Origin of the sequence: Rheinheimera sp. (assembly GCF_036782235.1) — a bacterium.
Lineage (GTDB): Bacteria > Pseudomonadota > Gammaproteobacteria > Enterobacterales > Alteromonadaceae > Pararheinheimera.
On record NZ_DAIPZL010000002.1, the window covers coordinates 84,728 to 200,070 of the forward strand.

At 49.7% G+C, this 115,343-nt stretch carries 99 protein-coding genes; 56 read left to right on the forward strand and 43 right to left on the reverse strand.

Annotation, left to right across the window (positions count from 1 at the left end; all coding sequences use genetic code 11):
- Positions 1-243 precede the first annotated feature (243 nt).
- Both V7P87_RS02630 and V7P87_RS02635 read left to right on the forward strand, forming a co-directional pair.
- Positions 244-2,397 carry a TonB-dependent siderophore receptor gene (locus V7P87_RS02630; RefSeq protein WP_333796044.1) on the forward strand — a complete coding sequence of 718 codons (2,154 nt, stop codon included), beginning with the start codon at positions 244-246 and terminating at the stop codon, positions 2,395-2,397.
- A gap of 374 nt (positions 2,398-2,771) precedes the next feature.
- Positions 2,772-4,022: a DUF819 family protein gene (locus tag V7P87_RS02635; RefSeq protein WP_333796045.1), complete on the forward strand. Its 1,251-nt coding sequence runs from the start codon at positions 2,772-2,774 to the stop codon at positions 4,020-4,022.
- 110 nt (positions 4,023-4,132) lie between these two features.
- Here the strand turns inward: V7P87_RS02635 and V7P87_RS02640 are convergent, their stop codons facing one another.
- Positions 4,133-5,161: a LacI family DNA-binding transcriptional regulator gene (locus tag V7P87_RS02640; RefSeq protein ID WP_333796046.1), complete on the reverse strand. Its 1,029-nt coding sequence runs from the start codon at positions 5,159-5,161 to the stop codon at positions 4,133-4,135.
- Between the two features lie 465 nt (positions 5,162-5,626).
- On the opposite strand from V7P87_RS02640, the gene V7P87_RS02645 reads away from it, so the two are divergent.
- The 4 genes from V7P87_RS02645 (at position 5,627) to V7P87_RS02660 (ending at position 11,994) form a co-directional block, all read left to right on the forward strand.
- A complete protein-coding gene (locus V7P87_RS02645) occupies positions 5,627-8,323 on the forward strand; it encodes a TonB-dependent receptor (RefSeq protein WP_333796047.1) in 2,697 nt (898 codons plus the stop codon).
- 137 nt (positions 8,324-8,460) lie between these two features.
- Positions 8,461-9,510: a cupin-like domain-containing protein gene (locus V7P87_RS02650; RefSeq protein WP_333796048.1), complete on the forward strand. Its 1,050-nt coding sequence runs from the start codon at positions 8,461-8,463 to the stop codon at positions 9,508-9,510.
- Between the two features lie 610 nt (positions 9,511-10,120).
- On the forward strand, positions 10,121-10,948 hold the full coding sequence (locus tag V7P87_RS02655) for a substrate-binding periplasmic protein (protein WP_333796049.1): 828 nt from the start codon (positions 10,121-10,123) through the stop codon (positions 10,946-10,948).
- Positions 10,945-11,994 carry a Gfo/Idh/MocA family protein gene (locus V7P87_RS02660; RefSeq protein WP_333796050.1) on the forward strand — a complete coding sequence of 350 codons (1,050 nt, stop codon included), beginning with the start codon at positions 10,945-10,947 and terminating at the stop codon, positions 11,992-11,994. The genes V7P87_RS02655 and V7P87_RS02660 overlap by 4 nt, the downstream gene beginning before the upstream one ends.
- Positions 11,995-12,171: 177 nt before the next feature.
- On the opposite strand, the gene V7P87_RS02665 is transcribed toward V7P87_RS02660, so the two are convergent.
- Entirely contained in the window at positions 12,172-14,796 is a 2,625-nt protein-coding gene (locus V7P87_RS02665) for a family 20 glycosylhydrolase (RefSeq protein ID WP_333796051.1), read from the reverse strand.
- Positions 14,797-15,121: 325 nt separating this feature from the next.
- Here V7P87_RS02665 and nagK point away from each other — a divergent pair, with 325 nt between their 5' ends.
- From nagK to V7P87_RS02690, 5 genes are all read left to right on the forward strand, one after another.
- Entirely contained in the window at positions 15,122-16,042 is a 921-nt protein-coding gene (gene nagK, locus V7P87_RS02670; protein ID WP_333796052.1) for an N-acetylglucosamine kinase, read from the forward strand.
- A 69-nt stretch (positions 16,043-16,111) separates the two neighbouring features.
- Positions 16,112-17,110, forward strand: a complete 999-nt coding sequence (nagB-II, locus tag V7P87_RS02675) for a glucosamine-6-phosphate deaminase NagB-II (RefSeq protein ID WP_333796053.1) — start codon at positions 16,112-16,114, stop codon at positions 17,108-17,110.
- 92 nt (positions 17,111-17,202) lie between these two features.
- Positions 17,203-18,324 carry an N-acetylglucosamine-6-phosphate deacetylase gene (gene nagA, locus V7P87_RS02680; protein WP_333796054.1) on the forward strand — a complete coding sequence of 374 codons (1,122 nt, stop codon included), beginning with the start codon at positions 17,203-17,205 and terminating at the stop codon, positions 18,322-18,324.
- Positions 18,325-18,447: 123 nt separating this feature from the next.
- The gene (locus V7P87_RS02685; protein WP_333796055.1) at positions 18,448-19,770 is read left to right on the forward strand and encodes a sugar MFS transporter; all 1,323 of its coding nucleotides are present in this window, start codon (positions 18,448-18,450) and stop codon (positions 19,768-19,770) included.
- Positions 19,771-19,906: 136 nt separating this feature from the next.
- Positions 19,907-21,049, forward strand: a complete 1,143-nt coding sequence (locus V7P87_RS02690) for an acyltransferase family protein (protein ID WP_333796056.1) — start codon at positions 19,907-19,909, stop codon at positions 21,047-21,049.
- A 61-nt stretch (positions 21,050-21,110) separates the two neighbouring features.
- Here the strand turns inward: V7P87_RS02690 and V7P87_RS02695 are convergent, their stop codons facing one another.
- Both V7P87_RS02695 and coaD read right to left on the reverse strand, forming a co-directional pair.
- Positions 21,111-22,517 carry a capsule assembly Wzi family protein gene (locus tag V7P87_RS02695; RefSeq protein ID WP_333796057.1) on the reverse strand — a complete coding sequence of 469 codons (1,407 nt, stop codon included), beginning with the start codon at positions 22,515-22,517 and terminating at the stop codon, positions 21,111-21,113.
- Positions 22,514-22,996, reverse strand: coding sequence for a pantetheine-phosphate adenylyltransferase (gene coaD, locus V7P87_RS02700; RefSeq protein WP_442967918.1), 483 nt, complete (start codon positions 22,994-22,996; stop codon positions 22,514-22,516). The genes V7P87_RS02695 and coaD overlap by 4 nt, the downstream gene beginning before the upstream one ends.
- A gap of 137 nt (positions 22,997-23,133) precedes the next feature.
- Between coaD and V7P87_RS02705 the strand changes: the two genes are divergently transcribed.
- The 3 genes from V7P87_RS02705 (at position 23,134) to tdh (ending at position 26,263) form a co-directional block, all read left to right on the forward strand.
- Positions 23,134-23,796 (forward strand): TetR/AcrR family transcriptional regulator, encoded by a 663-nt coding sequence (locus tag V7P87_RS02705; RefSeq protein WP_296294704.1) that lies wholly within the window; start codon positions 23,134-23,136, stop codon positions 23,794-23,796.
- 235 nt (positions 23,797-24,031) lie between these two features.
- Positions 24,032-25,228, forward strand: coding sequence for a glycine C-acetyltransferase (locus V7P87_RS02710; protein WP_296294699.1), 1,197 nt, complete (start codon positions 24,032-24,034; stop codon positions 25,226-25,228).
- 9 nt (positions 25,229-25,237) lie between these two features.
- Positions 25,238-26,263: an L-threonine 3-dehydrogenase gene (tdh, locus tag V7P87_RS02715; protein WP_333796058.1), complete on the forward strand. Its 1,026-nt coding sequence runs from the start codon at positions 25,238-25,240 to the stop codon at positions 26,261-26,263.
- A gap of 193 nt (positions 26,264-26,456) precedes the next feature.
- On the opposite strand, the gene V7P87_RS02720 is transcribed toward tdh, so the two are convergent.
- Together V7P87_RS02720 and V7P87_RS02725 are read right to left on the reverse strand one after the other, a co-directional pair.
- A complete protein-coding gene (locus tag V7P87_RS02720) occupies positions 26,457-26,882 on the reverse strand; it encodes a VOC family protein (RefSeq protein ID WP_333796278.1) in 426 nt (141 codons plus the stop codon).
- A 90-nt stretch (positions 26,883-26,972) separates the two neighbouring features.
- Positions 26,973-29,066: a tetratricopeptide repeat-containing diguanylate cyclase gene (locus V7P87_RS02725; protein ID WP_333796059.1), complete on the reverse strand. Its 2,094-nt coding sequence runs from the start codon at positions 29,064-29,066 to the stop codon at positions 26,973-26,975.
- 263 nt (positions 29,067-29,329) lie between these two features.
- On the opposite strand from V7P87_RS02725, the gene V7P87_RS02730 reads away from it, so the two are divergent.
- Positions 29,330-30,643: a hypothetical protein gene (locus tag V7P87_RS02730; protein WP_333796060.1), complete on the forward strand. Its 1,314-nt coding sequence runs from the start codon at positions 29,330-29,332 to the stop codon at positions 30,641-30,643.
- 13 nt (positions 30,644-30,656) lie between these two features.
- Here V7P87_RS02730 and V7P87_RS02735 read toward each other — a convergent pair whose 3' ends face one another.
- Entirely contained in the window at positions 30,657-30,884 is a 228-nt protein-coding gene (locus tag V7P87_RS02735) for a DUF2789 domain-containing protein (protein ID WP_333796061.1), read from the reverse strand.
- 126 nt (positions 30,885-31,010) lie between these two features.
- The gene (locus V7P87_RS02740) at positions 31,011-31,724 is read right to left on the reverse strand and encodes a PepSY domain-containing protein (RefSeq protein ID WP_333796062.1); all 714 of its coding nucleotides are present in this window, start codon (positions 31,722-31,724) and stop codon (positions 31,011-31,013) included.
- Positions 31,725-31,906: 182 nt separating this feature from the next.
- Between V7P87_RS02740 and V7P87_RS02745 the strand changes: the two genes are divergently transcribed.
- Positions 31,907-32,668, forward strand: coding sequence for a substrate-binding periplasmic protein (locus tag V7P87_RS02745; protein WP_333796063.1), 762 nt, complete (start codon positions 31,907-31,909; stop codon positions 32,666-32,668).
- Positions 32,669-32,731: 63 nt separating this feature from the next.
- On the opposite strand, the gene V7P87_RS02750 is transcribed toward V7P87_RS02745, so the two are convergent.
- The 3 genes from V7P87_RS02750 to ampR all read right to left on the reverse strand — a co-directional run bounded on the left by V7P87_RS02750 (position 32,732) and on the right by ampR (position 38,120).
- On the reverse strand, positions 32,732-36,061 hold the full coding sequence (locus V7P87_RS02750; RefSeq protein WP_333796064.1) for a TIM-barrel domain-containing protein: 3,330 nt from the start codon (positions 36,059-36,061) through the stop codon (positions 32,732-32,734).
- Between the two features lie 226 nt (positions 36,062-36,287).
- Entirely contained in the window at positions 36,288-37,061 is a 774-nt protein-coding gene (locus tag V7P87_RS02755) for a hypothetical protein (protein WP_333796065.1), read from the reverse strand.
- A 174-nt stretch (positions 37,062-37,235) separates the two neighbouring features.
- Positions 37,236-38,120, reverse strand: coding sequence for a LysR family transcriptional regulator AmpR (gene ampR, locus V7P87_RS02760; RefSeq protein ID WP_333796066.1), 885 nt, complete (start codon positions 38,118-38,120; stop codon positions 37,236-37,238).
- Between the two features lie 141 nt (positions 38,121-38,261).
- On the opposite strand from ampR, the gene ampC reads away from it, so the two are divergent.
- Both ampC and V7P87_RS02770 read left to right on the forward strand, forming a co-directional pair.
- Complete coding sequence (ampC, locus tag V7P87_RS02765; RefSeq protein ID WP_333796067.1) at positions 38,262-39,482, forward strand: class C beta-lactamase; 1,221 nt, start codon at positions 38,262-38,264, stop codon at positions 39,480-39,482.
- Positions 39,483-39,682: 200 nt separating this feature from the next.
- Entirely contained in the window at positions 39,683-40,129 is a 447-nt protein-coding gene (locus tag V7P87_RS02770; RefSeq protein WP_333796068.1) for a hypothetical protein, read from the forward strand.
- A 387-nt stretch (positions 40,130-40,516) separates the two neighbouring features.
- Here V7P87_RS02770 and lepB read toward each other — a convergent pair whose 3' ends face one another.
- Complete coding sequence (gene lepB / locus V7P87_RS02775) at positions 40,517-41,197, reverse strand: signal peptidase I (protein ID WP_296295407.1); 681 nt, start codon at positions 41,195-41,197, stop codon at positions 40,517-40,519.
- Between the two features lie 439 nt (positions 41,198-41,636).
- On the opposite strand from lepB, the gene V7P87_RS02780 reads away from it, so the two are divergent.
- Complete coding sequence (locus tag V7P87_RS02780) at positions 41,637-42,011, forward strand: thiol-disulfide oxidoreductase DCC family protein (protein WP_296295409.1); 375 nt, start codon at positions 41,637-41,639, stop codon at positions 42,009-42,011.
- A 163-nt stretch (positions 42,012-42,174) separates the two neighbouring features.
- Here V7P87_RS02780 and V7P87_RS02785 read toward each other — a convergent pair whose 3' ends face one another.
- From V7P87_RS02785 to V7P87_RS02795, 3 genes are read right to left on the reverse strand one after another with little or no spacing between them, the layout of a single operon-like run.
- Positions 42,175-43,107 (reverse strand): hypothetical protein, encoded by a 933-nt coding sequence (locus V7P87_RS02785; RefSeq protein ID WP_333796069.1) that lies wholly within the window; start codon positions 43,105-43,107, stop codon positions 42,175-42,177.
- Positions 43,108-43,110: 3 nt separating this feature from the next.
- On the reverse strand, positions 43,111-43,752 hold the full coding sequence (locus tag V7P87_RS02790; RefSeq protein ID WP_296295412.1) for a hypothetical protein: 642 nt from the start codon (positions 43,750-43,752) through the stop codon (positions 43,111-43,113).
- Positions 43,727-44,290 carry an RNA polymerase sigma factor gene (locus V7P87_RS02795; RefSeq protein WP_333796070.1) on the reverse strand — a complete coding sequence of 188 codons (564 nt, stop codon included), beginning with the start codon at positions 44,288-44,290 and terminating at the stop codon, positions 43,727-43,729. Before V7P87_RS02795 ends, V7P87_RS02790 begins: the two co-directional genes overlap by 26 nt.
- A gap of 259 nt (positions 44,291-44,549) precedes the next feature.
- Between V7P87_RS02795 and V7P87_RS02800 the strand changes: the two genes are divergently transcribed.
- Complete coding sequence (locus V7P87_RS02800; protein WP_296295415.1) at positions 44,550-45,173, forward strand: DUF3833 family protein; 624 nt, start codon at positions 44,550-44,552, stop codon at positions 45,171-45,173.
- Positions 45,174-45,286: 113 nt separating this feature from the next.
- On the opposite strand, the gene V7P87_RS02805 is transcribed toward V7P87_RS02800, so the two are convergent.
- Both V7P87_RS02805 and V7P87_RS02810 read right to left on the reverse strand, forming a co-directional pair.
- Entirely contained in the window at positions 45,287-46,834 is a 1,548-nt protein-coding gene (locus tag V7P87_RS02805; RefSeq protein ID WP_333796071.1) for a DUF3369 domain-containing protein, read from the reverse strand.
- 83 nt (positions 46,835-46,917) lie between these two features.
- Positions 46,918-47,304: a DUF2721 domain-containing protein gene (locus V7P87_RS02810; RefSeq protein ID WP_260655876.1), complete on the reverse strand. Its 387-nt coding sequence runs from the start codon at positions 47,302-47,304 to the stop codon at positions 46,918-46,920.
- A gap of 119 nt (positions 47,305-47,423) precedes the next feature.
- Between V7P87_RS02810 and V7P87_RS02815 the strand changes: the two genes are divergently transcribed.
- The 4 genes from V7P87_RS02815 (at position 47,424) to V7P87_RS02830 (ending at position 51,345) form a co-directional block, all read left to right on the forward strand.
- Positions 47,424-48,020: a YhgN family NAAT transporter gene (locus V7P87_RS02815; RefSeq protein WP_296295420.1), complete on the forward strand. Its 597-nt coding sequence runs from the start codon at positions 47,424-47,426 to the stop codon at positions 48,018-48,020.
- Between the two features lie 3 nt (positions 48,021-48,023).
- Positions 48,024-49,565 (forward strand): hypothetical protein, encoded by a 1,542-nt coding sequence (locus V7P87_RS02820; RefSeq protein ID WP_333796072.1) that lies wholly within the window; start codon positions 48,024-48,026, stop codon positions 49,563-49,565.
- Between the two features lie 95 nt (positions 49,566-49,660).
- Positions 49,661-50,278, forward strand: coding sequence for a YjaG family protein (locus V7P87_RS02825; protein WP_333796073.1), 618 nt, complete (start codon positions 49,661-49,663; stop codon positions 50,276-50,278).
- Positions 50,279-50,718: 440 nt separating this feature from the next.
- Entirely contained in the window at positions 50,719-51,345 is a 627-nt protein-coding gene (locus V7P87_RS02830; RefSeq protein ID WP_333796074.1) for a PEP-CTERM sorting domain-containing protein, read from the forward strand.
- A 94-nt stretch (positions 51,346-51,439) separates the two neighbouring features.
- Here the strand turns inward: V7P87_RS02830 and rsmD are convergent, their stop codons facing one another.
- Entirely contained in the window at positions 51,440-52,060 is a 621-nt protein-coding gene (rsmD, locus tag V7P87_RS02835) for a 16S rRNA (guanine(966)-N(2))-methyltransferase RsmD (protein ID WP_333796075.1), read from the reverse strand.
- Positions 52,061-52,141: 81 nt separating this feature from the next.
- Between rsmD and ftsY the strand changes: the two genes are divergently transcribed.
- The 3 genes from ftsY to ftsX are packed head-to-tail and all read left to right on the forward strand — an operon-like array spanning position 52,142 to position 55,160.
- Positions 52,142-53,506 (forward strand): signal recognition particle-docking protein FtsY, encoded by a 1,365-nt coding sequence (gene ftsY / locus V7P87_RS02840; RefSeq protein WP_442967919.1) that lies wholly within the window; start codon positions 52,142-52,144, stop codon positions 53,504-53,506.
- Between the two features lie 2 nt (positions 53,507-53,508).
- On the forward strand, positions 53,509-54,192 hold the full coding sequence (gene ftsE, locus V7P87_RS02845) for a cell division ATP-binding protein FtsE (RefSeq protein WP_296295431.1): 684 nt from the start codon (positions 53,509-53,511) through the stop codon (positions 54,190-54,192).
- Positions 54,189-55,160, forward strand: coding sequence for a permease-like cell division protein FtsX (ftsX, locus tag V7P87_RS02850; protein ID WP_333796076.1), 972 nt, complete (start codon positions 54,189-54,191; stop codon positions 55,158-55,160). Before ftsE ends, ftsX begins: the two co-directional genes overlap by 4 nt.
- A gap of 43 nt (positions 55,161-55,203) precedes the next feature.
- Here ftsX and V7P87_RS02855 read toward each other — a convergent pair whose 3' ends face one another.
- Positions 55,204-56,436: an EAL and HDOD domain-containing protein gene (locus tag V7P87_RS02855; protein WP_333796077.1), complete on the reverse strand. Its 1,233-nt coding sequence runs from the start codon at positions 56,434-56,436 to the stop codon at positions 55,204-55,206.
- Positions 56,437-56,691: 255 nt separating this feature from the next.
- Between V7P87_RS02855 and rpoH the strand changes: the two genes are divergently transcribed.
- A complete protein-coding gene (gene rpoH, locus V7P87_RS02860; protein ID WP_260655886.1) occupies positions 56,692-57,552 on the forward strand; it encodes an RNA polymerase sigma factor RpoH in 861 nt (286 codons plus the stop codon).
- A gap of 234 nt (positions 57,553-57,786) precedes the next feature.
- Here rpoH and V7P87_RS02865 read toward each other — a convergent pair whose 3' ends face one another.
- The 3 genes from V7P87_RS02865 to gpmM form a co-directional block, all read right to left on the reverse strand.
- The gene (locus V7P87_RS02865) at positions 57,787-58,899 is read right to left on the reverse strand and encodes a divergent polysaccharide deacetylase family protein (protein WP_333796078.1); all 1,113 of its coding nucleotides are present in this window, start codon (positions 58,897-58,899) and stop codon (positions 57,787-57,789) included.
- Positions 58,900-59,013: 114 nt separating this feature from the next.
- Positions 59,014-60,162, reverse strand: coding sequence for a murein hydrolase activator EnvC family protein (locus V7P87_RS02870; protein WP_442967920.1), 1,149 nt, complete (start codon positions 60,160-60,162; stop codon positions 59,014-59,016).
- A 2-nt stretch (positions 60,163-60,164) separates the two neighbouring features.
- Positions 60,165-61,709 carry a 2,3-bisphosphoglycerate-independent phosphoglycerate mutase gene (gpmM, locus tag V7P87_RS02875; protein WP_333796080.1) on the reverse strand — a complete coding sequence of 515 codons (1,545 nt, stop codon included), beginning with the start codon at positions 61,707-61,709 and terminating at the stop codon, positions 60,165-60,167.
- 206 nt (positions 61,710-61,915) lie between these two features.
- Between gpmM and V7P87_RS02880 the strand changes: the two genes are divergently transcribed.
- From V7P87_RS02880 to gpsA, 4 genes are read left to right on the forward strand one after another with little or no spacing between them, the layout of a single operon-like run.
- The gene (locus V7P87_RS02880; protein WP_333796081.1) at positions 61,916-62,341 is read left to right on the forward strand and encodes a rhodanese-like domain-containing protein; all 426 of its coding nucleotides are present in this window, start codon (positions 61,916-61,918) and stop codon (positions 62,339-62,341) included.
- Between the two features lie 14 nt (positions 62,342-62,355).
- Positions 62,356-62,619, forward strand: a complete 264-nt coding sequence (gene grxC, locus V7P87_RS02885) for a glutaredoxin 3 (protein WP_260655891.1) — start codon at positions 62,356-62,358, stop codon at positions 62,617-62,619.
- A gap of 27 nt (positions 62,620-62,646) precedes the next feature.
- Complete coding sequence (gene secB / locus V7P87_RS02890; protein WP_333796082.1) at positions 62,647-63,129, forward strand: protein-export chaperone SecB; 483 nt, start codon at positions 62,647-62,649, stop codon at positions 63,127-63,129.
- A 13-nt stretch (positions 63,130-63,142) separates the two neighbouring features.
- Complete coding sequence (gene gpsA / locus V7P87_RS02895) at positions 63,143-64,141, forward strand: NAD(P)H-dependent glycerol-3-phosphate dehydrogenase (protein ID WP_333796083.1); 999 nt, start codon at positions 63,143-63,145, stop codon at positions 64,139-64,141.
- A 49-nt stretch (positions 64,142-64,190) separates the two neighbouring features.
- Here gpsA and V7P87_RS02900 read toward each other — a convergent pair whose 3' ends face one another.
- On the reverse strand, positions 64,191-65,984 hold the full coding sequence (locus V7P87_RS02900; protein ID WP_333796084.1) for a bifunctional diguanylate cyclase/phosphodiesterase: 1,794 nt from the start codon (positions 65,982-65,984) through the stop codon (positions 64,191-64,193).
- Between the two features lie 184 nt (positions 65,985-66,168).
- On the opposite strand from V7P87_RS02900, the gene V7P87_RS02905 reads away from it, so the two are divergent.
- Positions 66,169-66,633 carry a tRNA (cytidine(34)-2'-O)-methyltransferase gene (locus V7P87_RS02905; RefSeq protein ID WP_333796085.1) on the forward strand — a complete coding sequence of 155 codons (465 nt, stop codon included), beginning with the start codon at positions 66,169-66,171 and terminating at the stop codon, positions 66,631-66,633.
- 15 nt (positions 66,634-66,648) lie between these two features.
- Entirely contained in the window at positions 66,649-67,572 is a 924-nt protein-coding gene (locus tag V7P87_RS02910) for a cation diffusion facilitator family transporter (protein ID WP_333796086.1), read from the forward strand.
- On the opposite strand, the gene V7P87_RS02915 is transcribed toward V7P87_RS02910, so the two are convergent.
- From V7P87_RS02915 to V7P87_RS02925, 3 genes are read right to left on the reverse strand one after another with little or no spacing between them, the layout of a single operon-like run.
- Entirely contained in the window at positions 67,493-68,536 is a 1,044-nt protein-coding gene (locus tag V7P87_RS02915) for an alpha/beta fold hydrolase (RefSeq protein WP_333796087.1), read from the reverse strand. The genes V7P87_RS02910 and V7P87_RS02915 overlap by 80 nt on opposite strands.
- A complete protein-coding gene (locus V7P87_RS02920) occupies positions 68,533-69,906 on the reverse strand; it encodes an ATP-binding protein (protein WP_333796088.1) in 1,374 nt (457 codons plus the stop codon). Before V7P87_RS02920 ends, V7P87_RS02915 begins: the two co-directional genes overlap by 4 nt.
- On the reverse strand, positions 69,903-70,601 hold the full coding sequence (locus tag V7P87_RS02925) for a response regulator transcription factor (RefSeq protein WP_333796089.1): 699 nt from the start codon (positions 70,599-70,601) through the stop codon (positions 69,903-69,905). Before V7P87_RS02925 ends, V7P87_RS02920 begins: the two co-directional genes overlap by 4 nt.
- A 179-nt stretch (positions 70,602-70,780) precedes the next feature.
- Here V7P87_RS02925 and V7P87_RS02930 point away from each other — a divergent pair, with 179 nt between their 5' ends.
- The 3 genes from V7P87_RS02930 (at position 70,781) to V7P87_RS02940 (ending at position 73,807) form a co-directional block, all read left to right on the forward strand.
- Positions 70,781-71,251: a Spy/CpxP family protein refolding chaperone gene (locus tag V7P87_RS02930; RefSeq protein ID WP_333796090.1), complete on the forward strand. Its 471-nt coding sequence runs from the start codon at positions 70,781-70,783 to the stop codon at positions 71,249-71,251.
- Between the two features lie 436 nt (positions 71,252-71,687).
- The gene (locus V7P87_RS02935; protein WP_333796091.1) at positions 71,688-72,743 is read left to right on the forward strand and encodes a hypothetical protein; all 1,056 of its coding nucleotides are present in this window, start codon (positions 71,688-71,690) and stop codon (positions 72,741-72,743) included.
- A 2-nt stretch (positions 72,744-72,745) separates the two neighbouring features.
- On the forward strand, positions 72,746-73,807 hold the full coding sequence (locus tag V7P87_RS02940) for a DUF4785 family immunoglobulin-like domain-containing protein (protein WP_333796092.1): 1,062 nt from the start codon (positions 72,746-72,748) through the stop codon (positions 73,805-73,807).
- A 124-nt stretch (positions 73,808-73,931) separates the two neighbouring features.
- Here V7P87_RS02940 and glnG read toward each other — a convergent pair whose 3' ends face one another.
- From glnG to V7P87_RS02965, 5 genes are all read right to left on the reverse strand, one after another.
- Positions 73,932-75,341: a nitrogen regulation protein NR(I) gene (glnG, locus tag V7P87_RS02945; RefSeq protein ID WP_333796093.1), complete on the reverse strand. Its 1,410-nt coding sequence runs from the start codon at positions 75,339-75,341 to the stop codon at positions 73,932-73,934.
- Positions 75,342-75,343: 2 nt separating this feature from the next.
- The gene (glnL, locus tag V7P87_RS02950; protein WP_333796094.1) at positions 75,344-76,420 is read right to left on the reverse strand and encodes a nitrogen regulation protein NR(II); all 1,077 of its coding nucleotides are present in this window, start codon (positions 76,418-76,420) and stop codon (positions 75,344-75,346) included.
- Positions 76,421-76,500: 80 nt separating this feature from the next.
- On the reverse strand, positions 76,501-77,016 hold the full coding sequence (locus V7P87_RS02955; protein WP_333796095.1) for a DUF4124 domain-containing protein: 516 nt from the start codon (positions 77,014-77,016) through the stop codon (positions 76,501-76,503).
- Positions 77,017-77,173: 157 nt separating this feature from the next.
- Complete coding sequence (gene glnA, locus V7P87_RS02960) at positions 77,174-78,583, reverse strand: glutamate--ammonia ligase (protein ID WP_333796096.1); 1,410 nt, start codon at positions 78,581-78,583, stop codon at positions 77,174-77,176.
- 24 nt (positions 78,584-78,607) lie between these two features.
- Positions 78,608-78,895 carry a hypothetical protein gene (locus V7P87_RS02965; RefSeq protein WP_333796097.1) on the reverse strand — a complete coding sequence of 96 codons (288 nt, stop codon included), beginning with the start codon at positions 78,893-78,895 and terminating at the stop codon, positions 78,608-78,610.
- A gap of 118 nt (positions 78,896-79,013) precedes the next feature.
- On the opposite strand from V7P87_RS02965, the gene typA reads away from it, so the two are divergent.
- From typA to dtd, 6 genes are all read left to right on the forward strand, one after another.
- Positions 79,014-80,849, forward strand: coding sequence for a translational GTPase TypA (gene typA, locus V7P87_RS02970; RefSeq protein WP_333796098.1), 1,836 nt, complete (start codon positions 79,014-79,016; stop codon positions 80,847-80,849).
- 167 nt (positions 80,850-81,016) lie between these two features.
- Complete coding sequence (locus V7P87_RS02975) at positions 81,017-82,612, forward strand: response regulator (RefSeq protein WP_333796099.1); 1,596 nt, start codon at positions 81,017-81,019, stop codon at positions 82,610-82,612.
- Between the two features lie 67 nt (positions 82,613-82,679).
- A complete protein-coding gene (locus V7P87_RS02980) occupies positions 82,680-83,705 on the forward strand; it encodes an FAD:protein FMN transferase (RefSeq protein ID WP_333796100.1) in 1,026 nt (341 codons plus the stop codon).
- Positions 83,706-83,773: 68 nt separating this feature from the next.
- Positions 83,774-84,679, forward strand: a complete 906-nt coding sequence (locus tag V7P87_RS02985; protein ID WP_333796101.1) for a virulence factor BrkB family protein — start codon at positions 83,774-83,776, stop codon at positions 84,677-84,679.
- The gene (gene pip, locus V7P87_RS02990; protein WP_333796102.1) at positions 84,666-85,631 is read left to right on the forward strand and encodes a prolyl aminopeptidase; all 966 of its coding nucleotides are present in this window, start codon (positions 84,666-84,668) and stop codon (positions 85,629-85,631) included. The genes V7P87_RS02985 and pip overlap by 14 nt, the downstream gene beginning before the upstream one ends.
- Positions 85,632-86,069 (forward strand): D-aminoacyl-tRNA deacylase, encoded by a 438-nt coding sequence (gene dtd, locus V7P87_RS02995; protein WP_333796103.1) that lies wholly within the window; start codon positions 85,632-85,634, stop codon positions 86,067-86,069. It abuts the gene before it with no gap.
- Between the two features lie 7 nt (positions 86,070-86,076).
- Here dtd and V7P87_RS03000 read toward each other — a convergent pair whose 3' ends face one another.
- Positions 86,077-86,730: a hypothetical protein gene (locus tag V7P87_RS03000; RefSeq protein ID WP_333796104.1), complete on the reverse strand. Its 654-nt coding sequence runs from the start codon at positions 86,728-86,730 to the stop codon at positions 86,077-86,079.
- Positions 86,731-86,804: 74 nt separating this feature from the next.
- Between V7P87_RS03000 and V7P87_RS03005 the strand changes: the two genes are divergently transcribed.
- The 3 genes from V7P87_RS03005 to V7P87_RS03015 all read left to right on the forward strand — a co-directional run bounded on the left by V7P87_RS03005 (position 86,805) and on the right by V7P87_RS03015 (position 89,218).
- Positions 86,805-87,710: a bifunctional GNAT family N-acetyltransferase/hotdog fold thioesterase gene (locus V7P87_RS03005; protein WP_333796105.1), complete on the forward strand. Its 906-nt coding sequence runs from the start codon at positions 86,805-86,807 to the stop codon at positions 87,708-87,710.
- A gap of 4 nt (positions 87,711-87,714) precedes the next feature.
- Positions 87,715-88,521, forward strand: a complete 807-nt coding sequence (locus V7P87_RS03010) for a hypothetical protein (RefSeq protein WP_333796106.1) — start codon at positions 87,715-87,717, stop codon at positions 88,519-88,521.
- Positions 88,522-88,615: 94 nt separating this feature from the next.
- Entirely contained in the window at positions 88,616-89,218 is a 603-nt protein-coding gene (locus V7P87_RS03015; RefSeq protein ID WP_333796107.1) for a hypothetical protein, read from the forward strand.
- 629 nt (positions 89,219-89,847) lie between these two features.
- Here the strand turns inward: V7P87_RS03015 and V7P87_RS03020 are convergent.
- Together V7P87_RS03020 and hutC are read right to left on the reverse strand one after the other, a co-directional pair.
- Positions 89,848-91,872: a methyl-accepting chemotaxis protein gene (locus tag V7P87_RS03020; RefSeq protein ID WP_333796108.1), complete on the reverse strand. Its 2,025-nt coding sequence runs from the start codon at positions 91,870-91,872 to the stop codon at positions 89,848-89,850.
- Positions 91,873-92,227: 355 nt separating this feature from the next.
- Entirely contained in the window at positions 92,228-92,965 is a 738-nt protein-coding gene (gene hutC / locus V7P87_RS03025; RefSeq protein WP_260655918.1) for a histidine utilization repressor, read from the reverse strand.
- 180 nt (positions 92,966-93,145) lie between these two features.
- Here hutC and hutI point away from each other — a divergent pair, with 180 nt between their 5' ends.
- Positions 93,146-94,384, forward strand: coding sequence for an imidazolonepropionase (gene hutI / locus V7P87_RS03030; protein ID WP_333796109.1), 1,239 nt, complete (start codon positions 93,146-93,148; stop codon positions 94,382-94,384).
- Between the two features lie 66 nt (positions 94,385-94,450).
- Positions 94,451-95,977, forward strand: coding sequence for a putative bifunctional diguanylate cyclase/phosphodiesterase (locus V7P87_RS03035; protein ID WP_333796110.1), 1,527 nt, complete (start codon positions 94,451-94,453; stop codon positions 95,975-95,977).
- Positions 95,978-96,024: 47 nt separating this feature from the next.
- Here the strand turns inward: V7P87_RS03035 and V7P87_RS03040 are convergent, their stop codons facing one another.
- Together V7P87_RS03040 and rraA are read right to left on the reverse strand one after the other, a co-directional pair.
- Positions 96,025-97,077, reverse strand: coding sequence for a formimidoylglutamase (locus tag V7P87_RS03040; protein WP_333796111.1), 1,053 nt, complete (start codon positions 97,075-97,077; stop codon positions 96,025-96,027).
- 24 nt (positions 97,078-97,101) lie between these two features.
- Positions 97,102-97,587, reverse strand: coding sequence for a ribonuclease E activity regulator RraA (gene rraA, locus V7P87_RS03045; RefSeq protein ID WP_260655922.1), 486 nt, complete (start codon positions 97,585-97,587; stop codon positions 97,102-97,104).
- Between the two features lie 174 nt (positions 97,588-97,761).
- Here rraA and V7P87_RS03050 point away from each other — a divergent pair, with 174 nt between their 5' ends.
- From V7P87_RS03050 to V7P87_RS03065, 4 genes are all read left to right on the forward strand, one after another.
- Entirely contained in the window at positions 97,762-99,768 is a 2,007-nt protein-coding gene (locus V7P87_RS03050; RefSeq protein WP_333796112.1) for a putative bifunctional diguanylate cyclase/phosphodiesterase, read from the forward strand.
- A gap of 68 nt (positions 99,769-99,836) precedes the next feature.
- A complete protein-coding gene (locus V7P87_RS03055) occupies positions 99,837-100,364 on the forward strand; it encodes a phosphatase PAP2 family protein (RefSeq protein ID WP_333796113.1) in 528 nt (175 codons plus the stop codon).
- A gap of 93 nt (positions 100,365-100,457) precedes the next feature.
- A complete protein-coding gene (locus tag V7P87_RS03060; RefSeq protein WP_333796114.1) occupies positions 100,458-102,320 on the forward strand; it encodes a methyl-accepting chemotaxis protein in 1,863 nt (620 codons plus the stop codon).
- Positions 102,321-102,403: 83 nt separating this feature from the next.
- Entirely contained in the window at positions 102,404-102,646 is a 243-nt protein-coding gene (locus V7P87_RS03065) for a CBS domain-containing protein (RefSeq protein ID WP_333796115.1), read from the forward strand.
- Between the two features lie 49 nt (positions 102,647-102,695).
- On the opposite strand, the gene V7P87_RS03070 is transcribed toward V7P87_RS03065, so the two are convergent.
- From V7P87_RS03070 to priA, 5 genes are all read right to left on the reverse strand, one after another.
- Complete coding sequence (locus V7P87_RS03070) at positions 102,696-103,064, reverse strand: gamma-butyrobetaine hydroxylase-like domain-containing protein (protein ID WP_333796116.1); 369 nt, start codon at positions 103,062-103,064, stop codon at positions 102,696-102,698.
- Positions 103,065-103,133: 69 nt separating this feature from the next.
- Positions 103,134-104,465 (reverse strand): HslU--HslV peptidase ATPase subunit, encoded by a 1,332-nt coding sequence (hslU, locus tag V7P87_RS03075; RefSeq protein WP_333796117.1) that lies wholly within the window; start codon positions 104,463-104,465, stop codon positions 103,134-103,136.
- 11 nt (positions 104,466-104,476) lie between these two features.
- On the reverse strand, positions 104,477-104,995 hold the full coding sequence (gene hslV, locus V7P87_RS03080; protein ID WP_260655929.1) for an ATP-dependent protease subunit HslV: 519 nt from the start codon (positions 104,993-104,995) through the stop codon (positions 104,477-104,479).
- Between the two features lie 196 nt (positions 104,996-105,191).
- A complete protein-coding gene (locus tag V7P87_RS03085) occupies positions 105,192-105,722 on the reverse strand; it encodes an SPOR domain-containing protein (protein WP_333796118.1) in 531 nt (176 codons plus the stop codon).
- Positions 105,723-105,872: 150 nt separating this feature from the next.
- A complete protein-coding gene (priA, locus tag V7P87_RS03090) occupies positions 105,873-108,083 on the reverse strand; it encodes a primosomal protein N' (RefSeq protein ID WP_333796119.1) in 2,211 nt (736 codons plus the stop codon).
- Between the two features lie 227 nt (positions 108,084-108,310).
- Between priA and rpmE the strand changes: the two genes are divergently transcribed.
- A complete protein-coding gene (gene rpmE / locus V7P87_RS03095; protein ID WP_260655932.1) occupies positions 108,311-108,523 on the forward strand; it encodes a 50S ribosomal protein L31 in 213 nt (70 codons plus the stop codon).
- A gap of 710 nt (positions 108,524-109,233) precedes the next feature.
- Positions 109,234-110,478 carry a malic enzyme-like NAD(P)-binding protein gene (locus V7P87_RS03100; RefSeq protein WP_333796120.1) on the forward strand — a complete coding sequence of 415 codons (1,245 nt, stop codon included), beginning with the start codon at positions 109,234-109,236 and terminating at the stop codon, positions 110,476-110,478.
- A 112-nt stretch (positions 110,479-110,590) separates the two neighbouring features.
- Here V7P87_RS03100 and metJ read toward each other — a convergent pair whose 3' ends face one another.
- Positions 110,591-110,926, reverse strand: a complete 336-nt coding sequence (gene metJ / locus V7P87_RS03105; protein WP_260655934.1) for a met regulon transcriptional regulator MetJ — start codon at positions 110,924-110,926, stop codon at positions 110,591-110,593.
- A gap of 185 nt (positions 110,927-111,111) precedes the next feature.
- On the opposite strand from metJ, the gene metB reads away from it, so the two are divergent.
- On the forward strand, positions 111,112-112,437 hold the full coding sequence (metB, locus tag V7P87_RS03110; protein WP_333796121.1) for a cystathionine gamma-synthase: 1,326 nt from the start codon (positions 111,112-111,114) through the stop codon (positions 112,435-112,437).
- A 5-nt stretch (positions 112,438-112,442) separates the two neighbouring features.
- Entirely contained in the window at positions 112,443-114,869 is a 2,427-nt protein-coding gene (gene metL, locus V7P87_RS03115; RefSeq protein WP_333796122.1) for a bifunctional aspartate kinase/homoserine dehydrogenase II, read from the forward strand.
- Positions 114,870-115,092: 223 nt separating this feature from the next.
- Here the strand turns inward: metL and V7P87_RS03120 are convergent, their stop codons facing one another.
- Positions 115,093-115,218, reverse strand: a complete 126-nt coding sequence (locus V7P87_RS03120) for a hypothetical protein (RefSeq protein ID WP_333796123.1) — start codon at positions 115,216-115,218, stop codon at positions 115,093-115,095.
- Positions 115,219-115,343: the final 125 nt, after the last annotated feature.

Consider the following 115,343-nt stretch of genomic DNA (forward strand, 5'->3'; position numbering starts at 1 on the left):
TTGCGGGTATAGCTAAAACCTGGCAACAGTGCCGCTTCTGCCAGGGCTATGGGCGGCACTTTAATGCAAAATAAAATAAAACTCAAACGCATATGAGAGTAATTAGTATTTATATACCTTTGATAGGTAATTATATTGTTTTAATTATCAGCTACTTATGTTGTTGAAGAAAAAAACAGGTTCATTTTTGCTAAAAACGCATGTGATAATAATTCTTATTTGTAACATGCCAAGAGTTAAAAAATGCCCAGACTAAACCAAGTTCCGTCGTTGTTTTTATTGTCACCTTTATTATTCAGCAGCCTGGCCGCAGCTGACACCGCAGTGGACAGCAGCGCTGTTGAGCGGATTGAAGTTACAGGTAGCAGGCTGAGTCAGGGTTATCTGGTGGATGAAAACAGCAGTGCCACCAAACTGGATTTAACGCTGAAAGAAACACCCCAGGCCATCAGTATTATCAGCACTGAGCAGCTGAACGACTTTGCCTTGTCCAATATCAATCTGGCTCTGGATCAGGCCACTGGTGTTAATGTTGAGCGGATAGAAACCGACCGTACTTATTACAAAGCCCGTGGTTTTGATATCACTAATTTTCAGGTGGACGGTTTAGGTTTGCCTTTTACCGGTGGTGGTATTGAAGGTGATTTAGACACCGCCATTTACCAGCAAGTCGAAGTGGTGCGTGGCGCTAATGGCTTAATGTCAGGGGTGGGCAATCCGTCGGCCACTGTCAATATGGTGCGCAAAAGACCGGGACGCGACTTTGCTGCCCAGACACAATTCAGTTATGGCTCCTGGCAAGACCAGCGTCTGGACGCTGATGTGCAGGGGGAACTGGGTGAAGGTTTAGCAGCGCGCGCAGTTGCAGTAAAACAGGATAAAAACTCTTATCTGGACCGTTATTCTCACGACAAAACCTTGGGTTATCTGGTGGTGGATGCCGAGCTTAGCGACAGCACCAGCCTGGTGTTTGGCCACAGCGGCCAGCACAGTGAAGGCAAAGGCGGCATGTGGGGCGCATTAAATCTGTATTATGGCAATGGTGCTGCTATTGAATACAGCCGTTCTGCCAGCACTTCGGCCGACTGGTCTTATTGGCAGGTGAAAGATCACCGCTCTTTTGTCGAACTGCAGCACAAACTCAATAACAACTGGGCTTTAACCGCCAGTTATCAGCTGATGCAAATCGAACAGCAGGGAGATTTGTTTTATGTCTATGTCAGTGCTGCCAACGGGGTAGACCCTGTCACAGGCCTGGGGATGACAGGGTATGGCAGTTTTTATGGCAAAGAAGAACAAACCCAGCTGGGGGATTTGTACCTCAAAGGTAAATTTGCCCTGGCCGGCCGGCAGCATGAACTGGTGGCGGGGCTGAATATCAGCGATCGTCATTACACTGATATTTCCTTATATGACTTCAGCACTGGCGCGGGTTTCCCGGCCATGCCAGCCCCGGCTGCCTGGAATGGCAAAACGGCCAAACCTGTGTTTAAAGATGGTCAAAGTGGCAGTGACGTTGATGCCAGACAGCAGTCTTTGTATAGCGTGGTACGCTGGGACTTAGCCGACAGTTTAAAGCTGATCACAGGTACCCGTTGGATCGATGCCGAAGTGACAGGCCTGTCTTATGGTGTTGATCAGGCAACAGAACAGAACAAAGCCGTGCCTTATGTCGGTGCTGTGTACCAGTTAACACCTCAGATCAGCCTTTATAGCAGCCATACCGCGATTTTCCTGCCGCAAAATGAACGTGATGCCAACCGGCAGTTGCTGGAGCCGGTGCAGGGTAAAACGCTGGAGTTTGGTGTCAAAGCAGATTTGTTTGCCGATAAAGCGTTGTTATCGCTGGCGGTTTTTGACATTAAACAGCAAAACATGGCGGTGTTTGACAAAGATATTGTCGACCCAGTCGCAGGTTTGTTTAAAGCATATAAAACTGCCGAAGAAATCAATAGCAAAGGGGTTGAGCTGGAGCTGGCCGGTGCAGTGACCGAACAATTGCAGCTGTCGGCGTCGCTGGTGCAGCTGAATATTGATGGTGACAAACTGGTGGAAGCTTATACCCCTAAACGCACTTTCAAACTGTCGGCTTTGTATCAGCTAGCACAACTACCAGGCTTGAGGCTGGGTCTGAACTACCGCTGGCAGGACGATATTTCCAGGGTGCAGGGTAAAGTTGCGGCTATTTATGCCAATGCCGGCCAGGACATTGTCACCCGGCAGGACGCTTATGGCCTGCTTGGGTTGATGGCCAGTTATGACATCAACAGCCAGTGGCAAATTCAGCTGAATGCCGACAACCTGACCGACGAAAAATACCTGAACAGTCTGTACTGGGCACAGGCTTATTATGGTGCGCCAGCCAACTACAGGTTAGGTGTCAGTTACCAGTTCTGATCGTTCTTTTTATCACAGCGATCACAGCCACAAGATGCTGTGGTCGCATGCTCTGACTGCGCTATTTTTCAGCAGCTGTTATAAATTCACTGCACTATGTGGCAGTTTTTGTCAAAGTTCGTTGTTTGTTTTGGTGCTTATCGGCAAAAAATGGGCTCTGACCTGCCAAAACTACAGGCCAGCTTTGCCGACGCCAATATCTATGCTAGATTGCGGACAAACGAGAAAAATAGTTCTTGGGTTTCTCTGGCAATCCGGCCGCGAATAAACTGCTGTTACCGACACTTCATGATTATTTTGAGGTTGGTTCTTAAGTTTTCCTGTTGTGCTTGCCTGAAATCTGCATCAACCAATCAGTTCCTGGGGATATTCTGATGTCAGAATCTACCGCTTTAATTACCAACGATGCCGTGGTGCTGGGGTTATTGGCCCTGATCCTCGGTTTTGTGTTTCACACCAGCCACAGCAGCCATCCGGGCTGGCAGAAGTTTTACCGTTATGTGCCTTCTATTCTGTTGTGTTATTTCATTCCGGCGTTATTTAACAGCTTTGGCATTATTGATGGCGAAAAGTCTGAGTTATATAAAATGGCGTCACGCTATTTATTGCCGGTTTGTTTAGTGCTGTTAACTTTAAGTATTGATTTTAAAGCCATTCTTGGTCTTGGCCCTAAGGCGTTGATTCTGTTTTTAACAGGCACAGCAGGTGTGGTGATTGGCGCTCCTATTGCACTCTTTACTGTTGGACAGTTTTTTCCGGAACAACTGGGGGGTGAGGGGGCCAATGCCGCCTGGCGGGGTATGTCGACTGTTGCAGGCAGCTGGATTGGTGGCAGCGCCAACCAGGCTGCGATGAAAGAAGTGTTTGGTGTCGGTGGTGATATTTTTTCAGTAATGATCACGGTTGACGTGCTGGTGGCCAATATCTGGACTGCGGTGTTGTTATGGATGGCGGCCAATGCAGCCCGGCTGGATAAGGCCAATGGTGCCGACACCACGGCTATTGAACATTTAAAACAGAAAATTGAAAAGTATCAGGCGGAAAACTCCAAGAACCCAACCACCAGCGATTTAATGCGCCTGGTGGCCATAGGTTTTGGCGCTGCCGGTCTGTCTCATTTGTTAGCCAACTGGATCGCCCCCTGGATTGGTGAAAATGCGCCAGAGCTTGCCATGTACAGCTTAACCAGCAGCTTTTTCTGGTTAGTGGTTATCGCTACCACCATTGGTTTATTGTTGTCGCTGACCAGAGTGCGCGAGATGGAAGCAGTGGGCGCTTCTAAAGTGGGTTCGGTGTTTATTTATATTCTGGTGGCCACCATTGGTATGCATATGGATGTGACCGCTGTGATGGATTATCCGGTGATGTTCCTGGTTGGTATTGTCTGGATCAGCATCCACGCAGGTTTGTTATTGCTTGTTGCACGACTCATTAAAGCGCCGGTATTTTTTATGGCGGTGGGCAGCCAGGCCAATATTGGTGGTGCAGCTTCGGCTCCTGTGGTGGCGTCAGCCTTTCACCCATCGCTCGCGCCTGTTGGTGTGTTGCTGGCGGTATTAGGTTATGCGCTGGGCACTTATGGTGCTTATATCGCGGCCATGATGATGCAGGCAGTTTCGCCTTAGTAGTGCCGGGTCTTTGGTTCGCAAAACAAAAAGCCCTGATGTAACATCAGGGCTTTTTTTATCTGTGGCATACCGCAGCTTGCAAGGTACAAATCTGCCAATATGCTGACTCAGGCCGGACAGGCAGCAGTAGACTCGCGCACCAGCAGCTCAGGAATAAACACAGGTTGTTCGGCAGAAATGCCCTGTTGCTGGCCCGGGCGACTTCGGCGGAACAATAACTCGGCCGCCTGCATGGCGATGGTACTGTTGGGCTGATGTGCTGTGGTCAGTGGTGGCCAGGTCTGGCGCGAAAAAGGGCTGTTTTCAAAACCAACAATCGACAGTTGCTGTGGAATTTCCACCTGTGACAACCGGGCACTGAATAAAGCACCGGCGGCAATTTCGTCGTTACAGGCAAAAATAGCGGTAGGTTTATGCGGCAGTTCCAGCAGATATTTGGCGCCCTTGACGCCGGATTCAAAAGAATAACTACCTGGCACTATATATTTCGGATTGGGGCTGATGCCCCTTTTGGTTAAAGCGGCTTTAAAACCGGCCAGACGTTCACCACTGGAGCTGTGTTCTTCGTCACCACATAAAAACGCAATCTCGGTATGACCCAATTCCAGCAAATGGTTGGTAATTTTAAAGGCGGCGGTAAAGTCGTCGACTAACACACAGTTGGTCAGTTTAGGCGAAGGGGTAGAGCCTGAAATAATCCGCACAAAATCAACACCAATCCGCTCCAGCGCTTCAGCAATTTCCGGCATTTCTGAAAAAGGGGGGGTTAACACTAAACCAGCCAGCCTGGCGTGCTGCACTAGATCAATCACTTCCTGCACTATATTGGCCGACTTGGCATTGGTGGGGTGGATCAGCAGTTCATAACCGTGTTTACGGCAGGCCTCTAATAAACCTCTTTGCATATCAATGACATAATAAGCGTTTGGGTTGTCGTAGATATAACCGATGCTATAAGAGCGGGTGCCGGCCAGATTACGGGCGGCCGCATTGGGCTGATAATTCAGCTCGGCAATAGCCGCTGATACTTTCTCCTGGGTGGCCTTTTTGACTGAAGGCTCGTTATTCATCACTCTGGATACAGTTTTAATCGAAACGCCGGCCAGCTTGGCAACGTCATTAATAGTTACTTTCATCGCTTTACCCTAAGCTGAATGTGTGGTCTGGTCCCGCATCATTGGCTGAATAGAAAGTTGTTATCAGAGCCAGGGGCCATAAATTTGGTTATAAATGACAGCGGTGGTCAATTTGTAACTGAATTTGAGTAAATGGATACATCGTTTTTGTCTAAACGGCAATTGTTTATTTATCAAAAAATAACCAACCCAGCGCAGTCCCAATGAAGCCAGGTTACTAATTGCTAATCTTACAATAACTTAGCTCTAGTTGTTGCTTTTATCCTGTGCGGCACTGCGGTGAACTGCTGGCAAAATTATTTTCCGGCCTGCTCAGTGCTTGCAAAAATGCGGCTAAAATTTCAGCGAAAGGGGTTTGCAAATCAAAAATTTTTTGTGTATGTTGAATTTTAATGACAACGCTGTCATTGCAGGACAAAAAAATCATCGCACAAGATCAAAAAAAAACAGGAATGGGAGAAGCTCATGTCGCACACTAAAATGAATAAATGTGCATTGGCAGTTAAGCTCGGTTTAGTGGTGGGAGCTGCGGCATTATCAATGCCAGCCCTGGCTCAGCAAGCCGCCGCAAAACCAGCCGGTGCCAAAGAACAACAAGTCGAAGTGATTGAAATTCGTGGTATCCGCGCTTCACAGCAAGCAAACTTAAATGCCAAACGTTTTAGTGACTCTATCGTTGATGTGGTAACGGCAGAAGATATTGGCAAATTCCCTGATAAAAACGTCGCTGAATCGCTGTCACGTATCACTGGTGTGGGTGTGAGCCGTGAGTTTGGTGAAGGTGAAAAAATTACTGTCCGCGGTGCCAGCTCTGCAACCAACCGTACTTTATTAAACGGTCAGACCGTTGCCACTGCTGACTGGTTTATCCTGGACAATCCGGGCCGCAGTTTTAACTACACCATGCTGCCATCGGCGCTGGTACGCGACCTGGAAGTGTACAAATCACCGGAAGCCCGCATTGATGAAGGTTCTATCGGTGGTACCGTTATTCTGAAAACCCGCCGTCCGCTCGATATGGATGCCAACAGCCTGAACCTGTCGATTGAAGGTCAATACTCTGATTTATCAGACAAAACTGACCCGCAATTAGGTGCTATGTATTCCTGGAAAACCGACGACGAGCGTTATGGTGTGCTGGTTTCTGCGCTGAAACAGGACCGCAACCTGGTGCGTGAAGGTTTTGAAGTTCTGTCATGGCCGGTGGGCGCCGATGGTGTGTCTTACCCTGGTTTGATGGGCGTACCACGTTTTGTGCAAAAACGTGAACGTGAAACCGGTTTTGTCTCTTTCCAGGCGCGGCCAACAGATGCGCTGGAAATGACGTTAAACGTGCTGAAATCCAAAGTAGATGCCGACAACCACAACGCCAACTATCTGGTGTGGACAGGTAACGACGTGGTTGCCAATAAAGTGACTAACAAAGCGGTTGTCGACAATGCGCTGCTGGCTGGCAAAGTGGCGGCAGGCCAGATTGGTTACAACTTTATCAACCGGGTGGCGTCAACTGAAACCCAATCTGTCGATCTGGACATCAACTATGATGCCGGCAACTTTAAAGTGCACGGTCAGCTTGGCCGCACCGACGCTGAAGGCGGCACTTTACGCGAAACGTCCTGGGAATATATCAACACTGCTTCAGGCTACGACTTTGATTTAAGGGGTGGTAAGCCAACAGTCAATACCGCGGTCAGCGGTGCTGATGGCAGTAAATTCAGCCCGGGCTGGATCTGGGGTGGTGAAAAACCAACCACAGACGAAGAAACTTATGCTCAGCTTGATTTTGACATTCCGGTGGATGCCGGTGTGTTTAACAGCGTGAAAACCGGCGTGAAGCTGCGTCAGGCCGAGCGCACCCAGGACCGTATTGCCTACAGCTGGCATGGTCCTAATACGTTAAAAGATCCGTCTAAAGCGCCGTCGTGGCCTGTTTATCTGCAATACATCTTTGATCAGTGTTCTGATTTAACCAAATGTGGCCTGACCACAGGTACTGTCAATGTCGATGGTCTGGTCAATGGTTCTCTGGCCAATCAGGTGCTGCATGACCGCCATAGAATGGAAGAAATTGCCTTTGTGGGCCTGAACGGTGTGCCGGCAGATTATGCCCGTTCACGGGTACTGGATGAAAACTGGGCAGTGGAAGAAGATATCACCGCACTTTATGTACAGGGCGATTTTTCCGGTGAAGGTTTCCGCGGCAACATCGGTGTGCGTTATGTAGACACAGCTCAGACTTCAGGCGGCTGGGAACACAGCGGCACCGACTACTGGGGTTTCCATACCCTGGACCGCGCCTGGTTAAAACCAACACTGCTGAACTGGAAAGAAGTGGATAACGACTACAGCGAAGTGCTGCCAAGCATCAACGTGGCCTTTGATTTGTCTGAAGACACTATTATGCGGGTGGGTGCTGCGCGGGTGATGGCGCGTCAGAACTGGAATGATGTTTCTTCATCATCAAGCTATGGTTCACTGAATGTGTCCAACCCAACAGGTGTGGCCAACAACCCAATGTTAAAACCGCAGCTGGTGGATCAGTTTGACCTGAGCTACGAGTGGTACTTTAACCCGTCATCCATTCTGGCAGCCACTTACTTCTTTAAAGATGTGAAGAGTTACCGTGGTTTCAGCACCTTTGTTGACGAGCGTTTCTGGGAGCAGGGCAATACGATGGTGGATGTCACTTTCACCCGTCCTGACAACGGCCCTGGCGGCACGACCAGCGGTATGGAGCTGAGTTATCAGCAAAGTTTTGGTCAGTTTGGTGTGATGGCCAACTACACCTACACCGAAGCTGATCGGGATGAAACCAGAGATATCTTAAAACCAGGTTCTGGTCTGGTGGAAGGCACGTCCAAACATATGGTGAACCTCAGCGGTTATTATGAAGATGACACTTACAGTGCCCGTCTGATGTATAACTTCCGCACCGACTGGTACAAAGGCCTGCACTGGAGTGGTTCTGAGATTTGGAACGACGACTACGGCCAGCTGGACGCCAGTTTTGGTTATAACCTGACTGAAGCTGTAACCTTAACGGCAGAAGCAGTGAACCTGACCAACGAAGAAGTAGTTGAGTTTAACACTGATAAAAACCGTCTGTTCTCGCTGTATCAGAACGGCCGTCGTTATGTGTTAGGTGTGCGGATGGCATTCTAAGCCATCTAAGCTAACCGCTTTATTTAAAAGAGCTTATGCTTCGGTATAAGCTCTTTTTTATTGGCTTTTGACCACTTTTATAAAGCCTGAGTTGGTCACTGACCATCCTCAGCACCGGCTCAGTACAGGATCAAGTTATGCAGCAAATTGCCAGAATAAACACCCAGGCGGCGGATTTTGACTTTGCCAGACTGACAGCACTGGGGCAGCCTGCGGTATTAACCGGCTGGGTTGACCATTTGCCTGCGCTGCAGGCAGCAAAACAAGGCCCGGCTGCACTGGCGCAATATCTGCGTCCTTTGGACAACAACACCGAAATGGACACCCTGCTGCTGGCGGCGGACACCCAGGGCAAAGTGGGGTATGCCGATACCAATTTGCAGCAGTTTAATTTTGAACGGCGCCGTTATCCGGTGTGGGCAGTACTTAAACAACTGCTGCGGCAGATGCAGCAGCCAGATGCGGTGCGTATTGCCTTACAAAGTGCCAGGCTCGACAGTTGTTTACCGGACTTCAGCCGGCAGAACCCAATGCCAGGCCTGTCGCCCGATGTGGTAGGACGGGTCTGGATTGGCAATCAGACTGTGGTGCCGGCGCATTTTGATCACAGCGACAATCTGGCTTGTGTGCTGTCAGGCAGTCGTACTTTTACGCTGTTTCCGCCCGAGCAGGCGGTGAATCTGTATATTGGGCCTTTGCAAAGTGCACCAACAGGGGCGCCGGTCAGTCTGGTGGATATGCTCAACCCTGACTTTGCGCGTTTTCCGCGTTATGCCAAAGCACTGGAAGCGGCGCAGCAAGCCACGCTGGAGCCGGGGGATGTGCTGTTTTTGCCGGCGCTGTGGTGGCACCATGTTCAGGCAAGGACCAGCTTTAATCTGCTGGTGAATTATTGGTGGGGGGGCTCTGTTGGTTCAGCTGCCAAAGCAGTGTCACCTTACAACGCTTTATTACATGCGCTGCTGGCACTGAATGACTGCAGCAGCACAGAGCGTAAGCAGTGGCAGGCGCTGTTTAATTATTTTGTTTTTCATGAAGATGCCGACAATTTTTCGCATATTCCACCCCAAACACCGGCCATTCAGCGTGAATTGAACAGCAAGGATCAGCAGGCGATTTTAACCTGGTTGTTGCAGGAGTTGACCAAACAGGCCGCCTCTGACCAAACCCCCCAACGGCCAGAATAGGTCTGTTTCAAGCGCAAAACAGTTTTAATACAACAGTTTCTTTCGGAACAACAGTGGCAGCAGAACAGCTGTCGGCTGTTATGCCTGAGCTTCGGCTTGCCAGCAGCAAAATTGCGTAAAAAAACTACAAAAAACATAATGACAACGTTGTCATTTGTTGTTAGCATCAATATCGAGGGTGTTGTTGCAGGATGCAATCTGTTATCTGACAGTGCATCTTGTTTGCTCGCGGGAACTGGCGTGCTGGGGCCTGTTGCCGTTCTCCCTGTTGCAGATGATTATTATTGGTAGTTGGTAATAATTATCCACCAGCGCACATGGATGTGATCTGTTATTTGCCAAATCCTTATCCAAGGGTCTTTTACAGGATGCTGTGATCAGCGTCCTGTTTTTTTTATTGGTGTAGCCCGCAGTTTTGCTGCTGTTGTACAAGGGGTAAGGGCGGATCCAGGCTTCAGAGTGATAACTGACTGGTGCCAAGGCTTGTCACTGCATATACTGACAACAAGTGATAGCTTGTATTTTAAAAGGGTACAGCTACGGCCGGAGCGGCTTTATTTGCGCTCATCAGGGCTGGTGTTGTATTGCTGGTAAAGGATCCGGGTAACTGATGCAGTCTTTTTTTCTGATAATGTTGTTATGTTGTTCCGCCTGTGTTGCGGCCACTGAACTGAGGCTGATCAGCAGTGAAAAAATGCCTTACAACTACACCACAGAGCAGCAGTTTATTGGTTTAACTGTGGATGTGGTGAAAGATTTGCTGGCACCAAAACAGCCGGATATTGAAGTGATGCCCTGGCCGCGCGCTTTTGAAATTGCCAGAACCACCCCCAATGTGCTGCTGTTTACCATGGGAAAAACCAAACAGCGGCTGGCGCAGGGTTTTCAATATATTGGCCCGGTTTCAACCCGGCAGCTGGCGTTTTATACCTTGCAGGACGAATTTGCCCATTTAACTAATCTGGCTGAGATACGGCAAAAAAAGCTGGTGATTGTTGGTTTAAGAGGCGGCTGGTTTAGCGAGCAGTTAAGGCAGCAGGGTATAGAAATCCTCGAAGTAGGCGATTATCACCAGGGCGTGCTGATGTTGTTGCGTAACAGGGCTCATCTTTGGGTGTCCACCGATCTGGAAGCGCAGATGCACCTGAAACAGACGGGTGAGGATGCCACACTAAAAATAGCGCTGCGTATGCAATGTGCCGAAAATTACCTGGCGTTATCGCCAGGCTCAGATGCAAAGCTGTACCAGCGGCTGCAACAAGATTATCGGCGCTGGAGTCAGAGCAAAAAACCAGCTGCTATTGCAAAAAAATGGCAGCAGCAGCTGGGTGTCACGCTGAAATTCAGTCAAAAACGTGGTTTTAGCGACAGTGAATTGCAGGCCAGCGATTGCCCGTTACAAACTGAACCGGGCCTATTGCCCCTGAGTACTCAATGACGATGACAAATCAGATAACCAGCTGCAACAAAGAACCGCAGCTGACGGCCAGTGCAGACCGGCCACTGCGCTGGGGCATTATTGGTTGTGGTGCTGTGACTGAAGTTAAAAGTGGCCCAGCTTACCAACAAACAGCGGGTTTTGTGCTGCAGGCCGTGATGCGCCGTGATGCAGCCAAAGCCGAAGATTATGCCCGCCGCCATCAGGTACCGCTTTGGTTTAGCGATGCCGACTTATTGATCAACCACCCCGACGTGGACGCTGTTTATATTGCCACGCCCCCCGACAGTCATTTGTTTTATGCGCTCAAAGTGGCCGCTGCCAGCAAAATTTGTTGTGTGGAAAAGCCGATGGCGCTCAATAGCGCAGAATGTGCACAAATGAATGCTGCTTTTGCCAAGGCAGGTAAACCTTTGTTTGTCGCTTATTACCGCCGCTCTTTACCACGGTTTTTGCAGGTCAAAGCCTGGTTGCAGCAGGGCGCTATTGGTGAAGTGCGGCATTTACACTGGAGTTTCAGCCGGCCGCCCAATGCGGCAGATGTGGCAGGACAAGCCAACTGGCGGACAGATCCTGCTAAAGCTGGTGGAGGCTATTTTGTTGACTTAGCCAGTCATGGTCTGGATTTATTTGCGTTTTTGCTGGGCGATCTGATTGATGTGAAAGGCATCAGTCTGAATCAGCAAGGCTTGTATCAGGCCGAAGATGCAGTGACCGCTTGCTGGCGTTTTGCCAAAGCAACAGGTGTGGCCGCTACAGGTTCTGGTTATTGGAATTTTGCCGCTTTTGAACGTACAGACAAAGTGGAGATTATCGGGAGCCAGGGCCGTATTGAGTTTTCGGTGTTTGCCGAAGCGCCGCTGGTACTGAGCACTGCCGCAGGGCGCACTGAAACATTTATCGACAATCCGGCCCATATTCAGCTGTATCATGTGGCCAATATGGCGCGTCAGCTCAGTCTGGGTGAACCGCATCCGTCCAGCGGTGAAACGGCCATGCGGGCTACTCGGGTGATGGAACAGATTTTACACAATAGCCCGTATTAACAACCGCCACTTAAGCAGCTGAAAGGCCAGTGCAATCCGATGGTACAAAAAGCCTCAGGCAGCAAGAGATCCGAAGCAAGTTTTTAGCAACAACAGAGTAGAAAAAATGCCAGCAGCAAAGCCCGCTTTTGCTGCTGCCATTGGTTTGATCTGTTGCCGTTCTGCTCACGGCCGCACTTATTCAGTTTCAGTAACTCTGCTGACTTTGCCGCTGGCAGATTTAGTGCGCAGTTGTACTTTGCCCTTTGTTAGGCTCTGAGTTGTTAAACCCTGAGTGGTAACCCTTACCCCTTCGCTATTGGCCGGGTAGGGCAGCCAGCTTTGGCCCTGATCCAGACTGTATTCAATGGCAAGGCCGGGATAAGCCACATTGGCCAGCAGCAGATCGCCGTCGAGCTTCGCGCCAGGTGGTGGCAGATAATAAGCCACACCTGCTTTATCCAGTTTGGGCAGCTCGCGCATCGCCATCACAGTTGCAAATTGTTGCCAGTCGCTGTCGCGGCGTTTTTGCTCGGCTTTTTTGCCTTCCCAGCTGGCCTGGTGCCAGGCGCGTTCGGCCAGTGGCAATAATCTGGGGTAAATCATCTGCTCCAGCTGCTCGCTGGTGCGCACTGTTTCCGACCAAAGCTGACCTTGCATACCCATAATATTTTCCGGTTTTTGTAATGTCGGTAAAGCACGGCCGAGCAAAGTTTCCAGATCCTCAATAGGCTGGCCGGCGCGGGTGCGGTCGGCATTGGCGTATAAATCATCAGGCGCATAAGCAAAAACCCGGGCGGCATCTGTGTAGCGGGTGGCCCAATAATAACCCCGCTCCTCTGGGTGGGCTTCATGCGGATGGTCAAAATACAGATGGGTGCCGTGTGATAACACCACCTGATATCCGGCATTGGCCAGACGATAAGCTCTGTCACCGACACCCCATTCCCAGATATTGTCCCAAACGTTGGCAATCACTGTTTTATTGGCAAATAAAGCGCGGTTAAAAGGGTTGATCGGGTCGTACATCAGACCATCTTCCCAGCCGGCTAAAGCCAGCTGCCGCTGCTGCAAAATAGCGGCAACCCGGCCAACAAAATAAGGTTTTAAATCGGCAACACCAGCGACACCTGGCACAGCTTTGGCAATCAGCGCCTGACAGGCCGGTGAACCTTGCCAGCTACCAGCGCCCACTTCGTCACCGCCCATATGATAAGTCGACAAAGTCAAACCTGCTTCACGGTACATTTGCGACAGCTCGTACACCACTTTATCAATAAAAGCATAACTGGAGTCGAGACAGACATTCACTGAGTTGTCGTTGTAGTTTTGTACTGTCAGATAACTGGATTTGTCGGCCAGATCCGACAGCAGATATTGCCGTGCTGCCGCTTCATCTCCTTGTTTTTTCAGGCGATGATAACGCGCTTCCATGGCTTTGACCGCAGCTCTGGCATGGCCTGGCATATCAATTTCCGGGATCACTTCAATATGGCGTGCTGCAGCAAACTTCAGAATTTCAATAAAGTCCTGTTTGCTGTAATAACCGTTGCCGGAGCCAGAGCGGTGTGGCCCTGTGCCCAGCTGGGTTAATAAACAACGTTGTTCGGTTAAATCAAAACAGCGGTGCGCGCCAATGTCGGTGAGTTCCGGCAGACCCGGAATTTCCAGCCGCCAGCCTTCATCTTCGGTCAGATGAAGATGCAGTTTATTCAGCTTATACCGTGCCATTTGTTCAATCAGCCTTAATGTCACCGCCTTGCCGTGGAAATTACGCGCCATGTCGTAGTGCATGCCACGCCAGGCAAAGCGCGGGCTGTCGCTGGCCGTGAGCTGCGGCAGTTGGTATTTTTGTCCGTTGATGCTGGCCGGCAACAAGCTGAGTAACGACTGAACGCCATAAAAAGTACCGGCATTGTCGTGGCCGCGAATGAGGATGCTGTTGTCGCTGATCTGCAGCTGATAACCCTCAGCGCTTGCCACTTTGGCGTCCACCAACAACACGATTTTTTGTTGCAGTTGTTCGTTTACCCCAGCCTGGCTGGTCAGCGCCAGGCCTTTGTCTGAAAGCTGTTGTTGTAAATAACCGGCTTCGCCGGCCAGCCGGCCCTGATACACAATTTGCCACTGGCTATTGAGTTCAGTGCGACCACGCTGATAACTCACCTGACGCGGGCTTGGCAGAATTTTGTCCTGCAGCGCCTGAGTGTCAACAGAACCGGCGTTTACCACCAGGTTTTGCTGATAACGGCTGGTTGCATTGGCAATAGGGTGCAGATCCGGCTCAGGCTGCTGGTAACGCAACAACTGTTCCGGCCTTTGTAAAGGTGCAACAAAACGGCTTAGCTCTTCGGTATTGGTATTGGCAAAAATTTCCGGTTTGAGCGATGAGGCAACAATAAATGCCCTGGGCATAAAGTCGGTATAACTCACCATATGCGCATTGCCACTGTATTGAATTTGCACGGTTTTACCCGGCTGTAGGCCGGCAAAATTGTGGGTGGCGCTCAGGCGGTGTAAATCCCCTTGCACATGTTCGAGCTGCAAACCAAATTGTTCGGCAGCGCTTAGTTTGCGGATTGAGTGCAGGTAAATTTGCCAGTTGCCGGGGCCGGCGCCAAGGGGCAGTTGCGATAAATTGCTGAGTTTGAGCCTGCCTGTGGTGCCGGTGTTGCTGACAAAGTTGCTGACCACGGCAAATTCAAGCCGGCTTTGGTTGGCAAAGCTGTGTAGCTCTGTTTGGTGCTGAAAGTTTGCCGCCGCCAGTGGTGGGCAGGCCGATAACAGCAGCAAAGTTGCCAGACGTCTCAGCTTGATATTCATTGGACTTCCCCTGTGACAATGGCCGGTCTGTAGTGCCGGCTGTGATTTTCTTTATGTTCGCGCTGGCTAGATCACAACAATGCGCCAATTTGTAATTCTAAGCTACTGAATTTAGTTAGTTATTTGTTCGTGCCCGTTGTTTTGTGACAAATTTCAGTTTGATTTTTAAACAAGGGTCTTGTTATTTGTCAAAATTATTATATGCTGAAGCTGAAAAATGACAACGCTGTCAATTTGCTTAATGTACATTTTTTCAACATTAAAATGCAAGCAAAAACACCGGCAGCACAGGGGCAACCCTGCATGACGTAACGAGGTTGGGCGGATGACAATAAGTTCAGGGCAGCAGGGGCCATTGTATCTTGGCATTGATGGTGGCGGCAGCAAGTGCCGGGTGGTGATCGTCAATGCTGATAATCAGCTGCTGGGCGAAGGCCTGGGCGGGCCGGCCAATCCGCTGCGGGGGATGAAAATCGCCACTGATTCTATTTTAACGGCCACCCAACAAGCGCTGACCGCTGCCGGCATGACCTTTAACGATATGTCGCATCTGATTGCAGGTGCTGGTTTGGCCGGTGTCAATATGCCGCAATATTTCCGGTTATTTTCCGAGTGGAAACATCCATTTGCGGCTTTTTATCTGACCACGGATTTACATATTGCCTGTATCGGCGCCCATAACGGCGGTGATGGTGCTGTGATTATTGCCGGCACCGGCTCTTGTGGCCTGGCCGATGTGAAAGGCCGCTTGCTGGATATTGGTGGTCATGGTTTTCCTTATGGCGACAACGGCAGTGGTGCCTGGTTTGGCATGCAGCTGGTGCATCATGTGTTGTTGCAGCAGGATGGGCTGGAACCCTCCACTTTATTGTCCAGCCTGTTGTGTCAGGAGCTGGGCGTGACCAGCACCCTGGACATCGTCAGTCACTTTATGCACGCCACCCCCACTGTGTACGCTAAGTATGCCCCCTTGGTGTTTAGCGCGGCAGAGCAGGGAGATGCCACGGCCCTTGGCATAGTGGCGCAGGGCGCTGCTTTTATTAATCAAATTGCGCTGAAGTTATTTGAGCTGTCACCCCCACGTTTTTCGATGATAGGCGGCCTGGCTTATAAGCTGGTGCCCTATCTTGACAACAAAGTGCAGCAGGCACTGACACCAGCGCTGGCTGCGCCTGAATATGGCGCCGTCTGGTTTGCCAGACAGCAACAAGCTTTATTGACTGCCGCTGTGGCGGCACAGCGCTAAACAAGAGTCCTAAAACAGAGCCCTAAACCAGCATCCTAAACAGAATCCTGAAACAGAAGTGAGTAGCAGATGAACAGTACCATTATGGCGCAGGAAGCCGCCGAAGCCCCACAACGTATCCGTGAACAGCTGGCCGCCAACAGCAGCACCATTGCCGCTATAGTGCAGCAAATTGGCAAGCGCGCGCCAAAATATGTTTATATGGTGGGCCGCGGTTCGTCCGATCACGCCGGGGTTTTTGCCAAGTATCTGATTGAAATTGAACTGGGTTTACCAGTAGTCGCTGCTGCACCTTCTATTGCCAGTGTGTATCACAAACAGCTGCAATTACAGGACGCCCTGGTGCTGGTGATTTCGCAGTCGGGCCGAAGCCCGGATATTCTGGCACAGCTTGCCATGGCCAAAGCGGCCGGCGCTTATGTGGTGGCTTTGGTCAACGACACCAGCTCACCACTGGCCGACCAAGCCGATGCTGTGGTGCCACTGTTTGTAGGGCCGGAAAAAGCGGTCGCAGCAACAAAAAGTTATCTGGCTACCTTAAGCGCTTTATTACAGCTGGTGGCGCAGTGGTCGGCGCAGCCGCAGTTACTGGCGGCGGTGGAATCTTTACCGGCCTTATTGGAACAAGCCCAACAATTACCGGCGCAGTTAACGCCGGAGTCTGTGGCGACTGTAAAACATGGTGTGGTGCTGGGCCGTGGCCCGGGTTATGCCATAGCCCGTGAAATAGCGTTAAAACTGAAGGAAGTGTGTGGCATTCATGCTGAAGCTTTTTCCAGTGCCGAGTTTTTGCATGGGCCTGTGACTTTAGTCAAAGACCAGTTTGCCATTATTGATGTGTCTGTTGCTGACGAAGCGCTGGCAGCCCATCAAACCCAGGTGTCGGAAGTGCAAAGCCGTGGTGCTGCTGTGGTGCAGTTAAATCACGGTGCTTTAACTTCACATCCCAGAGTATTGCCGCTTCTGGTATTACAACGTTTTTATCTGGATGTGGAAGCAGTGGCGCGTAGCCGTGGGGTGAATCCTGATGCACCTCCAGGCCTGAATAAAGTCACCAAAACAGTGTGATTTTTTTAAAACAGCAATTTGCGAAGTTTAAAAACAGAGATATATGGCAGTCATCATCTGACTGCTCTGGCTCAGCAGCAGGTAGGTAACAAGTGACAATACAACATCTGGCGGTAGCAAAGCTGTTTGACGGTGAACACTGGTGGCACAATGTGCAGGTCAGTTTTGAACAAGGCACTATCAGCCAGATTGTTGCTGCTGATGCAGCCGCCGTATTACCGCTGACCTTAGCGCCCGGTTTTATTGATATACAGGTAAACGGCGGCGGTGGTGCTTTATTTAACACTGCCCCTACTTTAACAACACTTCGCACCATGGTGCGCGCCCATGCCGGTTTTGGCAGCACAGCTTTATTGCCAACTGTTATCACCGACTCAGTTGCTGTGATGCAACAGGCCGCTGATGTAATAGCCGCTGCCATTGCCGCCAAAGAGCCAGGTGTGTTGGGGGTACATTTTGAAGGGCCACATTTGTCGCTGCCAAAAAAAGGCGTACATCCACAGCAGCATATCCGGCCTTTGTCTGAAGCAGAACTTGCGATTTATCGGCGAACTGACCTTGGCGTCAAGCTGGTGACTGTTGCGCCGGAAAATATCAGCACCGCACAAATCCGCCAGTTGGTAGAGCTTGATGTACTGGTGTTTTTGGGGCATTCCAATGCCGACGCGGCCACTGTCAATGCGGCTTTAGCGGCCGGTGCCTGTGGTTTTACCCATTTATATAACGCCATGTCACCGCTCACCTCCCGTGAACCCGGTATGGTCGGTGCTGCATTGGCAAGTGTTGACGCCTGGTGTGGCATTATTCTCGATGGGCATCATGTACATCCGCTGGCGGCCAAGCTGGCGCTGGCGGCTAAACCCCGGGGTAAGTTACTGCTGGTCACAGATGCGATGTCGCCTGTGGGCACCACAGACACTGAGTTTGCCTTTTTTGACGGCAAAGTGTTCCGTGATGGCAATAAACTCACCATTAAAACCGGCCAGCTGGCAGGTTCAGTGCTGGATATGGCGGCGGCTGTGCACTATGCCGTCACTGAGCTTGGGGTAGCGCAGGGCGAAGCGCTGCGGATGGCGTCTTTGTATCCGGCGCAGTGTATTGGGAAAGCACAGCAAATGGGGCGTATTGCACCGGGTTACCGTGCCGATCTGGTGTTGCTGGATGAACAAGGTAAAGTACAGCAATGCTGGATTTCAGGCCAGGCGCAGCTATAAGCTGTTGGTGTCTTCAGGATGAAATTTTTTAAATATCAAAAGCATAAACAACATTAACAACAAAAAGTCCGGCACCTGCAAAGGCGACCGGATCTCTGACCGCAACAAACAACAGAGGTAGATATGGAAATGGCGATAAACAAAGTGCAGGGCCGAAGCACAGTGTTGCCGATGCTGATCATCGGGACTTTATTTTTTGTGTTTGGCTTTGTCACCTGGCTAAACGGCTCTTTGATCCCCTTTTTAAAAATAGTCTGTGATCTCAACGAGTTTCAGGCGCTGTTAGTGACCTTCGCTTTTTATATCGCTTATGTGGTGATGGCCATTCCGATGTCGATGGTGCTGAACCGTATTGGTTATAAAAATGGCATGGTGGCTGGTTTAGGTATTATGGCGCTTGGCGCAGTGCTTTTTATCCCGGCAGCACAAAGCAGCTATTACGCTTTGTTTTTAATCGCTTTGTTCACCTTAGGCACAGGCCTGACTATTCTGCAAACGGCCTCTAACCCTTATATCGTTTGTATTGGCCCCCGTGAAAGTGCCGCTATGCGCATCAGTTGTATGGGTTTGGTGAATAAAGGCGCTGGCATTGTGGTGCCTGTGGTATTTACCGCATTAATTTTAACCGGCATGGACCAGTTTACCCCTGAAGCTTTGGCTGCTCTCACCGCCGAAGAAAAAGCCAGCCGTATTGCTGAGTTATCGAATCGTCTGGTGCAACCTTATATTTACATGACTGCCGCTTTAGTGGCCTTAATGGCTTTTGTAAAATTCTCTCCGCTGCCGGAGCCTGATCTGGAAGAAGCCATGATTGGTGACGTGAAAACCCAACCTCAAACCTCAGTGTTGCAATTTCCGCAGCTGGTGCTGGGCGTTGTCGCCTTGTTCTTTTATGTGGGTGTTGAAGTGATTGCCGGTGACACCATAGGTTTATATGGCCAGAACCTGCAGGTGGCTAATTTTGGTACTTTAACCTCTTATACCATGGCTTTTATGGTGTTGGGTTATCTGGTCGGTGTCAGCTGCATTCCAAAATATCTGTCACAGGCGCGAGCTTTACAGGGTTCGGCCATTTTTGGTTTGTTGTTCACTTTAGGTGTGATGTTTGGCTCCAGCGACAGTCATGCCATAGCAGAGCTGTTATTTGGCTGGACTGGTATTCCAACGGTGCCTGACACAGTGCTATATCTCGCCATGTTAGGTTTTGCCAATGCGTTGGTGTGGCCAGCGGTGTGGCCGCTGGCGCTGGATGGTTTAGGTAAATTTACCGCCACAGCCTCTGCTTTACTTATTATGGGCATTGCTGGTGGGGCGCTGTTGCCGCTGGTCTATGGTTATTTTGCCCATAGTTCAGGCGACAGCCAGCTGGCGTATTGGGTGATGTTGCCCTGTTATGCCTTTATTCTGTTTTATGCCTTTAAGGGCCATAAAATCCGCCAGTGGTAACATCTTTGTCTGCACAAGAACGCCAGTGTTTCCACTGGCGTTGTTGTATTAAACGCAGACCGTTCTGGCGCTGCTTTGTTAACGCCAGCTTTGTTAAAACCAGCTTTAGCCTCATGTTTATAAAAGAGAAGATTTGATGGCCCCCACACGTTTTATTGCGCTGGATGCACTACGCGGTTTTATTCTGGCGCTGATGATTTTGGTCAATACACCAGGCTCCTGGTCGGCGGTGTATAGCCCGTTGTTACATGCTAAATGGCATGGTTTTACTTTTGCTGATCTGGTGTTCCCGGGCTTTTTATTTGTGGTGGGCGCAGCGATGTTTTTTGCGCTGAAAAACCAGCAGTGGGACACCGCTTCAGTACAAAAAGTGCTGCGCCGTACCTTGCTGATGTTTGTGCTGGGCCTTGGCCTGAATTTTTTATGGACACCGGATTTGAGTCAAATGCGGCTGATGGGGGTATTGCAGCGGATCGCCCTTTGTTATGGTATGGCGGCTTTATTGGTGCTGGCGTTAAAACCTTTTTTTACGGGCGCTCAGCAGCAGTATGGCATCCCCTTATTGTCGACTTTGCTGCTAGGGTTTTATTGGTGCGTATTGCAGCTCGGCAGCGAGCCTTATAGCTTGTCAGGCAATATTGCCGGTGTGATTGACCGTGCTGTATTGGGTGAACACAGGTTATATCAGGGTTTTGGCATGCCCTTTGACCCTGAAGGTTTGCTCAGCACTTTAGGCGCTGTGGTCAATGTATTGCTGGGGTATTGGGTGGCGGCAGAGCTCAGTCAACGCCAGCCCAAAGCCGGCATGTGGTGGTTACTGGCCGTTGGTGCACTGATGTTGGTATTGTCTCAGTTAGCAGCGTCATTCTGGCCGGTGAATAAAGCCTTATGGACTGGCAGTTATGTGCTGCAAAGCACGGGATTGTTGTTGTGGCTGTTGGCGCTGATGGTCTGGCTGGTGGATATCCGCTGTTATCGGGCAATTTGCGAACCACTGCGGGTTTATGGTTCTAACCCCTTGTTTATTTACATTTTGTCCTGGTGCTGGACAGTACTGCTCAGCAAAGTGCTGGTTTGGCAGGTGGTAGGTGCTGGAAGTGAAGCCGGTACTGGGAGCATCGGCAGTACGGAAATGTCAGCTTACCAGTGGTTGTATCAGCTACTGCAAAGCGGCTTTGCCGATAAACCGGCGTCTTTGTTATTTGCGTTATTGCATGTTGGTTTTTTCTGGCTGATATCTTATGTTTTGTACCGTCGGCAGATTTTTATCAAAATCTAAAACATAAAAAGGCGCTTTTAAGCGCCTTTTTGTTTGGTTTGCCAGGTGTTAGCAGCGCTAATTAATACCGGTATTCCCAGCTGGCGGCAACACTCAGGCTTTTTTTCAGCTCTGGGCGCAGCGGCGACTTTTGCAAAAAACGGCTTTGTAACTGCAATAAACCGCTGAACAAAGGTCTTTGATGTTGCAGTTTGAACTGCCAGCTGCTGTCGCTTTGAAGGCCCTGATAATAGCTGGCATAAGCCAGTTGTGCCGACCAGTTCTGGCCGTCCGGCAACTGATATACATAACCTGAGCTCAGCACTTTGGCGTCCGCGCCATAACCACTGCCAATAATACGGCCATAACGGCGGTAACCTTCAGGATACCAATGCCCCTGATAAGCGCAGTGACCAGGCGCCAGGCTGTCTTCACATTGCAGATAACTGTCGCTGTATTCCAGATTCAGGCTGTGCAGCGCCTGTGCTTCACCCCAAAAAGTGCGGACTCCATAAAGTTGCAGCGCTTTATCCGGCAAGCCCGAGCTGTTGTCATCATCAGCAATTTCAGCGTACAAGGTCAGCGGCAAACTAAAAGCATTGAAATGATAACTCAAATCCAGAGCCGCTCTTTGATCGGCCTGAATTTCGTCTCTTCGATCGTAACTAATCAGATCCCACATAGTGCTGAATGAGTTGCTTTGGCCTTCGCCACCCCATTGCACAGTGCGGCTGACCCCAAGCTCCAGCGCGCTGATGGGACGCACAGTGGCGCGGCCACCCCAATATTTTACATTGGCAATACTGCTATTGTGCTGACCGCGGCCAACAAAGGTGCTGATACTCCAGGGGCCAAGCCAGTTCAGCCAGGGGCGCTGGTCGGCACGCCAGCTATGGCGGCTTAACCGCACTGAAGGCAAAGGGCGGGCGTTATTACTGAGTAATAAACTGCTTTGCTGGCCTGGGCCCCACCACTGCGAGTTTTGATCAAAAGACAACACCCAGTTGCCCATAATAGCCGCCAGGTAACTGCCGTCATACACAGTATCTTGTTCCTGACTGCCCTCTTCGGTACGGCGTTGGCTCACCTGCAGCCGGCCGGCCCAGCGGTCGTCCTGATATTCACTGAAAAATGTGGCAGCGGCTTTTTCAAAATAATCTTCGCCAAAATTTTGTGCAGGGCTCGCGGCAGAATTGAGCTTCAGTTTCAGTCCGCTGCTTTGTTTAGCTTTATTGCTGGCAAGTGCGGCACTGAGGTGCAGTGCTGCGAACCTAAGCTCCGGGCTTAACGCATTGATATCCAGCTGATTTAAATCAATAGCGATATTTTTCCACATAATAGGGTAGGTATTCACCGGCCCTGTCAGTACGCCGGCCTGGGCCAGCGTTTGCAAACTCTGGCGCAGGCTGTTATCGGACGTATCCAGCCAGGGTGTGGCACTGGCAGTGCCGGATAAAGCCAGAGCACAAGCAACAACAAGTTTTTTCATGGTTGTAATTTGGCCTTTAACGCGACATCAACATGGGCTGGCACAAAACGCGACACATCGCCGCCATGTTTGGCCACTTCTTTGACCAGAGTGGACGAGATAAACATATTTTTTTCTGAAGGGGTCATAAACAAACTGTCCAGATCCGGGTTGAGCTGGCGGTTCATGCTGGCCAGCTGAAACTCATATTCAAAATCAGCGACAGCCCGCACCCCTCTTAATAAAATTTGTGCCTGATGGTCTTTGGCAAACTGCGCCAATAAACCGGAAAAACCCAGCACTTTGACGTTGGGATAAGCTTTAAAGGCTTCTTCGGCAAGCGCTACCCGCTCCGCCAAACTAAACATTGGCTGTTTGCTTGGGTTGGCGGCCACGGCCAGAATCACTTCATCAAACAACCTGGAGGCGCGGATCACTAAATCGGCATGGCCATTGGTCAGTGGATCAAAAGTGCCCGGGTAAATCGCTTTTGTCTTCATCAGATGAGTTCGATCCTATGGCTGGGAGCTGTTGCCTGTGACTTGCTGTGATTGCCAGCAGGCTGCGACTAGAGTTTTTCATCGGTTTGGCGTTACTATATCAAAATAATTCCAAAAAAAATAAGCCCATGCCGGTTATGGACAAGAAGCTACGCACCAAAGATAAAATTCTGCAGGCCAGTATTGAACTGTTTAATCAACAGGGCGAACGGCAGGTCACCACCAATCATATTGCGGCTCATCTTGGCATCAGCCCGGGTAATTTGTATTACCATTTCAGGAACAAAGAAGACATAGTGCGGCATATTTTTAAAGAATATGCCAAGTTGCTCGACAGCAGATTACAACCGCCGAGCCGGCCTTCCGAAGCTTTAGATGCTTTGGCACAGTATCTGGATGTGGTGTTTGAACTGATGTGGCGTTTTCACTTTTTTTACGCCAACTTACCGGACATTTTAAGCCGCGACGATGCGCTGCAGCAGGATTATTTGCTGGTGCAAAAAGGCGTGCTGAATAAAGTGATTTCGGTATTAACAGCGCTGAAAAATGCCGATGTGATTGCCATTGATGACGCTGATGTGCCCAATTTTGCCCATACCATCAAGCTGGTGGTGACTTTCTGGATCAGTTATTTAAAAACCCAGGCGCCGCATGCAGCTATTGATCAGCAACAGGCCTATCAGGGCGTATTAAAAATTCTGTTGTTATTTAAACCTTATGCCACAGCCCAGGCCATGCCGCGGATTGATAAGTTGCAGGCCCATTATCAGCAGCTGGCGGGGCAACCTTTGCTGGCCTGAGAGTGTTAGCCAGATAGGGGACACTTCAGGTTTGGCAGGTAATGGCAAACCTGAAGCTCGGTGTTTTTCCCGTTTTTCCATCCAGACTTCCGCTTTTCTTTGCAGCAGCTTTGCCTGCTGCTCCGACCTTTGACAAAAATTCAGCATTGTCTGAAATAAAGGCAGCAAAACAATGCTTTCACTATTACAATGGCGGCGTTTTTTCTGACAGCCTCAACCCCCTACAGGAGGGCTTATGCGAACGACCTCTTTCCTTACCCATATCCAACAACAAATTGATGATGTAAAAAACGAAGGTTTATACAAAGCCGAACGTATTATTACCTCACAGCAATTTTCAGACGTCACAGTTGGCGGCCAGCAGGTTTTAAACTTCTGTGCAAACAACTACTTAGGTTTAGCCAACTCTAAAGAGCTGATTGAAGCAGCCCAGCATGGTCTCGACAGCCATGGTTTTGGCGTGGCTTCAGTACGTTTTATCTGCGGTACCCAGGACATTCACAAACAACTCGAAGCGAAAATCAGTGAATTTTTAGGCACCGAAGATACCATTCTTTACTCCAGCTGCTTTGACGCCAACGGTGGTTTATTTGAAACCATTTTAGGTGCTGAAGATGCGGTGATTTCTGATGCGCTGAACCACGCTTCTATTATTGATGGTGTGCGTTTATGTAAAGCCAAACGCTACCGTTATGCCAATAACGATATGGCCGAATTAGAAGCGCAGCTCAAACAAGCCGATGCCGATGGTGCCCGTTATAAGTTAATTGCCACCGACGGTGTATTTTCAATGGACGGTGTTATTGCCGACTTAAAATCCATTTGTGATTTAGCCGACAAATACAACGCTATTGTGATGGTGGACGACAGCCATGCCGTTGGTTTTGTTGGTAAAAAAGGCCGCGGCACCCACGAGTATTGCAACGTGTTAGACCGCGTTGACATTATCACCGGTACTTTAGGCAAAGCTTTGGGCGGCGCTTCAGGTGGTTACACCTCAGGTAAAAAAGAAGTGATTGAATGGCTGCGTCAACGCTCACGGCCGTATTTATTCTCCAACAGTCTGGCACCTTCTATTGTCACTGCTTCGATTAAAGTGCTGGATATGCTGGCGCAAGGTGACGAACTGCGCGCTAAGCTGTGGGATAACGCAGCTTATTTCCGCGAAAAAATGTCGGCAGCGGGCTTTACCCTGGCCGGTAAAGACCACGCCATTATTCCGGTGATGTTGGGCGATGCCAAAGTGGCGTCAGAGTTTGCCCGCCGTATGCTGGAACAAGGCATTTATGTGGTGGGGTTCTCTTTCCCTGTGGTGCCCAAAGGTCAGGCGCGTATTCGCACCCAGATTTCGGCAGCACACAGCAAAGCGCAGCTGGATAAAGCCATCGATGCTTTTATCCGTATTGGTAAAGATATGGGCGTGATTTCCTGAGGTAACAGCATGAAAGCATTAGCAAAGTTAAAAGCAGAACCGGGTATTTGGCAAACCGAAGTGCCAATGCCGGAGGTTGGCCCCAATGATGTGCTGATCAAAATTAAAAAAACCGCTATTTGTGGCACTGACGTGCATATCTACAAGTGGGATGAGTGGGCGCAAAATACCATTCCGCATGGCATGGTGGTGGGCCACGAATATGTCGGTGAAGTGGTTGGCATGGGCTCTGAAGTGCGTGGTTTTGCCGTCGGTGACCGGGTGTCAGGGGAAGGCCATTTGGTCTGTGGTCATTGCCGTAACTGCCGTGCCGGCCGGGTGCATTTATGCCGTAACACCATTGGGGTGGGCGTCAACCGTCAGGGCAGTTTTGCTGAATATCTGGTGATCCCGGCTTTTAATGTGTTTAAAATTCCGGACAATATCCCGGACAGCATCGCCGCTATTTTTGACCCTTTTGGTAATGCAGTACACACAGCTTTATCTTTTGATTTAGTGGGTGAAGATGTGCTTATAAGCGGCGCCGGCCCCATCGGCATTATGGCAGCTGCTGTGGCGCGCCATGTTGGTGCCCGCCATGTGGTGATCACAGACGTAAACCCGTTCCGGTTAGCACTGGCTAAAAAAATGGGCGCCACCCGCGCTGTGGATGTCAGCAAAGAAGATTTAAAAACCGTGATGCTTGAGCTTGGCATGACCGAAGGTTTTGACGTTGGCCTGGAAATGTCCGGTGTGCCTTCAGCGTTTCGCTTAATGCTGGATACCATGAACCACGGTGGCAAAATTGCCATGCTGGGAATTCCACCTTCTGATATGGCGGTGGACTGGAACAAAGTGATTTTTAAAGGCCTGGTGATCAAAGGCATTTATGGTCGCGAAATGTTTGAAACCTGGTACAAAATGGCCAGCTTAATCCAGTCAGGTCTGGATTTAAGCCCTATTATCACCCATGAAATGCCAATGGCAGACTTCCAGCAAGGTTTTGACATCATGTGTTCAGGCCAGTCGGGTAAAGTGGTTTTAAACTGGGAATAACAAAGCTGTCAGCCGCCTTATCTGATAGCGTTTCCCACCCAATAAAAAAGCAGCCAGTCGGCTGCTTTTTTATTGGGTTGCAGCTATGGCAGGCATTGCCTTAAAACAAACCTGCTTGTGCTAAACAACCGAAGTTTTAGCGGCGGCAGGGCAAAATCAGGCTGAAGAGCCGGTGTTTATATCTGAAGTGGAGTCATGACACGGACGGGGCTGAGGTAGCGTCACAAGCTTTAAGTTCAATGGTATTGCCTTCGGGGTCCAGAATATAGACCGAAGGACCAAAACCGGTGGCGCCATAACGGATTTCAGTTGAACTGAGCTCAATGGCAAAAGGGGCAAAATGTTGTTTTAAAGCCGCGGGGTCAAAAGGGCTGATCAGCAGACAAAAGTGTGCTAGATTACGGCCCTCGGCGCCGGGCGCTTCGCCACCTTCTTTGCCAAGCTCACCGTCAACACTAATTAAATCAATCAGTTGCTGCCCGGCTCTGAGCTGATACAAGCCGAGCTCAGGCAGGCTACGCTCTAAAGTACAACCCAGTGCTTCCTGGTAAAACTGCAGCATCAACGGCAGGTTTTGTACCCTAAGCACCAGATGATCAAGTTGTTGGATCTGAAACATCAAGCCGCACTCCGTCAGCCTTGTGGTATACAGTAGTGTAGTGAGTTCGCTGCGCTGTTGGTAAAACGCAGCTTTTATAAAGGCAGAACTTTAGCTGTCGGTGTTGTTTTTATGCGGCCCTTCCACCAAAGCCACATCCACACTGCCTTCTTTAATGGCTTCTGATAAATCGGTTTCCAGCTGAGTGGCGATATCGGCATAAGGTTTATTTAACTGCACCAAACCATAAGCGCGGTTGCGGCCATGCACTTTACCCAAATATAAGGCCATATCAGCCAGTTGCAGCGCTTTGGCCCAACCCATGGTTTGTTCATTCAGATTGGCAAAAGGGTATGTTAAAAAACCGGCTGAAGCTGTCACGCGAATTTGATGTTCACCAAAAACCACCGGGGTATTGCCGATGGTATCCAGTACCCGCTGGGTAAAAGCGGCTAAAGATTGAATATCCACCCGGCGCAATAAAATCAGGAACTCTTCTCCGCCCCAGCGCAGCACCATATCGTCATTGCGGGTCAGTTTGGATAATCTGTTGGCAATTTCAACCAAAACAGCGTCACCGGCGGCATGGCCAAAGTGGTCGTTCACATGTTTAAAAAAGTCGACATCCAGCAAAATAAAGCCGTCTGTGGTGAGTGCTGCCAGCTGGCGCCTTTCCACCTGACGCTGGCGTTTGTCCATTTGCTCCTGGAAAGAACGGCGGTTAAATAAACCTGTTAAAGGATCGCGTAACGACTGATAGGCCAGCTGATCATTGGCTTCTTTGAGCTTCTGATTGGCGGTTTGTACCTTGCGATACAATAAATACAATAAAATTGCTGCCAGAACGACCACCACACCAATCAGTAAAGTGACATCCTGCTGCAGTTTTTGCCGTTCGATTTCCACGGCTTTTAATTGGTTCTGTTGTTTTAAGCCGGCAATTTCTTTGCTTTTTTCTTTGGCAGAAAACTCTTCCTGCAATTGATTGATTTGACGTTCACGTTCCTGTTGAAAAATTTCTCTGGCAAGAGCTGCATGCTCACGCAATGTTTTGGCTTCCTGCTGGTGCATCGAGGCCAGTTGGAAAGCGTCGGCCAGTTCGACCAGGTATTCCAGGGTTTCTGACTGGGCACCGGCCTCTTTGGATAAATCCACCACGTTTTGCATGGCGCTCAGGCCGTCGGCAAATTGCCCTTCCTGTACCTGGACATAACCCAGATTAAACCGGGCCAAATTTTCGGTGTTTTTGTCCTTCTGCTCTATGCCAAATTTAAGGCATTGTTCAAAGTATTGCCGCGCTTCAGCAAATTTACGTTGACGCATGGCAATATCACCGAGATTATTCAGTGCTGTGGTTTCGGCAAAAATCATATTGCGTTTTTTTGCCCATTTCAGTGCTTCCAGATTGGCTTTGGCGGCGCCATCCAAATCCTGCAGTTCCACCAGATTAAAACCTTGCTGGATATAAATATCTGGCAAAAAACCTTCTAATTCAGGGTTTTGTAGTGCGATGGGCAGCACTTCTTCTGTCATTTGGTTGGATTTTTCAAAATTTTTCAGACTGGACTGCAGATTTGCCATCCGCAGCGCCAGATTCATCCGGCGAAAAGTGGTTCTTGGGTGTTCGTCCTGGGCTATTGCTTCATAAGCGTCGTGGTAAGCCTGCAGTGCCTGATCATATTTGCCACGCCAGCTTTGAAAATTGCCGGCCAGATTAAATGCATAATATTTTACCCGGCTTTGACTCGCTTGGTGGGCATACTCGAGGGTGGGCTCCAGATAGGTAATTGCCTTGCTAAAGTCAGCTTTGTCCCAAAATTGCACCAGCATTTCGGCATTAATTTCAGCCAGTACGTCAGGATCCTGAGTTGTTTGTGCCAATTCCTGTAGCAATACCAGGGTCTCATCAAGCCCTTTTTGGTCTTTTAGCCGGCGTAGTTCGGACACTTTATACACATAAAAACGTACTTTGCTGTTGATGGGGGTCAGGGCAGAAACGTCTTTCTCCAGCGACAATAAAAACTGCCCGGCCAGATTTTCATCCTGATTGGCTGTTGTCAGATATTGATCAAGTTGTTGTTCCAGCTGCTTATCAAGCTCAACAGCCGCATTGGCGGTAAAACTGCCGAGCAGTATCAGCAGCGCTATAGAGCGCAAAGATTTGCAGTTACGGATTAGGTGGAACAAAGAACCAACTACATTCATCTGGGATCTCTTTCACTGGGCAGTTTTATAGTAGTTATTGCGACAAGCTTAGCAGCCAGAATCAAAACAAGGCTGTCATTCACAGTGCCGGTGAAATTTAAGACATTCTGTGCATAAAATAACTGATAGAGCGGCAAACTTCAAAAAATATTAGCGAATCTGCATACAAGCTGACCGTCAAAGCTATTGATAAAAGCTTGTCGCAGATAGAAAAGCTTCTGGTAAGATAACAACTTTCATTTGATTGAGAATTGGCAGCACTGATGAAAGCTGTGCATCATTTATTCCGGCAATTACTGACTCTGTTGTTGGTGCTGCTCACCACTCTGTGTTTTGCCGGCTGGTTGTTGCTCGATACTGTGCCTTTATTAACTTTGTCCGGCCAGATGAATGCTGACACTGTGCGCCACAGTAAACAACTATTAACCAACCTCAATCAGTCGATGCAAAATCCAGATGGCAGCCAGTGGGTCATCGCTGCCAATGCTGACGAGCTCAATTCCGCTTTTCATCTGGCTAGCCGTACCTTACCCGGTTTTCAGGGCCAGGCGCAGGTCACAGCCTCAGGTTTAACCAGCTTAATGACAGTACCGGTGCGGTTGCTGGGCCAACAGTATTATCTGAATGCCACAGTACAAATCAGCCCATCCAGTGGCCCCTTGCAAATAGATAAAGTAAAAATTGGCATGCTGACGTTGCCGGGGGGGGCCGCTTTAACTTTGGTTGGCTCGGCGGCTGATCAAATGTGGGGGCCTGGCACAGGTGCTGAATTATTGGCGATGGTGCGTTCGGTCCAATTTGAAGAAAACGCCGTGAAAGTAGCACTGAACAAACCCAGTGGCTGGAATTTACAAAAGCTGAAAGAGTCCGGCTTGTCAGTGTATCGTGATCTGTTCAGCTCACCACAACAACGAGCCGATATCGAATTTTATTATCAGATTGCGCTTGCGCATGCCGCACAACAACAAGAAAGTGTCAGTCTGGTCAGTTATCTGCAGGTTTTATTGCAGCAAGCGGCAATACGCAGTGAGGCGGATCCTTCAGTAGCGGCCCGCGAGAATCAGAGCGCTTTGCTGGCGCTGGCGCAGTTATTGGGTGGGCAGAACCTGCAGCTGATGGTCAATGAAGTGAAAAGACCCAGCGGTGTAAAAGCACCGCGTGTAACGCTGGCGCGACGTCCGGATCTGCAACAACATTTTATTTATTCGGCGGCTATTCATTTGTTAACCAGCCACAATGTCAGTAATACAGTGGGCGAGGCCAAAGAATTACTGGATTCAATTAAAGGCGGCAGTGGCTTTAGTTTTGTGGATTTGCTGGCCGACAGAGCCGGTGTACGTTTTGCCCGTATTGCCACAGCCTCAACGGCCTCTGCCACTGCGGTGCAACAGTTTTTCCGGCAACAGCGCGAAGAAGCAGAAATTTTCCCCAGCAAAGCCCGTTTACCTGAAGGTTTATCCCAGCAATTATTTGAACAAAGATATCAGTCGGTGGATTCTGAAGTGTATCAGCAGATGGTGCAGGAAATTGACAGACGGCTGAGCGCCTTACCGCTTTATCAGATCAAAGCTGAATAAAACAGGCGGCTGCTTAACGCAGCCGCTGGTTCAGTTGGTCTATCACTTCGACCCAGTCGGCGTCCTGCTGATAACTTTCCCGCAAAAATGCCGCCTGTGCCGGCGTCCAGAAACTGGCTTTGGACAGCGCCTGATCGGCATCCAGCCGGTGCTCTTTGATAAATTGTTCAATACTGTTGCTGTCACTGCGAAGGCCCAGTTGGTCAAATAACTGACTGAAAGAATGATAACTACTGTTCATGGCAAGGTTCCTCAGGTTACAGACTGTGCTGTCTGACAGCTGCAGTCGGGCGGCTGACTTATAGCAGTATAGAAGAGCCGCCTTTGCTTTGCCCTGTCACAGCACTTGCAGTCTTTAGCGCTGTGCTCAGTGTGATGTTTTTAACCTTTTGCGGCCAAGGGTCAGTACCAATAACCAGATGCCAGACAGGGTAAACAGCAGAGCAGACGCTGAGCTGATGATCAACAGCAGGTTATTAAAGTTATCACGCTCACGATAATCCATAATGTGCAGCATCCAGACAAAATCAAATAAACGCCAGTTGTCGGTACGCACCCGCAATAACTGGCCAAGCACAGGATCAAGATAAAACACTGTATTGTCCGCGTCCTGAAACTGAACCTGCCACAGTGGCAACGACAGTCCCCGCGCTTCCAGCGGCAATGCAGTCAGCAGCCTGCTGTTTTGTAGTGTGCCTTTGCCGTTATAACGGGCTGTTGCCAGAGTTCTGAGTTCGTTTTCGTTCAGGGCTTGCAGTCTGCTGCCATCCAGTGCGCTGAAGTACATCAGCTTTTCCCCATGTTGCAGCTGATACACAGGCAGAGTGCCGCGTTGTGTCAGGCTGAGCTGGGCGCCGGGATGCAAAGCCGTCAGTTGGGCCGGGCTGAACTGAGCTTGTTGCCACTCTACCTCTGGTGCGGTTTTTTTCAGATGATCACCACGAACTTCTTGAATGGGCAACACTGACATCACCAGTCCACTGCCAAACCAGGCCAGCAGTTGCAATGATAATAACAGGCTCAACCACAGGTGTAGCTGACGCCAGAAGCGGACAGAGCGAAAATAAGGCATAAGTTTCATCGGTTTAACCTATCAGAGTCTGGCAGGAGGCCAGCTTGCCAGTTTTGTCACGACAGAGCCAGTTGCTCGCGCACTTCGGATCTGGTTCTTGCAACTTTGCTAAATTATCCGGTGGGCGTTTTGCCGTTTTCAGCAATTGCCAGCTATGCTCAGTTATCACAGTGGTTTTCGGAGCTGATCTAATGCTAAACCGCTTTGCTGTATTTGTGCTGACGCTCTGCAGTTGCCCTGTATTTAGTTTGTCTGCCCAGGCCTTGCAGGTGTTGGTGGGCATGAACAAACCCCCTTATATTCAGATTGAAACCGCCGATGGTTACGAAATTGAACTGCTGCGTGCTTTGGTCAAGCGAATGGGCACCACGGCAGAATTTACCCATGTGCCAAATAAACGTATTCAGACTTTATTGCAGCAGAATATTGGGGATATGGCCACTTTGCAGCCGATGAAGGCCAACGAAGCCGGTCTTTATTATTCCTGCCCTTATATCCGTTATCAGAATGTGGTGGTGAGCCTGGAAGTACAACAGCTGGTGATCAACCAGCTGTCCGATCTAAAAAATCTGTCAGTGCTGGCGTTTCAGAATGCCAGCGCTGCGCTAGGCGATGAGTTCCGCGATATCGCCAAACAGTCGTTTAAATACCGTGAAACCGTCGAGCAGCGCACTCAGGTGGAGTCTTTGCATAAAATGCGGGTGCAGGCTGTGGTGATGGACATTAATATTTTTTATTACCATCACGACAAAATTGAACCACCGCAGCAGGTGCAGGTGCATCCGTTATTTGCCCCCAGTTATTACCGGGTGGCATTTCGCGACAAAAAACTGGCTGATGCCTTTAATCAGGCACTACAGCAATTCTGGCAAAGCCCTGAATATCAGCAACTACAACAAAGGTATCTGATCAGCGATCAGTCCAGTGTACAGGCACAGTGTCCGGTTATTTAGGACAGCTCAAACAAAACAACAAAGCCGGCAATTGCCGGCTTTGTTGTTTTGTGCAGCCCCAGATTAAAGCGGTTTGGAAAGATTGCCAGCTTTATCCCCGGCAAAACCAATCAGGGATGCATTGGCCCAGTTAGCACACACTTGGTTGTTGCCGGCTACAGTGCGCAGGCTCAGCAGTTTGATGCCACGGATATCCAGCTCAGGTTTGACGACCGCAGGTGCTTTTATTGTGCCTGAGTCAAACAACAGTTTGTTGTCACCATAGATCTGGAACTGCACGCTGCCATGCTGACGGCAGCTGTCGTTAATGCCCACATCAGCGCGGAATAACTGCCAATGCCCGGCGAGCTGATAATCCAGCCGGCTTTGGCCAGCCACAGCTAAACCCTGACGGAATTTCAGGCCATTCATTTGCATCAGTGCTTTGGGGTTGATTTTGTGTTGACTCACCACAGCATCAACATCCGATAAATACAGCTGCTGCCGCTCTGCTTTGGGCAAAGGTTGCTCCAGCACTCTGAATTCTGAAATAGTGATTGGTGTGACTTGTTTGGGCAGCAACGCATTAAAAGCTTTGGCCACAGGGGTATTTGCAGGATCAGACTGTGTTGTGGCATCTGCTGCTGTCACCATTGGATCTATGGCAGTGCCATCTGCGGCTTGATCCTGAGTGCTTAACACGCGAAAACGGAATAAGGTGCCGGCTTTGGCGGCAAATTCCACTTTTTGCAATTTGTCAGACAGTTTCAGCTGGCCCCGATGCACCGGCTCGCCCCATTCGCCGTTGTTGTCGGCGATATACACTTCATAATCCCGTACCTGACCATATTTCCAGTGTTGGTCATTCCGGGGCGCTATTTCAAAGCCATTGACCATACGGCGTTCACCCAGTGCCAGGGTAAATTCATGGGCACCGGTTTTCAGCGCCTGATCTCTTTTGGTTCTAAACCAGCTGGTTGGATTGTCGTCAAAAGCGTTTTCCAACACATGGCCAGGCTCTTCTGCCGGCCGGTTTAACACCAGCAAACTGTCGGCGGCAATAGCGTTACCCAGTTCCGGCGCTTTGGGGTAACCCGCTGTTGGTGGAAGTGCCAAAGCGCTGTTGATGCTGACCTCAAATTGCAACCCTTGCCGGATGGAGGTTTTGGGCGTTTTTACCAGAATCACACCGTATTTTTCCGGGTTATAAAACCAGCCGCTGTTGGCTTTTTCAAAAGTTGTTTTGTCTTTGAATTCTGCTAAGTGCTGGCCTTGAAGCCTGACCTGCTCCGGTTTTATTCTGCTGTGAATGTGCAGCTGATAAACCCGCTGTTGCTCCTGGCCCTGGTATTCACCGTTCACAGCACCAATAGTGACGCTGATATCACCGGCTTTACCTTGTGGTGCTGTCACTTTAAATTCTTGCTGGCTAAATTTGCCCTGCTGATACTGACGGGTATTGCCGTCGTCCTCATACATCAGATAACTGCTTTGACCAAAGGGATAAATATCCAGTGTCAGCTCATCTTTGGGTTTTTCGCCGTCGTATAAAGCAGCGGGGTACATGGGTAAAATAGCGCCTGCCCGCACAAACACCGGAATGGTTTTTAAATCCACTTTGTAATCAAGCAACTGGCCTGCTGCTGGTGCATCCACCACCCGGCCATCCCAATAATCAATCCATTGGCCTTGTGGCAAATATACATCTGTACGCCAGCCCTTACTGGCGGCCATGGAGCGGTACACTGGCGCTATTAACAAATATTTGCCCAGTAAAAACTGGTATTTATGGGTTTCGGTCAGCGCAGTTTGATCCTGCGCATGATCCCACATCAGGCCACGCACTATAGGTGCGCCTGTGGTTTCAGCCTCATAAGCCGTGCTGTACATATAAGGCGTTAAGCGCATTTTTAACTTCAGATAATCGCGGTTGATGCTGCGATACGGCTCGTCATACCACCAGGGATGTTTACGCGCCGCTTTGGCCCAGCCCGACATACCCATCAACACAGGGGTAAAAGCTTTCCACTGTAAATCACGGGTATAGGTTTCGGCGCTGCCGCCAAAAATAGCGTCCACATCGCCAGTTGCATAAGCCTGGCCGGATAAACCTGAGCCAATCAGGGTGGGGATATGCCAGCGGATATAGTCCCAGCTGGCGGATTGATCGCCAGTCCAGGTGACGGCATATCTTTGCACACCGGCCCAGCCCATCACTGTCCATAAAAAGGGTCGTGACTCTGAGTTATTTAAGATGCCGTCAGCAGCGGCTTTATTGGCGTCCAGCGCAAATTGGTAACCCTGACCTGTCCAGGCCACATCCAGTTTTTGCGCCCTTGAACCTGCTGTGCCTACTTCCCAGGCAATTTTATCTACACCGCTTTCGGTCCAGAGCCCGGTTTTAAAGCCATATTTGGCAAGGCCTGCCACTACTTTGGGCAAGTCGGTGTAACCACAACCATAACCGTCGTTGGGTAAAATCCAGCCGCCCGGCATGTTATGCTCACGGTATTTTTTAGCAACAGTTTCAATCACATCCGGTGTGGTGCCTGTAGGGCCATCAGTCCAGCCATCCGGTACTGTGCCCGGTTTTTTAATATTGTCACCATCGTTGTAACAGTCGGCGTCGCCATATTCAAAAGCCCAACGTGGAATAAGGCGGGCGCGGCCTGTGAGGGCGGTGTAATCGGCGAGCACCTCTTTGATGGAGTTGCCGACAAAATAATAAGCGTCAAAACGCCCTTCGTGATGGCTGAGCTGAATGTAGTCGCTGGACCGAAAATCATAACTGCCGTTGGCCCAGCTGTTACGCAGCACCCCATAACCTTTGCTCGACATATAAAAAGGCGCAGGGCTAGGTCGGTCGCCTTCTTCCCAGCCGCCGGAATAAGAAATTTCCATGGTTTTGCCTTTAAATTCAAAGGCACCGTTTTGCTGGCCACCACCAAAAAAACGCTCGGCCGGATCTGTGCTGAGTGTCTGAAAACTCTGCTCTGGACTCAGTTCCAGCGGCTGCAGTTCCTGCATGATCAGCTGCTGATTGTCGGCTTGATAAAGCGCAAATTTCAGTGGTTTGGCATAAATGCGCAGCGCAAATTTTTCTGTTTGTAATAACTGATAGTCGCCCTTGTCGCTCAGCTGAAATTCAACCAGGGCTGGCGTTTGTGGTAACACAATAGCGGCTGCTTTGTTGCCGGGTTCCGTCAGCTTGCCGTTTAAGCCGGCCTGAAGGCGGAACAAATCGTCCTGCAACAGCTGGATTTGCAGCAGCACCTGCTGATCTGTGGTGATATCCAGTTGATTATTGCTGGCCCGGATAGACGTCAGATTACCGACAGGAGCAGCCAACACTGAGCTGGCAAAGCAGCATGTCAGGGCGCTGGCCAGGGCTGCACGGAAAAAAGGAAGGCGCATGTGATAACCTCATGATGAATATGTAAAAAATGCTGCCTGAAATGCCAAGCCATCACAAGGAGGCTAAGCGTAATAACACAGTTGTTGGTCGTGGAGCTTTCATGGCAGAGTGCAGCCGCGGATTGACCTTAACACAGCAGGTTTTTTGTTTGGTCAGACAAGTGTTGATGCGGAGGTATTGACAGCAGGCGGTTTTTACCCGGTCAGCAGGAGTAAAAAAACCGCCTTAACGCCGGTAGTTGCCCACTTTATTCATAATGCTCTGGTACAGAGCTGCATCGGCATCATCGCCGCAGCTGACAGGTTTCATACTGGCAATATCACGGCGAAGATCGGCGCCATCTTTGGCCAGATAACAATAATCCCCGATTTTTTCGATAAAACTGCCATCTTTCATCACTTCCAGCACATTCGCGGCGGCATTAGCGGGTTTGGGGCCGCTGCGGGTGACAGCCAGGGCTTTTTCGGGCAAGGTTTTTTGTTGTAACGCCTTAACTTCAGCGCTGCTGAGTTCTGTGGCCTGTTGCTGCTGCCGGGTTGCCACTGTGGCTAAAATGCGGTCGGCAAGGCTTGGTGGTAAAGTTGCTGTCTCAGTAGTGGCCGGCTGAGGCTGGCTTTGCTCCGTGTTTTGCTGCGTGTTTTGCTTTCGGGCTTTGTTTGTTTTAGGCGCTGTAAACGCTGTTGCCGTTTTTGTGGTGTGCTGATCTGTTGTTACGGCCGGTTTTTTGCCGGCTGCAGTCTCGGTGGTGTCTTTTATTTTTAGCTTTGGCGCTGCTGTGGTCGTGGTGCTGGTTGGCTGCGCCTCAGTGTTTTTATTGCTGCCGTTAGCAGGGGCTGGCGCTTTGGGCTTTGGCCAATGGACGATTTGTACTGTCAGTGGCGCTGTCTTCCTGGTGTTTTTAACCGGCGCTGGTGCACGCTGCAATAACAGCAGCGCCAGCAATAACAAATGCAGCAGCAACGACAGTGCAATGGCTACAGATAAACGGGAATACAGCAAGGGCAAGCTTAAAACTGAGGAAAATGATGCAGATACAGACTAAAGCTGACAAATGAAGTTCCGGTGTTTGTCAGAAAAACCTCAGTAGCCTGGTGATCAGAATAGCTGCAGCCTGCTGTGCCGTCTTTGCGCTAAGGTCGTGCTCCGGGCTTTTCGCACAGGTTACAGCGCTTATCACAATGCACTTTCTATTAATTCAGCGCTTAACCACTGGGCAAATTCACGCATGGCACCGGTTTCCGGCCTGGATTGCAGCCGGGTCAGCCAATAACTGCCCAAGCTGATTTCTGTGCTAAAAGGCCGCTGAATTCTGCCTGTTTGCAACAAATGACTAAACATTCGCGCCGGCGCTATCGCAATACCAATACCACTTTGCGCGGCTTCCAGCATAGTGATGCTGGAATCAAAGACCATCACCGGATGGGTGGGCGGAAGTACAGGGCCGCCGGCTTGTTGTAACCAGGCCGTCCATTCGTCGCGCCGGTAAGAGCGCAGCAGCATAAAGTTCAGTAAGTCAGCCGGTTGGCTGATGTTGGCCGCCAGTTCAGGCGTGCATAAAGGCGTCAGTGGACTGTCACATAAATACATGGCCGCAGTGCCATGCCAGGCGCCACTGCCAAAACGAATGGCGTAATCCAGCCCTTCGGCGGCCAGATCCACCCTGTTGTTATTGGTGGAAATTTGCAGTTCGATATGGGGAAATTTTTGATAAAAGGCCGCTAAACGGGGCAACAAAAAGCCAGTGGCAAAGGTGCCAACCACCCCAATGTGCAGTTTTTCCTGCACTTTGCGACTGGCAAAATAATCTAACAGCTGGGCAATACGGTCAAAAGATTCATTTAATACTGGCAGCAGCGCTTCACCTTCAGGCGTGAGCATCAGGCCACGTGGGATCCGCAAAAATAATGGGCAATGTAGCTGATCCTCCAACAGTTTTACCTGCTGACTCACAGCCGAATGGGTGACATTCAGTTCTATAGCGGCATGGGTAAAACTTAAATGCCGGGCTGCAGCTTCAAAAGCGCGCAAAGATTTTAATGGGATATAACGACGGGTCATGCGGCTTCCTGCAACTTCTGTAAGTTTTTCTAACAGCTGCTATGCAAATTAACCTTTTGTCCGGCGAAGTCAACTCAGGCAAGCTAGTGAAGTGCGGGCCCGGCACTTTGACATAACCCTCTCGTTTGCAAAGGAACATTGATGCATTTATTCACAACCCAAGTGGCCTGGTCGCTCAAAGCGGCGCTGGCCTTAACGCTGTTCAGCTCAGTACCGGCGCTGGCACAAAACGGCGCAACTTATCACGGCATTCAGCAGAAAATTTCGAGTGAAGCTGCGTTAAAAGCGGCTGTTGGCAACGAAGTTCAGCAGCTGATGCAGCAACAACAAATCCCGGGTATGGCGGTGGCCGTGCTGTGGCAGGGCAAAACTTTTTATTACAGCTTTGGTAAGGCCGACATCAGCAATCATATTGCCGTGACACCTGACACGCTGTTTGAGCTGGGTTCGATCAGCAAAACCTTTGCCGGTGTTATTGGCGCTATGGCGCTGCAGCGGGGTGATATCAAACTGACGGATAGTGTTGCAACCCACTGGCCGGCGCTGACGGCAAAACCATGGCAAAACATCAATATGCAACATCTGGCCACTTACACCGCAGGCGGCCTGCCGCTTTTTATGCCGGAGAGCGTGACCGACAAAAGCAGTTTGCTGAAGTATTACCAGGAGTGGCAGCCCGCTTATGCACCAGGCAGCCAACGGGTATATGCCAATAGCAGCATAGGTTTATTTGCCCATTTGGCTGCGGCTGCCGGTGGTCAAACTTATACTGAGGCATTTGCCAAACTTACCGCCACACTAAAGCTCAACAGCACTTATTTGCAGGTGCCACAACAGGCGATGGCGCAATATGCCTGGGGTTACAACGAAGGCAAAGCAGTGCATATTGGCACTGGGGTATTACTGGACGAAGCAGGTGGTGTAAAAGCCAGTGTGCGGGATGTCGCCAGCTGGGTACAAGCCAACATGCAGCCGCAGCAGGTGGAAGCGTCGCTGCTAAAAGCCGCTCTTGTAAGTTCGCAGCAGCCTTATGCCAAAGCCGGCCAGATGTATCAGGGTCTGGGCTGGGAAATGCTCGACTACCCGGTGCAGCTGCAAGCGCTGGAAGCAATGACAGACCCGGGCTTTGTCAGTGGCAGCCCCGCCAGTTTAATAATGCAGCCTACTGCTGACACCACAACCGGCAAAACTGTTGGCAAAACAAGCCACTGGATACATAAAACCGGCGCCACCGGCGGTTTTGGTGCTTACGCCGCTTTTATTCCGTCGCGCCAGGTTGGCATTGTGCTGCTTACCAACAAACGTTATCCCAATGCACTGAGGGTAAAGCTAGCTTACCAGATTTTAGAAGGCTTGCAGTAGCAAGGCCGTTTTAAAGCCTGAGGTGTGATGTTCTGTGCAAAAGCCCCGTTATGTTGCATGGCATCACGGGGTTTTTTATGGGGTTGTTGCATTGTCAGGTTTGGTATTTTGTCTGTTGCTAAAGGGGGTTGCTGCTTGCTTTTGTGCCTGAGCTGGCATGTAATGGCGCCGTTTTGTTGTCAGTATTCAAAGGAAAGTGCATGAATAAGCTTGTCAGAGATATTGGGTTGTTTGCCGTTGCGCCTGTTGTGATCCTGGGCGCGCTGGTCGCCTGGATGTTTGCGGCCACCACAGCATCCTGTACTAATGGCATTACAGCGCAGCTTGCTTCACCTGATCATCAATTTAAAGCTGTGGTATTTGTCCGCAGTTGTAATAATGCCCCCGGTTTTAGTAGCAATATTTCCATTCTGGCCAAAGACGGCATGCTGGCAGATGGCCCTGGTAATTTGTTTGTCACCGAAGGCCACCCGGAACAGCTTGGTATTAAAGTAACCTGGCAAAGCATCGATAAACAGCGTTTACAGCTGAATGTCGCAAGCCAAAACCGCGGTGCATTGATACAGGCCGATCCGGTCTGGTCGGCCAATCCCAATATCACCGCGACTTATCAGTTAGGCACTTTGCCTGTTCAATCCGGGCAATGATGCAGCGGATAGCTGACTGTGATTCCTGGTTGTGAGCTTGTGCCCGGTGGCCGGAATTCTTAGCTGTTGGCTGATGATATTGGCACTGCTGAGATTGAATCGGCACGGCATGAACCACAACCGGCAACCATTGCGTTCGCACTTCCCGCGCTCTCTGTTGAATGCTCACTGTGCAGTTCCCGGTGTTGGTTTGGCGGATTAGTCTGGCGATATGGGGGGCTGGAAAAACGGACATCACAAGGCGCTAGCCAGGCACATGGTTAGACGCTACCGTTATCATCCCCAAAGCACTGAGGGTTTAGCTGGCTTATCAAATTCTGGAGGGGCTTTTTAGGTGGGTATAATCAGCCCCGTTAACGGGGCTTTTCTAAGTGACTGATATTTGCATTAATGTTCTGAGTAAAGTGATTTTGCGAATCTATCAGCCCGTGGCAGATAATAATTGTCGTAGTCCATGGAGAAAGCGACGTAACTGGCTCTGCCCAGTAATTCATGCCTAGGCACCAGCCCATAAACACGTGAGTCTGCGCTCTGCCGGCGATTGTCACCAAGCACTAAATAGTAGTCCTCGGGGATGGTGATAGCGCTAAAGTTAGCAAAAACTGCTGGCCGGGATTTATCCCATTGAACCTGATGCGCCAGCTCTCCCAATTGTTCGGTTGCTGTGGTTAATAAGTTGGTGTCGTCTTCCTGTCGATAAGCCAGTGGCTTGCCGTTAATCAGTAACACCTCATCCTGCATCTCGACAGTATCCCCTGGTAAACCAACAACACGTTTTATCAGGCGATTTTGCGCCGCATTGGAATCAAACACCATAATATCGCCGCGAGCGGGTTCACCGGTTCGTAGCAGTACCAGTTTGCTAAAGGGTAGCCGCAGGTCGTAGGCCATTTTATTCACTGTGACCCTATCGCCAATATGAATGGTCGGCTGCATAGAGCCGGTGGGAACTGTATACCAGTCAGCACAAGCGCTGCGAAACACCAACATCAGGGTAATAAAAACGATAAAACTACGGGTAGCTTTAAAAAAACTGGCGAGCTGAGTTAAAAAAGGCGTTTTGCCCATTATTCAATCCTTATCTTGTCGCTTTGCAGCTTGTTTGGACGTTCGAAGCGTCGGCAATTCGAACTTTGTCTTGTTATTTAGTTCACGGCGCAGGCCAGGCAGATGTAAACAAATATTACCTCTTATTGGTGAGCTGCTTAAAAGTTCAGTTCGTTTTGCCACATTCAGAATATGTCTTTGATATGACTCACAGGTCCTGCAGCTTAAGGTCTGCCCCGAATGACCGGGTAATAACCTGAGACCTTGTAAAAAGCGAATGCCCGGTTTCAGTATTACTTAAACCGGTGCTGTTACTCAAAATGGCTATTTGGCGCCATTGCCGATTAAGAACTCAGGTTTTGTTAAAAATAAAGTCCAAACCGCGTTGAGCAACGTTTATAGCGGCATAAGGTTTTGCCTTAGCATCACATTGTCAGCATGAAAAGCAGAGGGGGCCATTTTGAGTTACTCAGGATTAACAGTGTTATACGACGGTAGTTGCCCTTTATGCAGCAGGGAAATTGCCTATTACCAAAAACTACAGGCGCGGGAACCGCTGCTGTTTATCGATGTATCCAACAGCCTGCAAGCTTTGCCGGATGGCATTAACAGATGTGATGCGCTTAAACGTTTCCATCTGGTGGGTCCAAACGACCAGGTGTGGCAGGGCGCCCGGGCTTTTTTGCGCTTGTGGCGCGCTTTACCGGGCTGGCGCTTTTTGGGGTATCTCGGTGCTATACCGCCTTTGCCCTGGTTGATGGAAGCCGTTTACCGGCTGATATTACCGATAAGGCCCAAACTTGCGCGGCTTTTTAGCAAGGCCAGTAAGGTCTGAAGGAACAGCGCAAGCTTACTGCATTGCAGGCCTACAGCAGTCGCCCGGACTTATCGGCTTCGCTCCTTTTTGCAGCGGCAATGATAAAAGGCAGCACCAAAAACAAAGCCTGCAATATGCAGGCTTTGTCGTGGCTTAGCGGCATATTCCGCTCAGAACAATATTAATACTGATAATAATCGGCTTTTTTCAGCAGGGTTTCGGCTTTTAACTTACCGCTGACACACTGGTTAATATCCGACTTTTTGAAAACCCAGTAAATGTCTTTACCGTCACGGCCTTGCGCTGTTTCCAGCTGTAACGACACAAACTCATCATCTTTAATTTCGCGCAGGCTGGCGCCGTAATCACACAGGGTAGTGGCAAAATTTACGCTGATGCTGGTAATGAGCTCCGCCTGTTTTTGTGCGGCTAACTTAGCCTGTTCGGCGCGTTTTTGCTGGAAATCTTTCTCCCAGGCGGCATATTTTTGTTTAATGTCAGCCAGACGTTTTTGCAGTTCAGTGTTTTTGCTGTTGAGCTGGCTTAGTTGTTTTTGCTGCTCAGCATCTTCTTTACCCACTTTGCGGGCAAATTCAATATCACGTTTTTCCCGCTCTATGTCTCTGAGCTCACGTTCTAAATCGCGGCTTTGTTCCCTTAATTCCCGCATTTGGTCCTGCATTTGCTCCTGCTGCTCCATCATTTGTTCGGCCTGAGCTTCGGCTTGTTCAGCAATATCTTCAATATAGGCTTCGGAAATATGGTCACCGGCCATAGCTGCATTGGCCGCAGCGGAAGCGCGGGCGCTGATAGCGGCAATTGCAGCCTGGTCAATCACCGGCATAGGCGCGGCCGGTGGCATAGGCGCCATAGCAAAATAATGACCAAACTGGCCGCGGGTGCTGGTGCGGAACAATACTCCCTGGCCTGCCAGATAACTGTGGCTGATGCGGCCCACATTGGCATGCTGGCTTTGCTCTAACGAGGTTTGCAGAATATTGCGCATAATTTCCAGGTTCTGCTTCAGCTTAGGGCTCACTTCAGTGGCGGCCAGGCTGTTGCCGCTAAATAGCAGAGCGGCAAGGGCGCTAACATAAAAATTCAGTTTCATCATGGTTTACTCCGGTTGGGTTCGGTTCGGCAGGTAACTGCGGCTACTGTAATCAAGCCTGGCCTGGCTTGGCTGGGCGTTGTCCTGCCAGTATTGCCAGTCGGCCTGTCGTTGTTGATTCAGATATTCCACCAGCTCCAGCATGTCGCTGCGTCTGGCTTTTTGTTCATTTTCAGACAGATAGTCTTTGAGCATCACCAGCTGAGTGGCTTGTTGCTGTTGCTGAATTTGCAGTTGCTGCTGCAGATATTGCTGCTGTTGCTGCTGAAAACCAGCCAACATGGTATTGAGCTGTTGTTGCTGCGCAGCGGCATCAAAGCTGTCCCAGCGCAGTGCCAGCCCACCACCATGCAGCTGCAGTTGCAAAGGCGACATGCTGATAATAAGCGCCAGTGCCGACATGCCGACACTGAGCCTCGGCCACCAGGCGGTTTTTGCGGTTTTATGACCCCATTGCTGGCGGAACAGCTGACTGGTGTCTATGTCTGGCACGTTGTCATACATTGGTGCTCTGGCATCCTGACGGATGTTTTGTGCGGCGAGGAAACGGCCGTACCATTGATTGTCTGAACGAAGTTGTTGCTCACATTCAGCAGCGGTGATTTTGCCCGCGAGCCAGGCTTCAAAAATTTGCTGATTGTCCAACATTGGCTACCTCCAACTGCACACGCAGTTTATCTAATGCCGCATAAAATCTTGATTTAACGGTATTGCTCGACAGCGCCAGCTGATCGGCAATTTCGTCAAAAGTAAATTGCTGATAAAACCTCAGTTCCACCACCAGCCGTTGTTCCGGCGGTAAGGTACGCAGCTGTTGCTGTACCAGTTTTTGTGTCTGGGCGCCGTACAGCTGTTGCTCGTGGCTTTGTTCGTCTTCGTTATACAGCTCTGGTATATCGTCCAGATCCTGACTGGGTTTGCGCTTGCGCAGCATATCCATAGCGCGGTAGTTGGCAATGCCAAACAGCCAGGTTTTAAAGCTGCTGTCGCCGCGAAATTGCGCCAGATTGCGGCACAACACCATGCACACGTCCTGCAGCAGATCACGGGCGTCGTCCGGGTTTCCCATCAGGCGCAGGCCGTAATAATACAGCACGGACTGATACCGGCTGACGAGCTGCTGCCAGGCGCGTTCGTTGCCATTCAGCGCTTTGTTGATTAAAGATTCGTCACTGCGTTTAAACACTTTGTTTTTATTCTCAGGTTCTGATGTGCATTGGTCGGGCCCTGGTGAAATTTAGTTGGCTGTGATGGCTAAAAAAATAAAATATTTTTAGATACTAATTCAGTTCTTTGAATTAACTCATAATTTTATTTTTTTATTGGTGGCTGTCGCTGATTTTTAGTGCGGCCAACCACAAAAAGAGTGAAACACCCCGCCTGTTAAATCCAAAAACTGCCTGATGCCGTATGTATCAGTATCTCAATGAGGATGGACGAGCAGAATGCGCAAAACTTTATGCTTAAGTTTGTTTGCTTTATTTGGCTGCAGCCAGTCAGTACAGGATTATCAGGCCATGACACCTAATTTACAGTTGTCGCAGTTTTTTGTCGGTTCCAGTGAAGCCTTTGGTGTGATGCACGACTGGCGTGGTAAACAAAGCCTGCATTTTACCGCTGAGCTTTGTGGTCAGTGGCAGGGCAATAGCGGCGATTTATATGAAATTTTCAGTTTTAGTGATGGCCGTGTTGATAAAAGACATTGGCAGCTCAGTCAGAACGACCAGGGTGAAATTTCCGGCAAAGCCGAAGATGTAGTGGGGCAGGCGACAGGGCAGCTGGCTGGCAATACCTTGTATTGGCAATATGTGCTGCGTATTCCTAAGGCAGCGGATGCAGGTAAAGAGAACGAGCAAAGCAGCGATTATATCGACGTGACGGTCAAAGACTGGTTGTATCTGGTCAGCCCAACCCAGCTGATTAACCGCTCCACTTTGCATAAATTTGGTTTAACAGTGGGCGAGCTGACGCTGGCCATTCGCCAGCTGGATAAAACAGCCGACTGCGCTGCATTTATCCGTCGTTATGAAGCTACTGAGCGTACTGTGCCGTTGGCACCACAAAACTAATTTTGCTGCTGTGTTATTTTTTTGTCACAGCGAATAAAAAAGGCCTGAACAAACTCAGGCCTTTTAAGTTTTTGTAATTTAAAGTTTTTTCTTTGTGCTGAGTTTTTAACAAACTACTGCAAATCAGGATAAGCGTCGCGGATAGCAATAAATTCATCCAGATGGCTCAGCAGAATATCCACCAGTACAGGGTCAAACTGTTTGCCTTTTTCTTCGGCTAAATATTGCAGCACTTTGGGCATAGGCCAGGCTTCTTTGTAACAACGTTCACTGGCCAGGGCGTCAAAAACGTCGGCCAGCGCTGTGATACGGCCGGCGATATCAATTTCTTCACCGGCTAAACCCCGTGGATAACCCTTACCATCCCAGCGCTCATGGTGTTCATACGCAATAATGGCGCCCTGCTGCAAAATTTCATTCTGTGATTTTTGCAAAATCTGATAACCAATTTCAGCATGCTGACGCATGATGTCCCACTCTGCGGCGTCGTGTTTGCCCGGTTTATTCAGAATATGATCCGAAATGGCAATTTTACCGACGTCGTGCAAAGGCGAGGCTAGTTTGATTTTTTCGGCGTCGTAGTTGGATAAACCATATTTCAGCGCCAGTAAAAAACTGAAGTTGGCCACCCGTTTTACGTGGCTGCCGGTTTCTTTGGACCTTTTTTCAACCGCTTCGCCCAAAATATAAGACAGTTCACGCTGGCTTTCTTTAATCAGCTCTCTGAGCCTGATGTTTTCATAAGCTACGGCAATATTGCTGGCAAAATAACTGAGCAGATGATGATCAACCTGGTCAAATTTGCTGTCTTTACTGACATACAACAGGTTTTCCAGGCCACGGCTGGTGGTGAAATAACCAACAAAATAATCGTCACCATGGAAGGTGTGTTTTAGTTGATGCACTTTTTTCAGCCGCTCTACCACATCGTCCGGTAACTTGTGATCCGGCGTGGTGTCCTGGCCTGTTGCTGCTATCACATCGAGCTGCAGTTGTTGCTGTCGTGGGTCACCGGTGGCGGCACAACAATAAATCTGTTGATGATCAAGCCCAAGTAAATGTGCGGCCTGCGCCAGAATATTAGAAGCAAACTCGGTCAGGCTTTCACATTCAAGAAAACTGACGGTAGAACCGATAATTTTTTCCAGGCCTTTTTTGTTGTCATCAATAATGCAAATGTCGCGGTAGGAGCGTAACGACGAATACAACAGAGTTTTCAGTTTAATGGCGGTGACTTCGGTTTTGTTTTTATAGTCGTTAATGTCGTAATCGCGGATCACACTTTCTTCCGGTGCCTCACCGGGCTGGCCGGTACGCAAAATCAGCCGGATTTGATGTTGGTTCAGCTCAGAGCGGATGGTTTTGATGAGATCCAGCCCCGCATGATTGGTTTCCATGACTACGTCAATAATGGCAACAGCAATACCCGGGTTGGTCTGTAATACAGCACGCGCCTCACGGGCGCTGTACACATGAATAAGTTCTACATTGCGGTGTTCAAACTGAAATCCACGCAGCACCAGACTGGTGATTTGATGAATGCTTTCGTCATCATCCACAATCAGTACCTGCCATGGTTTTTGACCGGTTGGAGATGGGGCCGTTTCAGTTGCCCAACTGATGGCAGTGTCCTGACTGAATAAAAAGTCTTGGTTGCTCATAGGCTCAGCTTAATACAAAGTTAATGTTAACTATGGCTGACAATTAACATATTGGCAGCTGTTGCATCGCAGAAAAATGGTTTTCAGCGATTTTCCAGTGATTCCAGTTCGATATTAATAGCGTGACAGGAGATCTGAATTTCATATAACGAAATCAACAAGCTTAACATCAGGCAGACTAAACTGGCTCCAAAACACCATTGGCCGGCCAGAGTCCAGTTTAAAAATAAACTGAACATCGACAAAGTACAAAGTACAAAACTAATCACCCCCCAGCGCTGCATCGAGCGGATCAGCACAATACGCTGACGCAGATTTTCAATTTGTCTTTTGGCCAGATCCCGTACCTGATCGCCTTCTCGTTCGTTCAGCTGGCGGATCAGTTGAGCTAACACCAGAAACCTGTTGGTATAAGCCAGCAGCAATAACGAGATGGCAGGAAATAACAAAGCCGGGGTGGTGAGGGTCATGTGTCTGCTCCAATGGTGCTGAATTTTGCAGCTAAATCACTGCAACAATTTGATTCGCTTGAAATCTGAACTCATATTACACTGACTTCAGCCAAATAAAACCGCCCCGGAGGTGCAGCATGGCCGTTGATTTATGGAGTGCGATGCTGACATTGTTTTTGATCATGGACCCTCTAGGCAACCTGCCGATTGTGGTGGCTATTTTAAAAGACTTAAAACCCGAACGCCGCCGTATCGTTTTAATCCGTGAACTTATTTTGTCGCTGATTATTTTATTAATGTTTTTGTACGGCGGGCAGAGCTTTTTGGCCCTGCTTGGGGTCAAAGAAGAAGCGGTGAGTATTGCCGGTGGTATTATCCTGTTTTTAATCGCCATCCGGATGATTTTTCCGCCGCCGGGTGGTTTGGCCGGTTTAAAAGAAGGTGAAGAACCTTTTTTATTTCCGCTGGCTGTGCCAATGATTGCCGGGCCTTCAATTCTGGCTGCACTTATTTTGCTGGCCAATCAGCAGCCGGGTCAGATGATGGACTGGACCCTGGCTTTAGTAGGCGCCTGGCTGGTGAGTTCAGCCATTTTATTATTTGCGCCCATGTTGCACAGAGTGCTGGGCGAACGTGGTCTGACCGCGATGGAAAGATTAATGGGTATGATTTTAGTGATAATTGCAGTACAAATGTTGTTAAATGGCATCAGCCATTATTTTAAATGGGATTAACAGATGCAGGCCGTCGTAAAAAATAACACAGAGCAACCTGAACAGACTCTGGTCCAAACCGCACAACAACAACTTGAAACCGCACTGGTAGATTTTTCCGGTCAGTTATTAAGTCAACAACAACAATTGCTGGAACAACTGACCGCTTCGGTGCGTCAGCAGGTTGAGCAGCAGTGGCAACAAAAACTAGAACAACAACAGTTGCAACTGCATTCACAACAAAGTGCCGCTGATGGAGCCATTGCACAGCAACAGCAGCTGGAAGCTGAGTGCTCTTTGCTGAAACAGCAGCTGGCTGCAGCAGAAAAGCAGCAACAGCAAAGCCAGCAACAGCTCAGGCAGTTTCAGGACGAAAAAGAAGAAGCTTTGGCTGCGATGCAGCGCCTCGCTGTGCAGCTCAAACAAAGCCAGGACGACTTTAAAGCGGAAAAATACCGGGTGCTGGAGCTGGAAAAACAGCAACAACAAGCCAGCGAGTCCGGCAATCAGTTACTGGAAAGCGCCTTACATCAGGTCACCTCAGAGCGTGATGCACTGCAGTTGCAAATTCAGCAGCTGCGCACCGAATTGCAGGATGCCCAGTTGCAGCAGGCCAGTGTCACCAGCCAGTGGCAACAACAGCTGGATAAACAACAGCAGCACAATACACAGCTCAAAGCTGAACTGACGCAACATCAGCAGGCGCTTGCTGAAGCACAGCAACAATATACGGTGCTGCTGCAGAAGCTGGCGCAGACCGAGGCCAGTTTAGAACAACTGCAACAACAACAAAGTGAGCAGGCCGGCAATCTGTCGCAGCAGCTGGCAGAGCGCGACGCGCAACTGCTGGCAGTGCAGCAGCAATTACAGACTGCAGAGCAAAAGCTACAGCAGGCAACAGCACAACAACTGGCGTTGCAACAACAGCTGGATCAACAGCAACAACAAACCAGTGCCTTGTGGGCCGCGCAACAACAAACCGCCGAAGAAACCCTGCAACAGGCATTGGCGCAACAAGCCACAAATCATCAGCAGGAAATGGCGCAACTGCAGCAGCAGCTGGATCAATACCAGCAACAGGTGAATGCAATGGCGGTGCAGCTGAATCAAATCACTGTGATTGATCAGCAACTGCAGCAGGAACTGAAAATCCGCTTGCAGCAATTTGAACAGCTGGAACAGGAAAAGCAGCAGCTCAGTGCCAGCCTGGCCGAACAGCAACATCAGCAGCAGTCAGCTTCTGCCGAACTGACCCAGGCCGCTGCTGCACTGGCCGAAACCCGGCAGCAGCTGCTGGCGTTACAGGAAAAAGAGCAGGAATGGTCGACGTTGCAGCATAAGCTGGAAAGTCAGTTGTTCCGAGCCCAGACCAGGCAGCAGGCGCTGGAAGAGCGGCAACAAAATGAAGGCGATCAGTCCAGGGAAACCATCAGGCAGTTACGCCAACAGCTGCAGCAACTGGAACAGGACAGTCAGCAACAACAGCAGACTCTGGAGCAGCAGTTGACCGAGTACCGGCTGAAGTTTGAATATGCCCAGCGTCAGCTGAATGCAACTTCGGGTTGAACCGGCCTTGATGCTGGTTCTGCCTGCATGCCTTGTGTATCATAGCGGCCCTGAAACTGCCCTCAGGGCAACTGCTTGTCAGATAAGAGAATTGCATGAATTCAAAAGCCAATAATTTCCAGCGCATGCGTGAATTAAGCTTCTATCAGCAAGGTGCAGTGGCCGCCACTTTGCTGGAAAGAATGATCCCAAGTTATCAGTTGTTTGCCGAAGTCACTGCTTTTGGTGATGCGGCTTTACCGCGCCATGTACTGGATTTGGTCTGGGAATGGCTGCAGGTAAAAAGAGCCAAAATTAACTTTGACCGTTTGCAGGAAGAGCTGGAACTGGTGACACCTGAAGTCAGTCATTTTGATATATTTGGTGTATATCCTGCGCTGGATGCCATTACCGCGCTGGATATGATGCTCAACGGTATTACTCAGCAAGACAGCACTGAATTTATTAATGTGGCCAAAATCTCCCAGGCTTCGGTAGCTCGGCTGATTGAACATGAGTCGGCCGATCTGGATATCACCTCTGAAGCCGAGCTGAAAAAGGTGGTGCGTGAGCATGAGCTGATGTGCTACGAAATGGATTGCCTGGCCGAATTGATAGATATCTGCAGTGAAATTAACGAGTTTGGCCGTGCTGAAGTACAAAAGCTCAAAGCCTGGGTGGCAGAGCAGGGCGTGACCAACCTGGGTATGGAATTAAACCCGGCGCAAAACTAAAGTCTTTCCGCCACCGGCACTGTGTGTCGGTGGCAACCTCTCTCGCTCCCTCTGCGTTATACCGCGTCGGCTCTTTTCAATCATACCCTGAGGTTTATACAGCCTGTTTGATAACCATTCCCAACCGCTGTTCCGCGAATATCTTCCTTATGAATATGCTGTTCAAAAAGTGCTCAAAGTGTACCTTTTTTGTGAATTTTGTGCGTCATAATATTTTACACAAAATTTTCAAATTGTAGGTTCCTCTACTTTATTTGTTTTAAATCAGTAGGTTACATTTTTAAATAGTTGGCCTTTTTTTTGCTAAAAGAGCGCAGCGCAGGATGATTGGAGGCTGACATAAAGTGGTTTAGTCAGGCTCTGGCTGTAATACCTGCGACCTGGTCAGCATAGCTGGCATATTGCTTGGTGTAATTTAAAGAGTTCTGGAGAACTTCAACATGACGTATAACTTTGGGAAATTGTTTGCAGGTTTTGCCGCTGTAATCGCTTTAATGTCTTCTTCTGCTATGGCTGCGCCTATCACTGATGTGAAGGAATATAACAATAACAGCGCAACTGAATATTTTGTTGATTCTGATGGCAACAAATACAATCAGCCGTTTTACCGTAACCAGAATCAGGATTGGGAATGGATCCATAATCCGCTGGCTGGTCTGTTCACCAATATCAAACTGAGTATTTCTGCGTTTGATGTGGATTATGACTCAGGTGAGCTGGACGCTATTTCGGTATTTGACGGTACTTCATGGCTGAGCCTGGGTTACCTGGCTGGCGCAAGCGACATTTGGGCCTTTACTGATTTTGATTTAACTGGTTTTAGCTGGGCACAAAGCCAGGTGAATGCGGGTTTAAAAGTGCGGATGAACATTGACCAGAACAACGCTGGCTGGTTAGTGACTTTAGGTAAATCAACCTTAACCGTAAACGGTGGTGACTTAGCTTGTGTGCCAACACCGGGTGTTCCTTGCACATCAATTGATGTGTCTGAGCCAGGTGCATTTGCGCTGTTCGGTCTGGCATTTGCAGGCCTGATGCTGCGCCGCAGAAAAGCCAACAAAGCTTAATTGATTATCTGGCTGTGGTTGATGCCACAGTTGGATAAAAACAAAAAGCCCGGTCAAACTGACCGGGCTTTTTGTTTGAGTTTAAGTATGCTGCTCAGTCTGTCGCACTTTGACCTGGTTGCCCGCGTTGATATAACCGGTATGCCAGCTGGCCTGCCACACTTTCTTTGATCGGGCGCCAGTTCGCCGGCAACTGGGCAACCGGCAGTTCTTTTTCACATTCGACATAAATCAGCGCATTGTCACTTAACCAGGCTTGTTGTTCCAGCAAGGTGGCGCAAGGTAATAATAAGTTTTGCCGGAATGGCGGGTCTAAAAATACCAAATCATATTGTCTTTTGGGTGTCTGCTGCAGATACAGCAGACAATTGCCAGCAATCACTTCGGCATTGTTGCACTTGAGGGTTTGCAAATGTTGTTGCAGCTGTCGCACCGCAGTTTTATCCAGCTCTAACAGCGTGGCAAAGTGAGCATGGCGCGACAAGGCTTCCAGCGCCAGGCTGCCGCTGCCGCTGAAACAATCCAGCACAGTACGACCTGCAGTGTCCTGCATCAGCCAGTTAAATAAGGTTTCTTTCACTCTGTCTGTGGTGGGTCTTAACCCCTGAGCATTAAGCACCGGCAAACGCCGGCCACGCCATTGACCACTGATAATACGGACAAAACCCGGGCCATTGTGGGTAGGGGCATTTGCTGCAGGGCGGCGCGCTTTCATCTGGTGTTTATGCCTGAATAATAAAGGTGTTAGTATAAGCGGCGATTTTACCTGAGTTTCCGTATTCTGACAGCGAACCCTATGACAAAACCTAACAAACTCTTTTCCTGGCTTGGCTTTGGTAAAAAACCACAAGCGCAAGTGACAGAACAAAACACTGCTGAAGTGCCGGCCGAGCAGCAGTCAGCACAGATTGAACCGCAATTGGCGCAGCCCACATCTCTGCCGGCGCAGCCAGCTGAACCAGAGCAGGTACCTGCAGCGCCTGCCCCTGTAGCGACCAGCAGTGAAGTTGCGGCAGCACAGAGTGAACAAAGTGCACAAAGCCATCAGATCACTGAACTGACTGAAACTGTGGTGCAGTCTGTATCAGCGCAGCCGGTTGTTGCTGATACCGCAGAAATAAAGGCCGAAGAAAAGTCTCTGGGCGCGGTGTCGCAGGCCACGCCGGCAGAAACAGCAGTGCCGGTCGCAGCACCAGTTAGTGAGCCTTCTGCTCAGTCACAGCCCACAACAGAGAAAAAACCGGGCTTTTTTGCCCGGCTTAAACAAGGCTTAAGCAAAACCAGCCAGAACCTGGGCAATGGTTTAGCCAGTTTGTTCCTCGGTAAAAAAATTGATGATGATTTATATGAAGAGCTGGAAACCCAGCTGTTAATGGCCGATGTGGGTGTTGATACCAGCCAGAAACTGATTAAACAGCTGGTGCAGCATGCTGACCGCCGTCAGTTAAAAGACGCCGACAGTCTGTATGAAAAACTGCAGCAGGAAATGGCAGAACTGCTGGACGTGGTGGAACAACCGCTGCAGGTTGAACACCAGGACGGTCCTTTTGTGATTTTGATGGTGGGCGTCAATGGTGTGGGTAAAACCACCACCATCGGCAAAATGGCACAACAATTTAAACAACAGGGCAAATCTGTGATGTTGGCCGCAGGGGACACTTTCCGTGCCGCTGCTGTTGAGCAGTTACAGGTGTGGGGTGAGCGTAACCAAATTCCGGTGATTGCACAGCATTCAGGCGCTGACAGCGCTTCAGTGATTTTTGACGCTTATCAGGCAGCCAAAGCGCGCAAAATTGATGTGCTGATTGCCGACACCGCAGGGCGACTGCAAAACAAAGCCCATTTAATGGAAGAGCTGAAAAAAATCGTCCGGGTGATGAAAAAAATCGACGGCGCAGCACCACATGAAGTGATGCTGACTTTAGACGCCGGCACTGGTCAAAATGCGTTAAGTCAGGCAAAGTTGTTCCATGAAGCTGTTGAACTGACAGGTATTTCACTGACCAAGCTGGACGGCACCGCCAAAGGTGGTGTGATTTTTGCGATTGCCGACCAGTTTAAGTTACCCATCCGCTACATAGGTGTGGGCGAAAGTATTGATGACCTGCGGGTGTTTAACAGCAAAGACTTTATCCGGGCATTATTTAATAAGGAATTCTGAACATGCTGCGTTTTGAGCAGGTCAGCAAAGGTTACAGCGGCGGTTTTGTGGCATTGGACAGGGTCAGTTTTGAACTGGCCAAAGGTGAAATGGCATTTCTGACCGGCCACTCCGGCGCTGGTAAAAGTACCCTGCTTAAACTGATCAGTCTGATTGAACGTCCGTCCGCCGGTAAGGTGTTTATTAACGGCGTGGATTTAAGCACGGTCAAAGCCAGGCAAATTCCTTATGTGCGCCGTGACGTTGGCATGATATTTCAGGACCACCGTCTGCTGATGAACCACAGTGTGTTTGACAATGTGGCGCTGCCGCTGGTGATTGAAGGTTTTACCGGCCGCGAAATGGCTAAAAGGGTACACGCAGCGCTGGATCAGGTTGGGCTGCTGGATAAAGCGCGCTGCCTGCCGGCCACTTTATCCGGTGGTGAAGCACAGCGGGTGGGCATTGCCCGCGCTGTGGTGAATAAACCACCGCTGCTGTTGGCAGACGAACCTACAGGCAACCTGGATCCGGATCTCTCCAAAGACATTATGCGGGTATTTGAAGCTTTTAATCAGGCCGGCGTTTCGGTGTTGGTGGCCAGTCACGATTTGGGCCTGATTGCGAGGATGCGCTATCGCACTATGACCCTCAAAGCCGGCAAGATGATTAATGATGGGCTGACGCATCAGGAGGATGGTGAATGAGTATGTTGTTTGCCGGCCGTGCTGTTGGTGCTACTGCCAGTCAACCGAATTTGCTGCAAAAATTGCTGCGAGCTGTGCTCACCCATGTACGTCAGGCGATAACCAGTCTGGGTGAATTGTGGCGCAGCCCGCTCTGGGCTTTGATCACTGTGGCTGTGCTGGGTATCAGTATGACACTGCCAACCACTTTGCATTTGCTGGTGAAAAACGTGCAGCAGGTGAGCCGCAGTTATGATGAATCTTTTGAAATCAGTTTATTTTTAAAAAATGATGCCAACGCCACTGATATCGCCACGCTTGTCACTTTGTTACAAGGCGATGCCGAGGTGGCCAAAGTGCGGCTGATTGATAAAGCTGCGGCTATGGCTGAGTTTAAACAGCAGTCGGGTTTTGGTGAGGCGTTAGCTTTTCTCGATCAAAACCCCTTGCCTGATGTTCTGTTGGTGACACCAAAGAAAAATCAGCCAGCGGCCGCTGAAGCTTTAATGCATAAGCTGGAAAAAGAACGTTTTGTCGAGCTGGCAAAACTCGACATCAGCTGGCTGGAACGGCTGGCAGCGCTGATGAACCTGATGCAGCAGGCGGTTTATACTATTGCCGTGTTGCTGCTTAGTGCAGCACTGTTGGTGATTGGTAATACCATTCGTTTGTCGATTATGGATAAAAAAGCTGAAATTGAAGTGATGAAACTGGTGGGTGCCACTGACGCTTTTATCCAGCGGCCATTTTTGTACACCGGCATCTGGCTTGGCGTTTTTGGCGGCTTTTTGGCCTTTCTGGTGGTTGAACTGATGCTCTGGTGGTTGCAAGGCGCCATTGCCACTGTCACTCAGTTGTATCAAAGCGACTTTGTGCTGAACTCACTGAGTTTACGTGAGTTTGGTTATCTGATGCTGATTGCGGTGACTTTAGGTCTGGTGGGCTCTTATATCGCGGTGCGCAGCCATATTAAGGCAATTGAACCTTAATCCTGATGAATAGCGCTCAGTCACAGACTGAGCGCTTTTTTCTTTACACTTTATCTTCTTCTCTGGCGGTTAACATTAAACCATGAGCCCAATCCACCGCTTCCAGATAAACCGGGCTTAAATCGACCGCTTTATTCAGCGTCTGACGGGTGAGTTGTTGTTGGCTTTCCCAGTCGGCTCTTTCAAAAGCTTTGGCAAGTTCCAGATACTGACCCAGCTTGCCGTGATGCTCCAGTAAGGCCGATTTAATTTCCGGCAGTATAGGTAAGTCTTGCAACAAGCCAGCAAGCGGCTGCTCAAGTAAAGCATCCACCAGTGAAAACAAGCCGGTTAAAAAAGCCGAAGGTGGGTTGAGCTCGTCCTGGTTTAAGGCGGCTAACTGGTCGCAAAACCGGGCCCGCACTACTGACATATTTAAAAGTTCACTGCCGTTATTTTCACTCAAATTGGCCAGCGCCAATAAAGCGATAAACTTTTTCAGTTCCGCTTCACCCATATACACCATGGCATGTTTCAGCGAGCCTATTGGTTTTTCCCGGGCAAAACTGGCGCTGTTGACAAAACGCAGCAGCTTATAAGACAAGCCTAAATCACGTTCGACGATCTGTGACAAGTCGTCAAAGTTCAGCTCAACTTTACTGGCTTCGGCAATCAGCAACATCAGGTTCAGTTTGCTGCTGCTGATGTTTTTGTGCTTCAGCATTTCCGGTCTTGCAAAAAAGTACCCCTGAAATAACTGAAAACCCAGCTGTCGCAGTTGATTAAATTCTTCGGCGGTTTCTACCTTTTCTGCCAGCAGGGTGACGTTGTAATGTTTTATCCGTGACACATACTTGCTGATCTGCAGCAGATTAAACTGCTGTACATCCACTTTAATCATGCTGATATAAGGCAGAAAAATATCCCACTTGGGGTCAAAGTCGTGGTCGTCCAGCGCCAGCTGATAACCCATACCATGCAACTGTTTACAGGCGGTCATCAGCTCCTTGCTGATAGGCACAGTTTCCAGAATCTCAATCACCATACTTTTGGGGTTAATTGAGGTTGGAAAATGGTGGATCAGTGTGTCGGCGGAAAAATTGATAAAAGCCAGCTGACCGCCGGTGATTTTCTCCACGCCCATCAATAAGTGATGTTCTGTGATGAGTTTAGAGGTTGCTTCATCATCATTGATATTGGGAAAAGCGTTGGACTCTCCGTCCCGGAACAACAACTCATAGCCATATAAGTTTTTTTGCGCATCCAGAATAGGTTGGCGTGCCATATAACAATACATACTACAACTCCTGCGCTGCGGCGATGGTATAGCCGCAGGCCTTGTAATGAGTGGCTGTTGGATCTGTGGTTTGTGGCAAAAGGCTGTAACTGCAGTTTTGAGCATATCGCAAAAAGCTGAATTACCTTATGCTTTGATATTCTGAAAAACGGTTGTTTATAAGATTCGGATCTTAAAATGATGGAACTTCGTTTAGCACTCTCAATCAAAGAGTGCTAAGATGATTCCACTTTAATCCTTGCAGGAGCTGTTCATATGACAAAAGCATCCCAACTTATGACACTGTCGGTCGCTGGTAGCGGAAGCCTGGAGGCTTATACCCATGCGGTCAGCAGTATCCAGATGCTGTCTGCCGAGGAAGAACGTTCATTAGCGGAACGCCTGCAGCAGCATGGTGATTTAGAAGCGGCCCGCCAGTTAATTATGTCGCATTTACGTTTTGTGGTGCATATCGCCCGCAGTTATTCTGGTTATGGCCTGCCGATTGGCGATTTAATTCAGGAAGGCAATATTGGCCTGATGAAAGCAGTTAAACGTTTTGACCCGACCGTTGGGGTGCGTTTGGTTTCTTTTGCGGTTCATTGGATCAAAGCCGAAATTCACGAATTTGTGCTGAAAAACTGGCGTATTGTAAAAGTGGCCACCACCAAAGCGCAGCGCAAACTGTTTTTTAACCTGCGTAAAGCCAAGAAAAACTTAGGCTGGTTCAGCCAGGAAGAAGTAAAAAACGTGGCTGAGTCTTTAGGTGTGCCTGAATACGAAGTACGTGAGATGGAATCGCGGATGAGCAATCACGATATGCCTTTTGATGCTCAGGACGATGATGACGAAAGCAATTTTAATGCGCCGGTATTTTATCTGCAGGATAAATCTTCAGATTTAGCCAATAACTTTGAAGAAGATCAGTCCGAAGGTGCAGCCATTGAACGTCTGCAAGCTGCGGTGCGTACTCTGGATGAGCGTAGTCAGGATATTATCCGTGCCCGTTGGCTGGATAACCAAAAACTGACGTTACAGGAACTGGCAGACCGTTATCAGGTCTCGGCTGAGCGGGTGCGTCAGCTGGAAAAAAATGCGATGAAAAAGTTACATGCCGCTATGGTCGACGCCGCTTAACAGGCCATAACAGGGGCCACACAACAAATAAAAAGGCAGCTTTGGCTGCCTTTTTGTTGTCAATTTAAAACCACCTCCTATGGAGGTGGTTTTTTACTTTGTCACCAGCACCCGGCACTGAGTGTGCTGTTGTGCTTGGCTTTTCTTGTCACAGCAACGAAGGTTGTAAATAAAGCGACATCAAAGTAGCCAACATCAGACAGGGAAGCCCCGGATACTGCGATTGGCGATGCTTTAACGCAACAGCAATAAGCCGCTAAAGGGCATTAACTCAGTTTTAGTGGCCGCAGTGTTCAGCAGAACACGCCATTGGGGTTCATGTGGTACATCGGCCGGGACACTAAATCCTGCTAAATCAGTGCGATAAGGCGGATGCCAAATCAACAGTTCTGCCGCTTGTATCTCTGGTTGATGTGACTCTGCCGTGATGGCACTTTCTGTTGTGGCCGGGTACACCAGACTGACAGAACCTGAGCCTGCGACACCACTCTTGTTGTGCTCAGGTTTAGGCGATAACTTCAGCTGACGTTTACCGCTTTGCACCTGAGTGCCGCTGGCTGCAGACTCTGTGGCCGGCGCAGTTGTGGCAGAGTCAGCTGTTGCTGTAGTTGCAACCACAGAGGTTGTGGGTTGTTTTGGCCTGTGCGCCGTAACAACAGGGGCGGGCAGTGCTAATAACTGTGATACCGGTACCAGCTCAATGCCTTCGGCTTTGAGCCGGCTGAGATTACGGCGTAAATAACGATAGGTTTCAGGGTAGGGGTGACCAATGGCAATAGCGCTGCCCTGTTGTTTGGCGAGCTTTAACAGCTGGTTAAATTGCCGGTCCAGCGCCTGATAAGATTTGTCGTTATCCAGGAAAATATCACGGCTGCGGCTTTTGACCTGATACTGACTGCTGGCGGTGCCTACAGCACTGCGGTTGGTGGTTTTACTGTCGATAAAATACAGCTGGCGCTCAGCCATTACCTGCATGGTCCATAACATAGGTTCGGCCAGGCTGGTGTATAAACTGCCCATATGATTATTGACACCCACAGCTTGCGGCACATCGGCCAAAGCTTTATGCAGCGCCTGTTGCACTTCTGCTTTTGACATGGGTTTTCTAAGCGCGCCTTTGCCCAGCAAGTGATTTTGCGCCACGGCTTCCATTGGCATATGCAACATCACTTCTTTTTGTTGTGCTTTGGCAAGTTCCGCCATTTCTTTGCCCTGAGGTGTAAAAGGCATCACAGCAAAAGTCAGCTGGTAAGGCAGTTTAATTAATAACGGATCGGCTTTTTGAAAGCCGATATCATCGATAATAATGGCAACTTTGGGCGGTAAGGTCTGGGCTTTTGCAGCCACACAAAAAAACGCCAACAGGCAGAAAAAACGGAATTTACACACAGAAAGTTATTTCACCGCCAAAAGACTGCAAGGCTGCAGCAAACTGAATGATACGGCGCCCATTATGCCTGACTAAGGCGCCCGCAACCAGCGTAAAGGATTGACGGCAGACCCTTTTTGCCGGATTTCAAAATAAAGCCCGGCGGCATTTTGTCCACCACTCTGACCGACCAGTGCCAGAGTATCACCCGATTTCACTACTTCACCCGGAGTTTTTAACAAAGTTTGATTATTGCCATACAAACTCATCAGGCCATTGCCGTGATCCACCACTGTGACCCAGCCATAACCTTTGAGCCAGTCGGCATAAATCACCTGACCATCGGCCACTGCTTTTACCGCAGTGCCGGTTGGCGCCTGAATAATCACGCCGCTTGCGGTCATGCCGCCGCCTTGCTGCGCACCAAACTGCTGGCTAATGGCGCCTTTTACCGGCCAGGGTAAAGAGCCGGTTTTTCCGGTACTTTTTAATCTGCGGTTGGCAGCCTGAGCTTTCAGCTTGGCCAGTGTGGCCTGCAGACTTTGTTCGTTACTTTTTAAGTATTCCAGCTGCTGTTTTTGATCCTGCAATAATGCCTGCAGCTGCTGAACTGATGCATGCTGACTTTGACGGGCTGCGGCCAGCTCCTGTTGCTGCGCTGTCAGCTGCGCCAGGCGCTGTTCCTGTTCCAGCCTGTTGCTGTCGGCTTGTTGCTTCAGCGCGGCCAGTTCATCCACTGTGGCTTTCAGCGCAGTCAGCTGCTGCATTCTGGCGTTATTAAAATATTGGTAATAGGTAAGCAGTCGCTCGAGTTTGCTGGCATCCTGCTGATTTAACAGCAGCTGGGTGTAATCGTGGCCACCAACCTGATAAGCGGCTTTCACCTGAGCGGCCAGCAATTGTTGTTGCTGTTGCCGTTGTTGTTCCAGTTGTTGCTGCTGTTGTTCCAGCTGCTGTTGTTGTTGCTGTAAAGTCTGCAGTTTGTCTTGTTCTGCTCTGACGGCCTGGCTGGCTTCAGCCAACACCTGATCCGCTTTTTTCAGTTCAGCTTCAGCCCGTTTCAGCGCCTGACGCTGGTCGCGGCGTTGACGTTCGGTTTGTTTAATTTCCTGCTGCAGCGATTCCAGCTCTTTGCGGGCACTGGCGGTGCTTTGTTGCGCCCAGGCCGTGCTGCCATACACTGTGCTGAGCATCAGCAGGCTCAGCAACAGTGGTGCAGGAAAAAACGAGCGCACCGGCATACTCAATTGAGTTTAAACAACAATTTGCCGGTCATTTCGGCCGGAACCGGCATGCCCATCAATTGCAGCATAGTGGGCGCTATATCACTTAAAATACCGCCTTCAACTGCGGTGGCGCTGCGGCCAACATAAATTAATGGCACCGGGTCACTGGTGTGTGCTGTATGCGCCTGGCCCGATTCATGGTCGACCATTTGTTCGGCATTACCATGGTCGGCGGTGATAATACATTCACCCCCCACCTCGGCGAGGGCCTCAACCACGCGGCCGATACAATGATCAACAGCTTCCACTGCTTTAATAGCCGCAGATAAAATGCCGGTATGACCCACCATATCGCCATTGGGATAGTTGCAAACAATGACGTCATATTTGCCACTGTGAATAGCTTCCACCAGTTTGTCGGTGAGCAAAGTGGAGTTCATTTCGGGTTGTAAATCGTAAGTCGCTACTGAAGGCGAAGGCACCAGAATACGGTCTTCACCCGGGAATACGTCTTCCCGGCCGCCGCTGAAAAAGAAGGTGACGTGGGCGTATTTTTCAGTTTCTGAAATCCGCAGCTGAGTTTTTTGATGTTTGGCCAGCCATTCACCCAACACGTTATTCAGACTGGTTGGTGGATAAGCAACCGGCGCTTTGATATCTGCGGCATATTCGGTCAGCTGGACAAAAGCGGCTAACTGAGGCTGGCGGTTTCTGACAAAACCCTGAAAATCGCTGTCGGTAAAGGTGCGGCTGAACTGACGGGCACGGTCGGCACGAAAGTTCATAAAAATCAGCGCATCACCATCCTGCAGCAGCACAGGTTTGCCATCTTTGCCCAAAATAACACTGGCTTTGACAAATTCGTCGTTTTCATCACGCTGATAGGCCGCCTGTAACGCACTGATAGCATCGTTAAACTGATAATCAGCTTTACCGTCCACAATCAGATCATAAGCTTGTTGTACCCTGTCCCAGCGTTTGTCCCTGTCCATGGCATAATAACGGCCAATTACGGATGCAATCTGGCCATGACCAAGTTCTGCAAATTTTGCCGCAACCCGTTGCAGTGATGCTTCGGCACTGCGTGGTGGTGTGTCGCGGCCATCTAAAAAGGCGTGCAGGTAAATGGCTTTGGCGCCTTCGCGGGCGGCCAGTTCTATCATGGCAATCAAATGATCTTCGTGGCTGTGCACACCACCTGGCGATAACAAACCCATTAAATGCACGGCTTTGCCAGCCTGAGCTGCACTGCGCACTGCGTTCAGCAGCACAGGGTTCTGATAAAAGTCACCGTCCTGAATGGCTTTGGTGATGCGGGTAAAATCCTGGTATACCACCCGGCCTGAGCCCAGATTGACATGACCTACTTCGGAGTTGCCCATCTGACCTTCAGGTAAACCCACATCCATACCGGAGCCGGAAATCAGGCTGTGTGGATAATCGCGCCACAGTCTGTCCATCACAGGGGTATTGGCCTGAACTATGGCGTTGTCTGTTGGATCTTCACGATAACCCCAACCATCTAAAATCAGAAGTACCAAAGGTTTCACCGACTTTGCCATTACCACTCCGCGTCTTGTTGCTTGATCATCATTTTGAATTCATCTTACCGAAATTTAGCTGCGACTCCAATCGTCCTTGTTCAGTTATTGTGCAACCGGCGGCAAAGAGTGGCAATTTCCGCCTGAGGCTGCGGATGCAGGGCTGTTTTTGGCCCTGAAAGCCGTTATACTCGGCGCCAAATCATCGGATAACGGAAGCTAAATTGATGCAACAGTACCTCGAATTTGCCGGTAATCATCCTTATCTCAGCCTGGCCTGGGCAGGCATTCTAATTGCGCTGCTGGTCAGCTGGGTGCAATCCTTAGTATCAAAAATTCAGTTTGTCAGCCCAACAGAGCTGACCATTAAAGTGAACAGAGAAGATGCGCAGCTGGTGGATATCCGCAGCGCTGACGATTTTAAAAAGGGCCATATTACCGGCGCACGCAATATGCCACTGGCACAGTTTGCCAGTCAGATCGCGACCCTTGAAAAAAATAAAGACGCACCCATTATTGTCATCTGTCAGGCCGGCATGTCGGCCCAGGGCGCAGCAAAACAGCTGATTCAGGCTGGTTTTAGCAAGGTTGCGGTACTGCGTGGTGGCATGGGCAAATGGCAAGAAGCTAATTTACCTGTGGTGAAAAAATAACAGGATTTGCAGTAATGAACCAAGCCAGTGTCACTATTTACACTAAAGCCTATTGCCCGTATTGTGTTCGCGCAAAAGCATTATTAACCGCAAAAGCTGTGCAGTTTCAGGAATTCAAAATTGATGAACAGCCAGAGCTTCGCCCGGAAATGATCAATAAAGCCGGTGGCCGCACGACAGTGCCGCAGATTTTTATTGATGAACAACATATTGGTGGCTGTGACGATCTCCACGCGCTTGAAGCGCAGGGAAAACTGGACACTCTGCTTTTTAAATAACAACATTCAATTCAGCTAGGACACATCATGGCCGACGAACAAAACAATGTAGCAGCCGACACGCAGCAGGCTCAGTTTGCAATTCAGCGTATTTACGTGAAAGACGTTTCATTTGAAGCGCCAAATTCACCGGCAATTTTCCGCAAAGAATGGGCTCCGGAAGTAAAGTTAGACTTAGACACCCGCAGTGAAAAACTGGACGACAATACGTTTGAAGTGGTGTTGTCACTGACAGTCACAGCCACTATCGGTCAGGAAACTGCGTTTTTATGTGAAGTACAACAAGCCGGTATTTTTTCAGTACCAGCGTTAAATGATGCCCAAATGGCGCATATGCTGGCAGCCTTCTGCCCGAACATTCTGTTCCCATACGCCCGTGAAGCAGTATCAAGCCTGGTGAACCGTGGTACTTTCCCACAACTGAACCTGGCACCAGTTAACTTTGACGCTCTGTTTGCACAATATATGCAGCAGCGCCAGGCTGAAGCGCAAGCTCAGCTGCCAAACTAATACAGCTTTTGTTATGTCTGCGGCTATCACAGTTTTAGGCGCCGGTTCATACGGCACAGCGCTGGCGATTTGTCTGGCGCGTAATGGTCACCAGACCCTGTTGTGGGGCCGCAGTAAACAAGATATTGCTGCGATGCAACAAGATCGGATCAACCATAAGTATCTGCCGGATATTAAACTGCCGGATACTTTGGCGGTAACCTCCGATTTAGCATCGGCCGTAGCTGCCAGTCAGAATGTGCTGGTGGTGGTGCCAAGTCACGCTTTTGCCGACACCTTAAGGCAGATTAAACCTTATTTGTTACCCCATGCCCGTGTGGCCTGGGCGACCAAAGGTTTAGAGCCCGATACAGGTCGCCTGTTGCAGGATGTTGCCCGCGATATTCTGGGGGACGATGTGTCTTTAGCGGTGTTGTCGGGCCCAACTTTTGCCAAAGAGTTGGCGCAGGGGTTGCCAACGGCAATTTCATTGTCATCCACCGATCCTGAATTTATCACTGTGTTGTCCGATTTATTACATTGTGGCCGTACTTTCCGGGTGTATACCAATCCGGATTTTATTGGGGTGCAACTGGGCGGCGCGGTGAAAAACGTCATTGCGATAGGTGCTGGCATGGCCGATGGTATTGGTTTTGGTGCCAATGCCCGTACTGCGCTGATCACCCGTGGTTTAGCCGAAATGTGCCGCTTGGGTTGTGCGCTGGGGGCCCAAAAAGAAACCTTTATGGGCATGGCTGGTTTAGGCGATCTGGTTTTAACCTGTACCGATAACCAATCCCGTAACAGACGTTTTGGTTTGTTGCTGGGGCAGGGCGCAGGTGTGGAAGAGGCAATGACTTCTATTGGCCAGGTGGTGGAAGGTTACCGCAATGCCAAAGAAGTATTTAACCTGGCCACCCGGGTTGGCGTTGAGATGCCTATTACCGAGCAAATTTATCAGGTGTTGTATCAGGGTAAAGATGCCCGTGCAGCTGCTATTGACTTGTTAGGGCGCGAAAAACGCGACGAATAAAACTGCTGGTAACAGCTGGATTTTCACCTGATAACAAAAAACCGGCTTTTTAGCCGGTTTTTTGTGTGTTGTGTTCAATGCGCAATATTTTATTAATGTGCCCTGCGTTCTGAGCCTGACCAAACAACTGGCCGGTACCGGACTGACAGCCCATCACATGCAGCAGATAACCCTGCATTTCGTTATCGATTTGCTGTGCTGACACCTGGAGCTGTTGGGACACTGCTAAACGGATCAGACAACTACACAAGTGACGTTTTTGGTCGTCATTCTCCAGCTCAGCCACTGCATTTGCTGCCAGAATAACCCCGGTCCAATAAGGCTGTTGTAATAAAAACAGGGGGGTCTGGCCGCTGCCAAAATGCAGCCACCATAATGAAAAACCGCCTTTAGCCAGCGCTTCCATCTGTTTATGGGCAAGGCCGGGCTGTTCCAGATAATAAGTTTCGTTGATCATCAGCGAAAACAACGCCGGATCCAGCTGCCATTCCTGTAAATGGTGCAGTAAATAGGGGAGCAAATCAGGTTGTTGTAATTGCAGTGCCGATAACTCAATTCTGACGCCAGGTACCGGAATCCCTTGCTGACGCCATTGCCACAGCTGCTGACACAGTTGCTGAAATTGCCAACGTTCGATGGCCAGTAGCTGATGGCTTTGCGCCGCTATGGCGGCAAAATCCTCTAACCACAATAAACCCCGTTTCGGTGAATGCCAGGCCAACTGTATTGTTAACGCAGTCAGCAGATGTTGTTCCAGCTGATAACAGGGTAAATAACAAAGTTCAAACTGATACTGCCGTAGCGCCTGCTCCAGCTCATCTGCGGTTTGCCAGTCGGCAGGAGTGGCAAGGCCAGGTTGTTGCCAGAAAGTAATGGGCTGCTGTTGTTGTATACCTTGCTGTAGCGCCCAATTGGCATGATGTAATAAGGTTTCACTGTCGGTGCCGGCTTGGGGATACACTGCCAGGCCGAGAAAACAACGCAGTGACACTTCAAAATCGGTTAAAGGGCAGGGGTTTTGTAAACAGAGCTGGAGCTGGCGTGCCAGCTGCCACAACGCCAGTTCAGTGTGTTGCTGGCAATGTTCAGCTTTAAAAATAATGGCAAATCGCCGTTCGGAAAATTGCCCCAGTACGGCGGCAGGTGGTAAATGTTGCTGGAGTTGTTCGGCCACCCAACATTCGAGGATCAGCGCTTGCTGATTGCCAAATTGTTGCCGGATCTGGTTTAGTTCAGTCAGTTCCAGCAGCGCAACGGCACAATGACGTTGGCTGGCTTCACATTGTTGCAGCACGGGTTCCAGTTGTGCCAGCCACAGGGTGCGGTTAGACAAACCAGTTAAGGCGTCATGGGTGCTGAGTTGTTGCAGCTGCGCCTGTTGTTGTTGCTCGGCGCTGATGTCATGTTGCACCACCAGATAACAGACCGATTTGTGATCTAATAAGCGGGTGATCCAAAGTTGCATCGCTTTGGGATCGTTGTCGGTGGCAAGCCAGACCACACCTTGCCAATGCTGTTGAAATTGCAATTCAGCACTGATATCGGGCCAGGCCGACTGCTGACAATATTTGCTTTGATAATATTGGGGTCTGCAGCCGGGCAACCAATTTAACTGCTGTGCTGCCGGGTTGGCCTGTTGCAGGTTAAATTCGGCATCTGCCAGCCAGACGACACAAGGGCAATTGCTGAAAAAACTGTCCAGCGACAGTTTTTGTACCGGATTTTTTTGTTGTTGTGACCAGCGTTGGATCAGTACCCAGGCCAGCAGCAAAACCAAACCTATGCCCGGCACCGACAACACAAAAGAGCTGGCAAACTCCGTGTAGCTACTGTGTAACATCATGGCTTCCTTGCTTACATATGTCCCGAAATTATTAGTGTAGCCTGACCAAATTACCAGCAGCGGAGTTCTTTTATCATCGGGCTTTTTTTGTCCGTATTATAAATTTCGGTATACTGCCGTTTTTATGTGTTTGTTTCTGAATAAGCTGCCAGACCAAGCGCTGGCATCAGCGGAATTAGTCTTTATGTTTCATATCGCATTATTTGAACCGAAAATTGCGCCAAATTGTGGCAACATCATCCGGTTGGCGGCCAATAACGGTTGTGCTTTGCATTTAATTGAACCTTTAGGTTTTGATTTTGAAGAAAAAAAGCTGCGTCGTGCCGGTCTGGATTATCATGATTTAGCCAGAGTGAGCCGCCACGCCAATTACGCAGACTTTTTACAGGCGATGAATGGCCGACGTATTATCGCCTGCACCACCAAAGGCAGCCGGCCTCACACCGAAGTGGCGTATCAGGCTGGTGATGTATTGTTGTTTGGCTCTGAAACTCATGGTTTGCCGGACGAAGTGCGTAATGCCATAGCGCCTGAGTTTCGGATCCGGATCCCGATGATGGCCGATGCCCGCAGTTTAAATCTGGCCAATGCTGTGGCCATTATTAGTTATGAAGCCTGGCGCCAGCAGGGTTTTGCCGGCGCTGTGTAATTACAGGAGTGTATGATGACAAATGCCAATTATCAGCTGTGGGTGCGCCGTTCGGGTTATCTGACCTTGTTTACCGCTCTGGTGATTGTGGCATTAAAACTCACCGCTGCCATTATGACCAACGCGGCGTCAGCACTGGCATCTTTTATGGACGCGTTGTTGGATGTGCTGGTGTCGGCGCTGAATTTTATTGCATTACGTTATGCATTAAAACCTGCCGACGAAGAGCATCGTTTTGGTCATGGCAAGGCCGAAGCCATTATGGCGTTGTTTCAGGCCGCCTTTTTAACGGGCGCCGCTGTACTGTTGTTATATCAGGGGGTTAGCCGTTATTTCAGCCCTGAGCCAGTAGGGGCGCTGAACAGCGGTATTCTGCTGACTTTAAGCTGTACCTGTCTGACCCTGATGCTGGTACTGGTGCAGCGCTGGATCATCAAAAAAACCAGTTCTTTGGCGGTTAAAGCGGATTCTGCACATTACAGTGGTGATGTATTGATGAATTTGTCGGTGATAGCGGCTTTATGGCTGGTCAACAATTCGGTGCTCTGGGCAGACGCTGTGATGGCGGCGGCGATAGCCTTGTATTTGTTATGGACAGCCTGGCAACTGGCGCTGGAGAGTTTACGGCATTTGCTTGATGAAGAGCTGGCAGAGTCTGAAAGGGCACAGATTGTCGCTACCTTGCATCAGCTACCTGAAGTCTATGGGGTGGATCAGCTAAAAACCCGCCAGGCCGGTGTGAAAGTTTTTGTGCAGCTGAGGTTGTTATTGTCCGATCAGCTGTCGTTATTACACGCCCACGATATTGTTGATCAGGCCGAACACAAGGTGGCGGCGTTATTTCGGGATGCTGATGTGATTATCCATGCCGATCCGATATCAGTGGTGCCTGTGCCTGAGTATCCAAAACCCCAGACAAAAACTGATTTACAGCGCTGAACCACTGGCTGCGCACCTGATCTGTTTCGGTCAGTAACTCATGCCGGGCATCCTGAATGGTCACAACATCCGGCAGGGGCTGTTGTTGGCGCCAGCGCTGCCATACCAGCCGTTGTTGCTGGTTATCCACCACTGTATCTTCAGCACCCTGCAATAACATACAAGGTATAGCCGGCACCGGCCCGCAACTTAACTTTTGGCACGCCTTTAACGCTTCAGCCAGCCAGTGCCAGCTGACCCCCCCAAGCTGATACTGTGGATATTGCTGATATAAATCACGAAACCATTGGTAGCGTTCAGCGCTGTGGGTTAAATCATTAAGCGCAAAAGTTTTAGGCTGGTAAGGCCCCTGACCTGGCACATACCAGGCCTGCTGACTCCATAGCTGGTTCAGCGCGCGCATAAAATTGGCCACAACCGGCACTATGCCAGCCGGTATCGGGCTGGTATGAATGCCCCACATCGGCGAGCTGAACACGGCGGCCTGAATGGGGTTTAAGCGCTGTTGTTGCAGATAAGCCGCCAAAATGGCACCGCCCATCGAGTGGGCAATGGCCAGCAGCGGCAAGTTGCAATCCTGCTGAACTATGTTGTTGATAAATAGTTGTAAATCGTTCACATAGTCGGAAAAATCTCTGACATAACCACGCTGTGGATCGGGCAATAAACGGTCTGATGCACCCTGGCCGCGGTGATCCAGCACAAACACCTGATAACCCGAATGTAGTGCATCGGCAATAAATTCGGCATATTTATGGCCGGCTTCTATCCGGCCCGGCACCAGCACTAAAGCTGCTGCCGCCTGCGCCGGTTGCCAGCTGCTGTAGTGCAAGCGGCAGCCGCCTGTACCGGTAAAATCATGGTGTTTACCTTGTTGCCACAGCTGTTGCAAAGCGACAGTGGCGTTGCCTGAACGAAAATCAGCCTGGGTTAAATGCGGCTTCAGCATGGGAAATAAGGTCAAACCTGGCTGCTCCTGTTGGCAAAAGTCAGTTCAATACATAAACCACCGGTCTGTGGCAGACTGGCGCTGATGCTGCCGCCATGTTGTTTTGCCGCCTGTGCTGCGATGGCAAGACCCAGGCCAGTACCGCCTGTGGCGCTGTTACGGCTGTCAGACACCCGGTAAAAAGGGGCAAAAATCTGTTGCAGACAATCCGCTGGAATGCCAGGGCCCTGATCGCAGATACAAAGTGTTGTCTGTTGCTGATCCTGTCGCAGACTAAACTGAATGGAGCCGCCTGGCGGGCTGTATTTAATGGCATTACGCAGCACATTTTCAACAGCCCGGGCTGTCAGCCGGCTGTCACATTGCAACAGGCAGCGCGCCGGGCCTTTAAGACTGAGGTTTAACTGTTTTTCGTCGGCATCCAGTCTGTTCACCTCGAAGATTTCTTCAATCAGTTCAACAAAATCAAGCTCCTGCCACTGTAGCTGATACTGGCCAGCATCCAGCCGGCTGAAGGTGAGTAACTCTTCCAGTAAAGCGTCGATCCGCTCCAGCTCCTGCTGTAACCTTGGCAACTGCTGGCCGCCGCCCTGACGCTGCTCCAGGGCTATAGCGAGCTGGGCTCTGGTTAAAGGAGAGCGCAGCTCGTGTGACACATCTCGTAAGAGTCTCTGTTGGTTTTGCAATAAATCACTGATTTTGCCTGCCATCAGATTAAAACCACGACTAAGTTCACCTATTTCATCCTGCCGGCGGGCCGGGGCTTCAGCACGGGCCTGTAAATCACCGGCCGCAAAGTCGAGGCTTTTTTGTTGTAACAGCCGCAGTGGTTTGGTGATGCTCAGTGCCAGCACAATACTGGCCAATGCCGACACTGCAAATAACAGCAAGGGTAACAGGTATTTAGGCAGTGCCATTAAATCAAGGCCAGGGTTTTGTGGCCGGGCGCGTTGTTGATAAAGCGCCAGTGTTCTGCCGTTAAAATTTACCAGAAAGGGCCCGGCCAGCAGTGTATTGCGGTGCAGCAATAACCTGGGTTTATCCAGTTGTGACAGCTCGGTCAGCCAGTTTTGATCAAAGTTACGCGGCAAAATTTCGCTGTTCAGCACCTGATTGGTATCTGGATCCACCACCAGCCAGCGGTTATTATCACGGCGGTTGATGCGTTTTGACAATTCTTCAATTGAATCAGCTTTTTGCAGCGATTTTAACAAGGGTTGTAATTGGTGGCTGATGTCGTGTGGTAAACGGCGAATTTCGGTATTGTCACTAAGTCCTTTGGCCAACAACCAGGCACCGGCCATGGTCAGTAACAGCACCAGCCAGAACCAGGCAAAAATCCGTACTGCCAGATAACGCAGTGGGTTCAGTGCTGCAAATGTCATGCTTGCTCCAGAAATAAATAACCACTGCCACGCAAAGTCTGAATTTTTTCTCCGGCATCGGCCACACTGAGTTTTTTGCGGATATTACTGATATGCACATCCAGGCTGCGATCGTACAGCTGCAGCGTGCGGCCCAGCACTTCTTTACTTAAATCTTCTTTGGTAATAACGCTGCCGGCATGGCTCATCAGATAATCCAGCAGCTGAAATTCGGTCGCGGTCAGCACCACAGGAGAGCCAGCGCAGTGCACCTGACGGTTTTGTCGGTTCAGCTGCACATTATTCAGCTCCAGCAGGTTGTGCTGTTGTGGTGCAGCGGGCTGCTGGGCCAGTTCGACCCGGCGCAGAATAGCGCGTACCCGGGCGCTTAATTCCCGTGGGTTAAAAGGTTTTGCCAGATAATCATCGGCGCCAAGTTCCAGCCCGACAATACGGTCAATATCATCACCACGGGCCGTCAGCATCAGCACCGGACAATAACTCGATTGCCGCAGCTGGCGCAGCAAAGATAAACCATCTAACCCAGGCAGCATCACATCCAGCAAAATCAGTTGATACTGGCCGCTTTGGGCCAGTTGTAACCCCGCCGGGCCATCGGCCGCTCTGTCCAGATGAAAACCGTCCAACGTCAGATAGTCAATCACCAGCTGACTCAGCTCATGGTCATCATCAATCAGCAGGATTTTTGGGGTCATGGTTTATCCTCAAGGCTAGCTCAGGCGCAGTTTATCGCTGTGACACAAAGCGACAATGCTCTTTACACAACCTTTACCCTGGCTTGGCGTTGCTTTGCATAACGCAGAGTATGCTTGTTTCATCGCTGCTGAGTCCAGCGCAATCAATGTAAAACAACCCCAGAGTTATGGAGCTTAAAATGAAAAAATTCAATCTGTTAGCCTTAGTTTTATCCTCAGTTCTTGTGGCTGGTGCCAGCACTGCGGTACTGGCGGGTGATCGCCATGGTGGTCACGGTACCCATGTATTTGCCGATGGTAAAATGTTTAAAGGGCTGGATTTAACGGACGCACAAAAAACGCAGGTGGATGCGCTGTTAAAAGCCCACCGCGAACAAATGCTGAATAAAGCCGAACGTTATGCGATGCATGAAGAGCTGCAGTCGGTGTTAAACAGCGACACTTTTGATGAAGCCGGTGTGCGGGTGCTCCTGGAAAAGCAACAAGCGAAAAAGCTGGAGCAAGAAGTAGCACAACTGAAATTACAACATCAAATCAGGGCTTTATTAACGCCGGAGCAAAAAGCCAAGCTGGATGAACGTAAAGCAAAAATGCGCCAGCGCATGCAGGAAAAAATGGCCGAGCGCCATAACAAAGCAGACACTGAATAAACAAAGCCGGGTGCTGGTGTATCTTCTGCACTTGCCCTGCGATGTGATACCCGACAAAGCCGGTTTAGTCCGGCTTTGTGTTATTTGTGTCACAGGTTTGGCTGGCAGCAGGCCGAAACTGCAGTTAAAAACTAAAAAAAATCATAGTTATAGAAAAATAGTTGGAGTAATCACTTTAAACAGCAGTGCACAAATGCCGACGGCAAAGGAGCTGAGCGCTGCGAGTTATATCAGCAGTTACTTAACCATTTCAGATTTTTATCTAAAAAATATTTAAACAAAACGGCGTTATTGTATTGCTTTGGTTAACAAATTTACCCAAAAGCTTTAGTTGTGTTCAGTCTCTTTTGCTCTATCTTGGAACCCTGACGGGCTGTGCCTGACTGCTGTAACAGGTAATTCCCGAACATAATCAATAACAAGATGGGGATAGACGATGAAACTATTATATTCGCTGGCGGCTGTTGCAGCCTTCAGTTTCCAGGCGCAGGCTGCGGTGGCGGGTTACCCTGTGGTACTGATCCACGGTTTTCAGCCAGATCAGCTAAAAACCAAACCAGCAGCTGCTGAAGTCAGCCAAAACGGCGAGTCATATTGGCAGAACTACTGGAATGCCAGAGCTGATGTGCGCATTGACTGGCCATCCCATGAGCGCATCAAAGGCAAAATTGCCACCGACTATGTCTGGCCCAAACTGAAAGAATTATCGCTGAATAACACCTGCAAAAACGGCTGTATTATTGTCAGCCATTCCACCGGCGACCTGGTCAGCCGGTATCTGATTGACAATCAGGCACTCTGGCTGCAAAACGCTGGCTTAACGCCCCTGAATATTGTGGCAACTTTCGACTTTGCCGGTGCTGGTGGTGGTTCAGAGCTGGCCGATTTGGCGGTCAATGTGGCCACTGGCGGCGGTTTGGTTGATGCTGCACTGAAAGCGGCTTTGTCCTTGTGGCTGGGCGAAATCCCCAGCGCCACCAATGTGGGGGTGTTGCAGGATTTAAGAGTCAATAGCGCGCGGCAGCTGGCGGCTATGCCAGGCAGCAGGGTGCCGAGGTTACGTTTTGCCGGTGCTTCTTCTGCTTTTTTAGGCCTGACCAGCCCGTTTTTACCAGGTAATGATGACGGTGTAGTGGCGCCACATTCCAGTTGTGGTGCTTCAGCGGCAGCAGCTTTTGACAGCTGTTCAGGCTCTGTGGCTTTTGATGGCAAATTGACCAGCCAGACTGGCGTCAGTAACTTTATGCCTTATCACTATCCGATGCTGATGAGCCAGGACTACAGCCATAGCAATCTGATAGACGCGGCAAGGCGCGGTAATGTTACTGCGGTATATAGCAGCAGAACTTATCTGAACGGCAAGGCGCTTAGTTTTACCACTTATGATGAAAGTCGTGGCTGGTGGATCTTCGCCTCTAAGTACCGGGTGGTCAAAGGGTCGGAAACTTACAGTATGTCTGACTTGTTATACCGTACCGCCAATCAGGGTTAATGATGAACAAAGGTTATGGCTGGGCGCTGGTGGCACTGACCATGCTCTCTGGCGCCTTTTGGTGGGGGGGGAACCGGCCTGATGTAGCGCCACAGCTTCAGAGCGAAGCTGTGGCAAAACCGCAGCTTGCGCCGGCTGAAACTCTGGTGGTCAACAAAACTCAGGGCTCTGAGGTGGTGGAAGTGAAAGAGCAGCTGCCCCAGGAGCTACAACAAAGTTTTGCACTGGTGGCGCAAAGTTATGCCGCTGAAGTTGCAACGCCGGCTTATTCAAGGCCACTGAGCAGTGCTGACACTCAGCTGCTGGCACCCAATCAGTTTTTTGCCCAGACCATTCCGCTCTCTGATGGGGGCAGTATCCGCCTCGAAGCCAGCCAATACAGATTCAGTTACCCTGAACCTGTACAGGTGAGCCTGATCAGTCAGGGGATTCAACTCAGCAGTGTAGAGGTGCAATTGTTGTCGCAGCAAAGCGGTGCGCTATTAACCAGCCAGACCCTGGCTGGGCAGGACGGTCGTTACGATGCGGTATTCACGCCAGAGGCAGGGCAAGGCTGGGATGGTGAGCTGGAAGTGCGCTTTGTGTTTGACTACCAGAATGAAACACAGCAGCTGCAAACTGCGATTGAATACAGCCAGCCGGTGGCTGAAATTACCACTGTGGGCAGTCCTTCACCTGTGGGTGCCGATTTGGAGATCCCGCTGCAGATAACTGTAAAACACTCAGGCTTTTACCGGCTGCGTGCCAATTTATTCAGCGAAAACGGCCAACCGCTGGCACAGCTGACCGCCACCGACAAACTCAGTAGCGGCGCACAACAACTAAAGCTGAAGGTGCATAAGTCGGTGTTGGCAGGGCGCAGCGGCCCTTATTGGCTCAGAACCTTTGTGCTGGAGCAAATGTCGGCGACACCGGCAGAACCGACCCGTTACGGCAAAAGTACCGAACCTGAATATAAGGTGGAGTATTTGTCGCTGGATAGTCTGTCGGATGAACCGGCACAGTTGTCGGACGAAGAGCGGCAGCGGCTGGAGCTACTACAAAAACTTGCGGGTAAACAATAAGCTGCAGCCTTTTAGGCCAAGGTTGCAGCTTATGTAAAAAAGGGGGTTATTCAGTTTTTTATGAAGGCCTCTGTTCAGAGCCTGCGTCGCAAACAAAGCCGGCGCCTGAATTTGGTGCCGGATCTTACTCCATATCCAGTTCTTTGAGTTTGCGTGTCAGTGTGTTGCGGCCCCAGCCAAGACGTTTGGCGGCGTCCTGTTTATGGCCATGGGTAAACTGCAGTGCTTGTTTCAGCACAATACGTTCAAACTCAGGGCCTGCTTCTGACAGAATATCTTCTTCACCTGCATTGAGTTTTTGCTGTACCCAGGCGGCCAGTAGTTCCTGCCAGCTGTGATGCTGCTCGCCATTGGTGGCGCTGTACACTTTAGGGGCAGCGGTCAGTTCAGGCGGTAAATCGGATAACAGCACCTGTTTGCCGCTGGCCATCACTGTTAACCAACGGCAGGTGTTTTCCAGCTGGCGCACATTGCCGGGCCAGTCGAGCTGACTCAGGTACTTTTCGGTGTCGCTGGCCAGGCTTTTGGCTTCGACATTCAGCTCTTTGGCGGCCTGCTGTAAAAAATGTTGTGCCAGCTTTGGAATGTCCTGTTTGCGATCTTTGAGTGCCGGTATATGAATGCGGATCACGTTCAGACGATGGAATAAATCTTCCCGAAATTTTCCTTCAGCTACCAGTTGCTCCAGATTTTGGTGAGTGGCGGCAATAATACGCACATCCACATTGACACCCTGATGACCACCCACCCGGTAAAACTGACCATCAGCCAGCACCCTTAATAACCGGGTTTGCACGTCCAGCGGCATATCACCAATTTCATCGAGGAATAAAGTACCGCCATCGGCCTGTTCAAAACGGCCTTTACGCAGATTGGCGGCGCCGGTAAAAGCGCCTTTTTCATGGCCAAAGAGTTCAGATTCAATCAGATCTTTTGGAATGGCGGCCATATTCAGCGCAATAAAAGGCTGTTCGCTGCGTGGGCTGTGTTTGTGCAGCGCATGTGCCACCAGCTCTTTACCTGTGCCGCTCTGACCATTAATCAGCACGCTAATGCTGGAACGCGACAAACGGCCTATGGCGCGAAACACCTCCTGCATCGCCGGTGCTTCACCAATAATTTCAGTAAGTTGCGTGCTTGTGGCTTGTTGTTGTTTGGGTTTTTTGGCGCTGGCATGTTCCAAAGCGCGGCTGATGAGTGCCACTGCTTCGTTAATATCAAAAGGTTTGGGCAAATATTCAAAAGCGCCTCTTTTAAAGGCATTCACCGCACTGTCTAAGTCGGAGTGGGCCGTCATAATAATCACCGGCAACTCGGGGGCAAGCTGTTGCAGTTTGGACAGCAACGCCATGCCATCTGTGCCAGGCATGCGGATATCGGACACCACTACCGCCGGCTGGTCGTATTCAAGGCGCTGTAACATTAAATCCGCTGAGGCATAACTTTCACAGGCAATGCCGGCACGGGCCAGCGCTTTTTCCAGTACCCAACGGATTGAGTTGTCATCATCAATAATCCAGACATCCTGATGCATGCTTAAGCTCCTTCGTGATGGGCCGTACTGTTGATCGGCAGATATAAAGTAAATTCGGTACGCCCTGGCCAGCTGTCACAATCAATCCAGCCGCCATGCTGATGAATAAGGGTTTGGGCAATAGACAAACCAAGGCCGGTGCCACCCGGTTTGCCGCTGACCATAGGGTAAAACAGCGTGTCTTTAATCTCAGGCGGAATGCCAGGGCCATTGTCGATGACTTTTATGGTGGCCACTAAACGGTGACGGCGGCCATGAATGGTGTGCTGATGCAAAATACGGCTTTGCAAAGTGATATCCCCCCCTTGTGCCAGCGCTTGTTGGGCGTTGCGCACTATATTCAGCAGGGCTTGTTCAATCAGCTCCGGATCGAGTAAAAAATCCGGAATGCTAGGGTCGTAATCGCGGCAAAACTGCACTTCGGCAGGGTTGTCCATTTGCGCCAGCTGACACACCCGCTCGATGATCTGATGTAAATTGGCCAGGCTGCGTTGTGGCGGTTTATAAGGGCCAAGCAGCCGGTCCACTAAATTTCTAAGTCGGTCGGCCTGGGCGATAATCAGCTGGGTATACTCTTTTTGTTCATCATTGAGCGATTCTTCCAGCAACTGCGCCGCGCCACGCAAACCACCCAAAGGGTTTTTAATTTCATGTGCCAGACCACGAATCAGCTCCCTTGCCGCTAAATGCTGGTGCTGCTGCAAACTTTCCATACTGATTTTGCGTTGTTGATCAACTTGCTTCAGTTCCACCAACACTGATGGCTGTTCTGTCTCCAGGCTGCTGGCGGTAATATCCAGCAAAATATGGCGGCCGTCGGGCAATACGGTATGCACATCGCTGATGCCAAAACCTTGTTTGGTAGATAGTGTGCTGAGTAAACGGCTGGCGTGCAGTTCGCTGAATTGAAAGAGGGCTGGGAAATATTGATTCAGCAGGCGTTTTTCACCGATGCTGAGCAGCGCACAACAGGCGGTATTAAAATATTGCACCTGCAACTGGGCATCCAACACCATAATGGCAGTGGTCAGGTGATTGGCATAATCAATGCCGGCTAAATTTAATGCTGGTTGAGTCAAGCTGCTGGCCCTCTGCACCACTTTAGTGCACCAAAACCGGCAGTGTAGCGGTTGCGGGCTGAAAATTCAGCCCTGATGCACTATCTTGGTGAAATTATCGAAGCTCTATGTAAATAGAAGGTCGTCACAGGACTGGTTGCAATAACCTTGCCGCTTTCGTTCAGCAGCTCCAGCATCAACTGATGTTCTCCGCGCTCTACATCGTGCAGAATAAAATTGGCATTGCCGGTTGGGCCAGCCACTTGTTTGCCATCCAGATAAAGTTTGACCCTCAGGCCAGTGGCAAACATAGGTTTGATTTGTCCTGACACATACACAGTACCGCTGTTTTCGCGCACAGTGCCCTGTTGTTCAGGCTTGGAAATGGCTACTTCAAATTTGGTGTCTTCCTGCACCACAGGGGCAGGCAAGGGGCTGGACGAGGTTGGTGCCATGATAGTGGCGTTGTCTTTGACTGTGACCTGAGTGGCGCCCGGGCTTGGACTGTCAGAAAATACCAGATTGTTGTTTTTGTCTTTAGTAACAAAAACCTTTTTGTCATCTGCCGCCGACAAAGCCAATGAAGTGATTAACAACAACCAAACTGCTTTTTTCATTTTATACCTATAACAACAAGTGAGTCGTTTAGTAATTTTTTGTTTACTCTATCGTGCTTTATTGCATTTGACCAGAACAAAAAGCCCGCAAATGCGGGCTTTTTCTAGTACAACTTGTTGTCATTTGTGAACAGGTTTCGCGGCTGCGATTTTGCTGTTAAACGCTGTAATACAGTTCGTATTCCAGTGGGTGTACAGCCATAGAAACCCGTTTGGCTTCAGCGCGTTTTAATGCGATATAAGCATCGATCATTGCGTCTGACATCACGCCGCCTTTGGTGAAAATAGCGCGTGATTTGTCCAGGTTGTCCAGCGCTTCGTCTAAAGAACCACAGACCTGAGGGATCAGTGCTTCTTCTTCCGGTGGCAGGTCATACAAGTCTTTATCCATGGCATCGCCTGGGTGGATTTTGTTCTGGATACCATCCAGACCAGCCATCAGCTGAGCCACAAAAGCCAGGTATGGGTTGGCAGCCGGATCCGGGAAACGTACTTCAATACGACGGGCTTTAGCACTTGGTACCAGTGGAATACGGACAGAAGCAGAACGGTTGCGGGCTGAATAAGCCAGCATTACCGGAGCTTCATAGTGTGGTACCAGACGCTTGTACGAGTTGGTTGACGGGTTAGTAAAAGCATTGATTGCTTTTGCGTGTTTGATAATACCGCCAATGTAATACAACGCCATTTCTGACAGACCAGCGTATTTATCACCGGCAAACAGGTTCACACCGTCTTTGGCTAAAGACTGGTGGCAGTGCATACCTGAACCATTGTCGCCCACAATTGGTTTTGGCATAAAAGTGACAGTCTTGCCGTACATGTTGGCCACATTGTGTATGACATATTTCAGCTGCTGAATTTCGTCGGCTTTTTTGGTTAAAGTCGCAAAACGGGTGGCGATTTCGTTTTGGCCAGCTGTTGCAACTTCGTGGTGATGCGCTTCAACCACCTGACCCATCTCTTCCAGTACCATACACATGGCGCTACGGATGTCGTGGTGTTGATCTACCGGAGGAACCGGGAAATAACCGCCTTTTACACCTGGACGGTGTGCCAGGTTGCCACCTTCATAACCTTTATCTGAGTTCCAGGCTGCTTCTGTCGAGTCGATTTTGAACATAGCGCCAGACATGTCGTTTTTGAACTTCACGTCATCAAACATAAACCACTCTGGTTCAGGCCCGAACAATACGGTGTCAGCAATGCCGGTTGATTTTAAATATTCTTCCGCACGTTTAGCGATAGAACGCGGGCAACGGTCATAACCTTGCATAGTGCTTGGTTCAATGACGTCACAGCTGATCAGAATAGTAGTTTCTTCAAAAAACGGGTCCAGCACCATTGAAGATGCATCTGGCATCAGGATCATGTCCGAGTCGTTGATACCTTTCCAGCCTGCAATTGAAGAACCGTCAAACATTTTGCCGTCTTCAAAAAAATCTTCGTTGATTTGGCTGGCAGGAATAGTTACATGCTGCTCTTTACCCTTGGTATCAGTAAAACGTAAATCAACAAACTTCACGTCGTTTTCTTTCATAAAACTCAGAACGTTCGATGCAGACATGCAATCCTCCGGATGAATCGGGTGTTAAATCAAGCTGTTTTCAGGTTTTCGGTTGAACCGATAAGTTGCGCTAACAAAGCCAGTTTTATGCCAACAATATAACTGTTTGATTTTTATAGGTATGTGCTCAGGCTTTGTTCGGGCATGTTTTGTTGTTGCACCAAAATAGTGCCATGTCGCCTCATGCTGGTGCGTCGTGCGCATGCTTTGCACCAAATCTGATGCAGCGCTAACGATAGCAACTTTCATCCGACTGTCACGCTTTGCCGGTAAAAATTCAACAAAATGAAAAATAACGCTCAAAGCTTGCACTGATGTTTTTCTTTCTGGCAAAAAAAAGAGTAGAATACGCGCCCTTAATTTCAGAGAAACTTACGTTGTAGACCCCTGGTTGATATTCCGTCAGCTGGCGCTACAGAGGATATAAATGATGAGCGTAAACGCTTCAGCTATCGAAAAACTGCGTAATGTCGCCATTATCGCGCACGTTGACCACGGCAAAACCACCCTGGTTGACAAATTACTGCAACAGTCAGGCACCTTTGATGCCCGCGCCAAACTGCAGGAACGTGTAATGGACTCTAACGCGCAGGAATCCGAGCGCGGTATTACTATTTTGGCAAAAAATACCTCAGTACGCTGGAACGGCTACCACATCAACATCCTGGACACACCGGGCCACGCCGACTTCGGTGGTGAGGTTGAGCGTGTTCTGTCGATGGCAGACTCAGTATTATTGCTGGTTGACGCTGTAGAAGGCCCGATGCCACAAACCCGTTTTGTGACACAAAAAGCCTTTGCCCACGGTTTAAAGCCAATTGTTGTTGTGAACAAAATTGACCGTCCTGGTGCACGTCCGGATTGGGTTATTGATCAGGTGTTTGATCTGTTTGATAACCTGGGTGCTACTGACGAGCAGCTGGATTTCCCTATTGTTTACGCATCAGCGATCAACGGCTGGGCAACATTAGATTACAACGAGCCGAAGGACAACATTGACGATCTGTTTGCCGCTATTATTAAGCACGTTGCGCCTCCAAAAGTAGAACTGGACGGTGACACTCAGCTGCAGGTTTCTCAGCTGGACTACTCAAGCTACCTCGGCATTATCGGTATTGGCCGTATTAAACGTGGTTCGTTAAAACCAAACCAACAAGTCACTATTCTGGGTGCTGACGGCAGCAAACGAAATGGTAAAGTTGGTCAGGTATTCAGCTACTTAGGTTTAGAGCGTATCGACACGCCTGAAGCCACTGCCGGCGACATCGTTGCTTTCACCGGTTTGGGCGATCTGAAAATTTCTGACACTATCTGTGCACCAACCACGCTGGAAGCATTACCAGCTTTGCAGGTTGACGAGCCAACAGTGACCATGACCTTCCAGGTCAACACCTCACCATTTGCCGGTAAAGAAGGTAAATTTGTCACGTCACGTCAGATTTTAGAGCGTTTAACACACGAGCTGAAACACAACGTGGCTCTGCGGGTTGAAGAAACCGAAGACGGTGACAAGTTTAAAGTGTCTGGCCGTGGTGAACTGCACTTAGGCGTATTAATTGAAAATATGCGCCGTGAAGGTTTTGAACTGGCGGTATCTCGTCCTGAAGTGATCATGAAAGTGATCGACGGTCAGAAGATGGAACCGATGGAAAACGTCACCATCGACGTGGAAGAGCAGCACCAGGGCTCTATCATGGAGAAAATGGGCGAACGTAAAGCCGAAATGACCAATATGCAACCAGACGGCAAAGGCCGCATCCGGATGGACTTCCTGATGCCAAGCCGTGGTCTGATTGGTTTCCGTACTGAGTTTATGACGCTCACTTCAGGTACGGGCCTGATGTACAACAGCTTTGACCACTACGGCCCATTTAAAGGTGGTTCTATCGGTCAGCGCATGAACGGTGTGCTGATTTCAAACGCCATGGGTAAAGCCGCTGGTTATGCGATTTTCTCGCTGCAGGAACGTGGCCGTATGTTTATCGGTCATGCCGAAGAAGTGTATGAAGGCCAGGTGATCGGTATTCACAGCCGTAGCAACGACTTAACAGTAAACTGCTTAAAAGGCAAACAGCTGACCAACGTTCGTGCTTCAGGGACTGACGAAGCCATCAACTTAGTGCCGCCAATCCGTTACACACTGGAACAGGCACTGGAGTTTATTGATGATGACGAGCTGGTTGAAGTTACACCTCAGTCTATCCGTATCCGTAAACGCCACCTGACTGAAAACGACCGTAAACGCGCCAGCCGCGCTGAAGGTTAAGCAGAGTTTGACCTGATATAAAAAAGACCGGCAATTGCCGGTCTTTTTTTTGGCTGTTTTTCGTTGGCTGACGGTTTAGAGCCGACAAAAATGTTGGCAAGTCGGGAAAGAGCTGTGTATTGTTCGGCTGTTTAACGGCAAGAGGCAGCTAAGTTTGCAGGAGCAGCATGACGTCGCGGCGCGCTTTTTATAAAGACAAAACAGTGTTGGTGGTGGACGATTCAGATCAGATCCGCAGTTACGTCAAAAGTATGTTATTGCTGATTGGCTTTGATGACGCTGTGCTGGCGCGTGATGCCGATATGGCGCTTAGTTACTGCCGCCGTATGTCTTTTGATTTTATTTTGTGTGATTTCCATCTGGGGCAGGGCCGCAACGGCTACCAGTTGCTGGAAGTGCTGCGCACGGAAAAACTGCTGAAACCCGATTGTTGTTTTCTGGTGGTCAGCGCCGAGCGCCAACGCCAGGCCGTACATGGCATGATTGAATTTCAGCCGGCTGATTATCTGCTCAAGCCTTTTAGCTATGCTGAGCTTGAACGCCGTATTTCCAGAGCCTACCACACCCGCCACACACTGCAGCTGGCCTATCAGGCGATTAGTAGCCAGGACTATGACGACGCTATCCTCGCCTGCGACCATGTCATTGAATATAAGAGCCAATATGTGATGCATGCCAGCAGGCTCAAAGCTGAGCTGCTGTTAAAGCTGGAGCGTTTTGACGAAGCAGAACATTTGTACCTGTGGGCGCTGACAGTACGCGAATTTGGCTGGGCTAAGCTTGGGCTTGCGGTGACTTATGGTTATCAGGGCCGTGCCGGTGAAGCCGAAGCTTTATTGCTGGAGCTGTCGCAGCTGGCGGAAACCAAGGTAGAAGCAATGGACTGGCTGACCCGTCTTTATATCAGTCAGGGCAAAGCCAAAGAAGCGCTGGATATTGTTGAACAGGTGGCACGTTATTCACCAAAAAATTATTTGCGTCAGCATGTGATGGCACATCTGGCTGTGATCGATGATCAAAAACAGTTAGCGGTGAATATTCACCAAAAGCTGCTCAGTTCAGCGCGTTATTCGATGCATGACACGGCAGATAATATGCTCAATTATGCCAGGGCGCTGCTGGAATTAGCGCGGGATCAGCAGGGGAAAGAGCAACAAGACACCTTTGGTCGAATCGATAATTTTATCAGTACCATTAAAAAACGTTTCCACCCGGCCAGCTTTGAACACGACAGGCTGGTGCTTGAAGCCCGGATGTTGTTCCTACAAGGCAAAACACAAAAAGGCCTGGTGCTTTTGGAAAGCAGTGAGCAGTTGTCACTGGAAAAAACCTTATCGGTGGCAGGTATGCTGGACAGAGCCAGAGCTTATTTTGAAAGTGATAATCTGGCGATGTGTGAACATTATATGGCGGCTATCGCCACGGTGGCGCACGACGATGATCTGTATTGCAGTGCATTAAATCTGATGATGCAACACGAAAAGCAAAAACAGCAGCAGTTACGCCAGCAAGCCGCAGCCGAAGGCCAGAGTCATTATTCCAAAGCCATCGATTATTTCCGTTATGCGCTGGAACAAACACCAGGCAACGTCAATATAGCGTTAAACCTGCTGCAGGCGATTAGTGCCCGTGAACAACTAAATGCAGATTTAACCGCACTGGCACAACATTGTGTTGAGATCATTGAAAGTGGTTGGTTGCCATCAGAGCAGCAGAAACGTTACCAGGTGATCTTAAGCCACATCGACCTGACGGCCGGCTGACCCTGTACTGGTAATTGTGGGCAGTATTTTGTAAACTTGCCGCCAATTCTAAGACAGGAAACCGCTTATGTTATCTGTATTTAACCGGGTTGTGCTGCTTTTTTCCGCTGCCACATTATTCAGCTGCACGCCCGCCGATCCTATCCAGAAGTTTTCCGGTCCGGCACAGGGCTCCACTTACAATATCAGTTTCTGGTCAGAACAACCGGTGGATGCCGCTGCGTTAAAAAAGCAGGTTGAAGCCGAACTGGAGCGTATTGATTTGGCGATGTCCAATTACCGGCCTGATTCTGTGATTGAAAAATTTAACCAGCAACAGAGCACTGAAGCGGTGGAAGTTGGCACTGAATTGGTGCAACTGATAGAACAAGCCCGTTTTGTGTCGTCGCAAAGCCAGGGTTGTTACGACTTAACCGTCAAACCTTTATTTGAACTCTGGGGTTTTAAAGCCGATAAGTTTAGTCAACCGACGGAACAACAGCTTGCCGATACGCTGGCGATGGTCGGTATGGAAAAAATTCAGCAGCGCAGCCCTTCGATGCTGGCTAAACAGGTTGCTCCGCTGCGGGTGGATGTTTCTTCGATAGCTCAGGGTTGGACTGTGGGACAACTTGCTAAAATCCTGGAGCAAGCCGGAGTGCAGAATTATCTGGTTGAAGTGGGCGGTGAGTTACAGGTTAAAGGCAAAAAACCACAACAACAGGCCTGGAAAGTGGCCATTGAAAAACCTTTGCCAGGTGCACAAACCCTGCAAAAAGTGATTACTGTGCAGCAGTCTGAACCTATGGCGGTGATGACATCCGGCACCTACCGTCATTATTTTGATGCCGATGGCAAAAGATACAGTCATGTACTGGATGCGCGTATTGGTGCGCCGGTAAAACACAATACGGTGTCGACCACAGTGTTGATCGAAAACCCGACCCTGGGCGATGCCTGGTCCACTGCCTTTTTATGTATGGGCAGTCAGGACGGTAAGGCGGTCGCAGACCGGCTCGGCATTAAAGTGTTGTTTATTGACCAGATTGGTGATGAACTGGTGGAAATCAGCAGCGAAGCGTTGAGCAATACCAAATCAGTAACTTTGCAATAACCTGGCCTGGCAGCAGGCAATATTGCCAGGTCTAGCTGTCTACAGCAGAAGGCGGATGACGGAACGTGATGTCTGAGGTGAAACTGAGCAAAATAACTGCAGTGCTGCAGCAAAGCTGGCGGTTGGTGCAGCTCTATCTGCAGCGTTGCCAGCATGATCAGGTGGGCATGATCGGCGGTTATCTGGCTTATATTTCGTTATTGTCGCTGGTGCCGCTGTTGGCCGTCGCTTTTTCGGTCTTAAATGCCTTTCCGATGTTCGCCGGATTGCGTCAGCAAATTGAAAGTTTTTTATACGCCAATATAGTGCCGTCGCGCGGCGTGGAAATTCAAAGTTATATCAATGTTTTTGTTGAAAACATTGGCCAGATGACCACCGTTGGTGTGATGTTCCTGGTGGTGGTGGCTTTAATGCTGATCCATAACATCGACAAAACCCTGAATAAGATCTGGCGGGTACAAAAACGTCCCAGAGTGATGATTTCATTGTCGATTTACTGGATGATTCTCACCCTTGGCCCGATTTTACTCGGCAGCTCCATCGCGCTGACCTCCTATTTAGTGTCTTTTACCCATCTGGCTGATAACTACACGCCCTGGTTATCCACTTTGTTGCTGCGGCTGGCACCCTATGCCTTTTCGCTGCTGGCGTTTTTTATGTTGTATCAGCTGGTGCCTAACATCAAAGTACGATACAGCCACGCTTGGTGGGGGGCGTTATTTAGTTCAGTGTTATTTGAAATGCTGAAAAAAGGTTTTGCGTTATATATTCAGCATTTTCCGTCTTATCAGGCCATTTATGGCGCACTGGCGCTGGTGCCGATTTTATTTGTCTGGGTGTATTTATCCTGGCTGGTGGTGTTACTGGGGGCTGAACTGACGGCTTTGCTGCAGGAGCTGGAGCACAGACAACTGACAGCACAACGTCATCAACAACAGGTACAAGCTTCGGAGTCTTCGGATGTACCGCACTGAACCAGTGGAAACTTATCAGACGTTTTTTCTTGACCGGCCTGATGGCCATCGTCTTTATGTTGAACAAAGCGGCAACCCACAGGGCATACCGGTATTGATGTGCCATGGCGGACCTGGTGGCGGCAGTTCACCTTTTCAGCGCACTTTATTTGATGCCAGCCGTTATCGCATTGTGTTATTTGATCAGCGTGGTTGTGGTCAGTCGACGCCTTTTGCCAGTCTGGAAGCCAATACCACGGCCACGCTTTGTGAAGACATCGAAGCCATCCGGCAGCACTTACAGATAGAAAGCTGGGTGGTGGCCGGCGGTTCCTGGGGCAGCACCTTAGCCCTTTATTATGGTCAGCAGCACCCGGAGCGGTGTCTGGGTTTTATTTTACGCGGCATTTTTCTGGCCAGACCCCAGGATATTGACTGGTTATACCGGCCAGGCGGCGGTGCCAGTCAGTTGTTTCCGGATTATTTTGCTGACTTTATGGCGCCTATCCTAGGCATGGCCGGGCTGGATGTGCTGGTGGCTTATCAGCAGTTATTGCAGCACCCGGATAAAAACCTGCAGTTAAGTGCAGCTCAGGCCTGGAGTTTATGGGAAGCCCGAGTGGCTACTTTGTTACCCAATCAGAATATGCGCGCCGGCGCAGTGGAGGCGGAATCGGCATTACCGCTTGCCCGGATCGAAAATCACTATTTTTTACACCATTGTTTTATGGCGCCAGATCAGCTGCTCAGAGACTTACACCGGGTTCGTCATTTGCCCTGTTATATAGTGCATGGCCGCTATGACATTGTGTGCAAAATGGAAAATGCCTGGACTTTGTCGCAGCAGTGGCCGGGTTCAGTGCTGAAAATAGTGCAGGACGCCGGCCACTCCGCCAGTGAAGCCGGCATTTGCCGGGCTTTGTTTCAAATGTCGTTGTTATTGGCCGACCGTTTAACTGCTCAGGAAACATAGATGATTGCGTTGTTACAAAGGGTACGCCGTGCCAGTGTGGAAGTTGAAGGGCAGCTGGTGGGGGATATCGGCACTGGTCTGCTGGTGTTGCTGGGGGTTGAGGCTGGCGACGATCTGCAAAAAATGCAAAAGCTGGCGGATAAAGTGCTGAAATATCGCGTTTTTAACGACGAAAATGGCAAAATGAATCTGAATGTACAACAACAAGGCGGGGCTTTGCTGGTGGTATCGCAGTTTACCCTGGCCGCAGATACCAATTCAGGCTTGCGGCCCAGTTTTACGCCGGCCGCCTTGCCTGCAGTGGCTGAGCCCTTGTATCAGGCTTTTGCCGATTATTGTGAAGTTCAGGGACTGACTGTGGCGCGGGGCCAGTTTGGTGCCGATATGCAGGTGAGTCTGGTCAATGATGGTCCTGTGACCTTTTGGTTGCAGGTGTAAGTTGTTGTTATTCAGCGTGAAGCTGTAGAATTTTATTCAGATAGCCTTCCACATCAAAGATTTGCAGCCGGTAATGCATCTTGCTGGCAAAAGATTGCAGTAATGGCAAAAACTCCGGTGCCGGCAGGTTCAGCAATATCACGCCAGCCGGACTTTGCAATTGTATTAATTGTTGTAATAACCAGGCCCAGTCTGCAGGCCAGGGGTACAGGTCAACAAAAATCACCTCATAACACAGCTGCTGTGCCAGTGCCTGCAGACAAAATTGTTGTGCTGTTGTGCACAGCAGTTGTTCGGTTTTTACCGGTAGAAAAAATTGCTGATAAACCTCAACGATAGTGGCGTTTTGTTCCACAGTACTGAGTTGCCGCTCTGGCCAGCGGCTGGTTACAGCGCGGCTGAATTCACCTGCGCCAAGGCCAAGTTGTAATAAATGCCGCCAGCACAGTGGTTCCAGTAATTGCAGCAGCAATTCCAGATGAGGGTAGGTCACAGAATTTGGGTTTTTCAGGTGCATCTGGCCCTGGCGCTGACCATTTAACAACAGATAACGGCAGCTGTGATCCTGCAGCACCTGAATGCTCAGTTCTGGCTGTGCCTGATGTGCCGGCAAGCGCCGCCAGTACAGTATGGCTTGAGTTTCATTGTTGCTTTGCTCCACAATGCCCCCAAATTGATTGGACAGCTGAACGCCGTACTACGCGAATAAAGCTGTTTTTACAGAAGGAATTACCGATGAAATGGCAGCTTATCGCGCCGCAGACTGAAGCTCAATGGCAGGCCTATTATCAACTGCGTTATCAGGTGCTCAGAGCGCCCTGGTTACAACCACCCGGCTCAGAGCGGGATGAGCTGGAAGATAAAGCAGTACACCGGATGATCATAAGCTCAGGCGGTGAAGTTCTGGCCGTCGGGCGTCTGCATCTGGTGGATGCGGAAAAAGCCCAGGTGCGTTATATGGCGGTGGCCGAGCAGGCGCGAGGGCAGGGGCTCGGGCTTCTACTGCTACAGGAGCTGGAACAACAAGCGGTAGCGCTGGGAGCCAGTCTATTGATCCTCAACGCCAGAGAAAGTGCCATCGGTTTTTATCAGCAGGCTGGTTATCAGCATGGCGCTGAGCAACCACCGCTCTATGGTATTGCCCATCAGCAGATGTGGAAAACTCTGCGTTTAGCCGGTGATCAGCAGAGCTACCAACACAACTGTGACGCTTTAGTGGCGCTGTGGCATCAAACCATTCCACTGTCGGCTTATATGCAGCTTGCCATTGAGAAATTTGACGGCAGCACCCTTTATTGCCAGGCGGCTTTAGCACCTAATCAGAACCTGCATCACACCATGTTTGCCGGCAGCATTTATGCACTGGGCACCCTGACTGGATGGGGACTGGTGTATCTGCAATTGCAAAGCCAGGGATTAGAGGGTGACATCGTACTGGCTGATGGCCGTATCCGCTATCTGGCGCCGCTGAAAAATCAGCCCAGGGCCAGGGTGAGTTTGTTGCAGGTACGCGGCAGTCTGCAGGCCTTAGCTCAGGGCAAAAAAGTCCGGCAAAGCCTGAGTGTCGAATTGCTGGACGCTGATCAGGTGGTGGCGGAATTTGAAGGCCGTTTTGTGGTGTTGCCAAAACATGGGGACTGATTTGATGCGCGGTAAAGTTGTGATAGTAGGCTGTGGCTGGTTGGGGCAGCAATTAGGCGTCAGCCTGGCCAGGATTGGTTATCAGCTCTATGGCAGCCGTCAGTCCGAACAAGGCTTGTTGCAGTTGCCGGTAGAAATCACGCCTATGCTGCTGCAGTTGCCGCAGCTTTTTTTAAGCAATGCACAACAACAAATCTGGCAGGATGCCTGGGTGATTTGTGCTTTGCCACCCTCGGCTAAAACACGCAGTGAGGAAGACTATCTGCTGCTGTTACGTAACGTTGCTCAGCTTGCAAATCAGGCCGGGGTGCGTGGCTTGATCCATTGCTCCAGTACCGGTGTTTATCAAGGGTTGGCAGGAGAAGTAAGCGAAAAATCAGTGTTGGCGGACGATGCCAAATCGAGGTTTTTGCGCCTGGCAGAACAGGAATTACAGCAGGTAAACCCTTGTGTTACGTTGCGTCTGGCCGGTTTGATTGGCCCTGGTCGTCACCCTGCCAGATTCTGCAGCGGACGTGTATTGCAAGGTGCTGAGTTGCCGGTGAATATGGTGCATGCGGCCGATATTGCCGCTTTTATCATCCAGTTACTGCAACAGCAGCCTGCGACCGATTGTTTTAATTTGTGCAGCCCTGAACATCCAACCAAACAACAGTTTTATACCGCCGCAACCCAAAGTCAGGGCTTAGCTGCACCGCAATTTGCATCAGGCAGTGAGGTGGCAAGAGTGGTTTCAGCCGCTTATAGCCAAAGTGTGCCCGGTTTTTGTTATAGGTTTTCATCACCGGTACATGCGCTGCCATATTGTTGATCTTTATGATTTATCAGTTTTTTATCATGTAGTAATAAAGTCTCGATCTTCACACCAAAGCATACTGTCAGCCTATTCTGATCTGGGTGGTAGTATGTCAAATCAATGGATGCTAGGCCTGACTCTTGTGGTGCTGCTGGGACTTTTTAGCGGATCTGCCTATGTATTGTTGCAGGAGCAAGTCAGATGGGACTGGCTTGGCAGCCTTTGGCGGGCAGACTGGATTTGGTGGGTTTTTATGCTGGCTACGGCGCTTGCGGTATTGCTGAATTTATTGTTATTTGTGGCGACACCTTCTGTCATAAATATACTAAAACGCAAGCCTTTTCAGTCCGATGCTGAGAGGCAGTTGCAGTTCTTGACTGCACAGCAGCTGTTTTTCCGCCAATATGCCGGCTTATTACAACCGCTCAATGGCAGCAGCGGCAGCAGCGAGCTTTATCTGTATAACGATGGCGGCTACCGGTTCTTGTTGCAGCTTTACCCTTGTCTGAATACTGAACCCGGACTTGATCAGTTGTGTCAGCTGTTCCAGCTGATGTTAATCCATCAGTGTGATGGCGCTTTAGTCATTTCATTACAGCCGATGACAGCACAAGCCAAAATATTTGCCCGTGAGGCCAATATCCGGGCCACTGATTTTTCGAGCCTGGCCCGGCAACTTGGCAGTGACGATTTTAGTACGGCAATCTGCTGAGAAGCTGACAATATCAAGTTTTCGTCAGGTTTTTTTTGTCTCTATTTTGGCAATATGCAGAGGCGTTATCGATGAAAGGAACAACATAAATCCAGGGTTGGATAAAAAACGTTTCCTGCCTGGCTGGACTCAGTCCAGCCTTTTTCTTTTGAATCGCTGAATTTTACGTGATCGGTGTTTTTGCCGTTTTGACTGGTGTGAGCAACTACCTGTCATGTAAATCTGCGTTAAATCTAATCTTTAAAACTCAGCCGGTTTTTCATTTTGTTGCCTGGAACAAGCTGCCGCATACTGTATTTGGCATCAAAAAGTTGCTGGTACCATTGCTGCTCCCGATGTTCGAACAACCAGCTGATGGAAAAATAACCGGCAGCAGAGTTGTTGTTGTGGCAGAGAACAACGGGTAGCAATCAGTATCAGGTGATGACACAAAATAGACAGCAACACATGGGGTGCGGTATCTGGTAAAGCCGGGGTTGAGCAGAAGCCTGAATGTTATCTGGCAGTTTTTATGCTGTGCAGCCAGGTTGAATTTAACACCTGGCTGTCTGATGAGATAACAACCACCTTCAGCCGACGTGCTGTATTCCATCTCTGCCCAAATGAACCCGCGTTGTTTTGTTACCAGCTTAAATTTTAAAGGTTTGAATGGACTGCTGCAGTGTGTCGGCGCTTTGTGCCACAGCATCACTGTGATTTAAAGTCCGGCTGGCTTTGTCGCTACTTTGTTGCGCCAGTTCGACCATCCGGCTCATATTCTGCCCAATGGCAGAGCCGAGTTGCAGCTGATTGTCGGTGGCATCAGCAATCACTGCACTAATACCATGCATTTGGGTAATCGCCTGATTAATTCCCGTTAATGACGCCACCAGTTCGCTGTTATGGCCAACACAGGTATCAGCATCAGTTTTACCTCTGCTAATCGCCTGCACGGCGGCGGTACTTTGTTGTTGCAAGGTTTGAATCATCTGGCGGATTTCATCAGTGGCACCCTGACTGCGTACGGCCAGCGAGCGCACTTCATCTGCCACAACGGCAAAACCACGGCCTTGTTCACCGGCGCGGGCCGCTTCAATAGCGGCGTTCAGTGCCAGTAAGTTGGTCTGTTCGGCAATACTGCGGATGGTGGCCAGAATACTGCCGATATTGTTGGACTGATCATTCACTTTCAGCATGATATCGGCCGTTTCAGTCAGTTGGCTGGCCAGGCTGGTGATCAGGTTGCTGTTTTGGCCTGAGATAGTGTCAATCTGCTGGCTCTGGCTTAATGCATGTTGCATTTCACTGACCGCCAGTTGTGCCTGACTGGCAATTTGATGGGTATTTTCTTCCAGCTGCATTGTGGTGTGATTCACCGCAGCAATTTGTTGTTGTTGTTGCGCCAGCGCCTGGTGAATTTCATTCACTTCGCTACGTGACAAAGCTGAGCTTTGTTGCAGTTCACTGGCGTTGGCGCTGATGCCATGAATAAGCTCACGCAGCGCCAGGATCAAGCTATTAACTTTGGCTGACAAAGCGCCAAACTCGTCATCCTGTTCAATTTTCAGCTGACGGGTTAAATCACCGGCAGCCACTTCACCCAGCACCTTGTTAATGCTACCCAGCGGTCGCAACATGGCATTAATAGTAAAGTAAGCGGCGGCGCCGGCCAGTGCAATCAACACCAGCATCAGCACAAAGGTGCGGGCTGTGCCAAAACTTAAGGTGTCAGACATTTCCGCCTGCAAGCTGTTAAATTGTTGGCCCGCACCTGTCAGTACCTGATCCAGCGCTGTTACAGCCTGAGTGACCGCCTGCTCGGAAGCCGCCAGTTGTGCTCTGGCTTCAGCCAGTGCTTTCAGTTGTTGTTGTTTTTGTACCACCAGGCTGTCGGTTGCCGCAATGCGGTTTTTAAAATCGCCAAGCTGGGCGTTAAAATCGTCCCACAGCTGCTGCGCACCCACTTCTGCCACCAGATTATTGATGTAATCCAGATTGCCCTGCATATCACTGAGCGCAAATTCAATGTTTTGCTGGCTTTCGGTCAGTTGCGACAGGTCGGTATAAGCACCGGTTTCACGTAAGGTTTGCATCAGTGCCAATAATTGGCCATCAACCCGGCCGGCAGCGCCGGCTATCAGTTCCATCTGTTGTTTTTTTCCGGCAACTTCCAGATAAGAAATATCCAATAAAGTGGCGCCGGCATCGTCAATCAGTTGTACCAGCGAGGCAAGCTCAGCTGCGGCGGTTTTCGCTTGTTGCAGGCTTTGTTGTTTAGCCTGAAACATCAAAGTCACAGCGGCCACATAATTGTTGTAGTCTTTGCCGGCTTGCTGCAATGGTTTATTCAGCTGCGGATCTTGTTGTAATAGCTGTTGCAGCGCTTTAAAACTCTGCTGATATTGCTGTTCTGCCTGATTAAAATCGGCCTGATATTTACTGATGTCTTTTTCCTGTTCGGCGGTAAAACCAAGGGCGGATAGTTTGGCGAGTTTCAGTAACTGGATCTGGGCATTGTTACTTTGTTGCTGCGCCGGCACGGCAATCTCGTTCACTCTGCCGCTGGCGTCAGACACCACGGCAAAACTCCAGAGTGACGACAAACTGGCGATTAACAACAACAAGGCAATAAAGCCAAAGCCAATGCTCACTTTGTGCGCAACAGTTAGTTTCATGTGTCTGTTTACCCTGATCTTGATTTTTATCGTTATGTTTTTATGAGCGGCATTGCCATTTTGGTCAAAAACCGGCCTCGGAAATTAACAGAGTTACCAGCGCTGGTCTAGCCAGTTGATTAGAAAAACTGCAAACAGCAGCAGTGTCTTGTGGGCTAAAACCAGATTTTTTGTTCAGATTTACCAGGTTAGCAACAAGCATAGCCTGAGCGCCGGTTTTTTAAACTCGTTGATCGAAAAAATGGGGACAGATTGATTGCCGTGTTGATTTTTGTCGGAGGCCGCCAGAGCTTAAGGCCGGAGTATTCGGCAGTGCTTCAGCGGCTAAAACAGCCGCCATGACGAAATGTTCCGGTTAATTTTTGTGGTTAGGTTTGATATTGAGATGACCACCCAGCCGGTAACGGCTGCCAGCTGACGTCAGATAAGCAAAACTTACAGCGCCGCCGCGACTGAAAGTGCGGCGGGTTAACCGCAGGCAAGGCTCAGTTTTTTGAATTTTCAGATACTTACAGGTGAAGTCATCGGGCAAAACAGCTTCAACCAGGTGGTCGGCTTCAGTTAAAGGTGCCACTGCACTTAAATATTCGTGGGGGGTTTGTTGCACAAAATCCTGCTTTAAATAATCAGGAATTTGTTGTGGATTGACATAACGCGCTTCTAATTGCAGCGGTTGCTGGTTGTCATAATGCACTATTAATGAAAAAAATACCGGGTCGTTGCGGTTTAATCCCAAAGCTGTGGCGACCACTGCCGGGCAGGGCAGCTCAGTCAATTGCACCAGTTCAGCCGAGTGAAAATGACCACGCGCCTGAATATCATCGGCAATATTGCGGATTTCCAGCAGCGCCGATTGTGATTTAGCACTGGCGACAAAACTGCCAACCCCCTGAGTGCGGTATAACACCCCTTGTTCTGTCAGTTCCTGCAAGGCGCGCCTGGCGGTCATCCGGCTAACGCCAAACTGGGTGCATAATTCGTTCTCCGAGGGAACTCTGCTGTGCTCAGGCCAGCTGCCTGATTCTATCTGACTGAAAATAAACTCTTTAATAGCAGCAAATTTCGGGGGATTGCGCTCCTGGTTATTTTGCATTTCGGCGACCTTATATTGCGTGATCTTGATTCAGCGCTCGGGTAACGGAAAAAATAACTGCTGTTGATTGTATATACAAGAGCTTCGGGTTAGATTATTTGCTGTTAAATGAATGATGAGCGCAGCAGCATATGACGTTCTGCCTGGCTTTTGTTTATGGTTCTGTGCTTTGGAGTTTTTATGTCTGCACCCCATCAGTTTGATGCCATCTGGCACAATGTTCAGCTTGCTACTATGACGGACAATGGCCAGCCTTATGGCACTATCAGCGACGGTGCTTTGGCGGTTAAAGATGGCATCATTGCCTGGTGTGGCCCTAAAGCTGAACTGCCAGCTTGTGATTTACTCAGTACTCCTTTGTATGACGGTCAGGGTCAATGGTTATTGCCGGGATTTATCGACTGCCATACCCATCTGGTGTATGCCGGCAGCCGTGCCAATGAATTTGAGATGCGGTTAAATGGTGCCAGTTATCAGGATATCGCTGCAGCAGGTGGCGGCATAAAATCAACAGTCGCCGCCACCCGCGCCGCCTCTCATGAAGAATTGTTTGTGCTTGGCAAAGACCGCCTTAATGCACTGCTGAGCCAGGGGGTGACTACTGTTGAAATCAAATCAGGTTATGGTCTGGACCTGGCGAGTGAGCAAAAAATTCTTGAAGTGGCCAAACTGCTGGACGAGCATCATCCCATCGCCATTGAAAAAACCTTTTTAGGCGCCCACGCCTTGCCTGCCGAATACGCTAACGACAGTGACGGTTATATCAAACTGGTAGTCGAGACCATGCTGCCGGCGTTACATCAGCTAGGCTTGGTGGATGCGGTGGATGTGTTTTGTGAAGGTATTGGTTTTTCAGTGGCACAAAGCCGGTTGTTATTCGAAAAAGCCAAATCCCTTGGCCTACCGGTCAAAGCCCATGCCGAGCAATTATCGGCTTTGGGTGGCGCTTCGCTGGTGGCGGAATTTGCCGGTTTGTCAGCCGATCATATTGAATATCTGACGGAAAAAGACGTGAAAGCGATGGCCGCTGCCGGTACTGTTGCAGTGCTTTTGCCGGGCGCTTTTTATTTCCTGCGTGAAACCAAAATGCCGCCTGTCGATTTATTGCGCCAGTATCAGGTGCCGATGGCCATTTCAACCGACTTAAACCCGGGCACATCGCCGCTTTGCAATCTGCCGCTGATGCTGAATATGGCTTGTACTCTGTTTAAGTTGACACCGGAAGAAGCCCTGAAGGGGGTAACAGTACATGCCGCCAAAGCGCTGGGTAAAACAGACAGAGGTGTGCTGGCGACCGGTAAAAAAGCCGATTTTGCCCTTTATGCTATCAGTCAGCCGGCAGAACTTTGTTACCAGTTTGGGGTTTCTCAGCTTAAGCAGTTGATTGTTAATGGTAAAATTACAGCAATGCCGCGCTGAGCGCGGCTTTACAAAATAAGCAAACAGAGTAAGCTGAAAGTATCAGCGTCTGATGAGAAGTACATTTTGAAATTTGTCTGGCTGCTCCCTGCCTTTTTTGCTGCGCCGGCCTGGGCTTTGTCCGGCTTAACGGCTTATGCCGACTGGTTATTGCCGCTGTTGCTGCTGATATCCTTGCTGTTGTTATTTTTGCTGCTCAGAAGTCAACGTCATAATCGTAGTTTGCAGGCTTATATCAAGACGGTGCAGCAACTGCCGGATCCTTTCAGGATGCTGCATGACGAAATCACCGGTTATCCGAATAAACTGGCTTTTGAGCAGCAGATCAAATTATTACTGCAACGGGATCCGTCGCAGCACTATTCGTTATTGTTATTAAAAATCAAAGATTTTGAGCATATTAACAAAGCACTTGGACGCAGTAACGCCAACCTGTTGTTAACCCAAATTGCCGCCCGGATCAATCAGCAGCTGGTCAATGATGCCGATGTGCTGAAACTGGAATGGCAAAGCCAGCATGCGGCTGTTGCCCATCTGGGCGGCGTTGATTTTGCTGCTTGGGTGCACGCCGGTCGCAAACAACATCAGGCCGAATATCTGGCGCAGCGTATTGAACAGCAAGTGCCTGAGCCTTTGCTGATCCACGGTTGTGCTATTGAATACCGTATTGCCAGTGGCGTGGCGCATTATCCAAAACATGGCACCCTGCTTAATGACCTGATGGACAAAGCCTATCAGGCTCTGCAATTGCACCTGTACCGTTTTAGCGAAACTCAGGTGTTTCACCCGCAAATGCAAAGTTATACCGACGACAAACTGCTGATGATGTCGCAGCTCAGCGACGCCATAGTGCAACACCAGTTGCAGTTGGATGTGCAGCCGCAGCTGGACTTACACAGTTCACAAGTGGTGGCCGCTGAAGTGTTATTGCGCTGGCAGCACCCGGATAAAGGATTGTTATTACCCAAAGACTTTCTGCCGATGGCCGAAGAAATGGGCATGATTTATCCGTTAACCCAATGGGTATTGAGTCAGGCTATGACAACATTGCAGCAGCTGCGCCAGCAGGGTTTTGATATTGCACTGGCGGTCAATCTGGCCAGCAGCGATTTAATGCAAATGGAGCTGGTAGAACAATTACAACAGATGCTCGAAGATGCCGATGTACCGCCAGAGCAGCTGATCCTGGAAATTAAAGAACAGGCTTTGCTTCATGATCCGGAAAAAGCCTTATTGGTGTTGCAGCGGTTACATCAGCTGGGGGTCGCGTTGGCGCTGGATGATTTTGGCACCGGCTTGTCGTCGTTGGGGTATATCCGCCAGTTGCCGGTGCAGCAGGTGAAGGTAGATTGTTCTTTTATCGCCGGTTTGCATCGTTCTGACACTCAGGCCGCAGTGACAGGCGCTATTTTGGATGTGGCAAAAAATCTGCAACTGACAGTGGTTGCCGAGGGCATTGAAGAGCAGGCGGTGGCGGATCGACTGGTAAAAATGGGCTGTCAGCGCGGCCAGGGCTTTTTATACTCCAGGCCATTTGCGCTGCATGGTTTACCATCCTGGTTAAAACAGTGGTTTCACCAGAAAAACCAATAATTGTTCTGCTGGCGACAACGATAAATAAAGCGCTGATATTCAGCGCTTTATTTATTTCTGGCCTGAATAAAGGCCAGCACTAAGGCCGTCAGCACCTGACCTGCTTCTGACATACCGGCAGTAAGACCGGCCGGATGTTGTGCCGGCGCCGCTTCTGCCAGGTGCAGATAACGGCTATGTGGCAGTTTTGCCAGCTGATACACATAGCGCTCGGCTTCACGCACCGACACCCCACAGTTGGTGAAGGCGCTGACCGGCATCATGCTGATACTGTCGGTGTCCAGTTCAATACCTACAGGGGTCTGTGGCTGGTCGACAAAACGGATAGCCTCAGCCACCGCCTCGTCAAAAGTGCAGCGCTGATGCAGGTACAGGTCCTGATAACTGCAATAAGCGGCTCCTGCTTGTTGCAACTGGGCAAGGGCTGTGGCTGAGTTTTTCAGTTCATGTAAACCCAATACAAAATAACGGTTTAGATAACCCTGCGCCGACGCATAACTAAAACCATTGCCACTGTGCCGGCCTTCCTGTAAACGAAAATCGCAGTGTGGATCCAGATTCACTGCGTTGACCTGAGTACCGCTGCTGTGCGCTAAGGCTTTCAGCAGTGGCAACGCGTTGTTGTGCCCACCCCCTATAACCAGAGGGGTTAAACCGGCGTCAAAAATGGCCTGCAGTACCGGCGTGGCTCTGTCATCTATTTGGGCACATAAGCTGCGCAAAGTGGCCAGTTGCGCTGCATCCTGGCTTTGCAGTCCGGCACTTTGTTGTTGTAAATCCTGCAGCTTTATTTCACCCAGCAGCAGAATTTGCCGGCCATCAATAAAATCATTGGCCTGCAAATTAATAAAACGTTTTAAAAATGCCTGAAAACCTAAATCGGCACCACCATTGCCAAAGTTGGCGCGGGGGCCGATATCTTCCGCAATGCCAAGCAGCACATAACGCACGCCTGCAGCTTTGGCCAGACGCAGCGCGTCGGCTAAAGGTAAAGTGGCATCGGCAAATTGCAGGGTTTCACCTAAACGGGTTTCACCACTGCGCTGTTGTTGAAAGGCCGCCAAAGTGGCGGCCTGATAGCGGATTAACAGTTCTTTCATTGAACTTCCGGTTGTTTAGAGCAGTTATTCGATATCAAGGGGTTCGGCAGACAAAATAATACCTGTGCTGTCGGCATAGAGGTGATCACCCGGCAGGAAAGTCACACCGGCAAAGTTCACCGGGACATCAACTTCGCCAAAACCCTGATCATCAGCCCCCACCGGAATAGCATTCACAGCCTGAATGCCGATATCAAAGTCTTCCAGCGTGTCGACATCACGGACACTGCCGTATAACACCACACCTTCCCAGCCATTTTCGGCGGCCATTACGGCGAGCTCAGCATCTAACAAAGCGCGGCGGGCTGAACCACCACCGTCAACCAGCAATACTTTGCCAACACCGGGCTCAGACAACACTTGCCGGATCAGACCATTGTCTTCAAAACACTTGATGGTCTGGATCATGCCGCCGAACGAGCGGCGTCCGCCATAGTTGGCAAACAGCGGTTCGACCACGTCAATCATGTCAGCATACAAGTCACATAATTCGGAAGTATTGTATTGCATTGCTCGGTCCGCCTGATAAGTCATTGATCCAGAGCACAGTATAAACTTATCGGAGCGAAGCTCAAGCTTGTTGTCAGCTGAGCTTCGCTGCAATTTATGCTGGCCTCTGAGTGCAAATCCGTATTTGCTGTGGTAGTTTTTAACCATCACACAACATAAATTAGGTAAAGTTGGTTGAGCACTGAACTGATTCTGGCCAGATTGTCGCTGTTTTTAATTCAGGCTGGATTGGCGCTGGTGCTGAGTCTGGTGCTCTGGCATTTTTACCGAATTTATCAGCGACATTATCTGAAATCCTGGTCAGTGGCTTTTTTTGTACTGGCGCTTTATGTCATCAGTCTCAGCTGTTACTCCTACTTCGCCACCGAGCTTGCCAGCGCCATTTATGTCAGGCAATTCTTTGAGTTTACTTATATTTTTACCTGTTATGCCTTTGCTATCTGGGTACTGGTTGGGGTGCGTGAAGCTGTTACCTCAGAGCGTATCGCTTCCCGTACCGTCAATCAGCTGCTCTGGCTGGTGGGGCTGATTGCATTGTTTTCGGTGTTGTTATTTGCCTTTGATACTCAGCTAAGCCCATGGAAACATTATCTGCAGGTTAACCTTAGGTTGTTTTTTATTGGTGCTGCTTTATTTGTTGCCGGTATCTGGTTGTTTTCACTACAACGAAAAATTTTTGTCACTAAGCTGGTGGCCAGCAGCATAGTGCTCTGGGGTTTTCAGTTGGTGGTGGTGGCTATGCTGTCGGTATGGTTTGGCACCGGCGACACATTGAACCGCGTGATCCTGGTCAGCAAACATCTGGAACTGTTTTGCCAAACCATTCTGGGGCTTGGGCTTATTATCTGGCTGCAGGAAGATGAAAGAACTGCCAACCTGCAGCTGACCGCCAAAACCCGTTACCTGGATAGTCATGATCACCTGACCGGCGCGTTAAACCGTGATGCGCTGCTGCAGGAATTAAACCTGTTGATGCAACAGCAGCAGGAACCTTTACTACTGGTGATGGTGGGGCTGGATAGGTTTAAAACCATCAACGAATCCGTGGGTTTAAAACAAGGTGACCGCATTTTGCGTGAAGTGAACCGCCGTTTTGAAGCCAGTATTTTAAAACCCCGTTTTATTGCCCGAACCGGCGGTGATATTTTTGCTCTGGTGCTAACCGAAGCCCACAGCGAAAAACAGCGGCAGTTTTCGCTGCAACATATTGAACAACAAATTGAAAAACCCTTCGCTTTTGAAAACGTGCAGTTAAAAATGACCGCCAGTATGGGTCTGGCTATGTATCCGGAACATGCGGCCAATGCTGAAACTCTGTTGCAAAAAGCCAATATTGCCTTTCACCAGGCCAAAAGGCAGCAACAGCGCTGGGTGCAGTATCACAGCGGTATGGAAGAAGAATCCGCCCGCTTGTTATTGCTGGAAAAAGAATTATTGCAGGCGATAGAGCAGCGCCAGTTTGTATTGTATTTCCAGCCACAATGGAATTTACGCGAGCAGCGTATTGACGCTTTTGAAGCCCTGGTACGCTGGCAACATCCAGAGCGCGGTTTATTAATGCCGGCGCAGTTTTTGCCAGCTGCAGCACAGCTTGGGCTTAGTCAGCGACTGGATTTGGCCTTGCTGGAGCAGGCGGTGGCCACTCTCGGGCGCTGGCGGCAACAACGTATGATGCTGCCGGTGGCGGTGAATATGTCGCCTATTCATTTTGAGCAGGAAGGCTTAAAACTGAAAATTCAGCAGCTGCTGGAGCGTTATCAGGTGCCTTCCTCCATGCTGGAGCTGGAGATTACCGAAGACACGGCGATGGGCGATATGGAAAAAGGCCGTAACTATGTCACCGAGCTGCAGCAAATGGGCATTCGGGTGTCGATTGACGACTTTGGTACCGGCTATTCGTCTTTGGGTTATCTGCGCAAAATGCCCATCGACAAAATTAAAATTGACCGCAGTTTTATTACCGATATGGCCGGCAGTGATTCAGACATGATGATTGTCAAAACCATGATCACACTGGCGCATGGCCTTGGCAAACGTATTCTGGCTGAAGGGGTAGAAGACGAACATCAGCTGGGGTTACTGCGCCATATGGCCTGCGACGCTGTGCAGGGGTACCTGATAGCCAAACCTCTGCCCGAAGCTGAAGCACTGGCCTTACTTGCCCGCAAAACATCAGGTTAAACACATTCATTTGTTTGTCATCTCAGGCGGCTAGGCTGACCTTAGTCTGAAGCTGAATGGATTGCCTGATGAAACTTGCAAGGCTTGCCGCTTTTGATCAGTATTTTTTCAGCTGGTTATTCCAGCGTTTTGGCAGCAGCACCCTGGCCCCTTTGTGCCTTTATTGTTCCAGAACAGCGGATGGCCCTTCTTATGCGCTGCTGGCTTTTTTGTTATTGCTGTTGCAGGGGGAAGCAGCGCTTGAGTTTATTCTGTTGCTTGCGGTGGCTTATGCTATTGAGTTACCAAGTTATTTGCTGCTGAAAAACCTGTTTCGCCGCGCCCGTCCGGCAGAGTTATGGCAGGGGCATTTTCAGCCGCACATCCTGCCATCTGACCGTTTTAGTTTACCTTCAGGCCATACCGCCGGCGCTTTTGTGTTGCTGGGGGTGGTGGCAATCGTGGCTCCGTTCTGGTTGATTGTGGTTTTTCCCTGGGCGCTTTGTGTTGGCCTCAGCCGGATTTTGCTCGGTGTGCATTTCCCGGGTGATGTGTGTGCCGGTGCTGCCCTTGGTTTACTGGCTGTGCTGCTGGCGCAGATGGTTTTGTTTCCATAGTGTATACATTTACAGTTTTTTTGTTTTTCTGCAGCAACATTAGCTTTTATTTCTTATACTTATGCCTTCATTTTACCCTCAGGAAATTTGGATATGCTGCGTAATTTCTCCATCAAACAACGGTTATTCCTCAATGGCCTTGCGGTAGGTCTGGCCATGTTGGTGATGTTGGCTCTGTTGATTTACCAGAGTGGGCAGCAAAGTGCCCTGGCAGAACTGCGACTGGATATCGACAATTTAAAAACCGATGTACTGACGCTGCGCCGCCATGAAAAAGACTTCTTAATGCGCAAAGATTTGTCATATCGCGACAAATACCAAAAAGCCCATACCGAACTGGAACAACACAGCGAACATTTAAAACAAGGGTTACAGCAAGCTGGCATTGACACCGCACCACTGGAAGAATTCAGCCGGCAAACCGACAGTTATCAGCAGCAGTTTGCCAAAGTGGTTGAGCTGTCTGAGCAGGTGGGGCTTGATCATCAAAGCGGTTTATATGGCAAATTAAGGGCTGCAGCCCATCAGCTGGAACAAGAGTTTAAACAGGTGAATAACGACACCTTAATGGTCAGTCTGTTGCAACTGCGCCGGGCGGAAAAAGATTTTATGCTGCGGCTGGATTTAAAATATCTGGATGCTTTTGATAAAGAATTTAGCCGTTTTAACTCTTTGTTATCTGCCGCCGGCGGTGACGACGCCCTGTTGCAGGCTGCTGCTGGTTATCAGCAAGCCTTTCATGCGCTGGTGGCCGGTCAGCAGCAGATTGGGTTAAACCAGGAACAGGGGGTGATGGCCAGTATGCGTACCGCTATTCATCAAACGGAACAAAGCCTGGAAAATATGGCTAATGCTGCACAAAAAGCGGTTGAAGCAGCGGTTGCCACGACAAAATCTCTGGCTTTTGCCCTTTTTGTGCTGGTGTTGGTGGCTGTGATGGCGTTAGTGCTGATGACCAGCCGCAGTATTTTGCAGCCTATTGCCAATGTCTGTCGTACTATAGGTCTTATTCGCAGTGACAACGATTTTCGCCAAAGGGTGGAAGTCAGTGGCAATGATGAAATGACCACACTGGCAAAAGACTTTAATCAGATGTTGTCGGACATTCAGGATTTAGTGCGTAGTGTGAACCAGGCGCTGGAGATGCTGGATACCGCCACTGCTGAGCTGGCGAAATCGACTTCAGATACCAGCAGAGGCATGAGCCAGCAGCAGATGGAATCTGACATGGTGGCCACTGCAGTGACTGAAATGGGCGCGACCATTGATGAAATTGCCGGCAATACCGAAAACACCGCCAATAAAGCCGAAGCCACCAATAAAAATGCCAGTGATGGTATGAAAGAAGTGGAACAAACTGTGGCACGAATCACCAGTTTATCCAACGAGTTACAACAAGCTGCTGTGGTCATGGCTGAACTGGAAAAAGACAGTGCCACTATCGGCTCTGTGCTTGATGTGATCCGTGGCATTGCCGAACAAACCAACCTGCTGGCACTCAATGCCGCCATTGAAGCCGCCCGCGCTGGTGAACAAGGTCGTGGTTTTGCCGTGGTTGCAGATGAAGTGCGAAGCTTAGCGCAGCGCACTGCCGACTCGACCCGGCAAATAGAACAAATCATTGCCGGTTTGCAAGGCCGCACCAAAACCATAGTGCAAACCATGCAAAGCTGTCGCGAACAAGGTAGTTCCAGTGTGCAACAAGCTGGTATTGCCAGTCAGTTATTGGCCACTATTACCCATGATGTCAGTACCATTATGGATATGACCACTCAGATTGCGACTGCCATTGAAGAACAAAGCCATGTGGCCTCTGAAGTGAATAAAAACGTGGTGCGCATCCGCGATATTTCCCAGGAATCGCTGGTCATCGCAACCCATAACGCGCAAATCAGTGAAGAAGTGGCTGAACAAGCCGCCCGTTTGCATCAAACCTTGGATAAATTCCGCGCTTAACATTAGTACTCAGTTGCTGCCGGTCGTGGAGACACAACGGCAGTTACTGGGGGTTATTTCGCTGGTCTTTTTTCCTGAAAGAAATGCCGCTGCATGACTATGGAACTTTTGTCGGCTTTTTTCGTAAGTTCTGGCAACAGCAAGCGGATCAGAAACAGCAACAACAGCCCTTGTCGTCGCTGATGCAACAGCTGGTGGCTGTGGTGCCTTTGTTGTCCGATCTTGGCTTGCACCATATTCCGGTGCTGGATCAACAGCAGAGGCTGTGTGGCCTGATTAGTCAGTCCGATTTGATTGCCGCTTTGTATCAGCTGCAGCTGCAATAGCGCAGTGAAGCCTAAGAGCTTTGTAATACAGCCGGATAAAGTGCTGCGTCTAAAGCTGTTTGATATTCAGACTGGCTTCGCGGTTGCTATTGGCGGCTGCCAGCCGGTTCAGGTAATCCTGCCATAAGGCTTCGCGGTTCTGGTGCAGCTCGCGTAAATAAGGCCAGCTGTAAATACCGCTGTTGTGGCCATCATCAAACACAATTTTGGCGGCGTATAAACCCACAGCTAAAATCTGACTGATAGCCACCTGTTTTTTATGGCTGACCAGCCTGGGTTTGCCGTGGCCCCGCACTTCAGCAGAAGGTGACAATACCCGCAAAAATTCGGGACTGAAGCTGGCACATAGGCCGTCAGCAAAATGGACGTCCAGTATTTTACTTTGGCGGTGGTAATGTAATTTGGTCACCTGATGCATCTGTGTTTCCTTCCAAAAAACAAGCCCGTCACAACGGGCCTGGCGATAAGTTACAGCAGGTTATGCCGCTTATAAAATAAAGCGGCTTAAATCCTCGTCCTGCACCACAGACTCCAAATGGGCGTCGACATAAGCACCGTCCACCAGAATGGTCTGGCCTGTATGGTCTGCTGCTTCAAAGGACACTTCTTCGAGCAGCCGCTCCATTACCGTATATAAACGGCGGGCGCCGATGTTTTCCGTGGTTTCATTCACCTGCCAGGCGGCTTTGGCAATACGTTCAATGCCGTCTTTGCTAAAGCTTAATTTCACACCTTCGGTGGCCAGCATCGCAATGGTTTGTTCTGTCAGTGACGCTTTAGGCTCGGTCAGAATACGCTCAAAGTCATTGGCAGATAAAGGTTGCAGCTCAACCCGGATCGGTAAACGGCCTTGTAATTCCGGCACTAAGTCAGAAGGTTTTGCCATCTGGAAAGCGCCTGAGGCAATAAACAGAATATGGTCGGTTTTGACCATACCGTGTTTGGTGTTGACGGTGCAGCCTTCAATGAGTGGCAGCAAATCCCGTTGTACCCCTTCGCGTGATACATCCGGGCCTGAGGTCTCGCCGCGTTTACAGATTTTGTCAATTTCATCAATAAAAACAATGCCGTTTTGCTCAACAGCTTCTAAAGCTTTGGCTTTGAGCTCTTCCGGATTCACCAGTTTGCCGGCTTCTTCTTCTACCAATTGTTTAAAAGCGTCTTTAATTTTCAGTTTGCGCTTTTTGGTTTTATCCGAGCCCATATTCTGAAACATGCTTTGCAGCTGCTGGGTCATTTCTTCCATGCCTGGTGGGGCCATAATCTCCACCCCCATGGCTGGCATTGCTAAATCCAGTTCAATTTCTTTGTCATCGAGCTGACCTTCGCGCAGTTTTTTGCGGAAAATCTGCCTGGTGTTGGCATCGCTGTCAGACACTTCCACTTCACCCCAGTTGTTGCGGGCGCGGGGGAGTAACACGTCCAGAATGCGCTCTTCGGCGGCTTCTTCAGCGCGGAAGCGGTTTTTTGCCACTTCCTGCTCGCGTACCATTTTTACCGCGCTGTCGGTGAGGTCACGGATAATACTTTCCACTTCTTTGCCGACATAACCCACTTCAGTAAATTTAGTGGCTTCTACTTTAATAAAAGGCGCGTTGGCGAGTTTGGCCAGACGCCTGGCAATTTCAGTTTTACCCACACCAGTTGGGCCTATCATCAGAATATTTTTGGGCGTGACTTCCTGGCGCAGTGCCGGGTCGAGCTGCATGCGGCGCCAGCGGTTACGCAGCGCAATAGCCACAGCTCTTTTGGCGTCCTGCTGGCCAATAATATGACGGTCCAGCTCATGTACAATTTCTCTTGGGGTCATTTCAGACATAACGGACCTTCTTACAAATCTTCAATAGTGTGATGCTGATTGGTGTAAATGCAGATATCACCAGCAATAGTCAGGCTTTTTTCCACGATGTCGCGTGGGCTCAGTTCAGTGTTGTCGAGCAGTGCTTTGGCGGCTGCCTGGGCAAAAGGGCCACCACTGCCAATGGCAATTAAGTCTTGCTCCGGCTGGATCACATCACCATTACCGGTAATGATCAGCGAGCAGTTAGCATCGGCCACTGCCAATAAAGCTTCGAGTTTTCGAAGCATGCGGTCCGTGCGCCAGTCTTTGGCGAGCTCTACCGCAGCACGCATTAAATGGCCCTGGTGCATTTCCAGTTTGGCTTCAAAACGTTCAAATAAAGTAAAAGCGTCGGCCGTGCCACCGGCAAAACCAGCCAGCACTTTGCCATGGTACAAACGCCGCACTTTGCGGGCGTTGCCTTTCATCACGGTATTACCAAGGGTCACCTGGCCGTCACCACCTAGGGCAACCTGACCGTTACGGCGCACAGAAACTATTGTGGTCATAATATCTCTTCTTAAATGGCTTTATTCAGCCTGAAAGCGGGCACTGTTTCAGGAAGTAAGGGCATTTGTCTGCTTTTTCAAGCTGCGGCGTTACAATAGCTGTGGGGGTAATACTGAAGGGGCAGTGGTGGTTTGCAATCAGCCTGAGTACAGCAGCACTGCACTCAGGCTTGTGATTGCTGTACTCAGCTTGTGATTAGAGTGGGATCCAGCAGTCGGCGACTTTTTGTCGTTTTAACAGGTTTTTATCGTTTTGTGCCTGACGGCGGCTGGCATAAGGGCCAATGACCACCCGGTATTTGCCGGACGACTCTTTTATGCTGGCGGTCAGGCCGGCAAAGGCAATTTTGGCTTTGGTTTGTTGGGCTGCATCCAAAGTTTTAAAAGCACCACAATACATAGTGGCCGGTTTTTTTGATTCCAGCTCATCCGCTTTGACCTGAACTTCTTTGGTCTCCAGCTCTTCAATATAGGTATAAGGCTCTTTTGATGGTTTTTGTGGCAGCTCATCCAGCACTTCGGTTTTGGCCGGTTTTGCTGCAGCCGCTTCTGCCGCCAGTTGTTCTGCACCAGGGCGATGGGAGATGTGCCAGAGAAAATAACCAAATACAGCTAACAGCAATAACACAGCTGCAATCAATAACTTGGGAACCGGTTTAGGCGCATTGGCTTTTTTCCGCGTTCTTGGGGCTGGCCTTGCGGCTTTGACATAATCTTGCTGGGGCATAACAGGAAACTGCTTCACACTTTTTTACAGGCTATAGGGCATTCTACTGAAGTTAGACAAAAAAGAAACGACTGAAGTTTGTCAGCGGCCGTTGTTGCTGTTTTCCTGCACAATGATGCCAGATCACAGCAAATATTTAACTGAATCTATTTAACTTAAATCCAGCGGGTCCACATCCAGTTGCCATTTGAGTTTGCGACTGAGCGCTGACTTTTGAATATGAGAAAGCAATATCTCCAGCAGCTGATGTAGAGCTTTCCGATCCGGGCTGAATAACTGTAGTTGCCAGCGATATTTGCCGGCTTTACGTTCAAGCGGCGCTTTGACCGGTCCCAGCCACTGTACTCTGTTGGCTGGGGCTAAGGGCGTGGCCGACTGCATTTGCCCGGCACAAATTTGCTGCAGTTCCGACAACCATAACTGACAAATGGCACTGTCGAGCCCCTCAGCACGAAACATCGCCATAAACTGATAAGGCGGCAGCTGGGTTTGTTGCCGCTCTTTGAGCGCACTGCGGGCAAAAGCGCTGTAGCCATTCTGTATCACGTCCTGCAGCAGCGGATGGCCAGGATAATGGGTTTGCAGCAACACTTTGCCAGGCACATCACCACGGCCGGCGCGGCCCGATACCTGAGTGAGCAGCTGTGCCAGCTGTTCGGCAGCCCGAAAATCACTGCTGTATAAAGCGCCGTCCACATCAACAATGACCACTAAAGTGACATTCGGAAAATGATGTCCTTTGGCCAGCATCTGGGTGCCGATAACAAGCTGTGGGGCGCCACTTTGGATTGTAGCCAGATGTGCTTCCAGACTGCCTTTACGCCTGATGCTGTCTCTGTCCAGCCGGGTAATGGGAAAATCCGGAATCAGTTTACCAAGCTGTTCTTCCAGCTGCTCAGTGCCCTGACCTACAGGCGCCAGCTGGGTACTGCCACAGGCACCACATTGGTGCGGCACCGGCCTGGTGGCGGCGCAGTGATGGCACACCAGCTGGCGGCTTTGTTTATGATAAGTGGTAAAGGCGCTGCAATGCAGACATTCGGTCAGCCAGCCACATTCGTGACAAATCAGCGCCGGGGCAAAACCACGGCGGTTTAAAAACAACATCACCTGATTGCCACGGCTCAGATGCTGACGCATTTGTGCCAGAGTGCCGTCGGCTAGACCATGTTTCAGGACCTGTTGTTTTAAATCAATCAGTTCAATTTGCGGCACCAGCTGACTGGTGGCGCGATCCGGTAATTGCAGATGGCTGAATTTTTTCTGCTGTACGTTATATAAAGATTCCAGACTTGGCGTGGCAGAACCGAGCAGGATAGGGCACTGCTCTATACTGGCGCGTTTCACCGCTAAATCACGGGCGTGATACCGAAAACCGTCCTGTTGTTTCAGCGACTGATCATGCTCTTCATCAATGATCAATAAACCCAGATTGTGAAAGGGTAAAAACAACGCCGAGCGGGTGCCTATGGTAATGGCAGCGTCGCCACTCTGACTGCGTTGCCAGGCGCGTAACCTTTCGCTGTCGGTCATATTGGAATGCCAGCTTTGCATTGGCACGGCAAAACGTTTTTCAAACCTTGCCAGCGTTTGGGGGGTTAAACCAATTTCCGGCACCAGCACCAATACCTGCTGGCCTTTGGCCAGCACAGGTGCTATCGCCTGTAAATACACTTCGGTTTTGCCTGAGCCTGTGACTCCTTCCAGCAAAAAACGGCTAAAACTACCCAGCGCCTGCACCACAGCGGTCACGGCCAGTGCCTGTGCCGGGTTCAGTGGCAGTGCTTTTTGTTTTTCTCTCTGATACACAAAAGGCGAAAACGGCTGACTGACCAGCTCAACCAGGTTTTTCTCCAACAGCTGGTTTAGCGTGGTTCTGCTGTGCTGTGCCAGTATATCGGCTTCAGTTAAATCTGATGTTGATAAGGCCTGCCACAAGGCCAGCTGTTTGGCGGAGCGGCGAAAAAGTTCGGGCTGTTGCTGGCGGCCACTTTCGGTTAAGCGCACTATTTTATGTTTTTCATTATCCAGCAGACGACCTTCGCGCAATAAGGCCGGTAAAGCGCTGGTCAGCACATCTCCCAGTGGATGATGGTAATAATCGCTGGCAAAACTGAGTAAATCTCTGAGTTGAGGCCCAAGCACAGGGCTTGGATCCAGTAGCGCGCTGACCGTTTTTAATTGGCTGTTGCTAAAACTATCAATCGGATTAATTTGCCAGACAATACCCACCAGCTGGCGTTTACCAAAAGGCACCAACACCCTGGCGCCGACCATCACCTCGGCGGGATCGTCAGTTTCCAGTTGATAATCAAAATGTTGGCGCAGTGGCACCGGTAGGGCAACCCGAACAATCAGCACAATAAAATTCCGTCAATAAACCAACTGCAGTTTACAAAGCAGGGCCCTGCCTGAACAGGGCTATTTTCCGGCCTGGCTGCGGTCCTGGTGTTTTTTTCTGAAGGCGGTTTTTTTTGTTGAATAAGGCCTGCTGATCTATTAAGCTACGCGCCCTAATTTAACTGAAATACGTATGGTGTTTGACAGCAAGACTGATCAGATTGCGATACGGCCCAACGAGGTAAGCCATGAAACCAGGTATCCACCCGGAATACAAAGAAATCACTGCAACCTGTACTTGCGGTAATTCATTCAAAACCAGTTCTGCTCTGTGCAAAGACATCCACCTGGACGTTTGCTCAGCTTGCCACCCGTTCTACACTGGTAAGCAAAAAGTTCTGGACGTAGGTGGTCGTGTTGACCGCTTCAAAAAACGTTTTGCAGTACTGGGCGCCAAATAATCCGGCTTCCTGTTTCAAAACAACAAAAAGGCACTGCGGTGCCTTTTTTGTTGCCCCGGATTTGTTAAAACCTCTCTGTTAGCTGCCAACCGCTGGTGGCGGACGCTCTGTTTTAACGGCTCACTTTGCTCTGAACCGGCGGCTGGCTTTTGTTTTAATGCAGTGCAAAAGGCTCAGCGCAGTGAAAAAAATTTTCCTGCATAATGGCAGTGGTTTTTATGCAAGGGTTTTAGCTGTAGATATGTGTTTATCATTTTGATTTTAAATAGATAAATTAGCTTTTACTGATTGGCTTTTGCATAAATATTAACTTATCTCTGTTATCCATCTGGCCGTTTATGCATCTATGTTGCATGGTTAATAACAGCTCGCTTAACTGGTCATACCTCCATCCAAAATACAGCTTGGTTTCACTGCTAAAACTTGTTATAAAACCTAAGAACGCTGAAATTTGCACAAATTCTGTGCAGCACAAAGGGCGGGGTTTGTGGCTTGTCAGCAGCCCAGAACCTGCTGTGTTAATCAGCTGAAAGTGCTGCTGTTCCTACACCAGTGGTACGATCAGAAAGTTAATGATTTGATTCAGCGGGCCCGCTTATTAGAATGAGCGGCCTTTTGCGCGGCTCCTTCGCACAACAAGGCAAAAAATGGCAAAAAACCAGTAAATACAACTAGATGCCCAAAGGGCTAAGCGTCAGGACACTCTTACCATGTCAGATTTTAAACAACAAGCACTTCGGTATCACGCGCAGCCCAAGCCTGGCAAAATCAGTGTTGAGATCAGTAAGCCAGCCGAAACGGTGAAAGATTTAGCACTGGCGTACAGTCCGGGGGTGGCAGAGCCGGTACGGGAAATTGCCGACAATATCGACAATGTTTACAAATACACTGCCAAAGGCAATCTGGTTGCCGTGATCAGTAATGGTACCGCTATTTTGGGTCTTGGTAACTTAGGCCCCATGGCTTCTAAGCCGGTGATGGAAGGTAAAGCTTTGTTATTTAAGCGTTTTGCTAACCTCGATTCCATTGATATTGAAGTGACACACCGCACCACTGAAGAATTTATTAATACGGTTGCCAATATCGCCGACACTTTTGGCGGTATTAACCTTGAAGATATCAAGTCGCCTGAATGTTTTGAAATTGAAAAAGAGCTGATCAAACGCTGCAATATTCCGGTGTTTCATGATGACCAGCACGGCACCGCTATTGTTACAGCGGCTGGCCTTCTGAATGCACTGGAAATTCAGGGCAAAGATATCCGTAAAGTCACTATCGTCTGTATGGGCGCCGGCGCTGCCGCTATTGCCTGTATGGAACTGTTGATTAAATGTGGCGCCAAACGCGAATACATTTATATGCTCGATACCAAAGGGGTGATCCATACCCGCCGTGAAGATTTAAACCAATACAAAACCTTATTTGCCAATAACACCGACAAACGGACACTGGAAGACGCTCTGGAAGGTGCAGATGTATTTGTGGGTGTGTCAGGCCCGGACGTATTACCACCAGAAGCGCTGAAGTTAATGGCGGATAAACCTGTGGTTTTTGCCTGCTCTAACCCGGATCCGGAAATTAAACCTGAGCTGGCGCATGCAGTGCGTTCAGATTTAATTATGGCAACGGGCCGTTCGGATTATCCGAACCAGGTGAACAACGTATTGTGTTTCCCATTTATTTTCCGCGGTGCACTGGATGTGCGCGCCAAAGTGATTAATGACGAAATGAAAATTGCTGCGGTACAGGCCATTCGCAGTATTGCCAAAGAGCCGGTGCCGGAAGCTGTGTTGGTGGCGTCCCAGGTGAAAAGTCTTGAGTTTGGCAAAGAATACATTATTCCAAAACCCATGGATCCAAGGTTGTTACCTCGGGTGGCCAAAGCTGTGGCTGATGCCGCAGTGGCCTCTGGTGTAGCCCGTATTCCGATGCCTGAAGCTTATATGCAGCAATAACAGCTTGCGCAAAACCACAAAAAAGAAACCCGCCAATTGGCGGGTTTCTGCATTCTGTTGATTTGTTTTTATTGTATTTTCTGACTCTTGGAATTTTTAGTGGTGAGTCAGATTATTCTTCGTCGGATTCAGCTTCCTGAATAACCGGAATTGGTTTACCCATGCTGGTCAGAATGTTGCGTACTTCAACCGGAATTTGGTGTGGGTTGTCTTTGCGTAAGTCTTCATCGGCTGGCAGTGGCTGACCGGTAAAAGCATGCAAAAAAGCTTCACATAACAATTCGCTGTTGGTGGCATGACGTAAGTTATTGACTTGACGACGGGTTCTTTCATCTGTCAGCACTTTTAATACATTCAGCGGGATAGAAACGGTGATTTTTTTCACCTGCTCAGATTTTTTGCCGTGTTCGGCATACGGGTGAACGTATTCACCATTCCACTTAGCCATAGTTGTACCTTGATTGTTTTTTTAAGTTGCGTAGCGCATTTTGGGCCGGAATTTTACTTCTTTATACGACGGGACACAAACAATGCGCAAGAAATAATCATTGCAGACGTCTAAATGTTTTGACTTCTTATTTTTCGTCAGTATACTTTTAGACGTCTAAACGCCTAAATAAGTCTGAGGTCATTATGTCAAACCGTCACTCTGCCACTATTACTGCCCGCGCCGGCATAGCACAAGACCCGGCTTATGGGGCTGTGACACCGCCTTTGTACCTGACCTCCACTTATGAACTGAAAGCTTTTAAACAGCCGGGCAAATACGATTATTCACGCTCCAATAACCCAACCCGCGATTTATTGGGGGACGCTTTAGCTGAATTGGAAGGCGGCGCCAAAGGTTTGGTGACCAGCACCGGTATGTCTGCCTGTTTATTGGCGCTGCAGCTGTTAACACCCCAGGACACTCTGGTGATCCCGCATGATTGTTACGGCGGCAGTTATCGTTTGTTTGTCAATCTGGCCAACCGCAAACAGGCGTTTAAAGTGGTGATTGTTAATTTCCAGCAAGACAACTGGCCGGCACTGGTGCAGCAGACCAAACCCAAAATGATTTGGCTGGAAACACCGAGCAATCCTTTGTTGCAAATTACCGATGTTAAAGCGGTTTGTGAACTGGCAAAAAGCCTCGATGCCTTAGTGGTGGTGGACAACACTTTTTTATCGCCGGTGTTACAGCAGCCGCTGCAATTGGGCGCCGACATTGTGGTGCATTCCACCACTAAATATTTAAACGGCCATAGCGATATTGTTGGTGGTGCGCTGATCACCAAAGATCAGGCCATTGGTGATGAACTGAAGTGGTGGGCCAATTGTTTGGGCGTCACAGGGGGTGCTTTTGATGCTCACTTAACCTTGCGTGGCATCCGAACTTTATTACCCAGAATGAAAGCGCATCAGGAAAACGCTGCGCTGGTGGTGGATTATCTGCAGCAGCAAACACTGGTGGCCAAAACTTATTATCCAGGGTTAAAAGACCATCCGGGCCATGCTATTGCCAAAGCCCAGCAAAATGGTTTTGGCGCTATGGTCAGCTTTGATTTAGCAGCAGATGAAGCTTATTTACCGTTATTTTTCAGCGCTTTACGTTGTTTTACTCTGGCACAGTCGTTAGGCGGTATTGAAAGTTTAATTTGCCACCCGGGTTCTATGACCCACGCTTCGATGGACGCCGCTGCGCAAAAAACCGCCGGTATTGGCGCCACGTTAATTCGTTTATCTGTGGGGATTGAAGATCCAAGAGATTTAATCGCTGATTTAGCTCAGGCTTTTGCCGCTGTGGCACAGGCGATTAAAGCCGATGGCAAGCAAAAAACACTCGGCACAAGCCCGGATGCCGCGACCCAGAGTGTTGTGGCTACAGCAGCAACAAAACCCTCAGTAGCAACAGGTCAGCACCTTGCAGAAGCTGAACAATCTTTTCGTTTAAATCCGGCTCTGGCCGCTTTCTGGTGAGTGTTATGACAGTATTATCGTCAGTTTCTTTAGTTCATTCAGCGGCCTCTGCGCTGGTGGTGCATAAATTTGGTGGCAGTAGCCTGGCATCCAGCGAACGTTTTCACGCTGTGGCCGATATTCTGCTGGCGCAGCCGCAATCATCGGCTTTTGTCGTGGTGTCCGCACCAGGGGATACCACAGACGCTTTATTAACAATGTTGGATTGTGCCTGTGACACGCCGGAGTTTGAACTGCATTACCAGCAGCTGGCACAACAGCTGCGCTTGCTGGTAAGCCGCACTTTAACTGCCGCTACTGCACCTTTGGTGCTAAATGAACTGAATCACTGGCTGGCGGCAATTCCAACCTTCGCATTGGCCGGGCGTAATAATGATGTGCTGGCAACAGGCGAAAAACTGTCGGCTTTACTGCTGAGTTATTTATTACAGGAGCGGGGACGCGCCGCTAAGGCAATAGATGCCCGTGACTTTTTACAATTGTCGGGCCAGCAAGTGTTATGGCCGCAATCTGAAGCTGCATTAAAGCCACATTTAATCCCTGGTTTTAATGTGGTGACTGGTTTTATTGCCCGAAACGAGCTGGGAGACAGCATCACACTGGGTCGCAATGGCAGTGATTATTCCGCCACTATTTTAGGCCGGCTGGTGCAGGCTCAGACCATTCATATCTGGACAGATGTAGATGCCATTTATAGTGCAGATCCACGCAAGGTGCCGTCAGCCCGCCCTTACCGTCAGGTGCCCTGGGCACAGGCCACCTTATTGGCACAGCTGGGTAACCCGGTTTTGCATGCCAAAACCTTAAGCCCATTGCAGGACTATGCCGCTGAACTGGTAGTGCGCAGCAGTTATGAGCCTGAGCAACCAGGTTGTAAAGTCAGCCGTCAGGCCGCAATTGAAGTGCAGTTTGTCACTGATTTAACCGATGTGGTGCTGGTGACTTTGCCAAAAGCTGTGACTTTAACTGCACATTCGGTAGCGGCGACGCTGCAGCTGACGGTATTTGCGGTGCCAGGCGATCACAACTCTTGGGTAGTGGCACAAAAAAATCTTGATGTTTTATTAAGTTACCTGGGGCAACAACAAATTTACCCCAGGGTCAGCAGTGAACAGTATCAGGCTGTTGCCTGGGTCAAACCTGCGGCTAAACAGCAAAAACAGTTATCGTTGCAGGCCGCACACTGGCTGGAGCGCCAGCAACCAGCGTTTTCGTTTGATAACGACGAACTGGCACTCTGGTTATTTGCTCCTGCATTAACAGCCCGCGAGCTCACTGAATTCCACCAGCTATTGTTGCCAACACAAGTGCGGTTGAATGTGGTGGTGGCAGGTACCGGCAATGTCGGCGCCGAATTTTTGGCGTTATTGGCTACACAACAACAGGCTTTTGCCGGGCAAATTGAACTAAAACTGGCCGGTGTGCTGAATTCGCGCCAGGCCTGTTTTAGTGATGAGTTAACAGTACAAAACTGGCAGGCGCAACTTGCGGCGGCGCCATTGTATCAACAGCAGGATTTACTGGATTATTTAACGGCTTTGCCAAGCCCTAAAGTGCTGGTGGATATTACACCCAGCAAAACTTTTGCTGAAGCTTATGCTGGTTTTGTGCAAACCGGCTGTCATTTGATCAGCGCGAATAAACAAGGGGTGACTTTGCCACTGGCCCAATATCAGCAGATTGCCGCTACTGTGGCTGAGCAGCAGGTGAGCTGGCTGGCCAATACCACTGTTGGCGCAGGTTTACCGGTGCAACGTATATTGCAGGAGCTGCAAAGTTCAGGTGACCACATTCAGCAAATCAGCGGCATTTTTTCCGGTACTTTGTCCTGGTTATTGTGTAAATACGACGGCAGTGCAGCTTTTTCTGACTTTGTGCTGCAGGCGCAGGCCGAAGGTTTAACTGAGCCGGATCCACGCGACGATTTATCCGGTAAAGATGTACAACGTAAATTGCTGGTGCTGGCGCGTGAGCTGGGTTTAACCCTGGATATTAATGATATAAAGCTGACCCCTTTATTACCTCAGGGCTTGGAACAGGGCGGCTGGGATGAGTTCTGGGCACAACGTGCTGAGCTTGATAGGGCACTGGCACAGACTTTTGCCAAAGCAGCCGCTGAGGGCAAAGTATTGCGTTATGTCGCAACCTTAACAGTGACAGCACAAGGGCCAAAAGCCAGTGTGCAGTTGCTGGAAGTTGCGCCCGAACATCCACTTGCGGCCATTCAGGCGTGTGACAATGTGTTTGTCATTGAATCCGACTGGTATCAGGCCAATCCACTGGTGCTTAAAGGCCCGGGGGCTGGCCGGTTAGTGACTGCCGGTGGTATTCATGCAGATCTGGCTATTCTGGCACGCCAGCAAATAGCGGCAGCCAAAGCGGCCCGTCATAGTCAGGCACAGGCAGCAGCCTGGGCCAATGAAAGAGCCTGAGCAGTGCTCAAACCGCAGTTTGATGGCCTGCTGCGCTAAGCTCAGGCCCCGGATCTGGCTCTGAACCAAGGCGCTCAACCCTTGGGCTAGACCGAGGCACCGCCCGCTGAATCAGCTTTGCGCTTTATTTGATGCGGGTGAGGGCAGTTGAGGTTGTTTGTCTGGTTGCCTGATAACAACAGATCCCTGCTGATGACCACGAACAGCGGCAATAACCTTGCCGCTATTTCTGTTGTTGCCTTGCCTGACTTGCTAAGCCCGGCAAAGTTTTGCCGTTCACTCTGAAAGTTGGATCACTGCGATCAGAGCGGATCCGCTGGTCGTATTTATCACTTCTCAGATAAGTCATTAATTTTCAATTGGTTACAGGTATTTCTTGGAGGAATATCGCAGTGCCGGATTTTTGTCAGCAGATCTTGGCGCAGTTGTTGCTAATAAGTATCCGCCGTTGTCACCGACCCGTTGAAGAAGGAT

Excerpts from the sequence above, each read along its gene's own strand:
- rraA (WP_260655922.1), bottom strand. The coding sequence starts at position 97,587 with ATGCAATACAATACTTCCGAATTATGTGACTTGTATGCTGACATGATT.
- rpoH (WP_260655886.1), top strand. The coding sequence starts at position 56,692 with ATGACAAAAGCATCCCAACTTATGACACTGTCGGTCGCTGGTAGCGGA.
- V7P87_RS02880 (WP_333796081.1), top strand. The coding sequence starts at position 61,916 with ATGCAACAGTACCTCGAATTTGCCGGTAATCATCCTTATCTCAGCCTG.
- V7P87_RS02720 (WP_333796278.1), bottom strand. The coding sequence starts at position 26,882 with ATGTTTCAGATCCAACAACTTGATCATCTGGTGCTTAGGGTACAAAAC.
- V7P87_RS03005 (WP_333796105.1), top strand. The coding sequence starts at position 86,805 with ATGAAATGGCAGCTTATCGCGCCGCAGACTGAAGCTCAATGGCAGGCC.
- V7P87_RS02730 (WP_333796060.1), top strand. The coding sequence starts at position 29,330 with ATGAAAGCTGTGCATCATTTATTCCGGCAATTACTGACTCTGTTGTTG.
- pip (WP_333796102.1), top strand. The coding sequence starts at position 84,666 with ATGTACCGCACTGAACCAGTGGAAACTTATCAGACGTTTTTTCTTGAC.
- V7P87_RS02900 (WP_333796084.1), bottom strand. The coding sequence starts at position 65,984 with ATGATGTTACACAGTAGCTACACGGAGTTTGCCAGCTCTTTTGTGTTG.
- ampR (WP_333796066.1), bottom strand. The coding sequence starts at position 38,120 with ATGACCCGTCGTTATATCCCATTAAAATCTTTGCGCGCTTTTGAAGCT.
- V7P87_RS02870 (WP_442967920.1), bottom strand. The coding sequence starts at position 60,162 with ATGCCGGTGCGCTCGTTTTTTCCTGCACCACTGTTGCTGAGCCTGCTG.
- metL (WP_333796122.1), top strand. The coding sequence starts at position 112,443 with ATGACAGTATTATCGTCAGTTTCTTTAGTTCATTCAGCGGCCTCTGCG.
- ftsE (WP_296295431.1), top strand. The coding sequence starts at position 53,509 with ATGCTGCGTTTTGAGCAGGTCAGCAAAGGTTACAGCGGCGGTTTTGTG.
- hslV (WP_260655929.1), bottom strand. The coding sequence starts at position 104,995 with ATGACCACAATAGTTTCTGTGCGCCGTAACGGTCAGGTTGCCCTAGGT.
- V7P87_RS03065 (WP_333796115.1), top strand. The coding sequence starts at position 102,404 with ATGCCGCTGCATGACTATGGAACTTTTGTCGGCTTTTTTCGTAAGTTC.
- tdh (WP_333796058.1), top strand. The coding sequence starts at position 25,238 with ATGAAAGCATTAGCAAAGTTAAAAGCAGAACCGGGTATTTGGCAAACC.
- V7P87_RS02705 (WP_296294704.1), top strand. The coding sequence starts at position 23,134 with ATGGACAAGAAGCTACGCACCAAAGATAAAATTCTGCAGGCCAGTATT.
- metJ (WP_260655934.1), bottom strand. The coding sequence starts at position 110,926 with ATGGCTAAGTGGAATGGTGAATACGTTCACCCGTATGCCGAACACGGC.
- V7P87_RS02665 (WP_333796051.1), bottom strand. The coding sequence starts at position 14,796 with ATGAATATCAAGCTGAGACGTCTGGCAACTTTGCTGCTGTTATCGGCC.
- V7P87_RS02955 (WP_333796095.1), bottom strand. The coding sequence starts at position 77,016 with ATGAAAAAAGCAGTTTGGTTGTTGTTAATCACTTCATTGGCTTTGTCG.
- V7P87_RS02910 (WP_333796086.1), top strand. The coding sequence starts at position 66,649 with ATGACAAATGCCAATTATCAGCTGTGGGTGCGCCGTTCGGGTTATCTG.
- V7P87_RS02790 (WP_296295412.1), bottom strand. The coding sequence starts at position 43,752 with ATGTTGGACAATCAGCAAATTTTTGAAGCCTGGCTCGCGGGCAAAATC.
- V7P87_RS02930 (WP_333796090.1), top strand. The coding sequence starts at position 70,781 with ATGAAAAAATTCAATCTGTTAGCCTTAGTTTTATCCTCAGTTCTTGTG.
- V7P87_RS02750 (WP_333796064.1), bottom strand. The coding sequence starts at position 36,061 with ATGCGCCTTCCTTTTTTCCGTGCAGCCCTGGCCAGCGCCCTGACATGC.
- V7P87_RS03100 (WP_333796120.1), top strand. The coding sequence starts at position 109,234 with ATGTCAGATTTTAAACAACAAGCACTTCGGTATCACGCGCAGCCCAAG.
- hutI (WP_333796109.1), top strand. The coding sequence starts at position 93,146 with ATGTCTGCACCCCATCAGTTTGATGCCATCTGGCACAATGTTCAGCTT.
- glnG (WP_333796093.1), bottom strand. The coding sequence starts at position 75,341 with ATGCATCAGGATGTCTGGATTATTGATGATGACAACTCAATCCGTTGG.
- V7P87_RS02635 (WP_333796045.1), top strand. The coding sequence starts at position 2,772 with ATGTCAGAATCTACCGCTTTAATTACCAACGATGCCGTGGTGCTGGGG.
- nagB-II (WP_333796053.1), top strand. The coding sequence starts at position 16,112 with ATGAACAGTACCATTATGGCGCAGGAAGCCGCCGAAGCCCCACAACGT.
- V7P87_RS03040 (WP_333796111.1), bottom strand. The coding sequence starts at position 97,077 with ATGAAAGAACTGTTAATCCGCTATCAGGCCGCCACTTTGGCGGCCTTT.
- V7P87_RS03060 (WP_333796114.1), top strand. The coding sequence starts at position 100,458 with ATGCTGCGTAATTTCTCCATCAAACAACGGTTATTCCTCAATGGCCTT.
- V7P87_RS02725 (WP_333796059.1), bottom strand. The coding sequence starts at position 29,066 with ATGAATGTAGTTGGTTCTTTGTTCCACCTAATCCGTAACTGCAAATCT.
- coaD (WP_442967918.1), bottom strand. The coding sequence starts at position 22,996 with ATGAAGACAAAAGCGATTTACCCGGGCACTTTTGATCCACTGACCAAT.
- V7P87_RS02985 (WP_333796101.1), top strand. The coding sequence starts at position 83,774 with ATGTCTGAGGTGAAACTGAGCAAAATAACTGCAGTGCTGCAGCAAAGC.
- V7P87_RS02685 (WP_333796055.1), top strand. The coding sequence starts at position 18,448 with ATGGAAATGGCGATAAACAAAGTGCAGGGCCGAAGCACAGTGTTGCCG.
- V7P87_RS02800 (WP_296295415.1), top strand. The coding sequence starts at position 44,550 with ATGCGCAAAACTTTATGCTTAAGTTTGTTTGCTTTATTTGGCTGCAGC.
- V7P87_RS02920 (WP_333796088.1), bottom strand. The coding sequence starts at position 69,906 with ATGACATTTGCAGCACTGAACCCACTGCGTTATCTGGCAGTACGGATT.
- V7P87_RS02820 (WP_333796072.1), top strand. The coding sequence starts at position 48,024 with ATGCAGGCCGTCGTAAAAAATAACACAGAGCAACCTGAACAGACTCTG.
- V7P87_RS02810 (WP_260655876.1), bottom strand. The coding sequence starts at position 47,304 with ATGACCCTCACCACCCCGGCTTTGTTATTTCCTGCCATCTCGTTATTG.
- gpmM (WP_333796080.1), bottom strand. The coding sequence starts at position 61,709 with ATGGCAAAGTCGGTGAAACCTTTGGTACTTCTGATTTTAGATGGTTGG.
- V7P87_RS02785 (WP_333796069.1), bottom strand. The coding sequence starts at position 43,107 with ATGATGAAACTGAATTTTTATGTTAGCGCCCTTGCCGCTCTGCTATTT.
- V7P87_RS03120 (WP_333796123.1), bottom strand. The coding sequence starts at position 115,218 with ATGACTTATCTGAGAAGTGATAAATACGACCAGCGGATCCGCTCTGAT.
- dtd (WP_333796103.1), top strand. The coding sequence starts at position 85,632 with ATGATTGCGTTGTTACAAAGGGTACGCCGTGCCAGTGTGGAAGTTGAA.
- grxC (WP_260655891.1), top strand. The coding sequence starts at position 62,356 with ATGAACCAAGCCAGTGTCACTATTTACACTAAAGCCTATTGCCCGTAT.
- V7P87_RS02735 (WP_333796061.1), bottom strand. The coding sequence starts at position 30,884 with ATGAACAGTAGTTATCATTCTTTCAGTCAGTTATTTGACCAACTGGGC.
- V7P87_RS02630 (WP_333796044.1), top strand. The coding sequence starts at position 244 with ATGCCCAGACTAAACCAAGTTCCGTCGTTGTTTTTATTGTCACCTTTA.
- V7P87_RS02740 (WP_333796062.1), bottom strand. The coding sequence starts at position 31,724 with ATGAAACTTATGCCTTATTTTCGCTCTGTCCGCTTCTGGCGTCAGCTA.
- V7P87_RS02935 (WP_333796091.1), top strand. The coding sequence starts at position 71,688 with ATGAAACTATTATATTCGCTGGCGGCTGTTGCAGCCTTCAGTTTCCAG.
- V7P87_RS03070 (WP_333796116.1), bottom strand. The coding sequence starts at position 103,064 with ATGCATCAGGTGACCAAATTACATTACCACCGCCAAAGTAAAATACTG.
- ftsX (WP_333796076.1), top strand. The coding sequence starts at position 54,189 with ATGAGTATGTTGTTTGCCGGCCGTGCTGTTGGTGCTACTGCCAGTCAA.
- V7P87_RS02815 (WP_296295420.1), top strand. The coding sequence starts at position 47,424 with ATGGCCGTTGATTTATGGAGTGCGATGCTGACATTGTTTTTGATCATG.
- V7P87_RS02710 (WP_296294699.1), top strand. The coding sequence starts at position 24,032 with ATGCGAACGACCTCTTTCCTTACCCATATCCAACAACAAATTGATGAT.
- hutC (WP_260655918.1), bottom strand. The coding sequence starts at position 92,965 with ATGCAAAATAACCAGGAGCGCAATCCCCCGAAATTTGCTGCTATTAAA.
- V7P87_RS02745 (WP_333796063.1), top strand. The coding sequence starts at position 31,907 with ATGCTAAACCGCTTTGCTGTATTTGTGCTGACGCTCTGCAGTTGCCCT.
- V7P87_RS02975 (WP_333796099.1), top strand. The coding sequence starts at position 81,017 with ATGACGTCGCGGCGCGCTTTTTATAAAGACAAAACAGTGTTGGTGGTG.
- V7P87_RS02640 (WP_333796046.1), bottom strand. The coding sequence starts at position 5,161 with ATGAAAGTAACTATTAATGACGTTGCCAAGCTGGCCGGCGTTTCGATT.
- V7P87_RS03015 (WP_333796107.1), top strand. The coding sequence starts at position 88,616 with ATGTCAAATCAATGGATGCTAGGCCTGACTCTTGTGGTGCTGCTGGGA.
- V7P87_RS02805 (WP_333796071.1), bottom strand. The coding sequence starts at position 46,834 with ATGAGCAACCAAGACTTTTTATTCAGTCAGGACACTGCCATCAGTTGG.
- V7P87_RS02660 (WP_333796050.1), top strand. The coding sequence starts at position 10,945 with ATGACGATGACAAATCAGATAACCAGCTGCAACAAAGAACCGCAGCTG.
- V7P87_RS03055 (WP_333796113.1), top strand. The coding sequence starts at position 99,837 with ATGAAACTTGCAAGGCTTGCCGCTTTTGATCAGTATTTTTTCAGCTGG.
- ftsY (WP_442967919.1), top strand. The coding sequence starts at position 52,142 with ATGACAAAACCTAACAAACTCTTTTCCTGGCTTGGCTTTGGTAAAAAA.
- rpmE (WP_260655932.1), top strand. The coding sequence starts at position 108,311 with ATGAAACCAGGTATCCACCCGGAATACAAAGAAATCACTGCAACCTGT.
- V7P87_RS02980 (WP_333796100.1), top strand. The coding sequence starts at position 82,680 with ATGTTATCTGTATTTAACCGGGTTGTGCTGCTTTTTTCCGCTGCCACA.
- V7P87_RS02925 (WP_333796089.1), bottom strand. The coding sequence starts at position 70,601 with ATGACCCCAAAAATCCTGCTGATTGATGATGACCATGAGCTGAGTCAG.
- V7P87_RS02940 (WP_333796092.1), top strand. The coding sequence starts at position 72,746 with ATGAACAAAGGTTATGGCTGGGCGCTGGTGGCACTGACCATGCTCTCT.
- V7P87_RS03085 (WP_333796118.1), bottom strand. The coding sequence starts at position 105,722 with ATGCCCCAGCAAGATTATGTCAAAGCCGCAAGGCCAGCCCCAAGAACG.
- lepB (WP_296295407.1), bottom strand. The coding sequence starts at position 41,197 with ATGGGCAAAACGCCTTTTTTAACTCAGCTCGCCAGTTTTTTTAAAGCT.
- typA (WP_333796098.1), top strand. The coding sequence starts at position 79,014 with ATGAGCGTAAACGCTTCAGCTATCGAAAAACTGCGTAATGTCGCCATT.
- V7P87_RS02905 (WP_333796085.1), top strand. The coding sequence starts at position 66,169 with ATGTTTCATATCGCATTATTTGAACCGAAAATTGCGCCAAATTGTGGC.
- V7P87_RS02690 (WP_333796056.1), top strand. The coding sequence starts at position 19,907 with ATGGCCCCCACACGTTTTATTGCGCTGGATGCACTACGCGGTTTTATT.
- gpsA (WP_333796083.1), top strand. The coding sequence starts at position 63,143 with ATGTCTGCGGCTATCACAGTTTTAGGCGCCGGTTCATACGGCACAGCG.
- V7P87_RS03020 (WP_333796108.1), bottom strand. The coding sequence starts at position 91,872 with ATGAAACTAACTGTTGCGCACAAAGTGAGCATTGGCTTTGGCTTTATT.
- ampC (WP_333796067.1), top strand. The coding sequence starts at position 38,262 with ATGCATTTATTCACAACCCAAGTGGCCTGGTCGCTCAAAGCGGCGCTG.
- metB (WP_333796121.1), top strand. The coding sequence starts at position 111,112 with ATGTCAAACCGTCACTCTGCCACTATTACTGCCCGCGCCGGCATAGCA.
- V7P87_RS02855 (WP_333796077.1), bottom strand. The coding sequence starts at position 56,436 with ATGTATTGTTATATGGCACGCCAACCTATTCTGGATGCGCAAAAAAAC.
- nagK (WP_333796052.1), top strand. The coding sequence starts at position 15,122 with ATGACAATAAGTTCAGGGCAGCAGGGGCCATTGTATCTTGGCATTGAT.
- V7P87_RS02770 (WP_333796068.1), top strand. The coding sequence starts at position 39,683 with ATGAATAAGCTTGTCAGAGATATTGGGTTGTTTGCCGTTGCGCCTGTT.
- V7P87_RS02650 (WP_333796048.1), top strand. The coding sequence starts at position 8,461 with ATGCAGCAAATTGCCAGAATAAACACCCAGGCGGCGGATTTTGACTTT.
- secB (WP_333796082.1), top strand. The coding sequence starts at position 62,647 with ATGGCCGACGAACAAAACAATGTAGCAGCCGACACGCAGCAGGCTCAG.
- glnA (WP_333796096.1), bottom strand. The coding sequence starts at position 78,583 with ATGTCTGCATCGAACGTTCTGAGTTTTATGAAAGAAAACGACGTGAAG.
- V7P87_RS02695 (WP_333796057.1), bottom strand. The coding sequence starts at position 22,517 with ATGAAAAAACTTGTTGTTGCTTGTGCTCTGGCTTTATCCGGCACTGCC.
- V7P87_RS02655 (WP_333796049.1), top strand. The coding sequence starts at position 10,121 with ATGCAGTCTTTTTTTCTGATAATGTTGTTATGTTGTTCCGCCTGTGTT.
- V7P87_RS02830 (WP_333796074.1), top strand. The coding sequence starts at position 50,719 with ATGACGTATAACTTTGGGAAATTGTTTGCAGGTTTTGCCGCTGTAATC.
- rsmD (WP_333796075.1), bottom strand. The coding sequence starts at position 52,060 with ATGAAAGCGCGCCGCCCTGCAGCAAATGCCCCTACCCACAATGGCCCG.
- hslU (WP_333796117.1), bottom strand. The coding sequence starts at position 104,465 with ATGTCTGAAATGACCCCAAGAGAAATTGTACATGAGCTGGACCGTCAT.
- V7P87_RS02645 (WP_333796047.1), top strand. The coding sequence starts at position 5,627 with ATGTCGCACACTAAAATGAATAAATGTGCATTGGCAGTTAAGCTCGGT.
- V7P87_RS02825 (WP_333796073.1), top strand. The coding sequence starts at position 49,661 with ATGAATTCAAAAGCCAATAATTTCCAGCGCATGCGTGAATTAAGCTTC.
- V7P87_RS03010 (WP_333796106.1), top strand. The coding sequence starts at position 87,715 with ATGCGCGGTAAAGTTGTGATAGTAGGCTGTGGCTGGTTGGGGCAGCAA.